Source organism: Maricaulis sp. D1M11, from assembly GCF_047308265.1.
Lineage (GTDB): Bacteria > Pseudomonadota > Alphaproteobacteria > Caulobacterales > Maricaulaceae > Maricaulis.
This window is the reverse complement of the sequence record NZ_JBKQWY010000003.1, coordinates 57672-173014: the sequence shown is the minus strand read 5'-3', so window position 1 is coordinate 173014 and position 115343 is coordinate 57672. Positions and strand designations below refer to the sequence as shown.

At 59.5% G+C, this 115343-nt stretch carries 106 protein-coding genes and 3 tRNA genes (2 of these 109 cut by a window edge); 53 read left to right on the top strand and 56 right to left on the bottom strand.

From position 1 onward, the window contains the following. From RMQ97_RS07170 to RMQ97_RS07140, 7 genes are all read left to right on the top strand, one after another. Positions 1–58, top strand: the end of a protein-coding gene (locus RMQ97_RS07170; RefSeq protein ID WP_413660174.1) for a 6-pyruvoyl trahydropterin synthase family protein. 455 nt of this gene lie to the left of the window's left edge; the window shows 58 of its 513 coding nt (coding positions 456–513); its start codon lies beyond the left edge, outside the window; it ends in the stop codon at positions 56–58. Positions 59–401: 343 nt separating this feature from the next. Next, positions 402–923 carry a cold-shock protein gene (locus tag RMQ97_RS07165; protein ID WP_413660173.1) on the top strand — a complete coding sequence of 174 codons (522 nt, stop codon included), beginning with the start codon at positions 402–404 and terminating at the stop codon, positions 921–923. A 265-nt stretch (positions 924–1188) separates the two neighbouring features. Then, positions 1189–1812 carry a DUF192 domain-containing protein gene (locus RMQ97_RS07160; RefSeq protein ID WP_413660172.1) on the top strand — a complete coding sequence of 208 codons (624 nt, stop codon included), beginning with the start codon at positions 1189–1191 and terminating at the stop codon, positions 1810–1812. Positions 1813–1851: 39 nt separating this feature from the next. After that, a tRNA-Pro gene (locus RMQ97_RS07155) sits at positions 1852–1928 on the top strand. 33 nt (positions 1929–1961) lie between these two features. After that, positions 1962–2267, top strand: coding sequence for an ETC complex I subunit (locus tag RMQ97_RS07150; protein ID WP_413660171.1), 306 nt, complete (start codon positions 1962–1964; stop codon positions 2265–2267). A 54-nt stretch (positions 2268–2321) separates the two neighbouring features. After that, positions 2322–2398: transfer RNA gene (locus RMQ97_RS07145), tRNA-Arg, on the top strand. Next, entirely contained in the window at positions 2398–3111 is a 714-nt protein-coding gene (locus RMQ97_RS07140; RefSeq protein ID WP_413660170.1) for an SOS response-associated peptidase, read from the top strand. Before RMQ97_RS07145 ends, RMQ97_RS07140 begins: the two co-directional genes overlap by 1 nt. Here the strand turns inward: RMQ97_RS07140 and metC are convergent. Genes metC through RMQ97_RS07125 form a run of 3 tightly spaced genes read right to left on the bottom strand, consistent with a single transcriptional unit; the run spans position 3108 to position 6124 of the window. Continuing rightward, positions 3108–4262 (bottom strand): cystathionine beta-lyase, encoded by a 1155-nt coding sequence (gene metC / locus RMQ97_RS07135; protein ID WP_413660169.1) that lies wholly within the window; start codon positions 4260–4262, stop codon positions 3108–3110. The genes RMQ97_RS07140 and metC overlap by 4 nt on opposite strands. Positions 4263–4286: 24 nt before the next feature. Continuing rightward, positions 4287–5117: a sulfurtransferase gene (locus RMQ97_RS07130; protein WP_413660168.1), complete on the bottom strand. Its 831-nt coding sequence runs from the start codon at positions 5115–5117 to the stop codon at positions 4287–4289. 5 nt (positions 5118–5122) lie between these two features. After that, complete coding sequence (locus RMQ97_RS07125; RefSeq protein WP_413660167.1) at positions 5123–6124, bottom strand: cysteine synthase A; 1002 nt, start codon at positions 6122–6124, stop codon at positions 5123–5125. 194 nt (positions 6125–6318) lie between these two features. Here RMQ97_RS07125 and RMQ97_RS07120 point away from each other — a divergent pair, with 194 nt between their 5' ends. Continuing rightward, on the top strand, positions 6319–6936 hold the full coding sequence (locus RMQ97_RS07120) for a DUF6134 family protein (protein ID WP_413660166.1): 618 nt from the start codon (positions 6319–6321) through the stop codon (positions 6934–6936). 146 nt (positions 6937–7082) lie between these two features. Beyond that, positions 7083–7907 carry a flagellin gene (locus RMQ97_RS07115; RefSeq protein ID WP_413660165.1) on the top strand — a complete coding sequence of 275 codons (825 nt, stop codon included), beginning with the start codon at positions 7083–7085 and terminating at the stop codon, positions 7905–7907. On the opposite strand, the gene RMQ97_RS07110 is transcribed toward RMQ97_RS07115, so the two are convergent. Continuing rightward, complete coding sequence (locus tag RMQ97_RS07110) at positions 7904–8812, bottom strand: LysR family transcriptional regulator (RefSeq protein ID WP_413660164.1); 909 nt, start codon at positions 8810–8812, stop codon at positions 7904–7906. The genes RMQ97_RS07115 and RMQ97_RS07110 overlap by 4 nt on opposite strands. Before the next feature lie 112 nt (positions 8813–8924). On the opposite strand from RMQ97_RS07110, the gene RMQ97_RS07105 reads away from it, so the two are divergent. The 4 genes from RMQ97_RS07105 (at position 8925) to RMQ97_RS07090 (ending at position 12627) form a co-directional block, all read left to right on the top strand. After that, positions 8925–9326 carry a hypothetical protein gene (locus RMQ97_RS07105; protein ID WP_413660163.1) on the top strand — a complete coding sequence of 134 codons (402 nt, stop codon included), beginning with the start codon at positions 8925–8927 and terminating at the stop codon, positions 9324–9326. Further along, positions 9323–9634: a hypothetical protein gene (locus RMQ97_RS07100; RefSeq protein WP_413660162.1), complete on the top strand. Its 312-nt coding sequence runs from the start codon at positions 9323–9325 to the stop codon at positions 9632–9634. The genes RMQ97_RS07105 and RMQ97_RS07100 overlap by 4 nt, the downstream gene beginning before the upstream one ends. A gap of 171 nt (positions 9635–9805) precedes the next feature. Further along, entirely contained in the window at positions 9806–12166 is a 2361-nt protein-coding gene (locus tag RMQ97_RS07095) for a molybdopterin cofactor-binding domain-containing protein (protein WP_413660161.1), read from the top strand. 5 nt (positions 12167–12171) lie between these two features. Beyond that, on the top strand, positions 12172–12627 hold the full coding sequence (locus tag RMQ97_RS07090) for a (2Fe-2S)-binding protein (protein ID WP_413660160.1): 456 nt from the start codon (positions 12172–12174) through the stop codon (positions 12625–12627). A 65-nt stretch (positions 12628–12692) separates the two neighbouring features. Here the strand turns inward: RMQ97_RS07090 and RMQ97_RS07085 are convergent, their stop codons facing one another. Further along, positions 12693–14150 (bottom strand): cryptochrome/photolyase family protein, encoded by a 1458-nt coding sequence (locus RMQ97_RS07085; RefSeq protein WP_413660159.1) that lies wholly within the window; start codon positions 14148–14150, stop codon positions 12693–12695. A gap of 147 nt (positions 14151–14297) precedes the next feature. Here RMQ97_RS07085 and kdsA point away from each other — a divergent pair, with 147 nt between their 5' ends. Further along, positions 14298–15158, top strand: coding sequence for a 3-deoxy-8-phosphooctulonate synthase (gene kdsA / locus RMQ97_RS07080; protein ID WP_413660158.1), 861 nt, complete (start codon positions 14298–14300; stop codon positions 15156–15158). Positions 15159–15161: 3 nt separating this feature from the next. On the opposite strand, the gene RMQ97_RS07075 is transcribed toward kdsA, so the two are convergent. Continuing rightward, positions 15162–16325, bottom strand: coding sequence for a DUF3089 domain-containing protein (locus RMQ97_RS07075; RefSeq protein ID WP_413660157.1), 1164 nt, complete (start codon positions 16323–16325; stop codon positions 15162–15164). A 188-nt stretch (positions 16326–16513) separates the two neighbouring features. Between RMQ97_RS07075 and RMQ97_RS07070 the strand changes: the two genes are divergently transcribed. Then, positions 16514–17194: a DUF502 domain-containing protein gene (locus RMQ97_RS07070; RefSeq protein ID WP_413660156.1), complete on the top strand. Its 681-nt coding sequence runs from the start codon at positions 16514–16516 to the stop codon at positions 17192–17194. Position 17195: 1 nt separating this feature from the next. On the opposite strand, the gene recG is transcribed toward RMQ97_RS07070, so the two are convergent. After that, entirely contained in the window at positions 17196–19277 is a 2082-nt protein-coding gene (gene recG, locus RMQ97_RS07065; protein ID WP_413660155.1) for an ATP-dependent DNA helicase RecG, read from the bottom strand. A gap of 73 nt (positions 19278–19350) precedes the next feature. Between recG and RMQ97_RS07060 the strand changes: the two genes are divergently transcribed. Together RMQ97_RS07060 and mfd are read left to right on the top strand one after the other, a co-directional pair. Continuing rightward, on the top strand, positions 19351–19647 hold the full coding sequence (locus RMQ97_RS07060; RefSeq protein ID WP_413660154.1) for a succinate dehydrogenase assembly factor 2: 297 nt from the start codon (positions 19351–19353) through the stop codon (positions 19645–19647). A 19-nt stretch (positions 19648–19666) separates the two neighbouring features. Next, positions 19667–23158 carry a transcription-repair coupling factor gene (mfd, locus tag RMQ97_RS07055; RefSeq protein WP_413660153.1) on the top strand — a complete coding sequence of 1164 codons (3492 nt, stop codon included), beginning with the start codon at positions 19667–19669 and terminating at the stop codon, positions 23156–23158. 21 nt (positions 23159–23179) lie between these two features. Here the strand turns inward: mfd and RMQ97_RS07050 are convergent, their stop codons facing one another. Together RMQ97_RS07050 and RMQ97_RS07045 are read right to left on the bottom strand one after the other, a co-directional pair. Then, complete coding sequence (locus RMQ97_RS07050; RefSeq protein ID WP_413660152.1) at positions 23180–23569, bottom strand: VOC family protein; 390 nt, start codon at positions 23567–23569, stop codon at positions 23180–23182. A 96-nt stretch (positions 23570–23665) separates the two neighbouring features. Next, positions 23666–24982, bottom strand: a complete 1317-nt coding sequence (locus tag RMQ97_RS07045; protein ID WP_413660151.1) for a diguanylate cyclase domain-containing protein — start codon at positions 24980–24982, stop codon at positions 23666–23668. Between the two features lie 98 nt (positions 24983–25080). On the opposite strand from RMQ97_RS07045, the gene RMQ97_RS07040 reads away from it, so the two are divergent. Then, the gene (locus tag RMQ97_RS07040) at positions 25081–26211 is read left to right on the top strand and encodes a CaiB/BaiF CoA transferase family protein (RefSeq protein WP_413660150.1); all 1131 of its coding nucleotides are present in this window, start codon (positions 25081–25083) and stop codon (positions 26209–26211) included. A 12-nt stretch (positions 26212–26223) separates the two neighbouring features. Here RMQ97_RS07040 and RMQ97_RS07035 read toward each other — a convergent pair whose 3' ends face one another. Beyond that, the gene (locus RMQ97_RS07035; protein ID WP_413660149.1) at positions 26224–27459 is read right to left on the bottom strand and encodes a pentapeptide repeat-containing protein; all 1236 of its coding nucleotides are present in this window, start codon (positions 27457–27459) and stop codon (positions 26224–26226) included. Between the two features lie 318 nt (positions 27460–27777). Between RMQ97_RS07035 and RMQ97_RS07030 the strand changes: the two genes are divergently transcribed. From RMQ97_RS07030 to RMQ97_RS07010, 5 genes are all read left to right on the top strand, one after another. Next, positions 27778–28683, top strand: a complete 906-nt coding sequence (locus RMQ97_RS07030) for a YihY/virulence factor BrkB family protein (RefSeq protein WP_413660148.1) — start codon at positions 27778–27780, stop codon at positions 28681–28683. A gap of 78 nt (positions 28684–28761) precedes the next feature. After that, positions 28762–29466, top strand: a complete 705-nt coding sequence (locus RMQ97_RS07025; protein WP_413660147.1) for a CoA transferase subunit A — start codon at positions 28762–28764, stop codon at positions 29464–29466. Then, on the top strand, positions 29466–30125 hold the full coding sequence (locus RMQ97_RS07020) for a CoA transferase subunit B (RefSeq protein ID WP_413660146.1): 660 nt from the start codon (positions 29466–29468) through the stop codon (positions 30123–30125). The genes RMQ97_RS07025 and RMQ97_RS07020 overlap by 1 nt, the downstream gene beginning before the upstream one ends. Before the next feature lie 119 nt (positions 30126–30244). Continuing rightward, a complete protein-coding gene (locus tag RMQ97_RS07015; RefSeq protein ID WP_413660145.1) occupies positions 30245–33331 on the top strand; it encodes an efflux RND transporter permease subunit in 3087 nt (1028 codons plus the stop codon). Positions 33332–33346: 15 nt separating this feature from the next. Continuing rightward, on the top strand, positions 33347–34411 hold the full coding sequence (locus tag RMQ97_RS07010) for an efflux RND transporter periplasmic adaptor subunit (protein ID WP_413660144.1): 1065 nt from the start codon (positions 33347–33349) through the stop codon (positions 34409–34411). On the opposite strand, the gene RMQ97_RS07005 is transcribed toward RMQ97_RS07010, so the two are convergent. The 3 genes from RMQ97_RS07005 to kynA all read right to left on the bottom strand — a co-directional run bounded on the left by RMQ97_RS07005 (position 34408) and on the right by kynA (position 38070). Beyond that, on the bottom strand, positions 34408–35781 hold the full coding sequence (locus RMQ97_RS07005) for an L-serine ammonia-lyase (protein ID WP_413660143.1): 1374 nt from the start codon (positions 35779–35781) through the stop codon (positions 34408–34410). The two genes, RMQ97_RS07010 and RMQ97_RS07005, sit on opposite strands and share 4 nt — an antisense overlap. 184 nt (positions 35782–35965) lie before the next feature. After that, positions 35966–37195, bottom strand: coding sequence for a kynureninase (kynU, locus tag RMQ97_RS07000; protein WP_413660142.1), 1230 nt, complete (start codon positions 37193–37195; stop codon positions 35966–35968). A gap of 26 nt (positions 37196–37221) precedes the next feature. After that, positions 37222–38070 carry a tryptophan 2,3-dioxygenase gene (gene kynA, locus RMQ97_RS06995; protein WP_413660141.1) on the bottom strand — a complete coding sequence of 283 codons (849 nt, stop codon included), beginning with the start codon at positions 38068–38070 and terminating at the stop codon, positions 37222–37224. Between the two features lie 189 nt (positions 38071–38259). Here kynA and RMQ97_RS06990 point away from each other — a divergent pair, with 189 nt between their 5' ends. Next, a complete protein-coding gene (locus RMQ97_RS06990) occupies positions 38260–39021 on the top strand; it encodes a HupE/UreJ family protein (RefSeq protein WP_413660140.1) in 762 nt (253 codons plus the stop codon). Positions 39022–39095: 74 nt separating this feature from the next. Here the strand turns inward: RMQ97_RS06990 and RMQ97_RS06985 are convergent, their stop codons facing one another. The 4 genes from RMQ97_RS06985 to RMQ97_RS06970 form a co-directional block, all read right to left on the bottom strand. Further along, positions 39096–41303 (bottom strand): M3 family metallopeptidase, encoded by a 2208-nt coding sequence (locus RMQ97_RS06985; protein ID WP_413660139.1) that lies wholly within the window; start codon positions 41301–41303, stop codon positions 39096–39098. A 109-nt stretch (positions 41304–41412) separates the two neighbouring features. Continuing rightward, on the bottom strand, positions 41413–42255 hold the full coding sequence (locus RMQ97_RS06980; RefSeq protein ID WP_413660138.1) for a sterol desaturase family protein: 843 nt from the start codon (positions 42253–42255) through the stop codon (positions 41413–41415). A gap of 12 nt (positions 42256–42267) precedes the next feature. Beyond that, positions 42268–42825 carry a TetR/AcrR family transcriptional regulator gene (locus RMQ97_RS06975; RefSeq protein WP_413660137.1) on the bottom strand — a complete coding sequence of 186 codons (558 nt, stop codon included), beginning with the start codon at positions 42823–42825 and terminating at the stop codon, positions 42268–42270. Between the two features lie 89 nt (positions 42826–42914). Continuing rightward, the gene (locus RMQ97_RS06970) at positions 42915–43325 is read right to left on the bottom strand and encodes a BLUF domain-containing protein (RefSeq protein WP_413660136.1); all 411 of its coding nucleotides are present in this window, start codon (positions 43323–43325) and stop codon (positions 42915–42917) included. Between the two features lie 237 nt (positions 43326–43562). Here RMQ97_RS06970 and RMQ97_RS06965 point away from each other — a divergent pair, with 237 nt between their 5' ends. Next, the gene (locus RMQ97_RS06965) at positions 43563–44084 is read left to right on the top strand and encodes a DoxX family protein (RefSeq protein WP_413660135.1); all 522 of its coding nucleotides are present in this window, start codon (positions 43563–43565) and stop codon (positions 44082–44084) included. Here the strand turns inward: RMQ97_RS06965 and RMQ97_RS06960 are convergent. The 5 genes from RMQ97_RS06960 to msrP all read right to left on the bottom strand — a co-directional run bounded on the left by RMQ97_RS06960 (position 44081) and on the right by msrP (position 48041). Next, the gene (locus RMQ97_RS06960; RefSeq protein WP_413660134.1) at positions 44081–44656 is read right to left on the bottom strand and encodes a DUF7010 family protein; all 576 of its coding nucleotides are present in this window, start codon (positions 44654–44656) and stop codon (positions 44081–44083) included. The genes RMQ97_RS06965 and RMQ97_RS06960 overlap by 4 nt on opposite strands. A gap of 82 nt (positions 44657–44738) precedes the next feature. Further along, on the bottom strand, positions 44739–45200 hold the full coding sequence (locus tag RMQ97_RS06955) for a YaiI/YqxD family protein (RefSeq protein WP_413660133.1): 462 nt from the start codon (positions 45198–45200) through the stop codon (positions 44739–44741). Next, positions 45200–46333 carry a M14-type cytosolic carboxypeptidase gene (locus RMQ97_RS06950; protein ID WP_413660132.1) on the bottom strand — a complete coding sequence of 378 codons (1134 nt, stop codon included), beginning with the start codon at positions 46331–46333 and terminating at the stop codon, positions 45200–45202. Before RMQ97_RS06950 ends, RMQ97_RS06955 begins: the two co-directional genes overlap by 1 nt. Before the next feature lie 65 nt (positions 46334–46398). After that, positions 46399–47079 carry a sulfite oxidase heme-binding subunit YedZ gene (locus RMQ97_RS06945; RefSeq protein ID WP_413660131.1) on the bottom strand — a complete coding sequence of 227 codons (681 nt, stop codon included), beginning with the start codon at positions 47077–47079 and terminating at the stop codon, positions 46399–46401. Next, positions 47079–48041, bottom strand: a complete 963-nt coding sequence (gene msrP / locus RMQ97_RS06940; RefSeq protein ID WP_413660130.1) for a protein-methionine-sulfoxide reductase catalytic subunit MsrP — start codon at positions 48039–48041, stop codon at positions 47079–47081. The genes RMQ97_RS06945 and msrP overlap by 1 nt, the downstream gene beginning before the upstream one ends. A 291-nt stretch (positions 48042–48332) precedes the next feature. On the opposite strand from msrP, the gene RMQ97_RS06935 reads away from it, so the two are divergent. Beyond that, positions 48333–48707, top strand: coding sequence for a cupin domain-containing protein (locus tag RMQ97_RS06935; protein WP_413660443.1), 375 nt, complete (start codon positions 48333–48335; stop codon positions 48705–48707). Positions 48708–48737: 30 nt separating this feature from the next. Here the strand turns inward: RMQ97_RS06935 and RMQ97_RS06930 are convergent, their stop codons facing one another. Continuing rightward, the gene (locus RMQ97_RS06930; RefSeq protein ID WP_413660129.1) at positions 48738–49631 is read right to left on the bottom strand and encodes a haloalkane dehalogenase; all 894 of its coding nucleotides are present in this window, start codon (positions 49629–49631) and stop codon (positions 48738–48740) included. 231 nt (positions 49632–49862) lie between these two features. Here RMQ97_RS06930 and lpdA point away from each other — a divergent pair, with 231 nt between their 5' ends. Continuing rightward, entirely contained in the window at positions 49863–51263 is a 1401-nt protein-coding gene (lpdA, locus tag RMQ97_RS06925; RefSeq protein ID WP_413660128.1) for a dihydrolipoyl dehydrogenase, read from the top strand. A gap of 120 nt (positions 51264–51383) precedes the next feature. After that, positions 51384–52055 carry a hypothetical protein gene (locus tag RMQ97_RS06920; RefSeq protein WP_413660127.1) on the top strand — a complete coding sequence of 224 codons (672 nt, stop codon included), beginning with the start codon at positions 51384–51386 and terminating at the stop codon, positions 52053–52055. A gap of 103 nt (positions 52056–52158) precedes the next feature. Here RMQ97_RS06920 and RMQ97_RS06915 read toward each other — a convergent pair whose 3' ends face one another. Continuing rightward, on the bottom strand, positions 52159–53799 hold the full coding sequence (locus tag RMQ97_RS06915; protein WP_413660126.1) for an AMP-binding protein: 1641 nt from the start codon (positions 53797–53799) through the stop codon (positions 52159–52161). Between the two features lie 255 nt (positions 53800–54054). On the opposite strand from RMQ97_RS06915, the gene RMQ97_RS06910 reads away from it, so the two are divergent. The 4 genes from RMQ97_RS06910 (at position 54055) to RMQ97_RS06895 (ending at position 59270) form a co-directional block, all read left to right on the top strand. Further along, positions 54055–54831, top strand: coding sequence for a hypothetical protein (locus RMQ97_RS06910; protein WP_413660125.1), 777 nt, complete (start codon positions 54055–54057; stop codon positions 54829–54831). A gap of 50 nt (positions 54832–54881) precedes the next feature. Continuing rightward, entirely contained in the window at positions 54882–56165 is a 1284-nt protein-coding gene (locus tag RMQ97_RS06905; protein ID WP_413660124.1) for a hypothetical protein, read from the top strand. An 85-nt stretch (positions 56166–56250) separates the two neighbouring features. Continuing rightward, positions 56251–58692: a M1 family metallopeptidase gene (locus RMQ97_RS06900; RefSeq protein WP_413660123.1), complete on the top strand. Its 2442-nt coding sequence runs from the start codon at positions 56251–56253 to the stop codon at positions 58690–58692. Positions 58693–58697: 5 nt separating this feature from the next. Further along, positions 58698–59270, top strand: coding sequence for a DUF6702 family protein (locus RMQ97_RS06895; RefSeq protein ID WP_413660122.1), 573 nt, complete (start codon positions 58698–58700; stop codon positions 59268–59270). Here RMQ97_RS06895 and RMQ97_RS06890 read toward each other — a convergent pair. Genes RMQ97_RS06890 through RMQ97_RS06880 form a run of 3 tightly spaced genes read right to left on the bottom strand, consistent with a single transcriptional unit; the run spans position 59267 to position 61994 of the window. After that, positions 59267–61033 carry an alpha/beta hydrolase family protein gene (locus tag RMQ97_RS06890; protein WP_413660121.1) on the bottom strand — a complete coding sequence of 589 codons (1767 nt, stop codon included), beginning with the start codon at positions 61031–61033 and terminating at the stop codon, positions 59267–59269. The genes RMQ97_RS06895 and RMQ97_RS06890 overlap by 4 nt on opposite strands. Positions 61034–61064: 31 nt before the next feature. Next, entirely contained in the window at positions 61065–61646 is a 582-nt protein-coding gene (locus RMQ97_RS06885; protein ID WP_413660120.1) for a hypothetical protein, read from the bottom strand. A gap of 6 nt (positions 61647–61652) precedes the next feature. Further along, a complete protein-coding gene (locus tag RMQ97_RS06880) occupies positions 61653–61994 on the bottom strand; it encodes an autorepressor SdpR family transcription factor (protein WP_413660119.1) in 342 nt (113 codons plus the stop codon). Positions 61995–62145: 151 nt separating this feature from the next. Here RMQ97_RS06880 and RMQ97_RS06875 point away from each other — a divergent pair, with 151 nt between their 5' ends. The 4 genes from RMQ97_RS06875 to RMQ97_RS06860 are packed head-to-tail and all read left to right on the top strand — an operon-like array spanning position 62146 to position 66305. Continuing rightward, positions 62146–62754, top strand: coding sequence for an NAD(P)H-dependent oxidoreductase (locus RMQ97_RS06875; RefSeq protein WP_413660118.1), 609 nt, complete (start codon positions 62146–62148; stop codon positions 62752–62754). 3 nt (positions 62755–62757) lie between these two features. After that, a complete protein-coding gene (locus RMQ97_RS06870) occupies positions 62758–64788 on the top strand; it encodes a cation:proton antiporter (protein WP_413660117.1) in 2031 nt (676 codons plus the stop codon). A gap of 31 nt (positions 64789–64819) precedes the next feature. After that, positions 64820–65797, top strand: a complete 978-nt coding sequence (gene lipA / locus RMQ97_RS06865) for a lipoyl synthase (RefSeq protein ID WP_413660116.1) — start codon at positions 64820–64822, stop codon at positions 65795–65797. Positions 65798–65801: 4 nt separating this feature from the next. Further along, positions 65802–66305, top strand: a complete 504-nt coding sequence (locus tag RMQ97_RS06860) for a type II toxin-antitoxin system RatA family toxin (protein ID WP_413660115.1) — start codon at positions 65802–65804, stop codon at positions 66303–66305. Here the strand turns inward: RMQ97_RS06860 and RMQ97_RS06855 are convergent. Together RMQ97_RS06855 and RMQ97_RS06850 are read right to left on the bottom strand one after the other, a co-directional pair. Further along, positions 66264–66770, bottom strand: a complete 507-nt coding sequence (locus RMQ97_RS06855) for a CinA family protein (protein ID WP_413660114.1) — start codon at positions 66768–66770, stop codon at positions 66264–66266. The two genes, RMQ97_RS06860 and RMQ97_RS06855, sit on opposite strands and share 42 nt — an antisense overlap. After that, positions 66767–67924: a bifunctional 2-C-methyl-D-erythritol 4-phosphate cytidylyltransferase/2-C-methyl-D-erythritol 2,4-cyclodiphosphate synthase gene (locus RMQ97_RS06850; protein ID WP_413660113.1), complete on the bottom strand. Its 1158-nt coding sequence runs from the start codon at positions 67922–67924 to the stop codon at positions 66767–66769. The genes RMQ97_RS06855 and RMQ97_RS06850 overlap by 4 nt, the downstream gene beginning before the upstream one ends. Before the next feature lie 145 nt (positions 67925–68069). Between RMQ97_RS06850 and dusB the strand changes: the two genes are divergently transcribed. The 10 genes from dusB (at position 68070) to hflX (ending at position 80550) form a co-directional block, all read left to right on the top strand. Continuing rightward, complete coding sequence (gene dusB, locus RMQ97_RS06845) at positions 68070–69077, top strand: tRNA dihydrouridine synthase DusB (protein ID WP_413660112.1); 1008 nt, start codon at positions 68070–68072, stop codon at positions 69075–69077. Next, entirely contained in the window at positions 69074–70135 is a 1062-nt protein-coding gene (locus tag RMQ97_RS06840) for a two-component system sensor histidine kinase NtrB (protein ID WP_413660111.1), read from the top strand. The genes dusB and RMQ97_RS06840 overlap by 4 nt, the downstream gene beginning before the upstream one ends. Then, on the top strand, positions 70132–71397 hold the full coding sequence (locus RMQ97_RS06835; protein WP_413660110.1) for a sigma-54-dependent transcriptional regulator: 1266 nt from the start codon (positions 70132–70134) through the stop codon (positions 71395–71397). Before RMQ97_RS06840 ends, RMQ97_RS06835 begins: the two co-directional genes overlap by 4 nt. An 83-nt stretch (positions 71398–71480) precedes the next feature. Further along, positions 71481–73772, top strand: coding sequence for an ATP-binding protein (locus RMQ97_RS06830; RefSeq protein ID WP_413660109.1), 2292 nt, complete (start codon positions 71481–71483; stop codon positions 73770–73772). 3 nt (positions 73773–73775) lie between these two features. Then, positions 73776–75170 carry a sigma-54-dependent transcriptional regulator gene (locus RMQ97_RS06825; protein WP_413660108.1) on the top strand — a complete coding sequence of 465 codons (1395 nt, stop codon included), beginning with the start codon at positions 73776–73778 and terminating at the stop codon, positions 75168–75170. Positions 75171–75188: 18 nt separating this feature from the next. After that, positions 75189–76562, top strand: a complete 1374-nt coding sequence (gene trkA, locus RMQ97_RS06820) for a Trk system potassium transporter TrkA (RefSeq protein WP_413660107.1) — start codon at positions 75189–75191, stop codon at positions 76560–76562. Between the two features lie 5 nt (positions 76563–76567). Further along, entirely contained in the window at positions 76568–77971 is a 1404-nt protein-coding gene (locus RMQ97_RS06815) for a potassium transporter TrkG (protein WP_413660106.1), read from the top strand. A gap of 12 nt (positions 77972–77983) precedes the next feature. After that, complete coding sequence (locus RMQ97_RS06810) at positions 77984–78838, top strand: D-amino-acid transaminase (RefSeq protein ID WP_413660105.1); 855 nt, start codon at positions 77984–77986, stop codon at positions 78836–78838. A gap of 99 nt (positions 78839–78937) precedes the next feature. Further along, positions 78938–79210 (top strand): RNA chaperone Hfq, encoded by a 273-nt coding sequence (hfq, locus tag RMQ97_RS06805; RefSeq protein WP_413660104.1) that lies wholly within the window; start codon positions 78938–78940, stop codon positions 79208–79210. Next, the gene (hflX, locus tag RMQ97_RS06800; protein ID WP_413660103.1) at positions 79207–80550 is read left to right on the top strand and encodes a GTPase HflX; all 1344 of its coding nucleotides are present in this window, start codon (positions 79207–79209) and stop codon (positions 80548–80550) included. Before hfq ends, hflX begins: the two co-directional genes overlap by 4 nt. On the opposite strand, the gene mazG is transcribed toward hflX, so the two are convergent. Next, a complete protein-coding gene (gene mazG / locus RMQ97_RS06795; RefSeq protein WP_413660102.1) occupies positions 80538–81356 on the bottom strand; it encodes a nucleoside triphosphate pyrophosphohydrolase in 819 nt (272 codons plus the stop codon). The genes hflX and mazG overlap by 13 nt on opposite strands. Before the next feature lie 155 nt (positions 81357–81511). Here mazG and RMQ97_RS06790 point away from each other — a divergent pair, with 155 nt between their 5' ends. Continuing rightward, complete coding sequence (locus tag RMQ97_RS06790; RefSeq protein ID WP_413660101.1) at positions 81512–83185, top strand: hypothetical protein; 1674 nt, start codon at positions 81512–81514, stop codon at positions 83183–83185. Here the strand turns inward: RMQ97_RS06790 and RMQ97_RS06785 are convergent. From RMQ97_RS06785 to RMQ97_RS06740, 10 genes are all read right to left on the bottom strand, one after another. Beyond that, a complete protein-coding gene (locus RMQ97_RS06785; RefSeq protein ID WP_413660100.1) occupies positions 83182–84180 on the bottom strand; it encodes a hypothetical protein in 999 nt (332 codons plus the stop codon). The genes RMQ97_RS06790 and RMQ97_RS06785 overlap by 4 nt on opposite strands. 30 nt (positions 84181–84210) lie before the next feature. Beyond that, positions 84211–85416, bottom strand: a complete 1206-nt coding sequence (locus RMQ97_RS06780) for a hypothetical protein (RefSeq protein WP_413660099.1) — start codon at positions 85414–85416, stop codon at positions 84211–84213. Beyond that, positions 85413–86294, bottom strand: a complete 882-nt coding sequence (locus tag RMQ97_RS06775; protein ID WP_413660098.1) for a HesA/MoeB/ThiF family protein — start codon at positions 86292–86294, stop codon at positions 85413–85415. Before RMQ97_RS06775 ends, RMQ97_RS06780 begins: the two co-directional genes overlap by 4 nt. Next, complete coding sequence (locus RMQ97_RS06770; RefSeq protein ID WP_413660097.1) at positions 86287–87255, bottom strand: hypothetical protein; 969 nt, start codon at positions 87253–87255, stop codon at positions 86287–86289. The genes RMQ97_RS06775 and RMQ97_RS06770 overlap by 8 nt, the downstream gene beginning before the upstream one ends. A 280-nt stretch (positions 87256–87535) precedes the next feature. Beyond that, complete coding sequence (locus tag RMQ97_RS06765) at positions 87536–88387, bottom strand: MBL fold metallo-hydrolase (RefSeq protein WP_413660096.1); 852 nt, start codon at positions 88385–88387, stop codon at positions 87536–87538. After that, positions 88384–89166, bottom strand: coding sequence for a TatD family hydrolase (locus RMQ97_RS06760; RefSeq protein ID WP_413660095.1), 783 nt, complete (start codon positions 89164–89166; stop codon positions 88384–88386). The genes RMQ97_RS06765 and RMQ97_RS06760 overlap by 4 nt, the downstream gene beginning before the upstream one ends. A gap of 23 nt (positions 89167–89189) precedes the next feature. Then, entirely contained in the window at positions 89190–90242 is a 1053-nt protein-coding gene (locus RMQ97_RS06755; protein ID WP_413660094.1) for a DNA polymerase III subunit delta', read from the bottom strand. Next, positions 90239–90895 (bottom strand): dTMP kinase, encoded by a 657-nt coding sequence (gene tmk / locus RMQ97_RS06750; protein ID WP_413660093.1) that lies wholly within the window; start codon positions 90893–90895, stop codon positions 90239–90241. Before tmk ends, RMQ97_RS06755 begins: the two co-directional genes overlap by 4 nt. Positions 90896–90898: 3 nt before the next feature. Beyond that, positions 90899–92071, bottom strand: coding sequence for a D-alanyl-D-alanine carboxypeptidase family protein (locus RMQ97_RS06745; protein ID WP_413660092.1), 1173 nt, complete (start codon positions 92069–92071; stop codon positions 90899–90901). A gap of 134 nt (positions 92072–92205) precedes the next feature. Beyond that, positions 92206–93408: a septal ring lytic transglycosylase RlpA family protein gene (locus tag RMQ97_RS06740; protein ID WP_413660091.1), complete on the bottom strand. Its 1203-nt coding sequence runs from the start codon at positions 93406–93408 to the stop codon at positions 92206–92208. Between the two features lie 268 nt (positions 93409–93676). Here RMQ97_RS06740 and RMQ97_RS06735 point away from each other — a divergent pair, with 268 nt between their 5' ends. Beyond that, complete coding sequence (locus RMQ97_RS06735) at positions 93677–96937, top strand: TonB-dependent receptor domain-containing protein (protein ID WP_413660090.1); 3261 nt, start codon at positions 93677–93679, stop codon at positions 96935–96937. A gap of 219 nt (positions 96938–97156) precedes the next feature. Next, positions 97157–97244 (top strand) — tRNA-Ser (locus tag RMQ97_RS06730). Positions 97245–97490: 246 nt separating this feature from the next. Here the strand turns inward: RMQ97_RS06730 and RMQ97_RS06725 are convergent. Further along, positions 97491–98765: an ATP-binding protein gene (locus RMQ97_RS06725; protein ID WP_413660089.1), complete on the bottom strand. Its 1275-nt coding sequence runs from the start codon at positions 98763–98765 to the stop codon at positions 97491–97493. Between the two features lie 336 nt (positions 98766–99101). Continuing rightward, entirely contained in the window at positions 99102–99686 is a 585-nt protein-coding gene (locus RMQ97_RS06720; protein ID WP_413660088.1) for an NAD(P)H-dependent oxidoreductase, read from the bottom strand. 97 nt (positions 99687–99783) lie between these two features. On the opposite strand from RMQ97_RS06720, the gene RMQ97_RS06715 reads away from it, so the two are divergent. Next, a complete protein-coding gene (locus tag RMQ97_RS06715; RefSeq protein ID WP_413660087.1) occupies positions 99784–100197 on the top strand; it encodes a winged helix-turn-helix transcriptional regulator in 414 nt (137 codons plus the stop codon). Further along, a complete protein-coding gene (locus RMQ97_RS06710; protein ID WP_413660086.1) occupies positions 100194–100607 on the top strand; it encodes an ACT domain-containing protein in 414 nt (137 codons plus the stop codon). The genes RMQ97_RS06715 and RMQ97_RS06710 overlap by 4 nt, the downstream gene beginning before the upstream one ends. Here RMQ97_RS06710 and RMQ97_RS06705 read toward each other — a convergent pair. Continuing rightward, on the bottom strand, positions 100604–101383 hold the full coding sequence (locus tag RMQ97_RS06705) for an acyl-CoA thioesterase (RefSeq protein WP_413660085.1): 780 nt from the start codon (positions 101381–101383) through the stop codon (positions 100604–100606). The genes RMQ97_RS06710 and RMQ97_RS06705 overlap by 4 nt on opposite strands. Before the next feature lie 142 nt (positions 101384–101525). Between RMQ97_RS06705 and RMQ97_RS06700 the strand changes: the two genes are divergently transcribed. Continuing rightward, positions 101526–102446: a sialate O-acetylesterase gene (locus RMQ97_RS06700; RefSeq protein ID WP_413660084.1), complete on the top strand. Its 921-nt coding sequence runs from the start codon at positions 101526–101528 to the stop codon at positions 102444–102446. A gap of 141 nt (positions 102447–102587) precedes the next feature. Here the strand turns inward: RMQ97_RS06700 and RMQ97_RS06695 are convergent, their stop codons facing one another. The 13 genes from RMQ97_RS06695 to tpiA form a co-directional block, all read right to left on the bottom strand. Beyond that, positions 102588–103886, bottom strand: a complete 1299-nt coding sequence (locus tag RMQ97_RS06695) for a pyruvate dehydrogenase complex dihydrolipoamide acetyltransferase (RefSeq protein WP_413660083.1) — start codon at positions 103884–103886, stop codon at positions 102588–102590. 4 nt (positions 103887–103890) lie between these two features. Continuing rightward, positions 103891–104316: a GFA family protein gene (locus tag RMQ97_RS06690; RefSeq protein ID WP_413660082.1), complete on the bottom strand. Its 426-nt coding sequence runs from the start codon at positions 104314–104316 to the stop codon at positions 103891–103893. A gap of 1 nt (position 104317) precedes the next feature. Then, positions 104318–105697, bottom strand: a complete 1380-nt coding sequence (locus RMQ97_RS06685) for a pyruvate dehydrogenase complex E1 component subunit beta (protein ID WP_413660081.1) — start codon at positions 105695–105697, stop codon at positions 104318–104320. A 49-nt stretch (positions 105698–105746) separates the two neighbouring features. Further along, positions 105747–106157, bottom strand: a complete 411-nt coding sequence (locus tag RMQ97_RS06680; protein ID WP_413660080.1) for a nuclear transport factor 2 family protein — start codon at positions 106155–106157, stop codon at positions 105747–105749. 103 nt (positions 106158–106260) lie between these two features. Continuing rightward, complete coding sequence (gene pdhA / locus RMQ97_RS06675; protein WP_413660079.1) at positions 106261–107256, bottom strand: pyruvate dehydrogenase (acetyl-transferring) E1 component subunit alpha; 996 nt, start codon at positions 107254–107256, stop codon at positions 106261–106263. Between the two features lie 137 nt (positions 107257–107393). Next, complete coding sequence (locus tag RMQ97_RS06670) at positions 107394–107699, bottom strand: FtsB family cell division protein (protein ID WP_413660078.1); 306 nt, start codon at positions 107697–107699, stop codon at positions 107394–107396. Between the two features lie 176 nt (positions 107700–107875). Next, on the bottom strand, positions 107876–109150 hold the full coding sequence (gene eno / locus RMQ97_RS06665; protein ID WP_413660077.1) for a phosphopyruvate hydratase: 1275 nt from the start codon (positions 109148–109150) through the stop codon (positions 107876–107878). A gap of 181 nt (positions 109151–109331) precedes the next feature. Beyond that, positions 109332–109514, bottom strand: coding sequence for a 50S ribosomal protein L32 (gene rpmF / locus RMQ97_RS06660; protein ID WP_413660076.1), 183 nt, complete (start codon positions 109512–109514; stop codon positions 109332–109334). Between the two features lie 242 nt (positions 109515–109756). Continuing rightward, positions 109757–110401: a head GIN domain-containing protein gene (locus RMQ97_RS06655; RefSeq protein WP_413660075.1), complete on the bottom strand. Its 645-nt coding sequence runs from the start codon at positions 110399–110401 to the stop codon at positions 109757–109759. A 132-nt stretch (positions 110402–110533) separates the two neighbouring features. Next, the gene (locus tag RMQ97_RS06650; protein ID WP_413660074.1) at positions 110534–112162 is read right to left on the bottom strand and encodes a CTP synthase; all 1629 of its coding nucleotides are present in this window, start codon (positions 112160–112162) and stop codon (positions 110534–110536) included. 87 nt (positions 112163–112249) lie between these two features. Further along, positions 112250–112573: a preprotein translocase subunit SecG gene (gene secG / locus RMQ97_RS06645; protein ID WP_413660073.1), complete on the bottom strand. Its 324-nt coding sequence runs from the start codon at positions 112571–112573 to the stop codon at positions 112250–112252. 88 nt (positions 112574–112661) lie between these two features. Continuing rightward, complete coding sequence (locus RMQ97_RS06640) at positions 112662–113654, bottom strand: two-component system response regulator (RefSeq protein WP_413660072.1); 993 nt, start codon at positions 113652–113654, stop codon at positions 112662–112664. Between the two features lie 113 nt (positions 113655–113767). Then, entirely contained in the window at positions 113768–114475 is a 708-nt protein-coding gene (gene tpiA / locus RMQ97_RS06635) for a triose-phosphate isomerase (RefSeq protein ID WP_413660071.1), read from the bottom strand. 191 nt (positions 114476–114666) lie between these two features. Between tpiA and RMQ97_RS06630 the strand changes: the two genes are divergently transcribed. Next, positions 114667–115343, top strand: partial view of a SurA N-terminal domain-containing protein gene (locus tag RMQ97_RS06630; RefSeq protein ID WP_413660070.1) — the 5' end (the start) only. Its footprint extends 1276 nt past the window's final position; 677 of the gene's 1953 nt are visible here — the first part of the coding sequence; its start codon is at positions 114667–114669; its stop codon lies beyond the right edge, outside the window.

Sequence of the window (115343 nt, the reverse complement as noted above, 5' to 3'; positions counted from 1 at the left end):
GATCGAACGCGCTGCTGAAGCTGAACAACTTCAGGCTGAGTTGACTGCTTCTGAATAGAGGGTCAAACGGTAGTTCACGACATCTACACAGCTAGAGATGGCTTGCTGCAGATGCGAACTCCTACGTGCATTATCGAATTAAACAGTGTTTAGATAATTTATTCACACCAAATTCGCTTATCAGGCGAAAATAATGCAGTGTGTTGCGGATCGCAACGCGCAGCTATATGTGGTGTTTTCGAAGGCGTTTATCACAATATGTTGTAAATATGTTTTGCGACGGGCTCTCAGTCGCATCCGCATTCGCTTGCGTGGGGAAACCACACATCGTGTTTATCTTCTCTTAATGTTCGGATCCGTGTACAAATATTCCCTCGTGGGTTGTCTAAGAGAGTTTAGCTATGGTTCTAGCACACGATATTTTTGAAGAGACAGAGGTTGTTCTGCTCGACGGCCACATCAAATGGTATGATCCGGCGCGCGGTTACGGCTTTATTGATGCAGCAGACGGGGAAGGGGACATCCTCCTCCATGCCAGCTGCCTTCGGCGTTACGGCAAGGGTCCGGCCCTGCCTAATGCCCAGGTGAAATGCCGTGCCGTGAAGGGGGAGAAGGGACGTCAGGCGGTTGAACTGGTCGAAATGACCGGTGGTGACGCTGAAGCTCCGGTCCGCCCTCGGCGGTTCCATCCTGATGGTCAAAATGCAATTCCGTTCTGCTCTGGTGTCGTCAAATGGTTTGATGCTCTGCGCGGATATGGTTTTGTGACCTGTGATGATGTGGACGGGGACGTTTTTCTTCACGCTGCGACACTGCGTCGTGCCGGGCTGGGAGAGGTACTTCCGGGTGAGAATCTTCAGGTTCGCTGTGTCGAGGGTCCCAAAGGGGCTCTGGCGGCAGAAATCCGTCCAGCCACCGCATAAATCGCGGGGCACTCGCAGGGACAGGCGAGGCGGAACATCGGGGGAGGTGTCGACCGGCAGGCTCCGGATTGGCACACGCGCACGGGCCTGGCTCCAGGACAAGGCTCAAAAGTCAGTTGTCTGGCTGAGACTGCCTTGCGTTGGACAGGACATGCATTGAACAGGGAAGCGGGCTCGACGTCGAGCCGGATGTGGACTGCTGAGCAGGTCATATTGAACGTGCTTCCTGGTTGCGCGCTCCACGCGCACAGACTAGCTTGCGCGCATGCGTAACTGGATCTTCTCTCTCGCTCTTTTCGCCACCCCTGCGGCCCTGGCCCAGGAGGATGCGTCATCCACACCTGTTCTCACTGCGGCCGATCTGGACGCAGCCCTTGCAGCTGTCGACCCGGCTGCTGAAGACACGGTCATCGAGTTTGGTGCGGCGGAAGCTGTCGTCCTCGTCACCGGGGCCGGTGAACATACGATCATGGCGGAACTGGCGATCACGCCCGAACAGCAACAACGCGGCCTGATGTGGCGCGAGTCGCTCGCCGAGGATGCGGGTATGCTGTTCCTTTATGACCTGCGTCGTCCCAGCATGTGGATGCGCAACACGCTGATCCCGCTCGACATTGTTTTCATTCGTGAAGATGGCGAGATCGCGAAGATCATCATGAATGCCCAGCCCGGCTCCCTGCAAAGCCTGTATGCTGATTATGACGTGACGGGCGTGCTCGAATTGGCGGGTGGTCAGGCTTTGGCTCTGGGTCTGCGTCCGGGAGATCAGGTGCGCCATGCCGCATTTGAAACGCTCGACGCCGAGCCGTTGGAAGACGTCGCAGACGTGCCCAGCGAGAGCGTTTCCGATGAGGCAGCTGAAGAGACTGCGGAATCTGACGCAGGCTAGGCTTGCCACAACACGCGAAGACTTACATAAGAACCGGGACGGGGCGTGGCGCAGTCTGGTAGCGCATCTGGTTTGGGACCAGAGGGTCGCAAGTTCGAATCTTGCCGCCCCGACCATCTGAAGTGTGGTGTGAAGCGGGAGACCGGTTGATGTTCGCAAAAATCTATCGTCCAGCACGTAATGCCATGCAGTCCGGCCGTGGCAAGAGCCAGGCGTGGCGTCTGGAATTCTCTCCGGAAATGGCCAAGCGCGCAGATCCTTTGATGGGGTGGACCTCCTCGTCTGACATGCGCAGCCAGATCCAGCTGAACTTTGACACCCAGGAAGACGCTATCGCCTATGCCAAGCGTCAGGGCATTCCCTTCCAGGTCGTTCAGCCGCAGGAAGCCAAGCGCCTTCCAAAATCCTATGCGGATAATTTTGCGGCCGATCGCCGCCAGCCCTGGTCTCACTGAGGCCCGGACGCATTACCAGATCGCGGTCGGTTTCATTCGGCCGCGCGGTGTATTGGCCCCGTAGCTCAACTGGATAGAGCACCGGACTTCTAATCCGACGGTTGCAGGTTCAAGTCCTGCCGGGGTCGCCATGCGCCTGCCGGTTGCCTATGCTCCTGCCTCGATTTGGGGTCTGGAGAGACACGTCATGTGCGGGCGATATGCGACAGGTCAGGTCAGTTGGGAGCAGTACCGGCTGTTTCTCAATTTGGTCGAGACCGCTGTGGCGCTGGATGTCCCACCGCACTGGAATATTGCGCCGACCGTGCCCGCGCCCATCGCGCTTGACGCCGGGCAGGGGCGTATGTTGGCGCTGGCCCGTTGGGGCATCTGGCAGCCCTGGATGGAGGGTAAGACCCTGTCCACCTTCAATGCCCGTGCGGAGGGATTGAGCGAATCGCGCCTGTTTTCTCCCTTGCTGACGACCGGGCGCTGTCTGGTGCCGGCCCAGGGGTTTTACGAATGGACTGGTCCAAAAGGCGCGCGCATGCCCCATTTCATCCACCATCCGGGCGGTGAGATGATGGTGTTTGCGGGTCTGTGGGCCCGGGCAATGAAGGAGGACGAGGACGTGCTCAGCTTCACCCTCATCACCATTTCGGCCAATGATCAGATGCAGGATATCCATCATCGCATGCCGGTTATTTTGACACCGGGCAGCCAGGAGCAATGGATGGCCCCGGGCGCGGCTCCGCTCGATCTGCTCAAACCCTTTGATGGGCACCTTGATATCTATCCGGTTGATCCCCTGCGGGGGAATTCACCGGATAATCTCAAACCCCGGGCGCAGGCTGGACTGTTCTAGCCCGCGGCCACCGCGGCAAAACCGTTTTCGAGGTCGGCGATGAGGTCAGACGGGTCCTCCATTCCGATTGCCAGCCGGATCAGTGCGCCTTCATGCCGGTCATCCTCGGCCGAGCGCCGCAATTGCGGGTCGCAATGAATGGCCAGGCTTTCAAACCCGCCCCAGGAATAGCCGATTCCGAAAAGGTCCAGCCCGTCGAGAAAGGTCTCGGACTGTTTCAGTCGCCAGCCAGGCACGGAGAATGAGAACAGACCACACGCACCGGAAAAATCGCGCGTCCACAGGTCATGATCGCGATGATCGGGCCGTGCGGGGTGATAGATCTGGCCAACCTCGCTGCGGGCCGACAACCAGTCGGCAATCATCAGGGCACTGTCGGCGGAGCGTTTCATGCGCAGATCCAGGGTGCGCAGGCCCCGAAGGACGAGGAAGGCATCATCCGGGCTGACATAATAGCCCATCGAGCGTTCGAGTTGCTGCAGGCGCTGGGCCTGCTGCTCGGTCCGGCTTAGCACGGCCCCCATCATCACATCGGAATGTCCGCCGGGATATTTCGTGAGCGCCTGTGCCGCGTAATCAATGCCCAGCTCGAGCGGTTTGAGTGTCAGCCCCGCACTCCAGGTGTCATCGATCACTGTGGCAATGCCGCGCGCCTGGGCGATCCGGGCAATCGCACGCAGATCCTGGATCTCCATCGTCAGTGATCCGGGGCTTTCCAGCACAATGGCCTGGGTGTTCTCGCGGATCTGTGTTTCGATCTCCGCGCCGATCCGGGCCGACACAAACCGGGTGTTTACGCCAAAGCGGGGCAGGGTATTGAGCAGGAAACCGCGCACGGGACCGTAGATATTATCCGCTGCCAGAACCTCTCCCCCCGCTTCGACACAGGTGAGAATGGCGAGCGTATTGGCCGCCAGCCCTGACGGGGTAAGTGCGCAGTGGGTGCCGGTTTGCAGCTCGCTCAGGGCATCGCGCAAGGCAGACTGGGCCGACAGTCCGACCCGACCGTAATGCGTTTTGCCCGGCGGTGCGTTGTAGAGCTGTCCGGCGGCACCAAACAGCACCGTGGAGGCCCGTTCAATCGCCGGATTGACGAGGCCCGGCTCGCCATGGGCCCGGCCGATACGGGTGAGTTTGGTCGCGTCTTTCATGGCGGGTCTCTCTGTGTGTTTCGATCAGGCGTCAGGCGTCACGATGGGCGTGTCGTCGCGCGCGCCCCATTCGCTCCATGACCCATCATAGACGCGGGCGACCCGGCCGTTGAGCTCGGCTGTCAGTGCCAGTATGCACGCCGTCACACCTGATCCGCACGTCGTGATCAGGGGCTCGGACAGATCAAGCCCGGCATCGTCGAACAGGTTCGCCTGGGCGTTTATCTGGCCGCGATCACCAATTATACCGGCATAGTGGAGATGTCTGGCACCGGGCATATGTCCGCCCCGCATGCCGGGACGCGGCTCTGGAACCCGTGCGTAAAACCGGGCCGCGCCGCGTGCATCGGCGATCTGGTGCGAACCGGTTTGTATCGCGTCCAGAACACTCGCGCGATCGGCAATGCGATCTGGCTGAAGACGCGCCTCATAGAAGGTGGCACGCTCCGGCGGGAGAGCAGGGTGATCATCAACCGGTCCGCCCGCCTCCATCCATGCCGTCAGTCCGCCATCGAGGACCGCGACACGATTATGGCCCATGGCCTTGAACATCCACCAGGCCCGCGGTGCCGAGAAATTGCCATAACGATCCCACACAATAACCGTGTCGGACGCGCTGATACCCAGAGCACCGACATGTGCGGCGAACACACGTTCATCGGGCAGCATATGGGGCAGCGGCGAGGTCTCGTCCTTGATCGTGTCGATATCGAAACGCTGTGACCGCGGAATAAACCCGTCAGCCAGAGCGCTCGGCCCCGCCGCAAAAGTCCAGCTGGCATCGAGAAACCGGGCCGCATTCTTGGAGAACAGGTCCAGCGCCTCGGCGGCGGAGATCAGCGGTCGCAACGTCATCCGGCTCAGGCCAGCCAGCCCGGCACGGGCAGGTTCTTTTCGCGCAGGAATTCCGGGTTGAAGAGTTTGGACTGATAGCGCGCACCGTGATCACACAGAATGGTCACGATGGTATGGCCCGGCCCCATATGCTTGGCCAGACGCATGGCTCCCGCGATATTCACCCCTGAAGAGCCACCCAGACACAGGCCATCCTTCTCCACCAGGTCGAAAATGATCGGCAGGGCTTCGTCATCCGAAATCCGCCAGGCCTGGTCAATGATCGCACCGTCCAGATTGGCCGTGATACGGGACTGGCCGATGCCTTCGGTGATGGAGGTGCCCTCCGCCTTCAGCTCGCCCTCGGCATAGTATCCATAAAGGGCGGCGCCACCCGGATCGGCGAGACCGATCTGGATATTGGCATTATGGGCCTTGAGACCGCTGGAGACACCGGCCAGCGTGCCGCCCGAACCCACGGCGCAGATGAAGCCATCCACCTTGCCCTCGGTCTGCTGCCAGATTTCCTGTGCGGTGGTCTGAGCGTGAAAATCGCGATTGGCCACATTGTCGAACTGATTGGCCCAGATCGCGCCATTGGGTTCTGTCTCATTCAGTTCCTGGGCCAGCTGACCGGAGTAGCGTGCGTAATGCGCAGGATTTTTGTACGGCACGGCATCGACCTCGATCAGTTCGGCGCCGAGCAGTTTGATCGCATCCTTTTTTTCCTTCGACTGGGTACGCGGAAACACGATCACGACGCGATAGCCCAGAGCCCGGCCGACCATTGCGAGGCCGATCCCCGTATTCCCCGCTGTGCCTTCGACAATCGTTCCGCCCGGCTTGAGCGCTCCGGAGGCTTCGGCGGCCCGGATGATGCCCAGTGCCGCACGGTCCTTGATAGACCCGCCCGGATTGAGAAACTCGGCCTTGCCGAAGATTTCACAGCCCGTTTCTTCAGAGGCACGATTGAGGCGGACCAGCGGGGTATTGCCGATCAGATCGATCACGGATTGCGGGTGGGACATGGCCAAGGACGCTCCTTCATTCAAAGTCTTGCGGGGGAGATATAGGCAGGCGAGGGCAAATGTGTGAGTCACATTCTGTCATGAGCCCATACAGGTGAGATAGGGGGCGCCGGATTTCGTGATCCGGTTTCGACTTTGACGCGTATACTTGGACAGATCACGCCCATCATCGTTCGCCATACCCCGAGAGATTCATGACCCGACTTCTTGCCATTGTGAGCCTGCTCATCGCCTTGTTTGTGACCTTCAACATGAAGGCCGAGGCTCAGGACGTGCCGCAGGACATCGTCTTTGAGGTGTTCCGCAATGATCAACCCTTCGGTCAGCACAGCGTGTCTTTTGAGCAGGACGGAGAGACCCTGCGAGCACGAACGGAAATCGAGCTGAAAGTGAAAGTCGGACCGTTCACCGTGTTTCGCTATGAGCATGAGGCGAACGAGACTTGGCAGGATGGCGCTCTCGTCGCTCTGTCGGCTGAAACGCTCAAGGATGGTGAAATCACCCGGTTTGACTATGACCGGAATCGCGAGGATATCGCTCGCATGATGGATCAACTCCTCCCATCAACTCATTGGCGTTTTTACGATCTTTCGACGTCTGAGATCCTCAATACCGAGACCGGTGAAGCCCTCGATGTGACGCTGACGGATCTGGGATGGGAGACCATCCAAACCGGGGCGGGTGAGGTCGAGGCCCGGCGGGTTCGTATGGTGGGTAATCTGACCGTAGACCTCTGGTATGATGCGGCTGGAAACTGGGTCGGTTGCCTGTTCGAGGCGCGGGGCCAGACCGTTCGGTATCAACGCGTCTAAACCCCTCGGTCCGGGAATTCGATTCTGATTCGTCGTTACCCATTCGTTTAGATCTGTGCGCTAACCTCACAGTGTAGTCGCGGGATTACAGAGGGTCTAAAGACCCCGCCTCGCGCTATCCGATGGTATCAGTGTGGGGGCCAGAAATGGCGACGATCAACACCAACTCCGGTGCGATGACCGCGTTGCAGAATCTCAACGCGACCAATCTCGAGCTTCAGAAAACCCAGTCCCGCATCAATTCGGGCCTCGCGGTCGCGTCTGCCAAGGATAATGGTGGCGTGTTTGCCGTGGCCCAGAAGATGCGTGCGGATGTTGAGGGGTATCAGGCCGTCAGTCAGTCCATCGATCTGGGCATGTCCACGGTTGATGTCTCTCTGGCCGCCGGGGAGGCCGTGTCTGACCTGCTGGTCGAATTGAAGGAAAAGGCGCTGGCGGCGTCAGACAGCTCGCTCGATACGGCGTCGCGTTCGGCCCTGAACGAAGATTTCAAGGCGCTACGGGACCAGATCGGAACCATCGTCTCCAACGCCGACTTCAACGGCACTAATCTCATCAATGGCACGGTGTCCTCCATTTCAGCGCTGGCCAATTCTGACGGGTCAAACTCTATCCGGATCTCCGATGAGAACCTGTCACTGGGCGGCGCCGTCGTCACACTGGCGGCCACAGCGTCCTTTGCCTCGGCCGGGGATGCGAGCACGATCGTCACGACGATTGAAACCTCGCTAGACAATCTCAACCAGTCGCTCGCCCGTCTGGGCACCGGCTCCAAGGCACTGGACGTGCACAAGGGTTTTGTCGGCAAATTGTCTGACGCGCTGGAAAAGGGCATTGGCAATCTCGTGGATGCGGATCTGGCCGCCGAAAGTGCCAAGCTTCAATCCCTGCAGGTCAAACAGCAATTGGGTGTCCAGGCGCTCTCGATTGCGAATTCCGCCCCCTCAACAGCGCTGAGCTTCTTCCGCTAGGCATGATCGGCAATCTGGACTGTCCGGGCTGTCTCACCGCGTAGAAGCGGGGTGAGTCGGGGCAGGTTGTCGATGATGTGATCCATCAATGCCCGAATGCGCGGATTATTCTTGGTGTCGGGATGACGCAGCAGCCACAAATCCTGGCGCGAGACAAATTCCGGATCGCTCACCCGAACCAGTTCGGGATCCAGATCGCACAAAAAACAGGGCAGGAGTGCCAGACCGAAACCGGCCCGGCAGGCAACATGCTGGCTGCGGATGTCAAAACATCGCAAAACCGTGTCCTGGTCCGGGAAGGGGGTTGAGCGCTTCCATGTTTCCTTGCCAGAAAACCCGCTGAAACTGATCCAGCCCAGTGAATGAGGCGAGGTTCGATTGTCGATCAGAGTGCGCTGGGCGTAGACGGCTCGCGCAGTCTGTCCCAGCCGTCGCCCCGTGAGGTGATCAGCCTGATCGCGCCCGAAACGCAGGGCCAGATCCGCTTCACGGCGATCCAGATTGCTGCGGGCCATGCCGGTATCCAGTTTAAGATCAATGCCCGGATGTGCGGTCTTGAAGGCGTGCAGGAGACTGACGAACGGGTCTACCATCAACTCATCCATGAGGGTCAGGATCAACGGGCCTTCCAGACGGGTTTCTCTAGCAAACAATCGGCGATCCAGCCCGGACAGCTCGGCTTCGATGCGCAGCGCTGCATCGTGAACCTCCTGACCGGCCGCGGTGAGCGACACCCCGTCAGACGTGCGGCGGTACAGCGGAACGCCGATCTGGGTTTCCAGCTGGTCCAGCCGGCGCGCAATGGTCGAGTGACTGACACCCAGGACATGCGCGGCAGGACGCACGCTCCCGGTGCGCAGAAAGGCGAGAAAAGCCCGGAGATCAGCCCAGTCCAGTTGTTCCATTTTTGAGACGACCTGTCACTTATGTGAATGTTGTGTATGAAAATAGTTACGCACATATCCCGGTCAACCGGGCCATTCGGTCCGGCCGATTTTTCTGACACTGGATATGAACATGAGTTTGAAAACACGAATGCTCGGCCTGCTGGCCGGGCTGGGTCTGGCTCTCAGCGGAGCCAGTGCCCATGCAGACGGCGATTTTCTCATCCTGGACATCCTGCCCATCCACGAGGGCAAGACTCTGGACGATGCCCGGGCCTATTTTGACGCTGTGGAACCGATTTTCGCCGAACACGGCATGGTGCGCAGCGATGCTGTGCTGGAAGTGACCGGGATTTTGCGCGGTCCTGTCGAAGCTGAAGTCGTCAATCTGTGGGAAACGGACAATCCCCAGGCCTCGTTCGACGGCATTTTCGCAGATGCCCGTTATCTCGAGCACGCGGCCAATCGCGACAGTATTTTCCGTCTGCGCGATGCAACAATCATCATCACGCGCCGTGAGGAGGACGAGCAATGAGTTTTGTATTGATCGATATTCTGCCTCTCAAGGACGGGGCTAGTTTCGAGCAGGCGGTCGGCTATTTCGAAACGCTCAAACCCGTCTTCGAGCGACACGGTCTGCGCCGGGTGGATCAGCCGCTTCAACCGGTCAAGGTTTTGCGCGGCGAGGTTCAGGCGGATCTGGTCAATTTGTTTGAAACAGAAAATCCGGAGGTCTCGCTCGCAGGCATGAGAGATGATCCGGATTATCAGGCGCAGATTGAACTCCGCGATACGGTGTTTGATCTGGACCGGGCGAGCATTGTGCTGACCCGTCGCGCCTGAGGACAGGGGCGTGGGGGCCAATGGATCTCCGCGCCCTTTTTCAGCTCCCGGTGGCGCCTCACATTTCCGTGATGCCGCGATGGCGTGATTGGATTATAAAAACAACCAGAATCCTTGCTAAGCTTACTTGGCCTGACGGGTTTTCCCCGTTTTTCAGCAGGGACCATAATCATGTTTTTGAAACGATATGCCGCGTCGGCCAAGCCGATTCCGGCCGCTGCGCCCGCGCCTGACCGCTTCCTGTCACTCTCCCGCCGGGGCTTTCTGGGCACATCCGGTGGCTTTGTCATGACGGTCAGTCTGGCGGCTTGTGCGCCTTCGCAAACGCCGGACACGGTGAGTGTACCTGAAGCGGGTCCGAGCCCGCTGACCGAGGTGCGCGGCGGTGATGCCACACCGTCTTTGTGGATCGAGATCACAGAGGATAACTTCGTCAAGATTACCTGTCACCGATCGGAGATGGGCCAGCAGGTCTGGACATCGATCGCGCAGATCATTGCCGACGAGATGGAAGCCGATTGGGGTCAGGTCCAGATTGTCCAGGCTGAGGGTGATGCCCGGTATGGTGACCAGAATACCGATGGTTCGCGCTCCATTCGCTACAATTTCCACCGTCTGCGCATTGCGGGTGCCGCCATGCGCCAGATGCTGGAACAGGCGGCGGCCCTGACATGGGATGTGGATCGCGCCGATGTGACGTCTGTGCGCGGCACGGTGGTCCATGATGGTAACAGCTTTACCTATGCCCAGCTGGCCGAGCTCGCCGCACGTCTGCAAGTGCCGGCCGAGGGTGATATCACCCTGAAACAGCCGTCCGAATGGCGCTATATCGATCATGACATGCCTTCGCTGACGGTGCCGCGGATTACCCGGGGCGAAAGCTGGTATGGCATTGATGTTCAGCGCGAGAACATGGTCTACGCCTGTATCGCCCGCCCGCCGCAGGTCTTTGGCACGGTCGACAGCGTGGATGACAGCGCGGCCCTGGCCGTTCCCGGCGTGATCCAGACCGTCCGCATGCCGGACATCCAGGGCCCGGTGGCGGCTTTCCAGCCCCTGGGGGGTGTCGCGGTGATTGCATCGGACACATGGGCGGCCTGGCGCGGCCGCGATGCCTTGCAGATTGCCTGGAATGAGGGTCCCAATGCCGGTTATGACAGCCGCGCCCATCTCGAGGAGATGCTGGCAGGCGTGCAGGAACCGGGAACCACGCATCGTTCGCGTGGTGATGTTTACGGCGCCCTTGAAGCGGCCACGACCCGCGTGAGTGCGGATTACGTTCAGCCCTATCTGGTCCACTCCATGCTGGAACCACCGGTCGCCACGGCAGAGTGGGTCGATAACCACCTGCATGTGTGGGCCTGTCTCCAGGATCCGCAAACGACCCGAGGTGTTCTGGCCGAGGTTTTTCAGAAGGACCCGGCCGAAATTACCGTCAATACGACCTGGCTGGGCGGCGCCTTTGGCCGCAAGTCCAAGCCGGACTTTGCCATTGAAGCCGCGATCCTGTCCCGCGAGGTCGGGCGCCCGGTGAAAGTGACCTGGACCCGCGAAGACGAGATCCATCATGGTTTCTACCACGCGGCCTCCGCGCAGCACCTGGAAGCCGGGCTGGATGAAAACGGACAGGTGACCAGCTGGCTGCATCGCACGGCCTTCCCGTCCATCTTCTCCATCTTTGCGCCCGGCGTGACCGGTCCCGTGCCGATGGAGCTGGGCCTAGGCGCTTCGGATGCGCCCTTTGCCGCACCCAATCTGGCGCTTGAAACCGGACAGGCCACGGCGCATTCGCGGATCGGCTGGCTGCGTTCGGTCAGCAATATCCAGCACGCCTTTGCCATCAGCAGTTTTGTGGACGAGATCGCGGCGGCCGCTGATCGTGATCCCGCGGATATGCTGGTCGAGATGATCGGTCCGGACCGGATCGTTGATCCCACTGCCGAGGGGGCGGAATACCCCAATTATGATGCTGATCCGAACGAGTACCCGATCGAGACGGCACGATTGAAACACGTCATAGAGCGTGTGCGGGCCCTCTCGGGCTGGGGACGCGATCTTCCTGCCGGACACGGCCTGGGTATTGCCGCTCACCGATCCTTCCTCAGCTATGTCGCCACGGTGATCGAGGTGCGTGTGGACGAGCAAGGTCAGCTGAGCATTCCAGGCGCCTGGCTGGCGGTAGATGCGGGCCAGGTGATCAATCCCAAACACGTGCGTGCGCAAATGGAAGGCGGCACGATTATGGGATTGTCCCACACGCTGTATGGCGCAATCGATTTCGAGAATGGCGCTGTTGTCCAGAACAATTTCCCGGACTGGCGCTTGCTGCGGATGGACGAAGCGCCCAAGGCCTTTGAGGTCGAGATTGTGGACAGTGCCGCTCTTCCGGCGGGTGTCGGCGAACCGGGCCTGCCACCGGCGGGTGCGGCGCTCACCAATGCTATTTTCAATGCCACGGGTCAGCGTTTCCGCCGTCTGCCCCTGATCGGAGCCAATGGCTTCGCCCTGCCGCTGACGGCTGCTGAGGAGTAAAACCCATGAGTGTGACCCTGAATATCAACGGTGAAAACCGTACGGTCGACGCGCCGGAAGGCACGCCGCTTCTGTGGGTTCTGCGGGATCATTTGCAGATGACCGGCACCAAGTTCGGGTGCGGTGTCGCTCAGTGCGGCGCGTGTACCGTGCATGTTGATGGATTTCCGACGCGGGCCTGTGTGACCCCGCATGACAGCCTCGATGGCGCGGAGATCACCACGATCGAAGGCAAGGACGGCGCGGCAGCCACGGCGATCCGCAATGCCTGGACGGCTCTGGATGTGCCCCAGTGCGGGTATTGCCAGTCCGGTCAGATCATGGCGGCGATCAATCTTCTGGAAGAGACGCCCAACCCCAGCGATGATGATATTGATGCAGCGATGAGCGGCAATCTGTGTCGTTGCGCGACGTATATGAGCATTCGCCGAGCGATCAAGCAGGCGGCCGGCAATCTCTGAGGCCGGGCTCCAGATCGAAAATGAAGACACCCCGAGGGTCCGGCCTTCGGGGTGTTTTTGTGCGGTCACCTGGCTGAGGGCTGGCGCGCCGCCTTCACGGTCTCATAAGCGGCTAGCGCCCGGTCCCGGCCGGTTTTCAATTCGATCATCGGGGACGGATAAGTCTCGTCAAGCTGGACACCGGCTTCCATCAAGACCAGGGCGGGGGCCTGCCAGGGCTGGTGGATGAAGCGTGCGGGCAGGCGTGAGAGCTCTGGCACCCAGCGCCGCACATAAAGACCGTCCGGATCGAATTTCTCGCCCTGGGTGACCGGATTGAAGATGCGGAAATAGGGTGCCGCATCGGCTCCGCTTCCCGCGACCCATTGCCAGCTTGCCGGATTATTGGCGCAATCGGCGTCGGCGAGCGTGTCATCAAACCAGGCCAGCCCGTCACGCCAGTCGATGAGAAGGTGTTTGACGAGGAAGGAGGCGCAGATCATCCGCACACGGTTGTGCATGTATCCGGTTGCCCACAGCTCGCGCAGCCCTGCATCGATCACCGGGTAGCCGGTCTGTCCGGTCTGCCATCGCCCAAGCGCGTCGGCATCTTTGGCCCAGGGAAAGGCGTCGAAGGCTGGATTGAAATTCCGCGTTGCCAGATCGCGATTGTGGAACAAGAGATAGTGTGAGAATTCGCGCCAGCCGAGTTCGGACAGAAATTTGCGGGTATCGGCGGCCTGGTCCAGGACGGCCGGGTGATGGCGGGTGGCCTGCAGCACTTCTCGCGGTGAAATATCGCCCCATGCCAGATGGGGGGAGAGTTTGGACGTCATATCCAGGTCGGGCCGGTCGCGATCGACACCATAACCTGCAATGCGTTGATCGAGGAAGGCGCTCAGCCGAGCCTGGGCTCCGATCTCGCCAGGGGTCCAGGTCTCGCGCAAACCCTGAGCCCAGTCCGGTTGTTGGGGCAGCAGACCCCAGGTGTCCAGGGCCTCGCTGTGTGGCCAGGCATCGGGCGCCAGCAGACGGTCAGGCGCGGGCAAGGGGGGCTGATCCGGTAAACCCGGTTCCACGCTCCGCCAAAAGGCCGAGAAGACACGAAAATCCTTGCCCTGCTTGTTGAGGACCTGATCCGGGGCGTGGAGAATACGCGACCGGAATGCGCGGACCTGAAGGCCTCGCTCTGTCAGTCTTGTGGCGAGTGCCCGATCCAGATCATCCAGAACCGGTTCTTCCGTGCGTATCCAGACAAGTTCTTGCGCGCCTGTGCTTGTGATCAGCTCGTCCAGTATCGCCCCGGTTTGACCCCGACGGAGAATGAGCCGGGAGCCGCGCGTTTCAAGCTGTTCGCACAGGGCTTTCAGGGCGTGATGCTGCCACCATTGACTGGCGCGACCGCGTGCGAGCGGACGGGTTTCGTCTTCAATAAAGACGGGAATGATCGGAGCGCCGGTCTGTACAGCGGCGTGCAGGGCAGGGTGATCGCTCACACGAAGGTCCCGGCGGAACCAGACGAGGCACGGGGAGGGGCTGGTCATGGGCACGCTTTATCACTTGCTTTTCATGGTTTGGCTTTTTACGTCTGCCAGCAATATCTGGATGAATGCCGAACGCATTTGACGCAGAATGCCGGTTCGGACCGGGGCGGTGCACACCCTTTTCCAGCCCTGATGGAGTTTGAAGACATGACTGATACCACCCAGCCTGATGCCATTGTCGAGGTACCGCGCCCGTCCGGTGAGCCGATCCGGATTGGTAATGACCAGCCGCTGACGATCATTGCGGGTCCGTGCCAGCTGGAAAGCCGTGAACATGGTCTGGAAGTGTCGCAGGCGCTCAAGGAAATGTCCGAGCGGCTGGGCGTTCAGCTGGTCTACAAGACCTCGTTTGACAAGGCCAATCGCACAAGCCTGTCCGGCAAGCGTGGGGTTGGACTGGAGGCCGCCCTGCCAATCTTTGCCGAGATCCGCGAAACCACGGGTCTGCCCATCCTGACCGACATCCACTCGGCCGAGCAGTGCGCGATTGCGGCCCAGGCCGTCGACATTCTGCAAATCCCGGCTTTCCTGTGTCGCCAGACCGATCTGCTGATCGCTGCGGCTGAGACCGGCAAGGTGATCAATGTCAAAAAGGGCCAGTTCCTGGCTCCGTGGGACATGCGCAATGTGATCGGCAAGATTGTCGGAGCGGGCAATACCAAAATCCTGACCTGTGAGCGCGGCGCCAGCTTTGGTTACAACACGCTGGTCACCGATTTCCGCTCCCTGCCGATCATGGCCGCCATGGGCGCACCGGTGGTGTTCGACGCCACGCACTCCGTCCAGCAGCCCGGTGGTCAGGGTTCGTCCACAGGTGGACAACGCGAATTCGTGCCGCCGCTCGCCCGGGCGGCTGTGGCGGTGGGCGTGGCCGCTGTTTTCATGGAAACGCATCCGGACCCGGATAACGCACCGTCCGATGGCCCCAACATGGTGCCCCTGGCCGAGTTCGAGGATCTGGTGAAATCCCTGATGGATTATGATCGTCTGACCAAATCCCTGGCCTAGACGTCAGTATTGCGCCCGATCGGGGATCGGCACGACGGGCGCTTCCTCCACCTCTTCAACATCGTCGAAGGGCGGCGCCCAGCGCGCTTCTTCCAGTAGAACGGCCTGGAGGTTGAACACCCGCCGGGCCGCGTCCACGCGCAGATCCTCGTAGAACAGATTGAAGGGCGGGACCCGGTACTCTTCCGCCAGCCGGTCGGGTCGCCGCAAAACGCGGGAGCGTGTGCGTTCGGTCAGCAAAATCCCGTCCACACATTGTGCGCTGGTCTGATTGCCCATCGGGGCGGGTGTGGCATCGCCGGTAAAGCCCTCTGCGGCCACGGCACCACGGTGCAGGCGAGCAGGGGCGTATTCTTCGGTGCGTGCGCCGAGCACGGGATTGGTGCACAACAAGCCACGTCCTTCGACGCGGTCAAAGCCCTGGGTCGGTGTCCAGCTCATCATTCGCTCGGTCATGACCCGCAAACGCCGTTCCTCGGTTGGATGGGCCCAGGAATGGGCGTGAACACACCGCACATCGCTTTCGGTTTCACACGGACGAAGCGGCAGGAGGGCCTCGGTGAACAGGTCCAGCGGTACCGGTGCATCAATGATATAGGCGGCGGCCAGTCGTTTGATCAGCGCCTCATCCCCAGACACCTCCTGCATGAGGAGGCCGAGAGTATGCATGCCGCCCTGACCGACACCGGCGAGAACAAACGGGCGATCCGGACCGATCTGGGTCAGAAAGGCATCGAAGGCCCGATGTATATCGGCGTGAGCAAATTCACGCGCAAGAATACTGTCCTCGCGATTGTTCATGAAGGCGTAGAGTGCTGCCTGACGGTATCGCGGGGCATAAAGCGCGCCGGACTGGGCGAAAGGCGCAGCATAATTGGGCAGAATGACCTGTTCGACGGCTTCGACCGCGCTTTCCTTGTCGAGTTCGGCGACCCAATTGGCTCCGCCGGTATAGGTGGTCGAATGCAGGAAAAACACCGCTGGCTGGCTTTCATCGATCAGCGGTCCATAAGCGTACCAGCCCGAGGCGTCTGAATAATCGGCGCCGTCTGGCGGAGTATAGGTCTGAAAGGGCACGCCTGGATCCTGAAAGGTCTGGAAAACCCGGTCGCGGAACACCCAGCTGGCAAGGCTGAGCAGGATGAGAAAAGCGGCGGCTCCGGACATTGTGATCCAGAATGTCAGGCTTTTGCGCAGCACGGCTGACCCTTTCTTGATTCATCCCATCTTTTCGCGTCCGCCGCGGGTGTGCAAGCGATTGGCGGGATGGGATGCATCGCCTAAGGTAGTGATCCGGGGTGGTTGAACCGACTTCCGGTTCGTTCGGACCGGATACTCACACACACGAGGTCTGCATGCTGCGTTGGCTGCGCAATAGTTTTTTGACGGGCATTGTCATCGCCACGCCGCTGGGCGTGACGGTCTTCCTGGTCATCTCCTTTGTCGGTTTTGTCGATCGGGTGGTCAAACCGCTGATCCCTGAACGGTGGAATCCGGAAACCTATCTGCCGGGTGAGTTCACTATTCCAGGTCTGGGCGTGGCGATTGCCGTGATCCTGCTAACCATGTTGGGGGCATTTGCCGCCAATTTTTTTGGTCGCCAGCTGATCAGCCTGTGGGAACGCATTGTCGACAGCGTCCCGCTGGTGCGCAACGTCTATGGCGCAATTAAACAGATCGTGGAAACCGTGTTTTCGGGCACCCAGGAGAGTTTCAAGGAAGTCGTCCTCATTGAGTATCCGATGAAGGGCTTGTTTGCGGTCGCGTTTGTCTCTGCCGAGGGACGCGGACCTGTGAAGGACAAGCTGGGCGATGATGTCATTGGTGTCTTTGTTCCGACCACGCCCAATCCGACGTCCGGTTTTCTGCTTTATGTCAGCCGCGCCGATACGATTGCGGTCGATCTCTCCGTTGAGGAGGCCGCAAAGCTGATCATTTCCTTCGGTCTGGTCACGCCAGACAAACTGCCGGAAGACACGCAGGACGCTGTGGCCGGCGAGATTGCGGATCGCGTTTCCCGATCCGAGGATCGCTAAGCTAGCCGGAGGTAAGGCGTCTGACGCCACGGTCATGCTCGAACAGATAGAGCAGGCAGCGCAGGGCCTCGCCGTCTTCTCCAAGCAGTTCTGAATTGCGCGCCATGACCAGTTTGGCGGCATCATTGGCCACGGGGATGAGATCGGCATGGGCTTCGATGTCGGCGAGGGCGTAGTCGGGCAATCCGCTCTGACGCAGTCCCAGTGCATCGCCGGCGCCGCGCAGTCGCCAGTCTTCTTCGGCAATCTCGAACCCGTCCTCTGAATGGCGCAATGTGTCGAGCCGGGCCCGTGCGGTCTCTCCCAGAGGACCTCGATAGAGCAGGATACAGGAGGAGGCCTTGTCGCCCCGCCCAACACGTCCGCGTAGCTGGTGCAGCTGGGCGAGGCCAAACCGTTCGGCGTGTTCGATGATCATGATGGTGGCATCGGGGGCATCCACGCCGACCTCGATGACCGTCGTGGCGACCAGGACATCCATCTTGCCGGCCCGGAAATCGAGCGCCACGTCTTCCTTCTCTTCCGGCTTCATACGTCCGTGGATCAGACCCACGCGGTCACCCAAGAGTGCCGTGAGATAGCGGTGGCGTTCCTCTGCCGCCGAGAGATCGGAGACATCTGATTCTTCCACCAACGGGCAGACCCAATAGACCCGGTCCCCCTTGCTGACGGCCCGGCGGATTCCGTCAGCGATCTCGTCCAGTCGCTCCATCGATATCATGCGTGTATCGGTGGGTTGCCGACCGGCGGGTTTTTCATCCAGCCGCGAGACATCCAGATCGCCATAGACGGACAGGGCCAGCGTGCGCGGGATGGGCGTGGCCGTCATGACCAACGTATCGGGATGACGCCCCTTGGCTGTCAGGCGCATGCGGTCACTGACCCCAAACCGGTGTTGCTCATCGATAATGACAAGGCCCAGATCGCTGAACTCCACGCCGTCCTGAAACAGGGCATGCGTGCCTGCAACCACATCGATCTCACCGGTGCGCAAGCCGTCTAGAAGGGCCGCGCGGGTCTTGCCCTTGTCGCGTCCGGTCAACACGGCCGTGCGTATGCCGGCGGGTTCGAGAAGTGCCTTGAGTGTCTGCCCATGCTGGCGCGCTAGAATCTCTGTTGGTGCCATGAGCGCGGTTTGCACACCGCTTGCCCTGGCCTGGGCGGCGGCCAGCGCCGCAACAAAGGTCTTGCCAGCACCGACATCACCGTGAAGGAGACGTGTCATGCGGGCGGAGGCCGCCATGTCCGCGCGGATGTCATTGAACGCGCGGGTCTGGGCGCCGGTCGGCGTGAACGGTGCGGATGCGAAAACGGACTTCACCGTGTCGTCTGGTCCGTCGAGTTCACGGCCGGGCTGGGCCTTGCGGCGGGAACGGGCGATTTGCAGGGCCAGCTGGCGGGCAAAAATCTCGTCAAAGGCCAGGCGCTGGCGATGCGGGGCGTCTGCTTCAGTATCGCTGACGGCCTGTGGCGAGTGGAGCCGACGAAAACTCTCCGTGGCGGGTGGCCAGTCCCGAGCCTTGATCAGCTCTGCGGGCAGCCATTCCGGCAGGTCGGGGACAAGCTTCGCCGCGCCTAGGGCCGCCTTGCGCATGGTCTTGGGTGTTATGCCCGCTGTGAGGGGATAGATCGTCTCGAGCTGCGGCAATGTTTCCGCCTCGTCCTCACTCACCATCCAGTCGGGATGTACCATCTGGATTTCCGAGCCGAAACGTTCCGCCTTGCCCGAGATCAGCCGGGTCTGGCCTACCGGCAATTGCTTGCTCAGATAATCGCCACGCGCATGGAAAAACACCAGATGCATGAAGCCCGATGGGTCATAGAGGCGCACCTTGTAGGGAGCATTGCGATTGCGTCCCGGGATATGCTCATCCACCTGCGCCAGAATCGTGACGATTTCACCATTATCGGCCTCGGCGATGGTCACGCGGCGGGAGCGATCCACAATTCCTGTTGGTCTGTGAACAAGCACATCCTTCACCCGCGGCCCCGCAAGCTTCTCAAGCAACAGCGCCAGGCGCGGACCAATGCCGGGCAGTTTGACGACATCCTGGAACAGGGGAAAAAGAATCTCGGGGCGCATGTGTGCACCTTATCGTGCCAAAAGCCGAAGGCCAGATATCGACGTCAGGCCTGGGTGGGATTATATCGCTCTCATGGAAACGACATTGGACATTCAGCGCAAGCGTCTGCAGTTGCGGGCCTGGCGTCGCGGCTTCAAGGAAGCCGATCTGATTCTCGGCCGGTTTGCCGATGCTCGCCTTGCCGGGATGAGCGCCGACGAAGTCGACCAGTTCGAAGCCCTGCTGGATGAAGCGGATGGGGATATCTATGACTGGTATCTCGGCCGCCAACCCCTGCCGGCGGAGTTCGACACACCACTGTTTGCTGCGATAAAGGCCTTTCCGGTCGCGGATCATGCGGCGGATGGCGATGGTCCCGGCGCGACCTAACGACTGAAGGCATTTTGTGATGAACGAGGATCTGGCGCGTCAGCCAGGCTTGCTGACGGTGTGTGGTGCACCGGAAGGCCTGGATGCATTGGCATTTTCCGATATGGCGCGATTGCGCGGCGGAGTGTCGTGTTTCATCGCGCGCGATGACAGCCGAGCGGCGGCGATGGCGTCTGCGCTGGAATTCTTCGCCCCGGATCTGCCGGTCCTGCGTTTGCCGGCCTGGGACTGCCAGCCTTATGACCGGATCTCTCCGTCTCCTAGGGTCGCCGCCCGCCGGGCCTCGACGCTTGCCCGTCTGGCTGCGCGGAGCGAGGACGAAACCGCGCCGCAGATCGTCATCACCACCATCAATGCGATGACACAAGCCTGTCCGCCACGCGCGGTCATGGCCGGATCGCGTATCGCTGCGAAATCCGGCGGTGTCGTGGATGATGAGGCTCTCAAAGCCTATTTTGTCACCAATGGCTATTCGCGTACGGCCACCGTCGTTGAGCCGGGTGATTTTGCCATTCGCGGCGGTGTGATCGATGCCTTCCCGCCCGGCACGGAAGACCCCGTGCGTCTCGACTTCTTTGGCGATACGCTCGAATCCATCCGGGCGTTTGATCCAGAGACCCAGCGCACAACACGTCAGCTCAAATCCGTGGAATTCCTGCCTGTGAGCGAGGTGTTCCTGGATGCTGACAGTATTTCGCGGTTTCGCACGGGCTATGTCCGTCGCTTTGGCGCCGCGCGGGGCGATGATCCGGTGTATGATGCCGTCAGCGCGGGAATACGACCGGCCGGAGCCGAGCACTGGCTGCCCCTGTTCCACGATACGATGGAAACGCCGCTCGACTATCTGGGAACACAGGCACTGATCGCGCTCGATGGTCTGGTGGATGACGCGCTGAAAGAACGCGAAGACCAGGTCACGGACTATTTCCGCTCGCGTGATGTCCAGCCCGATGACAGTCCCAAATCCGGTCTCAGCGCCACGGTCTATCGCCCGATTGACCCTTCAGAACTCTATCTGGATGCCGAACGCTGGATGGCCTCATTGCGTGGCCGCACCGTGCGTCGTTTCACGGCGTTTGTGGAGCCCGGGGACGATATCATTGAGCTGAACGGGCGTCAGGGCCGGACATTCGCAGCAGAGCGCCAGGCCGATAACATCAATGTTTTCGATGCTGCCGCGAAACATGTCCGCGAACTGTGTGCTGCGGGCAAAACGGTCATTCTGGCCTCGTGGAGCGGCGGCGCGTCGGATCGTCTGGCCTCGGTATTGTCTGACCACGGGCTGGGTGCGATCCAGCATGCTGTCGCCTTTGCCGATGTCCGCTCTGCCGCCAAGGGCGCGGTGCTCAGGGCAGTCCTTCCGCTCGAGCGGGGCTTTGAAACCGAAGACCTGGCCATCCTGTCCGAACAGGACATTCTGGGTGACCGCCTGGCCCGGCCCAAACGCAAGCGCAAATCCGCGGATATTATTGTCGAGGCGGGATCCATGTCGCCTGGCGATCTGGTTATTCACGCCGATCATGGGCTCGGCCGGTTTGTCGGACTGAAAACCCTGCCCGTAGGCGATGCGCCGCACGACTGTATCGAGCTGGTCTATTCCGGCGAGGCCAAGCTCTATTTGCCCGTCGAGAATATCGAACTCCTGTCGCGTTATGGCTCCGACAATGAGACGGCTCAGCTCGACAAGCTGGGCGGTGTGGCCTGGCAGGCGCGCAAGGCAAAGGCCAAGAAACGCCTGCGCGACATGGCTGACGAGCTGATCAAGATCGCAGCCCAGCGTCTGTCCCGGAAGGCCGAGATCATCGAGCCGGCCACAGGCACCTATGACGAATTCTGTGCGGCCTTTCCCTATGCCGAGACGGATGACCAGCTCAATGCGATCGAGGATGTGTTTGGCGATTATGCCAAGGGCCGTCCAATGGATCGTCTCATCTGTGGTGATGTGGGCTTCGGAAAGACCGAGGTTGCACTGCGGGCCGCCTTCGTGATGGCCATGAGCGGGCGTCAGGTGGCGGTGATCGCGCCGACAACCCTGCTCGCACGACAGCATTTCAAGAGCTTCACGGATCGTTTCAAGGGATGGCCGGTCAAGGTGCGCCAGCTCTCCCGACTGGTTTCGGCAAAGGAAGCCAAGGCCACCCGGGACGAGCTGAAAGCCGGGCAGGTGGACATTGTTGTGGGCACGCATGCCGTGCTGGCCAAGACCGTCGATTTCTCCGATCTGGGCTTGCTGGTGATCGATGAGGAACAGCATTTCGGCGTGCGCCACAAGGAACGCCTCAAGGAGATGCGTGCGGATGTGCACGTCCTGACTCTGACGGCCACGCCCATTCCACGGACATTGCAACTGGCCCTCACAGGTATCCGCGACCTGTCGATTATTGCCACGCCGCCGGTCGACCGACTGGCCGTACGCACCTATGTGGCGCCGTTTGATCCGGTCAGCATCCGCGAAGCCTTGCTGCGTGAAAAATACCGGGGCGGGCAGGCGTTTTTCGTGGTGCCGCGTATTTCGGACCTGGAAGAAACCGCAGCCTTCCTGCGCGAGCATGTGCCGGAGATCAATTTTGTCACGGCTCATGGTCAGATGGCTGCCACCTCGCTGGAAGACATCATGACCGCCTTTTATGAGGGTCGGTATGACGTGCTGCTGTCGACCACGATCGTGGAATCCGGTATTGATGTGCCCACGGCCAATACGCTGATTGTGCATCGCGCGGACCGGTTTGGCCTGTCCCAGCTCTATCAGCTGCGCGGTCGGGTCGGACGGTCAAAAGTGCGCGCCTATGCCTATCTCACCACGCCCATGCAGCAGCGTATTTCCGACAGCGCCGAAAAGCGTCTCAAAGTGCTGCAAAGCCTCGACAGCCTGGGCGCGGGCTTCAATCTGGCCTCCCACGATCTCGATCTGCGCGGCGGCGGAAATCTTCTCGGCGAGGAACAGTCCGGCCATATCAAGGATGTCGGTGTGGAACTCTACCAGTCCATGCTGGAGGAAGCGGTGGCCTCACTGCGCGGTGAAACCGAGGACGAGGGCGAGAATGACTGGTCTCCCCAGATCAATGCCGGCGCCGCCGTTTTGATCCCGGACAGCTATGTCGAGGATCTGGATGTGCGGATGGATCTGTATCGCCGTCTCTCCAGCCTGGACGACAAGGCCGAACGTGAAGGATTTGCCGCAGAATTGATCGACCGGTTCGGACCGCTGCCCAAGGAGGTGGAGACCCTGTTGCGCGTGGTCGCGGTGAAAGTCCTGTGTAAACACGCGGGCATCGAGAAGATCGATGCCGGACCCAAAGGCGCGGTCATCCATTTCCGTGGAAAGGTCTTTGTCGATCCGGCCGGACTGGTGCAGCACTTGTCGAAACACCAGGCGTTGTTCAAGGCGCGACCTGACAGCACACTGGTCCTGCGGATCGAACAGGAGGATCCGGAGATCCGCCTGCGCTCGATCGAACGGCATCTCGCACCGCTGGCGGATATCGCCAATTCGGCCCGGGCGCAGGGGTGATTCCGGTCTTAAATCCGAATGTTACTGGTTGAACTGCACAAGTTGGATGAGGTTGCCGCAGGTGTCATCCAGGATGGCGATGGTCACGGCACCCGCTGAGGTCAGATCGCGGGTAAAGGTCACACCGGCGGCTTTCAGGCGATCCACCTCAGCGGCGATATCGTCGACGCTGAATGCGGTGCAGGGAATGCCATCCGCCTTGAGCGCGGTTTGATAGGCTTTTGAGGCTGGGTGCTGATTGGGTTCCAGGCCCAGTTCCACGCCATCAGTCTCCTCAGGTGAAACGACCGTGATCCAGCGAAACTCGCCCAGCGGAATATCGTGTTTGAGCACAAATCCCAGCGTACCGGTGTAGAAGTCGAGCGCCTTTTTCTGGTCATCAACCGTCACGCTCTTGATGTACATTTTCATGTGAAGCCCCTCAGACATTTGCCGTGTGCTGGTCGCGTGAGACTAACGCGATTGCGCGGACATGCCAGCCCGAAACCGCTGTGCGGCGCGTGCGTGCTAGGAGGCGGCGACGGAAGAGGCCGGAGCGTTCAGGCGTGAGAGTGTGCGTTCGATGAGTGCTTCTGCGGTTTCATCCGGCCGGGCTTCGGACGCGGCCGTGCGCACCGTCAGACGGAAGGGATGAAGCGGGTCATCGCTTTCAAACGCCGTGCAGTCGGCAATGGCGGATACGCGCGAGGCGACCTGTTCAACCCCGACATGATCCGTGAACGGCAGAACGGCAATGAATGTGTCGTGTTCGAACCGGGCCGCGGCGTCTTCAGAGCGCAGCAAATGGCGCAGCATGGAGGCAAATTGACGACGGGCTTTCTCGGCTGAGGTCTCGTCCGGTGCATCCACACCGTCTGGCAGAAGGGTTTGCAGCACACACACACAAAACGGGGAGTGCGTGTCCTTGGACATCTGGATCAGGTCCTGCAGGTGAGATGTCAGGAAACCGGCATGAAACAGTCCGGTCTCGTGATCCAGCGTGCGGGTATCCCGACAGGCATCCAGCGCGGCCTTGGCAGCGCGCCGCCGCCGACGTTCTCGTGTGAGGGCGTGGACGCGGTCGCGCACATCCTTGTCATCCACACCGCGTGGCAGGATATCGCTGACACCGCGCGCATAGGCTTCTTCGGCACTGTCGCGGTTATCGCACTCGCTCAGAAGCAGGACCGGCGTGTGATAGAGCCGCGCATTGCGACGCATGGCCGAGGAAATGGTGAAGGCAAAATCGGTCTGTCCTTCGGCATTGAGTACCACAGCGTCGAACGGGCGTTCGTGCAGATAATCAAAGGCCGAATAGGACGAAAAGGCCGCTGTGAGTTCCGATCCGCTGTCTTCCATCACATGCTGGAGGGCCATGAAACGAGGTGAGGCCTGGCCGACATAAAGGATTTGCGGATCACCCTCGATGGGTTCGATCTCGAAGGGGCGGCGACCATAGAGGGCGGTCACATCGGCCCGGCGGCGCGCGATGTCTTCCATGGCGTGCAGGCGGAAGAGGGCACGGATGCGCGCGGCCACCTGGATGGCCGGGGCCGGGTCATGGATCCAGCTATCGACACGCGGATCCAGCTCAAATCGATCATGCGAGAGCACAATGACGGGCAGGTCCCGGTGGGCAAAACGTTTGAAGGCGTCCAGTCCGGCGCTGACATCGTCAGCGGTGTCCGCCATGATCACACCCGCAGCCCAGTACCGGGACTTGATGGGGGCAGGGCTGTCAGCCCGCACGGATCGGCAATGGAGGGACAGGGCTTCCAGCCCGGAAGACAGATGAGACAACCGGTCGGACGCACCAAACATGAGGACGTCCAAAGTCCGTCCCATTCTACCCCCCATGGCCCCATAGGCCGAAATATCATTTCGATACTTTGTCACAAGTGCCACGCTACGCAAACAGACGAATCAAAAGAAGCTCGGTCGATATGAAAACAAAAGGTCCTCTAAAAGACGTTAAAGTACTGGAATTCGTTGGACTTGGTCCGGCGCCCTTCTGCGCCATGATGCTCTCGGACATGGGCGCGGACGTGGTGCGGATCGATCGCCCCGGTGCCCATGGTGGCGGTGCGGCCGAAGTGCTGGCCCGGGGGCGGCGCTCTCTTGCGCTGAATCTGAAATCCGATGAAGCGGTGCGCGCTGCGATCCGGATGATTGGCCAGGCGGACATCCTGATCGAAGGCTATCGGCCCGGCGTGATGGAACGTCTGGGTCTGGGGCCGGACGTGGCGCTGACGGCCAATCCCAAACTGGTCTATGGCCGCATGACAGGGTGGGGACAATATGGCCCGCTTGCCCATGCTGCCGGCCATGATCTCAATTACATCGCGCTGACCGGTGCGCTGGGCGCGATCGGGACGCAGGACACGCCGGTCCCGCCGCTCAATCTGGTCGGGGATTTTGGCGGCGGCGCCATGTACCTCGCCTTTGGTGTTCTCGCAGCCCTGACCCATGCGCGGGCAAGCGGGGAGGGTCAGGTGGTGGACGCGGCCATCGTGGACGGGGCGACGTCCCTGATGGCCTCGCAGTTTCAGCTGGCGGCTATGGGATTGTGGTCGACCCGGCGCGGCCAGAATCTTCTGGACGGGGGCGCGCCCTTTTATGGCGTCTATGAATGTGCGGATGGCGAACACATCTCGCTCGGTCCCTTGGAGCCGGAATTCTACGCCTTGCTCCTCGAAAAGCTCGAGCTCGATCCCGCCGATTGGCCGGCGGACTGGAGCGGCGCGAATTGGCAGGATCACAAGGCGCGGTTTGCGGCCATCTTCAAAACCAGGACCCGTGACGCGTGGTGCGAGCGCCTGGAAGGCACGGATGTGTGTTTCGCGCCCGTCCTCAACTACGAGGAAGCCCGATCCCACCCGCACATGGCCGAACGGGCTGCCCTTGTGGATTATGAAGGCGTGGTTCAGCCCGCTCCGGCCCCGCGTTTCTCGCGCACGCCCGGAGAGATCCAGTCTGTGGCACCCCGGCCTGGTGCGGATAGTTCAGCGGTCTTGACGGATTGGGGATTTGAAGCAGGCGAGATCGCAGCTTTGAAAGACGCGGGTGCGGTCTAGGCGTCATCCCGGTCAGGTCAGGCGTGCGCCGTCTGTACGCGCAGAGGAGAGGCCGTCCGGGTCGTAGCTGGCGGTTCTGAGGTCGGCACCAGTCAGATCGGTGCCGTCCAGACGCGCACCACTCAGATCCGCTTGTTCGGCCCGGATGAACCGCAGCTGTGCGTCTCGCAGATTGGCCGGATAAAGTCGCCCCCCGGCGAGGGTGAGCGGCCCCAGCCGGGTTTGGGTCAAGGAAGCCTGAGACAGTCTCGCGCCGCTCAGATCGGCACCGCGCAGGTCGGCAGCGTCAAGCGTACAGCCTCGCAGATCCGATCCGGCGAGTTGGGCGCCTTGCAGCTGAACCCCGCTCAGGTCCATGCCGGCCAAGTTGGCGTTTCGAGCGACCAGGGCCGTCAGGATCCGGCCGCGCAAGGAGGACAAGGCGCGCAGGTCATGGCCACTGAAATCGGCGGCCTTGCCATCGCCTGGACGTTTGCACTGGGTTTCATGGGCCTGAATCGCCTTGTCGAGCGCGGCCGGGGTGAGTGTAACCCAGTCCTGTGTCTCTCCTGATGTGATCATGCCGCCGGTCTCGGCCATGTCGAGATCTGCGCAAGAGAGATCGCTGCCCGACATATCGGCGTCGCGCAGATCGGCGCCTGTCAATCGGGTTTGTGTCAGGACTGCGTCGATAAATCGGGCTTTTCGTGCGCGGCTCCTAGGCAGAAGAGCCCGGCTGAGATCGGCATCGCTCAGGTCGACCTCCATCATGGAGGCTCCGTGCAGGCTGGCGTGTGCCAAGCGTGCACCGGACAGATTGGCGCCGTCAAGACAGGCGGGCCGAACCGCATGGCGGGTCCAGGCCAGATCGGGTGAGCCTGCATCTTCGCCGCTGTCCCGTGTCAGGGGTGGCCCGTCCAGCAAGGCGGCTTCACGCAGGTTTGCGCCACTGAGATCGCTGCCGACAAGCCGCGCCTGTGTCAGATCAACACCTCGCAGATCTGCACCGACCAGTCGCGCACCCGAGAGGTCTGCGGATTTCAGATCTGCAGCGAAAAACACAGCGCCATCGAGAATACAGTCCACAAACCGCGCACCGGCCAGCCGCGCCCGACTGAAATTGGCATCACGCAGATCCAGACCCGAAAAATCCGCGCCTTCTGCGGAATGACCGGAGAAATCCACCCATTCGCCTCCGGTCTCACCGCGCACAAGGCGATGATAGGAGCGGGCACGTTCGGTGAGGTTTTTCGGAGCAGCTCGATTCATGCTTGGTATTTTAGCGGCGATCAAAAGAAAATCGCGAGAATAATCATAAATGATATCAGCATCTAAGGGCGCGGTCCGTGAGGGTGAACGCACACGATCGAACTGTTCATGTCGGGTTCAGCGCCCCTGCGTCATTGTCCGTATCAGAGCTGGCGGGCAACACAGTCCCTCGCGGTCCGACAGCTCTCTCAAATTGAAAGCCCCGAAGCGCCGGTCACCCCCAATGACCGGCGTTTCTTTTTGTCGCATTCATGACTTATCTGTTCCGTGGCGTGTCTTCCGCGTCCACAATGGCCCGGCTTTGGGGTAAGAAGCGGCATGGGCAAGCTGATAAACTTCCTGGCGGGCTTTGTGCGCCGTCACTCCTTTCTGCGGATCACCGTGGCCGCGATCAGTCGGTCCATGGCGCGGGATGTGATGCTGTTTGCCGGCGGCGCGTCCTTTTTTGGCATGCTGGCCCTGTTTCCCGCGATTGCGCTGTCGGTGGCAGTCTATGGCCTTGTCTTCTCTGTGACCGATGCCCAGGACCAGCTGGCGCGCCTGGCCGAGATCATGCCGGCCGGGGCTCAGGATTTCATGCTGCGACAGATGACCAGTATCGCAGAGGCGCCGATCACACGCCTGTCCACCCAGGGTGCGATCGCGCTGGCCATTGCGCTGTTTGCGGCTTCGCGAGGGGCCAAGGCCTTGATTGCCGGCTTGAACCACATCGCCGAGGACAAGGACATCCGCAATGTGATCCACTTCAACATCCTGGCCATGGTGTCGGTGCTGATCGGCGGGGCCTTGCTCGCCGCCGCCAATCTGGCTGTCCTGATTGTGCCGGTGACCCTGCGCCAGGCGATGGAGGCCATCGGTCTCGAACCCCTGGATTTCGGTGTGATCGTGAATGAATGGACGGCTGCGGCCATGACCATGATGATCGGTCTGACCTTGCTTTACCGCCTTGCGATGCGCCAGCGCGAGGCGGCCATCGCCTGGACTGCCGCCATGGTTGCGGCCATGACCTCGACCCTGTTATGGCTCGGTCTTTCGAAGGGTTTTTCTATCTACGTCAATAACGTAGTGGATTTTAGCATCTATGGGTCACTTGGCGCACTTGTCGTCTTTCTCCTGTGGATCTATTGGTCAGCCTACGCTGTCTTTTTTGGCGGGGCGCTGGCTATCGAGCTTGATGCCGCTGAACGTCATCATCGCGAGAATTCCGCGTCGCAACCGGAATAAGTCGGGCCACGGGGCTGGTCTTCTGCTGCGGTTGCGATATAAACCTGAACGACTCATCATGTTTAGATAGAGGTCGGCATGAACAAGATATATCCCACAGCTGAAGCGGCCCTCGACGGTCTGTTGTTTGATGGAATGACCCTGATGGCCGGCGGGTTCGGCCTGTGTGGCATTCCTGAGAATGCCATTGCAGCCCTGCATGCGGCTGGCACCCAGGATCTGACCGTCATTTCCAATAACTGCGGAGTGGACGGTTTTGGCCTTGGCGTTCTTCTGGATGCCAAGCAGATCAAGAAAATGGTCTCGTCCTATGTCGGGGAGAACAAGGAATTTGAACGCCAATTCCTTGCCGGTGAGCTGGAACTGGAATTCAATCCGCAGGGCACGCTGGCCGAACGCATTCGCGCGGGCGGTGCCGGTATCCCCGGTTTCTTCACCAAAACCGGCGTTGGCACGGTGATTGCCGAGGGCAAGGAACACCGCGAATTTGACGGTGAGACCTATATTATGGAAACCGGCCTGAAAGCCGATGTTTCCATTGTGAAAGCCTGGAAAGCCGATCCGCAGGGCAATCTGATGTTCCGCAAAACCGCGCGCAACTTCAACCCGATGATGGCCACGGCGGGCAAAGTCACCATCGCCGAGGTGGAAGAGATCGTTGAACTGGGCGCGCTCGACCCCGATCAGATCCACACGCCGGGCATTTTTGTCCAGCGCCTGATCCAGGGCAATTTCGAAAAACGTATTGAACAGCGCACCGTGCGTGAGAAGGAGACCGCGTAATGGCCTGGACACGGGATCAGATGGCGGAACGCGCCGCCGCGGAATTGCAGGACGGCTTTTATGTCAATCTGGGCATTGGTATTCCCACCCTGGTGGCGAACCATATTCCTGACGGCATTGATGTGACCCTTCAATCGGAGAATGGCATGCTGGGCATGGGTCCGTTTCCGCTGGAAGAGGACGTGGATGCTGACCTGATCAATGCCGGTAAGCAGACGATTACCGAACTGCGCCGCACATCCTATTTTTCATCTGCGGACAGTTTCGGCATGATCCGCGGCGGTCATATCGATCTGTCCATCCTTGGAGCGATGGAAGTATCCGAGACGGGCGACATCGCCAACTGGATGATCCCGGGAAAGCTGGTCAAGGGCATGGGCGGCGCCATGGATCTTGTCGCCGGTGTGAAGCGTGTCGTGGTGATCATGGATCACACGAACAAGAAGGGCGAAAGCAAGCTCTTGAAAGCCTGTGATCTGCCGCTGACAGGTCAGAAATGCGTTCACCGCATTATCACGACACTGGGCGTGTTTGACGTTATGGACGAGGGGCTCGAACTGATCGAGCTGGCTCCGGGTGTGACCCTTGAGGACGTGAAAACCTCTACTGAGGCGGCCTACACGGTCTCCGAAGATCTGGTGGCACACGAAGCCGCCTGATCGCTTTTTCGCGAGACACAGTCCTGTTAACCTGGTTCACGAACGCGTGAGCCGGGTTAGCAAGGTTTCATCCCACACTTGAATTGGGGTGATAAGAGTGGTGTGCGAGGGAGACGCACATGCCACTGACAAATCTATCCTTGAGATATCCTGCTGCGGTTTTTGTTGCTGTTGCACTGATCGTTCTGATGGGTGTGGTGGCCTTCACACGCCTGCCGATCCAGCTCTTTCCCGATATCGAACGCCCCACCGTCAGCATTGCCACGTTCTGGCGGTCGGCCTCTCCGATGGAGATGGAGAGCGAGATTGTCGAACCCCAGGAACAGGCCCTTTCAGGTCTGCCCGGACTGGAGGACATGAATGTCTTCGTGTCTGAAGGGGCGGCGTTCATCAATCTGACCTTCGGTCTGGAGACCGATATGACCGCGACGGCGATCGAGATTTCCAATCGTCTCTCGCAATTACCGCCTTTGCCGCGGGATGCCTTTGGTCCCAATGTCGGTGGATTTGGCGGCGGGGATGCCCAGCAAAGCCTGATCTGGTTTTTCCTCCAGGCTCTGCCCGGCAATCCCAATGAAATCCATGAATACTCCACTTATGTCGACGATGTGATCATTCCGCGGCTGGAAGCCATTCCCGGTGTCGCCTCGGTTCAGGTGGGCTGGGGGCTGCGGCCAGAGGAATTGCAGATCACGGTGGACCCTTATCGGGCGGCGTCACTGGGGGTCACACTGCCTCAGATCTCGGCAGCCATCCGCGGTAATCAGGACGTCTCCGGTGGTAATGCGGAGATTGGTCGCCGGTCTTATCAGATGCGGTTTGAGGGTGAGTTCGAGCCTGCCGAACTGAGTGAGCTGGTAATTGTCTGGCGCGAAGGGTCACCGGTCCGTCTGGGCGATGTGGCGACCGTGGATGTGGCCTATGGCGAACGCAATAATTTCACCTATCAAAACGGCAATCCGGCCATGGGGATCGAGGTGCGTCGTCAGGGCGGAGCCAATGTGCTCGCCGCGCTTGAGGCGGTGAAAGCGGAAGTCGCGGTGATCAACGAGGAATTGCTGGCGGATCAGCGTTTGGTCATGGCGCCGAGTTTTGATGCCTCGGTGTTTATCAACCGTGCGGTCAATCTGCTCGTCACCAATCTTCTTGTCGGCGTGGTTTTGGCCATTGTCGGACTCTGGTTCTTCCTGCGCCGGGCGCGCGCGACGCTGATCATCTCCCTCGTCATCCCGGTGTCTCTGTTATCGACCCTGATCATGCTCTTCCTGTTCGGGCGGACGTTGAATGTCATCTCGCTGGCCGGGCTGGCCTTTGCGACCGGAATGGTGATGGATGCGGCCATTGTTGTGCTTGAAAACATCGTGCGCCGGCGCGAGGCGGGTGAGGGGGCGGACGAAGCCTCGGCGGGCGGAACGGCCCAGGTCTGGGGCGCGTTGCTGGCGTCGACGATCACAACAGTCGCGATCTTCCTGCCGCTGATTTTCCTGCGCGATGCCGTGGGGCAATTGTTTGCAGATCTGGCACTGACGATTGCGGTGGGTGTGTTTGTCTCGATGATTGTCTCGGTTACTGTTCTGCCCGTCGCGGTGAAGCTTTGGGTCCGGGATCGCGCCGAAGAGCGCCAGCAACCCGTTCTGAATTCCATGGCGGATCGGATCATGGCCTTTTCCGACAATCCCATGCGCCGCCTGGCGACCATCGGGGTGTTGATTGTCGTCTCCATCGCCGGCTCCTGGCTGATGCGGCCGGCCTTTGACTATCTGCCACCGGTCAAGCGCGATGCCGTGGATGTGTTTTTCGGTTTCCCGCCCGGTTCGAACATGGACTGGATCGAGAGCGAGGTCGCGAGCACGATTGTTGAACGCCTCGAACCCTATATGTCCGGGGAGCGCGAACCGGCGCTGCGCAATTATTATTTCGGCACTTTCCCCGGCGGTACAGGCGCGACGGCCGGTATCCGGGCCCAGGACCAGTCGCAGGTTGCAGAGCTGGAACGTCTGGTGCGCGAGGAGATCGTCGTTGGCATTCCCGATGTGTTTGCCTTTGCCCAACAGGGTGACCTGTTTGGCGGCTTCAACCAGGGCGGTAATGTCCAGATCAATATCCAGTCTGCGGACCAGGAGGCGCGAGACCGGGCCACCCAGGTCGCGCTGCAGATCCTGCGCGAGCGTTTTCCCGGTGTGAACATCAATGCCAATCCGCGGCCCGGCGTGGCGCAACCGCGCCTGACTTTCCGCCCGGTGGATCGCCGGATCCAGGAGGCAGGGTGGGCCCGTCGTGATGTTGCCTCTTTGGTGTCCATCCTCGGAGATGGCCAGTTCATCGGGGAGTATTTCGACGGCGATACCCGGATGAATGTCATTTTGCGCGCAGAAGGCTGGGAGACGCCGGATGTGCTGTCGGGCCTGCCGATTGCGACACCGACGGGCGCCATCGTTCCCCTGGGAGATCTGATCTCGGTCGAGGAAGATGTGGGTGTGGGGCAAATCCAGCGTCTCAATCGCCGCCGTACGACCTCGGTCTTTGTCAATCAGCCGGAGGGTGAGAGCCTCGAAGGCATTCTCGATGTGATCCGGAACGAGGTTGAACCCGCAATCCAGGCGGAGCTCGGCAATGGCGGTGCGATCACCATGGGCGGGTCCGCGCGTGATCTCGACAATGCCTTGCGCACCATGGCGATGAATTTCGGCATGGCGCTCGTGGTGCTCTTCCTCATTCTCGCGGGCATGTTCGGTTCCTTGCGCGACAGTCTTCTCGTTCTGGTCTCCATCCCGCTGGCCAGTGTGGGCGGGGTCCTGATGCTACGCATTCTCAACATGATCGGCATTGGCCAGGTCATCGATCTGTTGACTATGATGGGCTTCATCATCCTGCTTGGCCTGGTGATCAATAATGCCATTCTTCTGGTCGACCAGACCCGTCAGGCCGAGCGACGTGGCCTGTCCCGTCGAGAGGCGGTGGACCAGGCCCTGCGGATCCGGCTGCGTCCGATCTTCATGAGTACGCTGACCTCGCTTCTGGGCATGCTCCCTCTGCTTCTGATCCCCGGACCGGGCAGTGTCATTTATCGCGGACTGTCTGCGGCCATTGTGGGTGGCATGAGTGTCAGCCTGATCTTCACCCTTATCCTCATTCCCTGCCTGCTTCGTCTGGGCGAAGCGCGCGCGTCCCGGACGGTTCAGACCGCTCCGGCGGCGGCTGAGTAGTCCACGGAGACGGACATGACGTTTTTCAAGCTTTCCGGGACGGCGCTGGTGATGAGCCTGGGTTTGATCATGGGGTCGTCGGCAACAGCCCAGCAGGGTCCGCCTCCGGCCACGGTTCGACTGGCTGAAATCGTGGAGCGCGACATGACGCGCACGATCACAACGCCGGCCAGCGTGGTCTCACGCTTTGACGCCCGCATCGCGGCGGAGACGACGGGTCGTATCGTTTCGATCGCCGAACCGGGTGATATTATCCTGGAAGGCGAGGCGATCGCGCAGATGGATGATCGCCAGGCCCGGATTGCGCTGGAAGATGCTCGCGCCAGTCATAGTCGCGCGCGCGTGAATTCCGACTATCAGGCGGCCGAGTTTGACCGGATTTCACGCTTGGTGAGTAATGGGACTCTGCCGGAGACCCGCTTGCGCGAAGTGACCCTGGAACGCGATCTGGCGGTTCAGACCTTGCGGGCTGCGGAAAGCGCGCTCAGCCGGGCCCGTCTGGAACTTGACCGGACCCAGATCCGCGCACCCTTTACAGGGCGTGTGGCCGAGCGTTTGATCCAGTTGGGTGAGTTGTCCACACCTGGCCGGGATATCGTGCGTCTGGTGGATGTCGAGCGCAAGGAAGCGGTGGCCCAGGCCCCGGTTGCCATCGCGCCCTATCTGCAGACCGGGCAGACAGTCTTTCTCTCCCTGGCCGATGGCACGCAGGTCGAGGCCCCGATCCGTGCGATTATTCCTGTCGGACATGCCGTGTCACGCACGTTCGAAGTGCGCATAGATCTGGCCGGATCGGACTGGATCGTCGGATCTGCGGCCCGGGCAGCATTTCCTGCCGAAACGACCCGCACTCAGTTGGCAGCCCCTCAGGATGCACTGGTGCTCAGGGCCGGCGGAGCGCATCTCTTCATCGTTGATGATGAGAACATCGCCCACCAGGTCTCTGTCATTCCCGGGGTTCGGGAAAACGGTTTTATCGCGGTTGAAGGTGAGTTGGACGCCGGGGATCGTGTGGTCGTTTCAGGTGCGGAAACGCTGAGCGATGGGCGGACAGTGCAGGAAATTGTCGAGGCGGGCTAACACTCCACCACATTTACAGCCAGCCCGCCCTGGCTGGTTTCCTTATATTTCTCCATCATGTCCTTGCCGGTCTGGCGCATGGTCTCGATCACCTGATCGAGCGAGACTTTCATGTCCTCGCAATTGGATTTCAGCGCCAGGCGCGCGGCGTCGATGGCCTTGATCGCGCCGATGGCATTGCGTTCAATGCACGGGATCTGGACCAGCCCGCCCACCGGGTCGCAGGTCAGCCCCAGATTGTGCTCCATAGCAATTTCGGCCGCCGTACAGATCTGGTCATTCGACGCGCCCATGGCCGCCGCTAGAGCGCCCGCCGCCATGGAACAGGCCACACCCACTTCACCCTGGCATCCGGCCTCAGCGCCGGAAATGGACGCGTTCTTCTTGTAGAGCGCTCCGATCGCCGTGGCGGTGAGGAAAAAGCGTTGCAGGGCTTCATGGTCCTGCGGATTGCGGTGATAACGATCAAAATAGCGCGCTACCGAGGGAATAATACCCGCAGCCCCGTTCGTGGGTGCGGTTACGACCCGGCCACCCGCCGCATTTTCCTCATTCACGGCCATGGCCCAGAGATTGATCCAGTCCATCGCGACGAGGGGATCGCTCTCCGGCGCAACCGGCTTGTCGCGCAAATCCCGATAGAGCTGGGGTGCCCGCCGTTTGACGTTCAAACCACCCGGCAGGATGCCGTCCTCGCGCAGGCCGCGATCAATACACGCTTCCATCGTCTCCCAGAGGCGGGCGATGCCGGCACGGATCTCGGTCTCGTCCATGAAAGCGCATTCATTGTTAAGCATGATGCGGTGGATGGAGAGACCTTCACGCTCGCCAATGGCCTTGAGCTCCTCCGCGCTGTCAAAGGGAAAGGGTTCACCTTCCTTGACATCGGCCGCGGAGTTGCGCCCGGCTTCCTCCTCATTGATGACAAATCCGCCCCCGATGGAGTACCAGATCTGTTCGTCCAGGGTCTCGCCCCGGTCATTCTCGACCCGCAATTTCATGGCATTGGAGTGGAAGGGCAGGCGGACATCACCGCGAAAATGAAGATCCCGCTTTTCCACAAAATCGATTGTCTGGCCGGTTTCGAGGGAGAGTTTGCCCTCATTGCGAATCCGGCGGAGACGGTCTGCAACGCCATCGGGGTCAATTGTGGCAGGATCACTGCCTTCAAGACCCAGAAGGACCGCTGTATCCGTTCCATGTCCCAGGCCGGTCAGGGCGAGCGACCCATATAATTCGCATTCGACCCGGCTGACGGCGTGATCCGACTGGGCTTGCATGAAGCGTCGTGCAGCCAGCATGGGGCCCACCGTATGGGAGCTGGACGGGCCGATACCGATCTTGAACAGGTCGAAGACACCGAAATGCATGCGAATTTTCCTCTCTGCCCCGATCTGATCGCCGGGCGTTGCGCGCGACACTAGACCGGTCAGAGCGGGTTTGGAAAGTCTGTTTTATGCACCCACAAACTACAGGAAATGTTAGCGCAATCCCCGCTGGTTCGTCGAAAATCCTTCGATTTTAGCGTGGGTGTGGTGAAATATTCACCACGCCTCAGGTCACCGCAGCTCGAGCATGAAATTCCGGTGTGTCCCACGCCTGTGTGGCCATGATGTCGACCAGGACATCAACCGCATTCCACACATCTTCATAGCGCACATAAAGTGGTGTGAAACCAAAGCGCAGGAGGTTGGGCGCTCTGAAATCACCAATCACACCGCGACTGATCAGGGCCTGCATGATCGGATAACCATGCTCGTGCGCGAAAGAGATCTGGCTTCCGCGGACAGTGGCATCGCGCGGGCTGGCGAGCGTGAAACCCGTTGTGCGCGACTCGACAAGGGTGATGAAGAGTTCGCACAGAGTGATGGATTTTTCGCGCAAGGCCTCCATCCCCGCCTCGATCGTGATGTCGACCCCGCATTCCAGTGCCGCCAGACCGAGAATGCTGGGCGAGGAACACTGGAAGCGTTGAATGCCCGGAGCGGGCTGGAACTCATCGACAAAATCGAAGGGTTTGGAGTGGCCGAGCCAGCCGGAGAGCACGGGAAAGACCTTGTCTTGGTGACGTTCGGCGCAAAACAGGAAGGCCGGGGCTCCGGGACCGCCATTGAGATATTTATAGCCACATCCCACGGCAAAATCCGCATGGCTGGCATTGAGGTCGACGGGCAGGGCGCCGACGGTGTGGCACAAATCCCAGATCACCAGGGCGCCCACAGCCTGCGCTTTTTCCGTAATGCGCTGCATATCGTGTACGCGGCCGCTCTTGTAGTGCGTGTGCGGCAGGAGCAACACCGCCACATCCTCATTCAAGGCCGCTTCGATCTCCTCGGGCTCGACGAGTTTCTGTTCCACCTGTCCGCCCGTGACCGAGGCGAGGCCCTCGATCATATAGACATCGGTCGGGAAGTTTCCGCTTTCCGACAGGATCGTCCTGCGTCCCGGATTGAGCTGGATGGCGGCCGAAAGGAGTTTGAAGATATTGATCGAAGCGGTGTCGACGGCCAGAACCTCCTCCGGTTTGGCGCCGATCAGCTGGGAGATCTTTGCCCCTAGACGCCGGGGAAACCCGATCCAGTCATGACGGTTCCACGAGGTGATCAGATCGCGGCCCCATTCCTCACTCAGCACACTGTGCATGCGCGGCAGGGTGGATTTGGGCAAAGGCCCCAGTGAGTTACCATCAAGGTAATTGACACCTTCGGGCAGATCAAAACGGTCGCGAAACTGTGCCAGCGGATCGGCTGCATCGCGGGCGCGGATATCATCCAGTGTGATCATGTTGTCCTCCCCGGAACTCTTTTGGGTCAAAGCGCGGTACGCACGGTCCAGATTTCCGGGAAGAAGCGCAAATCCAGCGCCTTCACCAGATAGCTCACACCCGATGTGCCGCCTGTTCCCTTGCGATAACCGATAATGCGTTCGACCGTTTTCATGTGATTGAACCGCCATTGCTGGAATTTATGCTCCAGATCGACGAGTTTTTCGCCCAGTTCATAAGCCTCCCAATGGGTGACACTGTCCTGGTAAATCGTGCGCCAGACGGCTTCAATTTCCGGGCTGGCCTCATAGGGGCTGGACCAGTCGCGAGTGAGATGGCTGGCCGGGATGTCATATCCTTTCCGCGCCATCCACATCAGGGTCTCGTCCCACAAGCTGGGTGCGTTCAGTGCGGCATCGACAAGGGCCTTGGCCGGTGGATTGCTGGCGTGCACGCGCGCGAGTGCTGCATTCTTATTGCCCAGCCGGTATTCAATGGCGCGGTACTGGAAGGATTGGAAGCCGGAACTGGCCCCCAGCTTGTCACGGAAGGCGAGGTAATCAGCCGGTGTCATCGTGGCCAGCACGGCCCAGGCATCGATCAATTGTTCCTGCACCCGGCTGACCCGGGCCAGCATTTTCAGGGCCGGACCGGTCTCGTTCTTGCGAATATGCGCCATGGCGCCGGACGTTTCGTGGATGATGAGTTTCATCCAGAGTTCGGCCACCTGGTGGATCACAATGAACAGCATCTCGTCATGTTCACCGGAGACGGGTTTTTGGGCTGACAGAAGGCGGTCCAGTCCCAGATATCCGCCATAGGACATGGCATCGGAGAAGTCCCAGTGGATATCCTCGTTTGAGACATCGACCTGGTTTGTAAAATCATTGCTCATGATCGCCACTCGTCGGATTCTTTCAGGCGCTGGCCCGAGGCTGGTGCACATTTCAACTTCGCCTCCTGCCTATTGTGATGCGTGGCTATTGGCAATTGCTGTGACGGTGAGTGCGTACGGGTTTCTTACAGTCTGTTGGGATGACCGGACGTCGCGCTTGGCGTAATGACGAGGGCAAGGGAGGATGCCATGTCTTTTACGCGTACAGGTTTGTCGGGCCTCATTCTGCTAGCCGCTCTTGCTGTGATCATATTGCCGGCAGGGTGGGCTCACCCCGAGGATGAGATCTGTCGGCTCGACCCCGCCTTGTGTGATGCGCTGGAGAGTTTTGACAGTGAAACACCGGGCGGGCGCATGATGATGGATACACCGGCCGTGGAGCGTTCGGTCTGGGATACGATCGGGCTCTACCTCAAGCTGGGCTTTGAACACATCCTGCCCAAGGGCCTCGACCACATTCTGTTTGTCTGTGCGCTGTTCTTTGCCTCGACCCGGCTGAAACCGCTTTTGTGGCAGGTGTCCGCCTTTACCGTGGCGCACACCATTACGCTGGGCCTGGCCATTGCCGGTTGGGTCAGCGTGCCGGGCGAGATTGTCGAGCCCATTATCGCGCTGTCCATTGCCTTTGTGGCGATCGAGAACATGGTCTTTAAGGATATGCAAAAATGGCGTCCGCTGATCGTATTCGGCTTCGGCCTGTTCCATGGTCTCGGGTTCGCGGGCGTTCTAACGGAGCTGGGGCTTCCGGCCGGTCAGCTGGTGCCCGCGCTGCTGAGTTTCAATGTCGGTGTCGAACTGGGTCAGCTGACGATTATCGCAATCATGTACGCCGTATTGCGCTGGTTCTTCCACTTCGATTGGTATCAGACCTGGCTCGTGCGCGCCGCGAATGGTGCGATCGCGGCTCTGGCCATCTGGTGGACGATTGAGCGCGTCTTCCTCGGCGGCTAGCGAGATCAGGCCATCAGCCAGAAAAAACCCCGGACCGATGGTCCGGGGTTTTCCTGTTTAGGTGCAAGCGAGGCTTACTCGTCGCCGCTCTCGATGAGACCGCGGTTTTCCAGCAGCGGCTCGATCGTCGGCTCCTGGCCACGGAAGGACACATACAGGTCCAGAGCCGGGCGGATGCCACCGGCGCCGTAGACATTTTCACGCAGACGCGTCGCATAGGTCTGGTCATAAAGACCGTTCTCACGGAACGGAATGAAACCGTCCGCATCGAGCAGTTCCGACCAGATATAGGCGTAATAACCCGCCGAGTATCCGCCAGCGAAGATGTGCGAGAAATAGGTCGAACGATAACGCGGTGCGATTTCGTCGATCAGGCCCATCTCGTCGAGAACCTGGGTTTCAAACGCGAGCGCATCGTCCGGGATCTCGTCAGAACCCAGGGAGTGCCAAGCCAGGTCCAGCAGGGAGGCTGCCATGTATTCGGTGGTGGCAAAACCCTGGTTGAAATTGGCAGCGGCCTGGATGCGTTCCAGCAATTCCGGCGGAATGGTCTCACCCGTTTCATAGTGGGTGAAGAACTCATTCATGATCTCCGGCGCCGAAGCCCAGTGCTCATAGATCTGCGCCGGGAATTCAGTGTAGTCCCGCGGACCGGTGACACCGGTGATGCGCGGATAACGCTGATCCGACAGCAGGCCGTGCAGGGCGTGGCCAAACTCGTGGAAGAGCGTGTTGACCTCGTCAAAACTCATCAGAGCTGGCTCACCTTCGGCCGGAGCGACGAGGTTGAGATAATTGCCGACCACCGGACGAATATTTTCGCCATTGATGTTCTGCTGGCCCCGGAAACTATTCATCCAGGCACCGCCCCGCTTGGACGGACGCGCGAAGAAGTCACCGTAGAAGACACCAACATGCGTGCCATCGGCTTCACGAACTTCCCAGACGCGTACGCCGTCGATGAAGATCGGTGCATCTTCGATCTCGTGGAAGGTCAGACCCCAAAGACGCGTGGAGACCGCAAAGGCCGCCTCGATGGCGTTGTCGAGGACGAAGTACTGGCGCACTTCTTCTTCATTGAGTGCGTAGCGGTCCTGACGGACTTTCTCGGAGTAGTAGAACCAGTCCCACGGAGCGAGATCGAACTCGCCGCCTTCGGACGCGATCATGGCTTGCATGTCATCGCGCTCTTCACGGGCACGCTGAAGGCCGGGGTCCCAGATCTGATTGAGGAAATCACTCAGATTCTCGGGGTTTTGTGCCATGCGGGTTTCAAGCTGATAGGTCGCGTGATTGGGATAGCCCAGCAGTTCGGCCCGTTCGGCACGCAGGCGTGCGATCTCGATGGCTTCGCCCTGATTATCGCTGTCGCCACCGGCGAAACCGCGCATCACATAGCCATTATAGATGTCTTCGCGCAGTTCACGATTGTCCGCGAAAGTGAGGAAGGGCGTGATGGACGAGCGCGAGAGGGTATAGACCCAGGAGTTTTCATAGCCCCGACGTTCGGCTTCACGTGCACCCGCGGCGCGGATGCCGTCAGGCAGTCCGGCCAGTTCGGCCTCGTCCGTGATGACCAGCTCATAGCCGTTGTTCTCAGCCAGCAGGTTTTGACCATAGGCCACAGTTTGGCTGGAGATCGCTGTGTTCAGCTCGCTCAGGCGGGCCTTGTCGTCTGCGCCCAGAAGGGCACCGGCACGCACAAAATCGCGGTGATAGAGTTCGAGAACACGCAATTGTTCGGCATCGAGACCCAGCGTGTCGCGCGCTTCATAAAGCGTGTTGATGCGCGTCCACAGGCGATCATCGAGCGTGATCTCATTGCCTAGTTGCGTGAATTGCGGCGAATACTCACGCGACAGGGACTGGATCTCGTCATTGGTGTGTGCACTGGCGAGGGCATAGAACACCGACTGGACGCGATTGAGTGATCCACCCAGTTCTTCCATGGCGACGATCGTGTTTTCGAACGTCGGCGCATCCGCATTGTCGACAATCGCGGCAAACTCGGCACGGGCCTCTGCAATACCGGCGTCAAACGCGGGTGCGAAGTGCTCGTTCGTGATCTGGTCAAACGGCGGAACACCAAAGGGGGTGTCCCATGTGTCAGCCAGGAACGGGTTGCTGGCCTGGGCCACGTCCTCGGTCGTGGTGTCTGCCGCCGGAGCGGAGGTGTCAGCATGCGTATCGGTGGCGGCAGTGTCGGACCCTTGATCCGTTGCCGGGCTGCAAGCGGCCAAAAGGGCCAGGCCGGCGACGCCGACCAGAAGAATGTGTTTCACGTTGTGTCTCCCCTCACGTGACTGGGCTTTGGGCCCGGAGCTTCCCTGTCTCCCCCGGGTGTCAACCACCTATCCTTACCGGGGAATGACACGAGAATGAAGCTTTGTATCAGGGCTTCCAGCCCGGTGGGCGGAACACATATCCCAGCGCTTCGCGCAGAGATCGAGCAGAAGCGAGATCCCGGAACAGGCCGGGAATTTCGGAAACCCAAATCGAGAGCGGGTTGACGCTGTCATAGTCACGCGCCAGTCCATATTTGGGTGTTTCTTCCTCTTTCTGATACGTGCCGAAGATCTGATCCCAGATCATCAGGATGCCCCCGTAGTTTTTGTCGATGTATTTCTCGTCGCAACCATGATGGACCCGGTGGTTGGACGGTGTGTTCAAGAGCCAGTCGAGCGGGCCCAGCTTGCCGATGATCTCCGTATGGATCCAGGTTTGATACGCCAGAACGATGATGATGCCTGCGAACACGATCTCGGGCGGAAAGCCGATCAAGATGAGGGGGAAGTGCAGTACGGCTGACAGGGCGCTTTCGAACGGGCCAAACCGCACGCCGACGAGGATATTCATGTGCCGTGACGAATGATGCACGGCGTGTTGGGTCCACATGATACGGATTTCATGAGCCAGGCGGTGTTCCCAGTAATAGATGAAATCTGCAGCGATCAGCCCTAGCGCAATGACCCACCATGTCACCGGGAAGGTCCAGCTGACCCAGGCGTCTGCGGCCAGGACAAACCCCACATAGATGAAACCCATCAGGAAAATTTCCACGGCCAGAAACGGGATCTGTGTTGAAAGACTGGCCAGCATGTCGAGCGCCTTGTGGGCCGACATCTTGCGCTGAAACAGGGTTTTCACGGTTTCGATCAGCAAGATTGCAAGACCGATCAACAGGAAGGCGTCATCAAAACGCGCGGCAAATTGTGCAAGGGATTCGAGAGACATCTATGTGTCCTTTTAAGGTTCGATAGGCTGTGAATGGGTCAAGGTGGACCAGGCGAGATCGCAGGCCTGGCGGGAGGTCAGTTCGCCAGCCTCCATGGCCGACCAGGCGGCCATCAATACGGCGTCGAAACAGCGCTTGTGCCAGTCCACCGGAATGGTGCGGGACAGTCCGTTTTCCTCGACAACCTGCGTGATCAACTCGCGCAATTCCCGGTCTTGCCTATCGAGCTCGGCCTGGACGTCGGGGTGGTTATATCCGGTTTCCCGATTGAGAAAGGCAAACCGATCACCAAGGGGGATCAGGGTGTCGAGACAGGATCTAAGGGCCTGGGTATAGGATTGGGCGCTCTGGCAGGCTGCATCGACAGCGTGATCCATATCGTGCAGCGCTGCCTGCGTCAGAGACAGGATCAGATCATCCCGCCCTTTGAAGTGCCGATGAAGCGTGGCGCGACCCACGCCGGCCAAATCTGCAATCTCCGCCAGGGACGTATCTGGTCGTGACGGGAGCGTGTTGAACGCCGCGGCAAGAATAGCGTCGCGGGAGGAGAGGCGTTTGGTGATCTTCATGAGACATATGTGTCTCATTTGAGCAGCATGAGTCTAATTAAATTCCGTACACAATACGGGCGGTCCCGTGGGTTGAGCCCGTGTGACCGCTACTCGCCGAGTAGCTGACCTTCCGCGAGGAGGTGAAGAAGAGAGCTGGCGGTCATTCTTGCTGGATCGAGTTTGTCCTGACCGGAGTATTTAAGGACCAGATTTCGGTTGTCTTCGGTGTCCGCGAAATAGGCCATATGCCAGGCGTGAAAGAGGCGGGTATCGACCCCTTCGCAGACGGACAGTTCGATATCAAAATGTCGGGGGTCTGATGCGATGCGATGATAGGTGTGTGAGACGGCATGTCTGCCGCCCTCCAGGACCTGGACAAAATAATCGCCGTCAAACCACAAGGCGCCTGTGATGTGGTTCTGTTTGTTATAGGTCCGCGCGGATCGGAGGATCTGCTCCACATCGATCTCGTGGGCCGGCGCGCTTTTGGAAAAATACACCAAGCGAGTCAGAAACATGGCACATTCCTTTGGGTCTGCTTGATCGCATGAAACCGGGTCGTCCCGGTTACGTTAGCTTGTGCGATGCAACCCGATTCTGGAAGAGGTGTGTTTTCTTCAGACGCGATATGTCGAAATCACACGCGACGCACTCGCTTGTGAGGTGACGTCAGCGGCTCCTGATTTCCCTTGGCGTGAGAAATTTTCAACTCTGCCGCCGACACGAAGTGTTGGGTCTGAGCGAGGGAAGACACCATGAGTTTTGAGACAATCGACGTCGTCAGCCAGGAGCTGTCAAACGCGCTGGAGACAGGCATTACGCTGTACGCACCTTATGCCCTTGGCCTGGGTGGTGCGGAAGATGTGGTCGGATTGACCGCGCGCTTTGTTGTCGGGGTGATGTTCCTGGTGGCCGGCTATTGCAAATTGTTCAGCCCGGCCCGAACGGAAATCATGTACCAGACCTTGGTGGCCGCCCGTATTCCCTTTGCCCGATTGAACACCTATTTCGTGTCGTTCAACGAGCTTGTTTTCGGGTTTTTGTTCACCATCGGTGCCCTGACCTTGATGTCCGGTCTGGTCCTGGCAGCCATCACGCTGGTCGCCTTGATGACGGTGGGGCGTCACCACATCGAGAAGGGCGGTTTCATGTTCACCCTGTCTGGCTATCTCTATAATTCCGAGGTCATGATCCTTGTCATGATCGGGTTGGTGGTGTTTGCGGGGCCAGGACCGCTGAGTGTGGATGCGATGCTCTGGCCCCGTTTGGCAGGCTAGTCCTGGGACAGGCGCGCTTTCACACGTCCGCTATCGATGAAGACCACGATCACGGTCAGCAGATAGATGGCCGCAACGGCGGCGGGCAAAATTGTGATCTGGTCCAAGGGGCTGCCCAGATGCCAAATGGCAAAGACGATCACGGCGCGTATGATTGCGTGTCCCGCAAACACGGGGAGGCGAGCATAGGACCAGCCGATCACCGGCCAGTGCAGGGACATGCCAATCGCCAGGATCAGTGGAAAGAGATGTTCAGCCGTCCACAAGGCGGCAATGGCCATCGGCCAGAATAACAGCATGGAGATAAAGGCGGGTACGAGCACGCCTGTGACGGCCGTGCGATCCTTCATGAAGGGGTTTTTGAACAGGGCCGCATACATCAGAGCCAGCGGGAAAATGAGCCCCGAGCCAAACAAGGCCGCCCAGTACCAGGTTTCTGCGGGCAGGACATAGCCGATTACGGCCAGCAGGGCCCAATATGTGGTCCCGGCCAGCGGGATGGGAAAACCGCCACGCAAACGGGCATAGGCGGACCGGCGCTCGGCGAGGAGCGCAGCGTGCAGATCACTCATGAGTATCTCCAATAAAGCTCGCGAACGGCCCGATTCCGTTCTGGGTTGAACACAGTTTGAGTGGGAAAATCTGGACGCTATGTCAAGGCTTCGACGGCGTCATCCGTTTGGCGTGTTGCATGACACGTTCCAGCCCATCGAGAAATGCCGACCTGTCCCGCGGTGAGAAGGGGCGAGCACCGGATGTGGCCTGGCCGGTTTCGCGCAGATCGGTCATCAGATTGCGCATGGCGAGTGCGCTTCCGATATTGTCCGGCGTGAAGGCTTCGCCGCGATGGTCTATCGCCAGTCCGCCTGCCTTGAGGCATCGATCAGCCAGGGGGATATCACCGGTGACGCACACATCGCCCGGGCCAATCTGTTCGGCAATCCAGTTGTCCGCCGCATCTGCGCCCTGGTCGACAATGACCAGCCGGGCCCAGGGTGAGTTCGGCCGACGCAATCCACCATCGCAGACCAGTATGATTTCGGTGCGATGACGTTCACCCACGCGTATGGCCTCATCCTTGACCGGACAGGCATCGGCATCGATGTAGAGTGTCATCAGATCTCGTCGACCAGGGCGAGCATGGAATCCAGATTGGCGGCGCCCAGCTTGCGACAGCGCTCCGGCGACCAGCCCTGTTCCGGTTCGGGGAGATCGGCATTGTCCTTGAACGGCATTTCCAGCGTCATGGCCAGGCACGCGAAAGTCTGGGTGAGGTAATTGGTGCAGATGGACAGGTCGGCTTCGCCCGGTGCGTCCACATCATAGCCAAATTCAGTCTGGAAATCGGGCGTGATGGCTTCCAGCGCCGCCTTGTAGTGGTCGAGCAATTCCTGTTGCTGCTCGGTAAAGTCCGGCGCACCTTCACCCCCGGCGATGAAGTTGTACGGCAGAGCCTCATCGCCGTGCACATCCAGCGCGAGGTCCATACCCGTTTCGCGCATGCGATTGAGCACGTGATAGACTTCGGGTGATGTGTCCGGTGTCGCCTTGTCCCATTCGCGATTGAGATTGATCCCGGCAGCATTGGTCCGCAAATGGCCGCGTTTGCTGCCATCCGGGTTCATATTCGGCACAATGTGGAAAACAGCATGGTCCAGGATCACCCGTGCAACCGGATCATCACGGTCCAGCAGGCGGGCCAGAAAGCCTTCCATCCACCACTCGGCCATGGTTTCGCCGGGGTGCTGGCGGGCGGTGATCCAGATGGTTTTCTTGTCGTCACCGGGTTCGCCAATGGTCAGGAGGTCCAGAGGCTGTCCGTCCAGGCTCTCCCCCAGCACCTCCAGGCGAACGCGGTCCTGGGACTGGGCCCAGGCGATGAGGTCCTGATGGCGCTCCATCGGGTAGGGCGCGAAATAGGCAAACCAGATCGTATCCCGTTCCGGCGTGTGGCGGAGGATCAGGCCGCGATCGGCGACATAATCCGTGTCGATCCGGAACCAGTTTTCCCGATCATAGCTGGCACAGGCCTGGTAATCCGTCCATCCGTCCAGATAAGCAGCACCGGCTGCGTTTTCGAGGATCAGGGTCAGGTCCTGATGACGCGCACCGGTCACACGGAAATAGAACCATTGATAAAAGTCGGACTTGTTGTCCTTGCGGATCTCCAGCCGGATCGCGTCCGTGTCACTGGCGTCGAGAACGCGGATGTTTCCGCCGTCAAACTGGTCCGTGATGTGAAGCGACATGGGGATCTCCATCGGGGTTGTCGCCCTCCGGTAGGCCATGCCGCCCCACACTGTCCAGCGCGATCTCAGCCCTGTGACGCAAGTGGCGGGGTTGAGGGTCGAGATCGCAGCGCGGTCCAGCCTCGCCAGGCCAGCAGAACCGCGAGAATACCGCCATGAATCCACGGACCGGGTTGGTGACCCTTGACCATGAATCCGTAGTGGAAAATAGCCAGAACCGCGAGCGGATAGACGCTGTAATGCAGGCGTTGCCACACCCGCGCGCCCAGTGTGCGAATCGCCGTGTTGAAGGAGGTGATGGCGAGCGGGATCAGCAGAATGAAGGCCGCCATGCCGAGCGTGATATAGGTGCGCTGAACCACATCCTCCCACAGCCCGAGCCACATGCCTGAGCCGCTAAAACCGGCCGCGACATACAGGTCCAGCCCCATATAGGCGATAACGTGCAGGAGCGCGTACCAGAACGCGGCCAGGCCGATCCGTCGGCGAACCAGCATCAAAGGAAGCCATCCCGTCAGATCGCGAATGGGTGTGACGGCCAGCGATATCAGGAGAATGCGAAGCGCGGTGTCTCCGAGAAACCGGTGCGTGGTTTCAATCGGGTTGAAGCCGAGTGCATTCTCCATGCCCAGCAGCAGGAACGCCCACTGGGCGATTAACCACAGACCGGGAGCGGCCAGCAGCCAGAAGGCGACGGGTTTGAGCCAGGACCGGCCGAAGCCGCGCAATGGGGATCTGCGTGCCATCAGTGATTCCGGATCAGATCCATGCCGTCATACAGGGACGCGACCTGGGCCTCATACCCGTTGAACATCTCGGTCTCGCGCCGGGCGAACAGGCCGCCACCGATCACGCGTTCACTGGCCTGGCTCCAGCGGGGGTGAGCGCGATTGGGGTTTACATTGGAATAGAAGCCGTACTCACGCGGTGCGGACTGGTTCCAGCTGGTTTCGGGTTGTGTGTCGGTGAAGACAATACGGTCGATCGATTTGATGGATTTATAGCCATACTTCCACGGGACAACGAGACGGATTGGGGCTCCGTTCTGATTGGGCAGTACTTCGCCATAAAGCCCAACCGCCAGGAAGGCGAGCTCGTTCATCGCCTCATCCATGCGCAGTCCTTCGCGATAGGGCCAGTCGAGGACCGGAAAACGGGTGCCCGGCATTTCCAGTATGTTCTGATACGTGAAGAACTGGACATAACGCGCGGTGCTCGACGGTTCAAAACGGCGCAGGACATCGGCGAGAGGGACGCCAATCCAGGGGATGACCATGGACCAGGCCTCCACGCATCGCAGGCGGTAAATGCGTTCTTCCAGCGCATCCTGGTCAATCAGGTCGTCCAGAGAATAGCTGCCGGGGCGTTCTGCCAGACCTTCGACTTCAATCGACCAATTGTCGGTGGTCATACGGTGCGCATGGCGCGCCGGGTCGTCCTTGCCCAGACCGAATTCGTAGAAGTTATTATATCCGGTCACTGCGTCATACGGTGTGAGATCATCACTCAGGGTATAGCGTGTGGCGCGGGCGTTCAGCGCCGGATTCTCGCCGGGCCCGGAGGTCTGGCCCAGCGCCGGTGCCGCCAGTGACGAGGCCGCGACCATCGACGCTCCACCCGCCATGATCTGGCGCCGGTTCAGATAGTCGGTCTTCGGGGTCACCAGGTCCGTCTTTAATTGCCAGGGCGCATCGGGCCGCTTGATCATGAGTGTTCTCCACGCGAAATCATCTGGCGCCTGACAATAGGGCGATTTTTCGCGATGTCTCTAGCACCGGCACGAATGTGAGCCCTTTGTGAGCCAGGCCCATGGCGGTGTGATCTGTCGTGATCTCGGCGCCCTCGGATCAAGTCGCACAATCGTTCAAGCGGTGCCCGGGCTGGCGGGCCAGTATGCCTCTGCCTATGTAGAGACGGCGTGTCCGCCACTCTCATGTCCGGCGTTCACATTGCGATCGCCCCTTCGGCACTTTTGGTGCGTGTTCACACGGAGACAGATATCATGACTGTTCAATCGATTTCCCTGGCTGAAAAACACGCCGCCTTCAGTGAGTATTGGTCCCCCAAACGTATTGCGCGTCTGGATGATTACGAATTGAAACTGGCCAAGGGTTCGGGACGTTTCGACTGGCACAAGCATGACAATGAAGACGAGATGTTTCTGGTGACCCAGGGGGAGCTGGTGATCGAGATTGAACACCAAGATCCGGTCACCCTGGGCCCGGGCGAGTTGTGCGTGATCCCCAAGGGCGTGCGACACCGCCCGATCGCAGAAACGGGTGATGTCCACATCCTGCTGATCGAGCGCGCGGGGGTCGTCAATACCGGCGACAATGCCGACAGTGATCTGCGCCAGGAGATTGTCGACCTCTAGGCACCGATCCGGGCCCGCCGCGCGACCTGGTCAGAGAAGACCAAATTGCTTCAGCGCGGCCCGCGCGATGGGCTCACCCCATTCCTGCAGGAAATGACCTCCGTCCGCGACTTCTAGGGGCGGCGGGCAATTGCGGATTTGGCTGTGCAGCCAATGCATGGCGGGCGGTCCGAGCACAGGGTCCTGCATGCCAATCGCCATGAAACTCTCGCCCTGCCAGGACTCCCGCCAGAAGGTCAGGGCCGCTTTTCCGGTATTCACGCCTTCCATGTCTTTGTCTGTCTGGACGAGTTGCGGGAAGCGGCGCACACCCGCCTTGTACTCCGGACCGGGAAAGGGCGCATTATAAGCCGCGATCTCGTCCTCGGTGAGAATGGGCGTGGCCCGCTTCATCAGCCCGCCCACATCAAAATCCGGCGAATTCGCGACATAATCCCGCCAGGCGTTGAAACCATCCCCCGCCGGACGACCAATTCCGATCGAGGTATTCATCACGATGAGGCGTGAGAAGCGCTCGGGATAGTCCATGGGCAGGGTGAGGCCCAGCAAACCGCCCCAGTCCTGGCAGACGAGTGTGATGTCGTTCAGGTCCAGACGTTCGATGAAAGCCTTCAGGGCGTTGCGATGGAAATGAAAACTATAGTCTTCATCCCTGACGGGCTTATCCGAGCGTCCGAAACCGAAAAAATCCGGTGCGATCACGCGCCATCCGGCCTCGCGAAACACCGGTATCATTTTGCGATAGAGATAGGCCCAACTGGGCTCGCCATGCAGGCACAGCGCAACAGGCGCGTCTTTCGGCCCCGCATCAACATAGTGCCAACGCAGCCCCTCATACCCGTTCAGATCCTCGATATAGTGAGGTGGATAGGGCCAGTCTGCCAGATCCTGGAAACGTGCATCATCTGTTCTTACACTGTCCATATCGTCATCCCGTCTTTTTTGTGAATCCTTTTTATGGATCAAATCTAGTGCCTAAAGGCGAGGGCGGCCAGTCATCCTGTTCAAGAAATGATGAGGGACGGGGCAGAACGCTCCCCCGGATTGATTTCCTCGTTTGAGGAGATTGAAACTTTAGGTCGGGCCTGCTATCTGCCAGAGACCCTGTCGCGCATAAATTTCGTGTGTGAAATATATAGATCGGAGGAAGTCCCTATGTCGTCCAACGCGTTTGATGTCATCGTCATTGGTGGCGGGCCCGGCGGTTATGTGGCTGCGATCCGAGCCGCTCAGCTGGGCATGAAAGCCGCTGTGGTCGAACGCGAACACCTGGGCGGCATCTGTCTCAACTGGGGCTGTATTCCGACCAAGGCTCTGCTGCGCACCTCCGAAGTCTATCACCTCATGCAACATGCCGGCGATTTTGGCCTGAGCGCCGGTGAGATCGGTTTCGATATCGATGCCATCGTGAAGCGCTCGCGCGGCGTGGCCGGGCGCCTGTCAGGCGGTGTGGGCATGTTGCTCAAGAAGAACAAGGTCACCGTTATTGATGGCGAGGCGACGCTGGAAAAAGGAACGGGTGCGCCTGTCGTTGTCGTGGGCAAGGATCGTTACACCGCCAAGCACGTAATCCTCGCGACGGGCGCTCGGGCGCGTACGGTGCCCGCTGCCGGGCTCGAGCCGGATGGCAACAAGGTCTGGACCTACAAGGAAGCCATGGTGCCGACCAGCATGCCAAAATCCATCCTGGTCATTGGTTCGGGCGCGATCGGCATAGAATTCGCTAGTTTCTACAAAACCATGGGCGCAGATGTGACCGTGGTTGAAATGATGGACCGCGTCCTGCCGGTCGAGGATGAAGAGATTTCGGCCCTGGCCGCTAAGGCGTTCAAGAAACAAGGCATGTCACTGATGACCGGTGCGCAGGTCGAAAAACTCGACAAATCCGGTGCCGGTGTGAAGGTTCATGTGAAGACCAGCAAGGGCAAGACCGAGATTGTCGAGGTCGAGAAGGTCATTCTCGCCATCGGTATTGTCGGCAACGTAGAAAATCTCGGTCTTGAAGCGCTGGGCGCGAAGATCGATCGCGGTCATATCGTGAATGACGGCTATGGCCGCACGAATGTGCCGGGCCTTTATGCCATCGGTGATGTGGCCGGACCGCCCTGGCTGGCTCACAAGGCCTCTCATGAAGGTGTGGTCTGTGTCGAGAAGATCGCTGGACATAATGTGCACGCCTTCGATAAATCCAACATCCCTGGGTGTACCTACTGCCATCCGCAGGTCGCCTCTGTGGGCCTGACCGAGGCCAAGGCCAAAGAGGCCGGGCATGAGGTGAAGGTCGGCCGTTTCCCGTTTGTCGGCAATGGCAAGGCCATCGCCCTGGGGGATGACCAAGGGCTTGTAAAAACGGTCTTTGACGCCAAGACCGGCGAGCTTCTGGGGGCTCATATGATCGGTGCCGAAGTGACTGAACTGATCCAGGGCTATGTGGTTGCCCGTCAGCTGGAAACGACGGAGGCCGAGCTCATGCATACGGTCTTCCCGCACCCGACCCTTTCGGAGATGATGCATGAGAGCGTGCTCTCGGCCTATGGCAAGGCGCTTCACATCTGATTCAACGCGGTGATCGGGTGTCGCCGGGAAATCATCAGCCCGGCTGCATCCAATCCTGGCTTGGCGCGCATCACAAGTCTCAAGGAAGGGACGCGGGGTCCCGTAACCGGGAGATCTGAGATGAAAGCATTTGCCCTTATCCTGCCCATCAGTGCCCTGGCCGTATCGGCGTGTACTTATTCCACGCATGGTCCGGCCGAGCATCGTTCTGTCGAAAGCGCGGGCATGGTCGCCTCTAAGACGGTCCATGTGGGCGGTGATGCGGAGTTTGCGGGCATGTTTGTCCGGGCTGATGGTGAAGTCGGAGACGACCTCTCGCTGGAAGGTATGTCTGTTCGGTCGAACGCGGATGTCGGTGGCGATCTCTATGCGGCCGGTGCCCGCATCCGCTTCACAGGATCTGTTGCCGGACGCGCCCGGGTAGAAGGGGCTCTTATCCATCTGGACGGACAGTTTGGTGAGCGCCTCGAGGTGACCGGAGCGCGCATGACCATTGATGGCCGGGTTGAGGGTGAAAGCCGTATTCATGGCGCTCGCATGGAATTGCGCGCTCGGTTTGAGGGTCCTGTTACGGTGATCGGCGAGGGCACAAATGATGAGGGCAATGGCCGAGCTATTCTCTCGGGTTATTTCGCGGAACCGCTGACAGTCTGCGCGGCTGAAATCGATATCGAACGCAGTGCCCATTTCGCCGGCGGTCTGACTCTGATCACCGATGATCGTGTGGCCAATATGCCCGGCGATGCGACGCTTGAAGCGCTCAATGGTCGCGATTGCGAACGCGTTCTTTGAGCGCAAACAAAACCTGAAATGACAAAAGCCCGGGTCATGGCCCGGGCTTTTATGCATTGTAGTCAGTGACCGTGTGGCAATCGGTCTGGTGGAACGCGGTTGGTCAGGCCGGTTCCGAGGCGGGTTCCTGCGTCAACTCAATCGCCATGGTCTGGACCTGGCCGTAATTGGTCTTGCCCGTGCCCAGAACCGGGATATCGTCGACCTGGAAAATCTTGCGCGGAATGGCCAGTTCGTTGATGCCGTGGTTCTTGGCAAATGCGACCAGATCGCTGCGGCTGGCATTCTGGCAATCGGTCAGCAGAATGATCTGTTCGCCCTTGCGCTTGTCCGGCAGGGCGACGGCGGCGTGCATATTGTCAGGCCAGAGCGAGTTTGCGCAGTTTTCAACCACAGCCAGGGAGACCATCTCCCCGCCAAGCTTGGCAAAGCGTTTCACCCGGCCACGAATGGACAGGAAACCATCACTGTCGATCGCGACAATATCACCCGTGTCATGCCAACCTTCGCGTGGAGGTTCGAGCTCGAGTGGGGCGGACGGACGGATATAGCCCTTCATGATATTGGGGCCGCGAATATGCAGCTGGCCTCCATCTTCAATGCCTTCAACCGGCACGAGCTTGGCTGAACACCCCGGAAGCAGTTTGCCGACCGTGCCCGGACGATTGTTTTCCGGCTGGTTTACCGCCAGCACAGGCGCGGCTTCGGTGAGGCCATAGCCTTCCACGATCTCCAGATCGAAACGGCGGCGCAGGGCCACGCGCGTCTCGTCTTTCACTCGTTCAGCACCACACACGGCCATGCGCAGGGATGACAGATCATCCTTGTCTGCCACGCGCGCATACTGGTTCATGAAGGTATCGGTCGCGAACATGATGGTTGAACGCGTTTCTGCGATGCGCTTGACGATGGTCTTCGCTTGCAGTGGTGTCGGGTGGCACACCGTGGGAACGCCCAGCCCGATCGGCACCAGAACACCGCCGGTCAAGCCGAAACAGTGGAAGGTGGGCAGGGGGTTGAACAACACATCGGTCGGCAGGATTTCGATGGTGTCGCGCACCTGTTCCACATTGGCCAGAAGATTGGCATGGCTGAGTACGACACCCTTGGGATCGCCTTCAGTACCGGAGGTGAACAGATAAACCGCGGCGTCATCCGCATCGGTCCGGGAGGCGACAGCCCAGGGCAGGACGGAGCCGGCGAGGGCGGCCAGCTTGTCGACCAGGCCGAGATTTTCACGCACATCCTCAAGATAGATCATCTCGTGATCAGCCCCGAGCGCTGTTTCCAGAGCATCGAGTTCGCCCAGTTCGATGAAACGGTGGGCGGTCACAACCCGCTTCGCCTTACAGGCCGTCATGGCGGCCTTCAGGGCTTTTTCACCGGCGGTGAAATTAAGCATGGCGGGCACACGGCCATAGGCCGAGATCGCATAGAAGGCGATAATGGCGCCAAGCCCTGTGGGCAGAAGGACCGCGACGGCCTCTCCCGGTTCCGTACCTTGTTTGAGCGCGTGACCCAGGGCGAAACTGGCCTTGATTAACTCGTCATAGGTCAGCTCGCGACCGTCCGCATCGATGATCGCGGTGCGCTTGCCGCCATAACGACGTTTGGCATCGAGCAGAGATGCAAAGACCGGCTTGCGAATCCGGCGCTCATCCAGGTCAGGGCCAAAATAGATCGTGCTTTCGTCTCCGGCGGCCAAGGCTTCCGGAGCCGACATAGCGGTGAACTCTTCCGCCATACAGTCCTCCCGTGTACCGCTCTATTGCGGCAACATTCATTGGGACCAAATATGGACCGCAGCTGACGCAAGGGAAAGGGTAGGCTTCATTCACACGCAGCCCAATCGGTCTTTCTTCTCGTGAATCAAAAAATATTTATCGATAAACAAAAAATCGCTTGATATCGAAAATCGATAATCCTATGATAGGACTCACGTTGGGGAGCGTTTATTTTTGGGCTGGTTCATAATCCGGCCCGGTGTGAGGAGCAGAACATGCGCCAATCCATGGGCAAATTTGCACTGGCTAGCGTTGCCGTCCTGGGTGCGATCAGCCTGTCCGGCTGTGTGATCGTTGTGGCCGACGATGATGATTTCGATCATGACTTCAAGGCCAGTTTCAAGGACGGCTATCGTGTCCTGGATCGCGATGGCGATTATTCGACAATTGGCGGAGATCTCGATCTTCGCGGCCGGGTCGGCGGCGATGTCAGCCTCCTGTCCGGAGACGTAAACGCGGATGACCTCCAGGTGGGGGGCGATGTGTCCATTGCCGCAGGCGATGTCGATTTTTCCGGCTCTGTTGCCGGCGAAGCCTCTGTCGCAGCCGGTGATGTGGTTTGGTCTGCCGATACGGGCGGTGAATTGTCCATCGCGTCCGGTGATTTGAATGTCAACGCTCGTGTGGGCGGAGAGACGTCGCTGGCAGCAGGCAGTATGAATATTCGCGGCGAGTTTCGCGATAGTTTCACCGCAGAGGCTGCACGCATCACGTTCGATGCGGAAGTCTTTGGTGACACCACTTTGGTTGCCGGAGATGATTTCCGTCCGCGTCGTCGTGACGCCGATTATGGTCGAGTCGAACTGGATGGTCATTTCCATGAGGACCTGACGGTCTGCGCCATTGATGTCGACCTCTCAGACAGCCTGCGGGTTGAAGGTCGCCTCGAGATCTGGGCCGAAGAGGCGCCGGATCAAAATGGCTCCATGTCCGACGTTGTTTTCCATGACCGTGATGGACGGGACTGCGACGACCTTCTGGACAACGCCTAGAACAGGATATTTGTTTAACCTGATCGCCGGGGGGCGTTTGGAGAGATTTCATGACAATGAAAGCATTGTTTGTGGCCTTGGGGCTGGCCATGACCACTGCCGCGATGGCACCCGCTCAGGTGATTGGCGGCGATGTAAAAATGCAATCAGGCGGCACGCGCGATGATGTCACAGTCATCGCGGGCGAGCTCGACCTGACGGGCACTGTTGAAGGTGATGTCACAGGCATTGCCGGTGATGTTGATATTGATGCCGATGTCACCGGCAGTATCGAGCTGATCGGTGGCGATATTTCCATCGCCGGGAGTGTGCGCGGTGAGGTGGATGTCGCCGGTGGCGATATCACCATTTCCGCAGACGTCGATGGTGATGTGAATGCCGCCGGTGGCGATCTCGACTTCTCGGGATCGTCCGGGGGCGATATCGCCCTGGCGGGCGGGTCCGTGCGGCTCCGCGAAGCGGCCCGTGTGTCCGGTGAAGCAGATGTCGCGGCGGGCGAGATCTATGCCTTGGGTCAGATCGGCGATACGGCCGAATTCGAAGCTCGTGAAGTGCATCTGGGCGGCCAGTTTTCAGGTTCGGTCGAAGTGACAGCCGAACACGTCTATGTTCTTGAAACAGCCCGTATCGATGGCGAATTGCGGGTCCGTGGTCCCAATGAACCGGAGGTAGAGGACGGTGCTGTCGTGACAGGCGGTGTCGACTTCACCTACGAGCCCTTCGATTTCGGCGTGAAGCATTTCGACGGCATCGACACGGCCGTTGGCAATTTCTTCGGTATTCTGGGACTGGCATTCCTGATCCCGGCCTTTGTCGTGGGCCTGCTGACCCTGTTGTTCTTCCCGAACGGCATGGCATCCATGTCCCGCCATTTCCGTCGGCGCTGGGCCCTGGGGTCCTTCTTCGGCTTTATCGGTTTTGCCTTTGCTCCGGTGGCCTTCTTGGTCATTCCCATCCTGCTAATGGTGACGGTGATCGGTATTCCGCTCGCCCTCTTGATCTGGGTGCTGATGCCGCCTTTCTATTTCCTGGTCATGGCTTTTGGCGCGATCATTCTGGGAACCTTGCTGTTCCAGCGTGATGTCGACGGACCGATCGGGATGGGCAAGCTGATGCTGGGTCTTCTGGTTGTCATGGCGCTGATGGCCGGTCTGAGCTTTGTGCCCTTCCTGGGGGCGCTGGTCTCAACCCTGGTCATGTTTGTCGGTTTTGGCGGCATTTTCATGGCGTTCGCGGCGCGAGGGAAGGCGAAGAGTGGCGATTTCGACACGACACCTGCTGCGACCACAGGCAAGACTGACCCAGACGCAGGCGCTCTGCCCTCAGAGGGGTGACGCAACCTCTAGGGCGCGTTACCAATAGTCCGAACAACCCGAAAACGGGCTACCGTGGGGAAACGGGCTTTACTAGGGGAATAGTATGCGTCTTAGCACTTGGCTTATGGCCTTGGCGGCGGCTGCAACGGGAAGCGTTGCAGTCGCACAGCCAATCCAGCAAACCGTCAATGACTGGCGGGATGCCTTCCGTCAGCTTGAGGATGAGGATTGGCCCACACCTAACAATGAGCGCCGCGCAACGGGTGCTCCGGGCCATGATTACTGGCAGCAACAGGTCGATTACGACATCGACATCCATCTGAACGAACGCACGAAAGTGCTCACCGGTTCAGAGACCATTACCTACACCAATAACGCACCCGATTCGCTGGACTATCTCTGGTTCCAGCTGGATCAGAACCGGTTCCGCGCCGATTCGATCGCCAACATGACCGCGACAGTCGGTGGTGGTGGCCGGTCCTCGGCTCGCACCGGGGCCGCCTTGCCGGACCGGATTTCCGCCAACGCACTGCGTCGCCTCGATCGCATTCAAAATGACGGTTATGGCCATAATATCACCGCGGTTCTGGACGCTGACGGCAATCCGCTCGAACACACAATTGTCGATACGCTGATGCGGATTGACCTGCCCGAAACCCTCACGACCGGTGAGAGCGTCACCTTCCAGATCGACTGGAATTATCGCCTGATCGAAACCCAAGTGGTCGGCGGTCGTGCCGGTTGGGAATGTTTCGAGGATGATTACGAAAACGGCGATTGCATCTATCAGATCGCCCAGTGGTTCCCGCGTGCCGTGGCGTTTACCGATTATGAGGGCTGGACCAACAAGGCCTTCCTGGGTCGCGGTGAGTTCACCCTGGAATTTGGCGATTATGACGTTGCCATCACCGTGCCGCAGGACTTTATCGTCTCGGCATCCGGTGAGCTTCAAAATCCGGAAGACGTGCTGACCGACGAACAGATTGAACGTCTGGACGAAGCTCGCACGGCTGATGAGCCGGTCTTCGTGGTCACGCCGGACGAGGCTCGGGAAAACGAACGTCTGGGATCCCGGTCCGAGGCGACCTGGGAGTTCCGCGCCGAGAATGTGCGTGATTTTGCCTGGGCGGGTTCGCGCAAATTCATCTGGGACGCTGTGGGCGTGGAGCAGGACGGGCAGGGCGATGCGCCGGACCTCGTGATGGCCATGTCCTTCTACCCCAATGAGAGCGAACCCTTGTGGTCCAGCTTCTCGACACGTGCCGTTGAACACACGATCGACGTCTATAACGAGTTTGCCTTCCCCTATCCCTATCCCACGGCACAGTCCGTGGCTGGGCCTCAGGGCGGTATGGAATACCCGATGATCACCTTTAATGGTGGCACCTATGGTCGTCCGGTGGTCGATAGCGATGGTAATCTGACCTATTCGCGGGCGGCCAAGCGTGGCCTCATCGGCGTGATTATCCACGAAATCGGTCACATCTACTTCCCGATGGTGGTCAATTCCGATGAGCGTCAATGGACCTGGATGGATGAAGGCCTCAACTCCTTCCTGCAATTCCAGGCCGAGCGTCTGTGGGAAGAAGACTATCCGGTGCGCCGCGGTGATCCTCACTCGATCACCTCGTACATGGTGTCCGAGACCCAGATGCCGATCATGACCCAGTCTGACAGCATCTTGAACTTTGGTGCTAACGCCTATTCCAAGCCGACCATCGCCCTTGTGGTGCTGCGTGAAACGGTTTTGGGCCGCGAATTGTTCGATGAAGCCTTCCGCACTTATGCCGAACGCTGGCGCTTCAAACGTCCCACGCCGTATGATTTCTTCCGCACAATGGAAGAAGTGTCCGGTGTGGATCTGGACTGGTACTGGCGCGGCTGGTTCTACTCCACCGACCATGTCGATATCTCTATCGACAGCGTGGTTGAGGGCACCTTCGACACCGAGAACCCGGAGATTGAGAACGAGCGCGAGCGCGCGGAATTCCTTGAGCGTCCGGAAAGTGTCACCCAACGTCGCAATCGCGAGCAGGGCCGGGGTTATTACGCCGACGAGAATGGTGAAGTGCTGGATTTCTATTCCCGCAACGACCAGTTCACCACGACAAATCGCGAACGTGAGCGCTACGAATCGACCCAGGATGATCTGACCGACTGGCAGCGCGATCTGCTGGCCAGCGATGATTATCTCTACTACCTGACCTTCTCCAACCAGGGTGGTGTGGTCATGCCGGTGATTGTCGAGTTCACCTTTGCCGACAACACTACCGAGCGTGTCTACATCCCGGCTGAAATCTGGCGTTACAACCCGGAACAGGCCGTCTGGACCTATCTGAGTGAGAAGGAAGTGGTTTCGGTCGAACTGGACCCGGATTGGGAAACGGCGGATGCGGATCGCTCCGACAACTACTACCCGCCGCGCATCCAGCCGAGCCGTCTGGAGGTTTACCGCTCCTCCACATCACCGCGTCCAAACATGATGGGTGATCTGGATCTGACGGTGAGCAGCGACTCGCTCACGACCACCGAGGCTCAGGACTGAGCCTGGTGAGATCTGCACTGGATAACAGCAACAGCCGGGCCCGCGGGAGTTCTCTCCTGCGGGCCTTGCTCCGTCTGGCCGCTTTGGTGGGCGTAATCCTGGCTGTGTCGACACCAGCCCAGGCCCATCGCTTGCATGCCGGAGTGGCGGAAATCTACGAAAACGAAACCACCGGCGAGGTCGAGCTGGTGATCCGCGTCTTTGCGCATGATCTGACCGAAGCGCTGGGTTTTGACCAGTATGATCCGGAAGCCGTGTTTGCCAGCGTGGACGGGCAGGCTGCTATCGAGGCCTATCTGCGCGCCACATTCCGTCTCGCGGATGGTGAGGGTTATCTCTACGATCTGACCTGGATCGGTGCGGAGACCGATGAAGAGTTCGGCTATGCCTATTTTACGGTTCACCTACCTGATGGGACGGCACCCGCGGCCGACACCGGTTTTCTGGTCGATAATGACATCCTGTCTGATCATTTCGACGACCAGGTCATGATGACCAATTTCCGGTTTAATTCGCGCGTGCGCACCGCGATGCAGGGACCGGGCCAGCGTGACCCGGTCCGCATTCGCTGGGACTAGTCGAGCGTCTCGAACCGCTCTGAAATCCAGTCGCTGATCAACTCCAGAACCATCGGGTCCAGGGTCTCCTCGATCTGAGCATATTCCGGGATTGCTCCGGTCTGTGCGCGCTGGAACATGTGGTTCCGACCGTCCAGCGCCATCAGCGTTGTGTCGGGATTATGGGCCAGCGCCGATTCGATTCCGGCCAGGTTCGAAGCATGGGGCACCTGCACATCCAGAGTGCCGTTCAGCGCCAGAACCGGCTGATAGACATCGCGAAGATAGACGGCCGGATCATGACGCAGGAAGTCGCGATACCAGGTGCGGGTCATCTGGGCCATGGCCGTTTGACGCATGTCGGCCGGGATCTGCAGGGCTGTCATGCGTTCAGGGGTCAGGGCGGCATCCACTGCCGCCGGCACGGCGTCTTGTGAAGGCGCCGTTCGAACCGCCGTCGTGAGAGCCGTCATCGCTTCTTCCAGTCCGGCCAGCATCTCAGGCGTGGCCCCCGCCGATTGTGACATCAGCTGAGTCTGTTCGAGGATCACCGTCTGACCCGTGGTTCCCGGGCCTGCCAGCAGGATAATAAATCCGATTTCTTCGTCTTGGGCGGCTAGCATGGGGGCCAGGAGACCGCCTTCACTATGACCGATAATCCCGATCGCATCCCGATCGACATCCGGGCGGGTTTTCAGCCAGGCGAGGGCGGCCTGGGCATCGCTCACAAAATCACTGATCGTGGCAGGGGCATAATGTCCCGTGGTTTCACCCGTGCCCCGATCATCGAGACGCAGGACCGCAATACCCTGACGGGTGAGATGGTCGGACAGTACCAGGAAGGGTTTGTGTTCCCACACGGTTTCATCGCGATCTTGAGGGCCTGATCCATTGAGCAGCAAGGCGACGGGCGCACGGCGAACACCGTCAGGATGGGTGAAGGACCCCGCCAGGATGATGTCTTCAGTCTGGGGATTGGCAATCCTCACCTCTTCAACCGTGTAGGGGTAGGGTTCGGTTGGCTCCTGCGGACGATTTGGTCCGGTCACGGCTGTCGCCGTGCGTTGCCAGGTCAGCGTCGCATCGGGAAAGTTCGGACGGACCCATTGACCGTGGAGCGTGTCGCCGTCCAACACGCCCGAGAAGGTGACATTGGCCAGGGGCACACTGAAACCGACCTGGTCGCCCTCACGGACAAGATCCGTCACCGCGAGGTCAAAGGCGCCCTGGCTGACGGAATCCAGCGAGGCCCGGGTTCCCTGATCATCAGAGATGACATTGAGCACAAGCTCGAGTGCGGTGTCCTCACGCATGAGCGTGGTCTCCCACACACCGTCAAGACCGTCATAAAACGCGGCTTGAACAGCCTCCGCGCGCGCCAGGCTGAGGGGAAACTCCATGCCTTGCGAAAACGTGCCGTCATAGGTCTGGCTGGCCTCATTCCAACGGCCTGAGAACTGGGCGCCGATGGCGGCGATGGAGAAGCTGAACGTCTCCCCGCTCACCTCGATCGCGCTCAGCGGTATGTATTGGCCGGGTGCCTGGTCGAGGCTCTCCAGGGTGCCGCTCTGTGTTCCGGTTTCGTCAATGACGAGCTCGATGCGCAGTCGCAGCGTGCCCGCTGGCGTGGCAAGCGAGCCTTGCCAGGCGCCGTCAGGGTTGGTGGGTTGAGCCTGGGCCAGCCCCGTCAGCGGCGAGGTGAGGGTAAGCAGGCTCAGGGCCAGAATTTGGGCAAGCCGCCCCCAGGGCGTCCGGAAACCGGACACCAGCAATAGTGTGAACATGGGAAATCTCCTGTTGAGAGAGTGTGGTGGTTTAGCGGCTGATGATGTGTCGTCTCAGCGCATTGCCGGCGATCATGATGACCATGGCCACAAGGACGACCATCGAAAATCCGACCGTGTAATTGATGTGAACGAAGCACCAGACCGCGATATAGGCAAAACCCGTCATCACGAATATGCGTGCCGCCTGGCGATTGGTGGTTTGTTGTCGGGCCGCGTTATCAATGCCCTTGCCCAGTGAGGCGGGGCGTTTCTGGACCAGATTGCCATAGCCCACCAGGACGATGCCAAACACAATGCCCGCAAGCCTTTGCTCGAACGTATCGCTGAAGCCCGCAATACCTGTATCGTAGAGTACGGTAAACGAGAGAGGCACGACGATCATAATACTTGCGGCAGACACGGACCATCTTACGGTCTTTTGATCATCCAGCGCGGATTGATCGAGCGCGCCTCTAAAACGCAGACGTTCCAGGAGGAACCAGGCAACAGGCAGCATGAGCATGGCGATGGCCCACATCCAGATCAGGTCGGGTTCGCGGAACATCATGATAAGGCCCAGGATCTGAATGAGCCCCAGAATGAAAGCCGGAATAAGAAAATTGGGTTTCATGATCATTCAGTCCTTTCCGTCGTCAGACGTGTCGCGTGGGGACGTATCGGGTTTGGGCGAGTTCGTTGGGGGAGCCGAACCGGTCTGTGTGCCCAGGCCAAAACCCTGGGCGAACCCCAGGAGTGCTTCTTCCAGGACACTCAGTTTGAGCGAGTAGATGACGTTTTTGCCCTGACGCGTCGCAGCCACGAGATCGGCTTCCTTCAGAACAGTAAAATGGGCAGACATGGTGGGTTTGGAGACAGGGAAGGCGTCGGACAATTCGCCGGCCGTCATCGGTTTTTCCCGCAACATGTGCAGGATTTCGCGCCGTGTCGGATCGGCAAGGGCTTTGAAAACAGTGCTCATGATTAGACAATTAGCTAATTGACTAACTGATTGCAAGGATCATTTAGAAAAATATCTAATCGTTGTCGATGACCGTGCATCGAAAGGCCTATTGAAACCGTGTGACAATCATCCCATTTTGTTCAGCCTTGGGCAGAAACGGGTAGGGGACATGGCTCGGATTCTTTTATACTACGCACATCCGGGACACCGGTTCTCTCACGCCAACAAGGCCATGTGGGCCCGTGCCCATAATCTCAGCGGTATTACCTGCGTGGACCTCTATGCCGAATATCCGCGCTTTCAGATCGATGTGGAGACGGAGCAGGAGCGCCTGCTCAATCACGACATCATCATCTTCCAGTGTCCGTTCTTCTGGTATTCGACCCCTGCCTTGATCAAGGAGTGGTTCGACCTGGTGCTCGAGCATGGCTTTGCTTATGGCAAGGGCGGCGACAAGCTGGCCGGAAAATCCATGATGATGGCCCTCACAGCGGCAGGCACCGAAGAGGCCTATACCGAACAGGGATATCAGCACTATCCGTTGCGCACTTTCCTGACGCCGATCGAACAGACAGCGCGATTGTCGAAAATGAGCTTCCTGCCGCCCTATGTATTGTATGGATCCCTGAAGGCGGTGCCGGCTGGCGAGATCGAGCCTCATGCTGCCGCGTATGCGCGTTTGCTGACGGCGCTGCGCGATGACACCTTTGACACATCTCGCGCTCAGGATCTGGATGTCCTTGAGCATACCAATTTGCCGATCCGCGGGGAGGGCTGAGCCATGGGTGATTTTCTGCTTCTCGCCTTCATCTTCCTCGCAGCTGGTGTCATTGCCGTTCCTATCGCCTCACGGCTTGGACTGGGCTCTGTCCTTGGCTTTCTGATTGCCGGCATCGCGATCAGCCCGCTTCTCATCGCTATTGATGTGGATGTCATCGCGATCCAGCATTTTGCCGAATTCGGCGTCGTGATGATGTTGTTCCTGGTCGGGCTGGAACTGGAACCGCGGCGACTTTGGGAATTGCGCACCAAATTGCTCGGTCTTGGCGGTTTGCAGGTCACGCTGACCGCTCTTGCCGTGATGGGCGTGGCGATGGCTTTCCAGCTACCCTGGACCATTGCCCTGGCTGTGGGTCTCATCTTCGCTCTGTCCTCAACAGCGATTGTCCTTCAGACCCTTAATGAAAAACGGCTGATGCAATCGGATGGCGGGCAAGGCAGTTTCTCCGTTCTGCTCTTCCAGGATATCGCGGTGATCCCGATGCTGGCCCTTATGCCACTTCTGGCCATGCCGGACTTGATGGATATGGGTGTGGGCGAGTATTCGGCGGGCGATGCAGCCCCGGGCGCTAGCGACCCTCACGGCGACAATTATAACGGTGAAGACCACCACGGGGACGGCGAACATGGTGACGGCGAACATGTCGATCTCAATCTGATTGCCGGACTGCCCGCCTGGTTACAGGCCATTATCACGCTGGGCGCCATTGGCGCTGTGTGGCTGGTGGGAAGTTATCTCACGCGTCCTATTTTCCGCTTTGTCGCCATGGCGGGCTTGCGCGAATTGTTTGTCGCAACGGCTTTGATGATGGTCATCGGCATTGCCCTATTGATGACCTTTGTTGGCCTCTCTCCGGCACTGGGGACGTTCCTGGCCGGTGTGGTTCTTGCCAACAGCGAGTATCGTCACGAGCTGGAAAGCGATATCGACCCGTTCCGCGGCTTGTTGCTCGGCCTGTTTTTCATGACCGTTGGAGCCAGTATCAATTTCGCCCTGTTGTTTGAGACCTGGCCGATCGTGATCAGTCTGACGGTCGGCTTCATCGTGCTCAAGGGCGCGATCCTTCTGGGCCTGGCCTATGTCTTCAAGATCCGGGGTCGTGACAAATGGCTGTTCGGACTGGGGCTGGCGCAGGCAGGCGAATTCGGCTTCGTATTATTGTCCTTTACGGTTCAAAACGATGTGATCCCGGAGAGCCTCTCGCAAACTCTCTTGCTGATCGTCGCCTTGTCGATGCTGCTGACCCCGGCGCTCTTCATCATCTATGAGCGACTGGTCACCCCTCGTTATGCCACCAGTGAAACGCGGGAGTCTGATGTGGAGGACGAAGGCTCCCACGTGATCATCGCGGGGCATGGTCGTTTCGGTGGGATCATCAATCGCATGCTGCGGGGGTCGGGCTTTTCAACGACCGTGCTCGACTATAGTTCCGAACAACTCGACATGCTGCGCACCTTTGGTGTGGAGGTGTTTTTCGGAGATGCCACCCGTCCGGACCTGCTTCAGGCGGCCGGCATTGCGAACGCCAAGATGCTGGTTATCGCCATTGATCAAAAAGAGGCGGCGACCGGGCTGGTTCACTATGTGAACAAGCATTATCCCGACGTGTACATTGTTGCGCGGGCCCGGGACCGCCAGCACGTCTATGATCTCTATGCTGCGGGGTGTCGGGACATTATTCGCGAAACCTTCGACAGCGGTGTGCGCGCTGGTCGCTCGGCACTCGAGGCTCTGGGTGTGCACCCGTTCGAGGCGGAACGCCTGTCCCAGCTGTTTGTCAAATCCGACCGGGATGCGCTGGTAACTATGGCCGCCGTGTATGATCCGGATGTGCCTATTCACCAAAACGAAGCCTATATCGCCAAGGCGAAAGAGGTGCGAGCCCAACACGAGGCGGAAATCCGCAATGTGGGCAAAGGCTTCGGTGGTCGCGATGATCGTGGATGGTCGCCGCCCACAGCCGAGGATGCCCAGGCTGAGGAGGAGGCAAACGCCGCTTCGCAGACGAAAGGAACCGACAGCGACGCTTGATGCGCCGCGCGTGCGGGATTATGTGCTCCCTATGGCCAATCTGATTGATATGTCGAGCCGGACTGCTGCCACCGAGGCACGGGCCGCGCGTCACCCGGAAAAGCAGAAACGCGATGATACGCCGGTTCTGCGCAAGCCGGACTGGATCCGTGTCAAAGCCCCGCTGGGCAAGACGTTCACGGAGACCCAGAAGATCGTCAAGGATGGCGGGCTGGTCACGGTCTGCGAGGAAGCGGGCTGTCCCAATATTGGTGAGTGCTGGGATCAACGCCACGCGACTTTCATGATCCTGGGCGACACCTGCACGCGCGCGTGTTCCTTCTGCAATGTCAAAACCGGCTTGCCCGGCCCCGTCGATACCGATGAACCGCGCCGTGTGGCCGAAGCCGTTGCACAGATGGGCCTCAAACACGTTGTCATCACCTCGGTGGACCGGGATGACCTGGCTGATGGCGGCGCACAGCATTTTGTCGATGTGATCGAAGCCATTCGCGAGACGTCTGCAGGCACGACTATCGAGATCCTGACACCGGACTTCTTGCGCAAGCCCGGCGCAGCCGAGCAGGTTATCGATGCCCGGCCTGACGTGTTTAATCACAATCTGGAAACCGTGCCTCGGCTCTATCTCGAAATCCGTCCGGGTGCGCGCTATTATCATTCCCTGCGTCTTCTCGAACGCGTCAAGGATCGCGACCCGTCGCAATTTACCAAGTCGGGCATCATGGTCGGTTTGGGGGAAAGCAAGGAAGAGGTCATGCAGGTGATGGATGACATGCGGTCTGCGGGCATCGATTTCCTCACCATCGGGCAATATCTCCAGCCGACCCGCAAACACGCCGCCATTGATCGCTTTGTTACGCCGGACGAATTCAAGGCGTATGAAACGATCGCGCGGGCCAAGGGATTCCTGATGGTCTCTGCGACCCCGCTGACGCGGTCCAGTCACCACGCCGGCGAAGATTTCGAAAAGCTCCGAGCCGCCCGGGACGCCCAGCTGGCCAAGGCCTGACTAGATGAGCACGCAACTACGCCGCGCCCAGCGGTTTTTCTATTCGGCGGACGACCTCTTCGATCTCGTCTCCGATGTGCGACACTATCCCAATTTCATCCACCAGATCACCGCGATGCGTGTGACTGACGAAACACGGACCGCGCACGGCTTCCAGCTGAAAGCCGAAGCGCGTGTGCGCTACAAGTTTGTCACCGAGCGTTTCACCACAGTCGTTCATGCGGATGAGAACAAGCGGACCATCGAGGTGGAGTTTGTCTCCGGCCCGTTCCGCAAGTTGGAGAATAACTGGCGGTTCCACGCGCTGAGTGACGGGTCCTGCCTGGTGGAATTCTATATCAATGCGGCTTTCCGCAATCCGGTTCTCCAGATGCTGCTCGACAGCAATCGAGAACGGGCCGTGAGCGTGCTCATCAGCCGGTTCCAGGACGAGGCCAAGCGCCGCTATACCCCGACGGGTGATCCGTCAGTCCAGCTGGACGACGAGATCCACGCCCTTCAGCAATAGGGTCAAGGCGGTCTGGACGGCCAGTTGACGCACCGTGTCGCGACCGCGATCACCAAACCGTTTCACCTGCATCAGGGTCTGACCACCCCGCACAGCGAGCGCAAAATGAACCAGGCCCGCAGGTTTGCGGAGCGTGCCACCGGGCCCGGCAACACCGGTGATGGACACGGCGATATCCGCATTCGAACGCATCAGCGCACCTTGGGCCATGAGCCGGGCCACCTCTCGGGACACAGCGCCATGACTGGCGATAATGCGCGGATCAACGCCCAGCATCTCGGTCTTCGCGTCATTGGAATAGGTCACAAATCCGCGGTCCACCACATCAGACGAGCCAGGAATATCGGTGAGGCGAGAGGCCACCAGACCACCCGTGCAGCTTTCCGCTGTACAGATCATCGTGCCTGCGGTTCGGGCCCGATCCAGGACGTCAGCGGCCAGGGTGTTAGGATCAATCCGGGTCATCCGTCAAACCTCGCTGTTGCTATCGCCTGGGCGGCCAATCCCTCGCGCCGACCGGTAAAGCCCAGTTTTTCGGTTGTGGTTGCTTTAATATTGACGCGCGCCAGCGGCAGGTCGCAGAGCTCGGCAATCCGGGCACGCATGGCATCGCGATAAGGACCAATTTTCGGGCGCTCGCAGATCAAGGTTACATCGACATGCACCAGGGCCCCGCCAGCTTGGCCAAGCAGGTGGATCGCATGCCGCAGAAACTTGTCGGAGGAGGCTCCTTTCCAGCGGTCATCACTGGGTGGGAAATGTTGTCCGATATCGCCTTCGCCGGCCGCCCCGAGAATGGCATCGGTCAGGGCATGAAGGCCTGCATCGGCATCGGAGTGTCCGACCAGTCCGAGACCCTCTTTCAGCTCAACCCCACACAGCCACATGCTCTCGGCCTCTTTGAGGCGATGCACATCATAGCCCTGTCCGGACAGAAAGACGGGAGAGGCGGATGTCAGCATGCGTTCGGCCTTGGCAAAATCATCGGGTCGGGTGAGTTTGAAATTCATATCATCCCCGTCAACCCAGCCCACGTCCTGTCCGTGCGCACGCAGGACGGACGCATCATCCGGTAAATCCGCGTCCGGGCCCAGGGCCTGGTAGGCAGAGACAAGGGTCTCGACGTCAAATCCCTGAGGGGTCTGGGCGGCGACCATCCCGGTGCGGTTCACTGGCGCAGCCAGACGGGACCCCGCGGTTTGAGCCAGCGCATCAACAACAGGCAGGGCCGGGATAATGCCTGGATACTTCGACAGGCCCGCGATCACCCGATCGATTAGGTCGACCGATACAAAGGGGCGCGCCGCATCGTGAATGAGAACCTGTTGGGGGCGTGTGTCCGCCAGCGCGGCCAGCCCAGCCTGGACCGAGGCCGATCGTGACGCGCCTCCAAAAGCCATCAGGACCCGGGATTTGTCTGGCCCAAGCGCCTCATTTGCCAGGGATTGATGGTCCTGTGCGATGACAACGACAATTTGGTCGATGCGGGGATGCTCGAGAAAGGGTGTCACAGTTCGTCGAAGGACGGGCTGACCGACGAGCTCGCGATATTGTTTGGGGATGCCTCCGCCAGCGCGTTGCCCGGATCCTCCAGCCACGATGATTGCGGCGATCGTCATGCATTCTCTCCCGCAACAGGCGCCCGACATTGCCGCCTCAGGGCAAGAGCGCTAGTTTCGCCGCCTTTATCCGGTCGACCTATGTGGGAGATCAAGCGGACAGGGGCCGATCCCCGGGTTTTAGAAGGTGCGGCGGCGAAGCGAAATGAGCTTTTTCATTGCAGGACACGAGATCAAGGTTCCGGCCATTCTGGCGCCCATGTCCGGCGTGACCGATTTGCCGTTTCGCCGACAGGCCCAGGCCTTTGGGGCCGGTATGGTCGTGTCTGAGATGGTGGCCAGCGAAATGCTCGCCAAGGGCCGAGCCGACATGGTGCGAAAAGCCACCGCAGATGCATCTCTTGACCCCAAGGTGATCCAGCTGGCCGGGCGTCAGCCGGAATGGATGGCGGAAGGGGCCCGGATAGCCGCGGATGCCGGGGCGGATATCGTTGATATCAACATGGGATGTCCGGCGCGCCAGGTGACCAAGGGGTTGTCTGGGTCTGCCCTGATGCGCGATCTGGATCATGCAATGACCCTGATCGAGGCCACCCTTGCAGCGGTGGATATTCCCGTCACGCTGAAAATGCGGCTGGGCTGGGACGAAACCCTGCTCAATGCACCCGAGCTGGCGCGTCGTGCTGAAGATGCCGGTATTCAGGCGGTGACGGTTCACGGTCGCACACGCCAGCAATTCTATACCGGAACGGCAGACTGGGCCGCCGTGCGCGCGGTGCGTGATGCTGTGTCCATTCCCGTCACGGTCAATGGCGATATCTGCACCCTGGAGGATGCCCGCGAGGCCCTGGCCCAGTCCGGAGCGCATGCGGTGATGGTCGGGCGAGCGGCTCAGGGACGCCCCTGGCTTGTGGGTCAGATCGGCGCCGGTCTGGCAGGACTGGATGTGCCGCTGGTCAGCTGGAGCGAGAAGCTTCAGGCTCTGTCGCAGCAGTTCAAGGATAGTGTAGACTTCTATGGCGAGCATCTGGGCATCCGCATGATGCGCAAGCACTTTGCTTCTTTTTTGGACATCGAGACCGGTAACGCGGATCCGCTGCAAGTTCGCGATGCCAAGTCCAACCTGTGCAGGTCCACTGATCCCGAGGCGATTCTGGGGGAACTCCGGCGCCTTGTGGATCTACCGCACTGGCCCGGGAGCAAAGCCGCGTGACACAGAACGGAAACGGCCATCTGTCCGCCGAAACAATTCAGGAAGCGGGTGATCTCGCCGCGTTTCCCCTTCTGATCATTGATGAAAGCGGTGAAGTCCTCTGGGCCAATTATGCGGCCGAGGAATGGATGGGGACGTCCTTGAAATCCCTGCGCCGCGGTCCGCTGCGCAAGGTCTCCAAATATGGCGGGGTGGTCACCGATATCGCCGCTCAGTGCCGCAAAGAAGAGGGCAATGTCGTCGCGGTGGAACACGCCGCCGCGGACCGGGAAAGCTATGACATTCACGCACGTTGGTCCCCGGACAAGTGTTTTGTGACGATCAGCGTTTTACCGCGTCGCATGCCGGCCTCGGGGCAGGGCGATGCAGCTCGTGGGTTCGCGCGCATGCTGGCTCACGAGTTGAAAAACCCGCTGGCCAGTATTCGCGGAGCCGCCCAGCTCATCCAGCGCGAGGATGACCTGGCAGAATGTCGCGGACTGGCCGTGCATATCATTGATGATGCCGATCGTATGACCCGCCTCACTAATCACTGGAGCCGGATGGGCGAAGTCGAGATGACCCAGACCGGTGCGGTCAATCTCAACGAATTGGGCATGGCGGCTCTGGAACGACTGCATCGCGCGCGCAAGCTCGACCACATAGAAATCGTCAAGGCGTTTGATCCGTCCTTGCCCGATGCCGTGGGTGATGAGGACTTATTGCTCCAACTTGTCCTGAACCTGCTCGATAATGCGGCAGATGCGCTCACTTCGCAGCAAGGCGCCCGCATCACGATTGAAACACGGTACGATGCAAGCCATCGAAGTCGGGCATCTTCGGTGTATTCGCCTCTTTTGTTATCAGTCACTGATACAGGACCGGGCATTCCCGAAGCGCTGCAGCCCAACCTGTTCACCCCCTTTGTGACCACAAAGGCCAATGGTGAGGGTCTGGGACTGGCCTTTGCCGCCCGCGTTGCGGAGATGCATTCCGGCCAGCTTGATTATGACAGCGAAAGCGGGCGCACGCGTTTCAATCTGCGTCTTCCCGTTTTCAAAGAGGAGATGGCACGGTGAGCGCACGTATTCTGGTTCTTGAAGATGATGAAAGCCTGAAACGCGTCCTGTCGCGGGCGTTGAGCGTGGCGGGCTTCCAGGTGCGTGCTACGGCTTCACCGGAAACCGCCATCAGCTGGGTGCGCGAAGACCAGGGCGATCTGCTGTTGGCAGACGTCATGCTGGAGGGAACGAATTTTCTCGACCAGCTGAGCCTGGTGACACGCATGCGTCCGGAATTGCCAGTCATCATTATGAGCGCCAATGCCACGGCCTCTACCGCCATTGATGCGGAAAAAGGCGGGGCGTTCGAATATTTGCCCAAGCCTTTTGATCTGGACGATCTGGTTACACACATCCGTACGGCGGTGGGCAAAAAACCCAAAGTACGTGCCAGCGGGGGCGCGTCCGAACCCACCGGCTTTATCGGCCAGTCCGCCGCCATCCAGACGACGTTCAAATCCATCGCGCGCGCGGCATCAAGTGGCGCCCATGTTGTGTTCACGGGCGAAAGCGGGGTCGGCAAACGCCAGGCCGCGGAAGCCTTGTTGAAAGCGTGTGGCCTCGTGATCCGTGAAACACGCGTCATCACGCCGTCTCATTCCGTCGAGGAGACATTCGAATCGACCCAGTCGGGCAAGCCGGTGCTGTGGTTGCGTGTGAATGAGTGGGACGCGGTCCAGCAGCGCGCGGCGCGCGATGCGCTGGATTCGGGAACCAGCCGGGTTATCGCCACCATGACGCCAGGTGAGGGCCATCCTATTGATCCAAACCTGATGGTGCGCCTGAGTGAATACATCATCGATGTTCCACCCCTGCGTGAGCGCCGGGAAGATATCGCTGCCCTTGCCGAAGCCTTTTTGCGCATGTTCTCGCGGCGGGATGGCCGTGACACCGTGGTTCTGGCGCCTGAAGCTCTGGAAAGCCTTCGCCAGGCACCCTGGGCCGGAAATGTCGCCGAATTGCGCTCTGTTCTCTCGCGTCTGATGCTGTCAACACGCGGCACGATTGCCAGTCGTGCCGAAGCTCTGGCCGCTTTGCAAAACCTCAACACCGAAACTGTTGCCGATCTGCCCGGTGCAGCCCGGCAACTGGCTGGCATGGCCCTTCAGAGCGAGGAGGCCCGTCAGGTCGCACTGGATGCACTCGATCGGGCGTTGTTTGAACAAGCCCTTGGCCGTGTGGGCGGCAATCGGTCCAAGGCTGCGGAATTGCTAGGTGTAAACCGCAATACACTCGCGCGTCGGCTGCAGGAGTTAGGGGATGGCAGCGAGGAGGAATAGGCGCCTTGTTGTCTGTGCAGCACGGGTGTTGATATTTCGCAACAGCCGCGCCACACTCCGGCCGGATTCACGCCGGAGCGAGATTGAAACGTCCAGCCGCTACCCAGATCGTTCGATCCCTGTCGCCGCGCTCAATGGCAGCGTTCGGTGTGGGCTTCGTATTATCTCTGACGACGGTCGTTTTTTGCGCGATTGCCACGTTTGGTAATTCGCACTGGTTTTCCCCGTCTGACGAGAACCTGCTGCAAATCCTGTTCATCAACGCCTTCCTGATCATCATCTTGGCGGCGGTTGTTGGCGTGCGTCTGACGCGGCGGATTCGCGGTCGACGGTTTGGTGAACCGGCTCCGCGCCTACACCTGCGCTTTGTGGGACTGTTTTCACTGGCCGCTGCAACGCCGGCCCTGCTGTCCGCAGTGTTTCTGGGTGCTGTGCTCAATCGCGGTGTGGATTACTGGTTCGGCGAACGCGTGAACACGCTGATGGAAGGCGCCGCATCCCTGGCCGCCGAAGTAGTTGAGCGAGAATCCCTGGCTTTTGTCTCCGCGGCTCGGCCCATCTATGGGGATCTGTCCGCCCCCCAGGCGCTCAGGGAAATGGCGACAAGCCGGATTGCCTATACCCAGCGACTGCAAAATCTCGGACGCCTTTATGGCATGGACGGGGTTTGGGTGATCGACAGTGCTGGCACGATCCTGGCGCGTGCAGAAGTGACGCAAGCGGGGCGGTTTTTTATCCCGGACCTCTTGCAAGAAGAGGGGCGGGTGGTCGATGAAGTGCCGCCCCTGGTGCCCTATCAGCTGCCCACACAGACCATGTGGGAAGAGGCCCGTCAGGGTTTGTTCAAGGTCGAGGTTCTGCCCGTCCGCGATGACGGCCGAGTCGTGGTGTGGGGGTTTCAGGCGCTCAACCCCCAGGCCGATATCTTCCTCTACTCAGCGCGTATCATTGATGACGGTTTCCTTCAGCGCTCGGAACAGGCTCTGACCGACTATCGGTCCTTGTCGTCAGACCAGTCCGAGATTCGTGTCACATTCCTCATGGTTTATGCCGAGCTGGCAGCTTTGATCCTGATCGGGGCGATCTGGCTGGGTTTGTCCGCGGCCACACGGGTGGTGACACCCATTTCCCGACTGGTTGCTGCGGCAGAACGTGTGCGGCGGGGTGATCTAGATGCCCGGGTCCAGCTGGGCCGTGAGGGTGATGAAGTTACCGCTCTGGGACGCGCCTTCAATCGCATGACCCGGCAATTGCGTTCCCAAAGACGCGAACTGGTCGAAAGCCATGCCGAGTCCGAACAGCGACGGGCCTTTACCGAAGCGGTCCTGGCCGGTGTTTCCGCCGGGGTTGTGGGTCTGGACCATGAAGACCGGATCACACTGATCAATCGCTCGGCGGTATCGCTACTCGAACCGCGCACGGAAGATCTGGTGGGAGCAACCATCCACGATGTCACACCGGAATTGTGCTCAATCGTGGATGAAGCCCGTCGTCGGCCGGGACTGGTGGCGGACGCACAAATCGATCTGGTCGGCCGGGATGACCAATCGCGCTATCTCAACGCGCGTGCCGCACTGGATGAGGAAGCCGGTCTGATCATCACCTTCGATGATGTCACACGCCTTGTGACCGCTCAGCGCAATGCCGCCTGGCGGGATGTGGCACGCCGGATCGCTCACGAGATCAAGAATCCGCTCACACCGATCCAGCTGTCCGCCGAACGCCTCCAGCGCAAATACCGCAAATACATCGAAGTGGATGGTGAGACGTTCGACCGGTGTACCGATACAATTGTTCGCCAGGTCAGTGATATCGGCCGGATGGTGGATGAATTCTCGTCCTTCGCGCGCATGCCCACACCGCAGGTCGAGCCCACAGAAATGCTCGATGTCAGTCAGGCGGCTGTGTTTGCGCAGCGTGTCGCGACACCCCAGATCGAGCTGACACATCAGCGGCCTGACAATCCTGTTTGGGCACTCTGCGATGCGCGTCTGGCGCGCCAAGCCCTGACTAATATCCTCAAGAACGCATCGGAAAGCATTCTCGCGCGCATGGATCGTGATAGCGGTGAGGGGCCTCCAGGACGACTGGGGGTGGAGACCCGGTCCGAAGATGGATTCGCGATCATCGAGGTGGTGGATAACGGCTTGGGCTGGCCAACGGCTGACCGTGAACGACTGACAGAACCTTACATGACGACACGCGAAAAAGGCACGGGCCTGGGCCTGGCCATCGTCAAGCGTGTCATGGAAGACCACAAGGGACGATTGGAACTGGGTGTTCCCGACGATCATCCCGGAGCTGTGGTTCGCCTGGTTTTCCCCCTGGCGGATCATGAAGACATACCGACTGAAGAGACCCGGAAAGAGGCATAAGTCATGGCACGCGACATTCTTATTGTTGATGATGAGGCCGATATCCGCGAGCTGATTGCCGGCTTGCTAGAAGATGAGGACTATGAAACCCGCGAGGCGGGGGATGCCGATGGCGCTCTGGCCGAGGTCAAGGCACGTCAGCCGTCCCTCATCATTCTGGATGTCTGGCTTCAGGGCAGTCGTCTGGACGGTCTGGAACTGCTGGAAGAGTTCAAACGGATCAATCCGGATCTGCCGGTGATCGTGATTTCTGGCCATGGCACGATCGAGACCGCCGTTGCCGCAATCCGCAATGGTGCTTATGACTTCCTCGAGAAGCCGTTCAAGAGCGATAAAATGCTGCTCACCGTTGCGCGGGCTTTGGAAACCTCGCGATTGCGGGCCGAGAACCGGGAATTGCGTGAACGCAATGACATCCAGTTCAGCCTGATCGGGCAGTCGACCGGAATTACCCAGGTGCGTCAGCTGATCGAGCGTGTCGCGCCGACCAATAGCCGCGTGATGATTGAGGGGCCATCCGGGGCGGGCAAGGAATTGGTCGCGCGCCTCATCCACCAGGGGTCTCCCCGCGCAGAGGGCACGTTCATTACGGTCTCTGCGCCGGGCATGTCACCGGAGAGTGTGGAAGAGGAATTGTTTGGCCGCGAGGACGGGCAGGGTAAGGTCATCAGCGTCGGCCTGCTGGAACGCGCCCATGGCGGCACGCTCTATCTCGACGAAATCGCCGACATGCCTCTGGAAGTGCAGAGCAAACTCCTGCGTTTGCTGGTGGAGCAGCGCTTCCGCCGCCAGGGCGGATCGGCCGATGTTCAGGTCTCCGTCCGTGTCATCTCCAGCTCAGCCCGCGATCTGCGCCAGGCCATCATGGATGGCCGTTTCCGTGAGGATCTCTATCACCGCTTGGCCGTGGTACCGATCAAGGTGCCGGCCCTGGCCGAACGACGCGAGGATATCCCGAACCTCGTCGGGCATTTCCTGGAACGTCTGACATCGGTGTCCGGCCTGGCCACGCGCGAGATTGGCGAGGATACAATGGCGGCCCTGCAGGCGCATAACTGGCCGGGGAATGTGCGTCAGTTGCGCAATAATGTGGAACGTCTTCTGATCTTGGCCACGGGTCAGCCTGATCAGCCGATCACGCTGGATTCCCTGCCGTCCGAAGTCGTCACGCGCGACACCCAGGATGCCGGATTTGATGCCGAGAAAATGATCGCTCTATCCCTGCGGGAGGCGCGGGAAAGCTTCGAGCGCGAATATCTCAAGGCCCAGATTGACCGGTTCGGCGGGAACATCTCTCGCACCGCCGCTTTCATCGGCATGGAACGCTCCGCTCTGCACCGCAAACTGAAATCTCTGGGTGTGGGAAACACAAACCGTGATAACGGTGGGACGAGCTAACAAAGACAGGACGGCGCGATGCGAGCGATTGTCTGTGGCGCAGGTCGGGTCGGGTATGGCATTGCCCGGACCCTGGCCCGCGAGGGAAATGCCGTAACTGTGGTCGACTGGTCAGCCGAGCTGATCGAGAAAGTCACAACCGATCTCGATGTTCGCGGCGTGGTGGGGCATGGCTCTCATCCCGATGTGCTCGAACGTGCCGGGGCGGGCGAAGCCGATCTGATCGTTGCGGTCACCTATTCGGACGAAACCAATATGGTTGCGTGCCAGGTGGCCCACTCCTTGTTCGAAACCCCCATGAAAATCGCGCGGGTTCGGGCCCAGAACTATCTGGATCCAGCCTGGTCCGACCTGTTCAATACAGGCAATTTGCCGATTGATGTGGTCATCTCGCCAGAACTGGAAGTCGGGCGGGCCATCCTCCAGCGGGTTGAAACACCCGGTGCGTTCAATACCGCCGTTTTTTCGGGCGGACGCGTCCAGTTATTGGGACTGCGGCTGGATGAGCACTCCCCTGTCGCCGGCTCGACGACCGAGCAATTGATGGAGCTCTTCCCGGATCTGCGTCTGGCGGTGGTCGGGGTGCAGCGTGAGAAAACTCTCTTCATCCCGGAGATGACCGATCCACTCCTTGCCGGGGATGATGTGTATGTCGTCACCGAGAGCAAGCAGGTCCGGCGGATTCTGGATATTTTTGGACGCGATTCCGAAAAAGCACGTCGGGTCGTGGTGATCGGGGGCGGGAATATTGGCCTCTATGTCGCCCGGGCTCTGGAGCGAGCCGGGGGTGTAAAAGTTCGTCTGATCGAACGCGACAAGGCCCAGGCCGAAGCAGCGGCCGACAAGCTCAAGCGTACCGTTGTGCTTTATGGGGATGCCCTGGACACCAAACTCCTCAAGGAAGCGGGCGTCCAGGATGCCGAACTGGTGGTTTGCGTGACCAATGATGACAAGGTCAACATGCTCTCCGCCGTGATGTCGAAGCGCGAGGGTGCGGAACGCACACTCAGCCTGATCAATGAACGCACGTTCGAGGGTTTACGCAAACCGCTCGGCATCGACGTGCTGATCGATCCGCGTGCGGCGACAGTCTCGACCATTCTCCAGCATATTCGCCGTGGACGGATCACCGGGCTGCAATCACTCGGCGGGGGCCAGGCTGAAGCCGTGGAAGGCATAGCCCTTAAAACCTCGCCGCTTGTGGGCAAATCGATCGATGCGCTGGACCTTCCCGATGGGGTGGCCCTGGGCGCTGTGGTGCGTGAAGGTGAGGTGATCCTGCCGTGTGATGAAGGGCGGGTTCGGGAAAATGATCGCGTCCTCTTGTTCTGCAACAAGGCCCTCATACCCAAGGTCGAACACCTCTTCCGCGTCAGTCTGGACTATTTCTAGGCACAATGGCCTTTCCCGCCCTTATCCGTCCGCTGAGCGGATTCTGGATCGCCCTGGGAGTGATGGCGGCCCTCAACGCCCTGTTTGCCATGGCCTGGAACGAGCCGGTCATGGTGGTGGCCTTTCTCACCCTCTCGCTCCTGTGTGTGTTTTTCGCTGGCATGGTTTTGCTGCTCACACGCGGACTGAGCTCCCGGGCAGGGACATCCGATGCTCTGGTCCTGGGGCTTCTGGTCTGGATATCCGGGCCGCTATTGGCCGCCTTGCCTTTCTTGTCCACGCCGCAATTCACATTCGAACAGGCCGTGTTCGAGGCGGTCTCTGCTTTCACGACTACCGGGGCCATTCTGCATCCCCCCGAGGCCCTGCCGCAAAGCCTTGTCTTCTGGCGTCACCTCCTGGCAGGCCTGGGCGGACTGGTCACACTCATCATGGCGACCGCCTTGCTTGCCGCTCTGGACCGCAATGGCCCGGGTGTGCGCCGGTCCTTCCTTCTGACCCTCAATCCCGACAATGTGTTTGCCCATCTGCCCATCGCGGCGCGCCGGATCGCCATGGTCTATGGCGTGATGATCCTGGTGGTCGCCGGATTATTGATTCTGGACGGCCAGACCGGCCCCGATGCCTTGGCTTTCGCCTTGTCGGGCCTGTCGACGGCGGGTCTGATGCCGTTTTCCGGTGCGCTGGGTGATGACCTGTCCGGGTTTGGCCTGTTTGTCCTGGCCGTGGCTAGCCTGGCGGGGGCTTTGAATATAGCGATCTTCTGGGATGCTCTGCGGGACCGCCGTGCCTTGCTGGATCCGGATCTCGCCGCCCTGGCCGTCATGGTCCTCGCACTCGCGCTTGTCTTCATGATTGTGGATATGGACCATGTGTTTGATCGCGTATTCGATGCGATTTTCATCGTCACCACAAGCGGTTGGCAAATTCATGAAGGTCAGATCCCCGTGCCGGTTGCCGCGCTGTTTGCGGTTTTAATTGGCGGTGCAGCCGCGTCCACGGCAGGAGGGGTGAAAGTGTCGCGTGTCTTCCTGCTCTGGTGGCGCATGGGCGCTGAGCTGAACAAGCTGATGGACCCGTCAGGCATTCAACGCGTGAAGTTTCGCGGACGCCATGTCGCCGATTCCCTTTTGATCACCATCTGGTCCTATGTATTGGGATTTGCAGCGGTTCTCGGCCTGGGAGGCCTGCTGGTCGCGCTCCAGGGCGTCTCGTTTGAGCCGGCCTTTTCCGTGACCGTGGCCGCCTTGTCCAATACCGGCCCGCTATTTGCCCAGACGGGGGAGGGGCATGCGTGGTCCACCTTGCCCAAGCCGGTCTACCACATCCTTATTCCGGTCATGATTTTGGGGCGTCTGGAAGTTCTGGCGGGATTGGCCGCTATCTGGGCCCTTGTGATCCGTCGTTAGCAGAGATTTCCCATGACCCGTTTTGCCTATGTCAATGGACGTTTCGTGCCGCATCAACACGCCAGCGTGCATGTGGAGGATCGTGGTTATCAGTTTGCCGACGCCGTTTATGAAGTCTGGAGTGTCTCTGAAGGGCAGCTGCGTGATGCGCGAGGGCATTTTGCGCGTCTGTGGCGATCACTCGATGCACTCGCCATCCGTCATCCGTTAAAGGAAGCCAGTCTCCGCCTGATCATCGGTGAGCTGCTCCGGCGCAATCGGGTCCGCGACGGCCTGGTCTATCTCCAGATCAGTCGGGGAGTGGCACGTCGGGATCATTTATTCCCGCATCCTGATACGCCGCCCAGCCTGGTTTTGACGTGCAAGCGCGTGGACCCTCGCAAGGGGGATGCTGTCGCCGAGACGGGCATTTCCGTGATCTCGCATCCGGATCAACGCTGGGACCGGTGCGATATCAAGACGGTCAATTTGTTACCCAATGTTCTGGCCAAACAGGCCGGGCGCGAAGCGGGAGCGGGTGAGGTCTGGCTCACACAGCCCGATGGACATGTCACGGAGGCGACCTCGTCGAATGCCTGGATAGTGACGGCGGAGGGTGAGCTGGTAACGCACCCCGCGACGTCCGACATATTGGGCGGGATTACCCGCGCGAGCCTGATCGAGATTGCCCGTGAACGGGGGATCGTGGTGCATGAGCGGGCCTTCACACTCGACGAGGCTAAACGGGCACGTGAGGCCTTTGTCACATCCGCAACCCGCTACGTGACGCCGGTCACACAGATCGATGGCACAGTCATCGGCAATGGAATGCCCGGCTCCGTCGCTTTGGCGCTACGAGATGCATATTTATCACGTGAATTGCGGTGATTACGCGGATTCCTTCCGGTTAACCGCTTGCAGGACACATGATCTGGCGTATACCCTTTACACGAATCGCTTGGAAAAAGCGGCACATGCGGAGCAAATATGCCCAACGATAAAAAACAAAACCTTCAGGACGTCTTTCTCAACGCGGTGCGTAAATCAAAGACACCCCTGACCATCTTTCTCGTCAATGGTGTGAAGCTGCAGGGAATTGTCACCTGGTTCGACAATTTCTGTGTATTGCTTCGCCGCGACGGCCAGTCTCAACTGGTCTACAAGCATGCGATCTCCACGATCATGCCGGCTCAGCCGGTCCAGCTATTTGATGCTGAAAAGATCGAAGAGGACGAGGTCGCTGAAGGCGCTTCCGATTGATTGAACGTGAAGTCCCGGCCAGCCGGGCGATCGTTATTCATCCTGCAACCCGCGAACAGGCCGGGCGCGCTGAGGCACGTCTGACCGAAGCCTGTGGCCTGGCTGAAGCGCTCGACCTTGTTCTGGCCGACAGCTTCATCCTGCCGATGCGCAAGATCGAGCCTGGCCGGTTTTTCGGTGCGGGCAAGGTCGAGGATATCAAACAGCAAATCACGGAATCCGAGGCGACGGTGGCGGTGCTGGATACGGCCCTGACGCCTGTCCAGCAACGCAATCTGGAACGCGCCTGGAATGTGAAGGTCATCGACCGGACCGGGTTGATCCTCGAGATTTTCGGTCAACGTGCGCGCACCAAGGAGGGTGTGCTGCAGGTCGAACTGGCGCGCCTGGCCTATGAACGTTCACGCCTTGTGCGCACTTGGACCCACCTGGAGCGCCAGCGCGGGGGCCGTGGCTTCCTGGCCGGTCCGGGGGAAACCCAGATCGAAACAGACCGTCGTCTCCTGGCGGAAAAAATGTCCAAACTTCGCCGTCAGCTGGATGATGTGCGACGCACCCGGGCGCTCCACCGCTCCAAGCGGGATGCCGTGCCCTATCCCACAATCGCACTGGTCGGGTACACCAATGCCGGTAAATCTACGCTGTTCAATCGGTTGACCGGTGCCGATGTCCTGGCCAAGGACATGCCGTTCGCCACGCTTGATCCGACCGTTCGGGCCCTGCGCCTGCCCAATGGTCAACCGGTCCTGTTGTCTGACACGGTAGGTTTTATCACGGACCTGCCAACGGAGCTGATTGCCGCCTTCCGGGCGACGCTCGAAGAGGTGCGTGAGGCTGACCTTCTCGTTCACGTGATCGATGCGTCAGACCCTGACCATGAAGGCCGTATCAAGGATGTCGAAAGCGTGCTGGACGCGATCGAGGCGGGCCGGGCTCATGACCAGACCCAGATCGATGTCTGGAACAAGATCGACGCGCTGGACATGGAAGATGATGCGGATTTCGATACGCTCGCGCATATCCGGTCCCTGACGGTCCACAAGCCCGATCATTTCTCGGTATCGGCTGTCACAGGGCAGGGGTTAGAGACCCTGCTCGATGCGCTTGCCGAAGGTCTCGATGGGGCGGTTGAGATGCTGGCTGTCGACCTGCCACCCCAGGCCGCTCGTGCCCATGCCTGGCTCCATGCCAATGGCGAGGTGATCGACGACACAATCGATCCGGATACCGGTCATTTTGTGGGACGTTTCCGTTTGACACCAGCGGATATGGGGCGGTTCCGGGCTGAGTTCCCGGACTATATCGATCCCTTGCCCGTCAAGGCGCCTTACGAGGACTGAACGCTTTCCAGGCCGGCTTTCTCCAACGCCTTGGCATCGCTCCACAAGGCCTCCATCTCGTCCAGACTGGCATCGTCCGTTGTGCGTCCCTGGGTTTTTAGCTGGGTCTCGATATACCGGAAACGCCGCTCGAATTTGGCATTGGCGCCGCGTGCAGACGCATCAACGTCTACATCAAGTTTGCGCCCAAGATTGGTGATTACAAAGAGGAAATCACCAAGCTCCTCTTCAATGTGGGCAGCTGATTTCTCGGTGATCGCCTCACGCAGTTCTGCAAGTTCCTCATCAACCTTCTCCAGGACACGGTCTGCATCGGGCCAGTCAAAACCGACACGTGCAGCGCGTTTTTGCAGTTTCTGGGCGCGTTTGAGAGCGGGCAGTCCGACCGGGACATCATCGAGCGCACTCTCGCCCTTGTTGCGCGCCGAGCGCTCGCGGGCCTTCTGGGCTTCCCATTCCTCGGTCTGGGTATCGCTGTCGCGGGTCGCGGCATCGCCGAACACGTGAGGGTGACGACGGATCATCTTGTCATTGATCGACCGGGCGACATCATCGAAATCGAACAGCCCGGCTTCCTTGGCCATCTGGGCATGAAAGACCACTTGCAACAATAGATCGCCCAGCTCGTCCTTGAGCTCGGCATGGTCCTCGCGCTCGATCGCATCGGCCACCTCATAGGCTTCTTCGATCGTATAGGGCGCGATGGATTTGAAATCCTGCTCCACATCCCACGGGCAACCTGTGTCCGGGTCACGGAGGCGCGCCATGATAGACAGCAATTCCTCGATCGGTGGGGTTTGGGACATGACGCACTCCAGAATGGGCTGAACACGTGTCAGCTAATGTGCTTTGGGCACTGGAGCAAGGTCGCCAGAAGCGCCCGGCCGGGATGGGTGAACACATGTCATTGCCCCATTAACCGCCGTGTGATTGGGTGCGGTGTCTGTCTGAGGAGTATGACATGCGGCTTCACTGGTCGATCTGGATTGCACCTGTCACCCTTCTTGTTCTTGCCCTGGTGATTGCCCTTCGCCCTCTGCCTGAGAGCGGGCGCTCTTCCGCATTGCCACCGGATGATACGCTGGCCCGACTGAGCACCGCCGAGAGAGGCCTGTACTACTTTGTGGCGGGTGATTATGGCGCCATCAGCATGGATAGTCTGGAGCGCTCAGCCATTCCTTTTCGCCTGGTCGCGACACTCCTGACGCTGCATCACGTCGAGGGTGATGCCGCGGCGGCCGATGCGGACAGCCTCAGAGCGGCCTTTCAAACCTGGGGTCTGATGTCGCCCCGACAGATTGCCAACTGGCCCGATCATCTTGATCCCCCTGTTTTGTCGGCACCTTTGGGACTGACAACCGCACCGGTCGGTCCAGGCATGCCGCCTGTCCGTGTGGAGGGGGCCAATCTCAATTGCGCCTTCTGTCATGCCAGTCCGGCCTATGACGCGTCCGGACGGCCGGACCCAAATTCGGCCTGGCTGGGCGTGCCCAATGCCTCCATCAATCTGGAGGGTTATCTGGACGCCGTGTACTCGGCATTTCAGACCCAGGCGGATCATCCAGAGCTGTTCGAGGTGATGCGGCGGCTGTTTCCGCAGATGACCTTTCAGGAGGAGTTCACGCTCCGGTATTTTGTTCTGCCCATGGCTCGTTCGCGCATGGCCGAACTTGAAGCCACAACGGGTCGCGCCTTGCCGTACAGTGGAGGGTTTCCGGGCGCGACAAACGGTCTGGACCCGATGATGGCCCGGCTGGGCATGCTACCCGATGGTCATGTGGTGGCTCTGAGCCCGTTCAATTCCATTCCCAACCTGGACGGTCGCGAATTCAGAACCCGTTTCCTCAATTCCGGCATTTACACCGTGCGCGGGGATGATGATCCGGATCGTGTCCTGCAGGCTGAAGACATCACACCGGACCATCTTGACGCCCTGGGGGCGATAGCGGCCTATTTCACTGTGCCGTCCATGGGGCTGAGCATGGAGGAGGCGGGCGCGATCATCCCGCAAGCCCAGTCGGCCTTGCATTTACTGGCCCAGCTGGACACACCGGCCTTCCCCGGTCCGGTTGATCGTGCGCGGGCTGAAGATGGCTTCGCGCTCTATCAAGAGGCCTGTGCGCACTGCCATGGGGATTATGTGGCTACAGGTGAAGGGTATGAGCTGGTGCGTTATCCCAACACCCTCCACGATGTGGGAAGCGATCGTGTGCGCCTCGACCTGGTGGATCAGACCGTAATCGATGCCTTGATGGCAACCTCCATGGCCGATTGGGTCGAAGCACAGGTCTCCCAGGGCTATGCGGCCCCGCCTCTTAACGGGATCTGGGCGAGTGCGCCGTATCTTCACAATGGTTCGGTCCCAACTCTGGCCCATTTGCTGGATCCCGAGACGCGACCGGTGCAGTTCGAGGCCGGTGGGCATGATCTCGATTTTGATCGTGTCGGTCTGGATCTCGTGGAAACCGCGCCTGGCGTGTGGCGGCAACCGCGCGATCAGGGTGAGCCCTGGTCACGCCCGGTTATGATCGACACCCGTGCGCCGGGTATGGGGCATCAAGGACATGAAGCCGAGTTTTCAAATCTAACAGCGGAAGAACGTTTGCGCTTGATAGAATTTATGAAATTAATTTAGTGGCTTGCGCTAAATACTTCAGAAACTGGACGACGATAGCGCCAGCTGGCACGACCGGGTTTGGGCACGCCGATCCGGAAGACATTGATCAATCGGCGATCATCAGAAATGCCGTAAACCCGCGACAAGTGCTGGCGGGTGTCGACGTCGTCCGCCAGAACCGCCATGGGGCAGGCATCACATCCGGCTGCGGTGATATTCAGCCAAGCCCGATAGAAAGCCCGGCCGGATGTAACAGGGTCTTCGTCCGCGGGGCGATGGAACAAGCCGATTGCCGTTGACGACCGGGTCTTGTCACGCTCCGACAAGGCCAATCCGGCCAGGCCCAGCCTGTCGACGAGATGAAACACGCCGGGCTTCATGACAATGGCCGCCAGTCGCGCCTCAAGGCCTGACAAATCCATCGACCGCGCATTCAGCCCATCGGTCAACCAATTGGGATGATTGCGTGTAAAGCGCATCCAATGGACAAGTTCGGCGCGGTAATCGGCCTGACGAAACACGTCCATGGACATTGAATCATTCAGCTCTGCAACGTCCTCAATGGCCCGTTCATCGGTCAGCAGACGCAGATCCGGGCGTTCGGCGACCATATCCGTCAGCGTCCGGGTCTGTGAGGCACAGGCCGGTGCAAAACCACCTCGCCAGGTCAGGCGTCGCTGGACCAGAGGCACACGATGATCTTCCCGTGAACTGGAGGCCAAAAACCGAATGCGGGCAATCTCGCCTTTGGCAGGCCCGGATGCCAGATCGGTATCGATGCTCAGCCCGGCGGCACTGGCCGCCAGGGAGAGGCCTTCCAGGCCAGCGCCCAGGCTCATCGCAACATCCCGGCCTTCCGGGTCACCCACTGGAAGAGTGCGATCGGGATCCGCGCTCAAGGCGAGTGTATCACCATCCCAGGCCCAAAGCGCGGGCTGGATATTGTGCACCGTCGGGGCCAGTCCGGCGCTCTCGACAAGCGTTGAGATCAAGGCTGTTGCGGGACGTGTCATGCGGTTGCGCGGTCCTGTGTGACAGCCCGGTCAGAATGACGGAGCCGGGTGTGCCGCATGGATCATTCGGGCCATGCGGGCCACCAGTCTGAGATAGCCTGTTATTGCGTCACCATCGCGAAAGGGGGGCGCGGACGCGACCACAAGGCGAGGCGGGACTGTGTCTATAAAAATGGCGTGGGTCGAACGTGTGCGGACAAACAGATCGCTGAGCTGTTCGCGCACGGCCTTGCCCGGTCGATGTCCGTCTTGCCCGTCCAGATGCGCCTGGGTCAGAACCGGGCGTCGTTCGAACACCTCCCGAAAGGCGTTCAGATCGTAATCTGCAAGGTGTTGGGCTGAAAGCGTGCGTGCGCCGCGAACCAGTTCGACGGACAGGGCGTCCTTGAGGAAGTGCGACACCGTATCTGTTCGGGCATGCGCCAGGAGATCAGCAGCATCCTGACGTCTTTGCTGACCCTGGCCCTCCACCAGACGAACGAGAATGGCGAGAGTCAGAAAGATTGACACCAAAATGCCCGCATAGGGCAGAAGTTCGTCGAAATCCTGCAATCCCAGCACGGCAATGGTGATCAGGAGCAAGGTGAGCACCGCAAGCCCCATGATCACAAATGTTGTGACGAAGGCGAGGGCGCTGACCCGACCTGAACCGATAAACACCAGGACATAGGCGGCTGAGAGAATGCCGATGGCCCCCAGGCGTGCGGGCAGATCGATAATTTCAGGGAAATCCGTCGCCAGCAGGGGCAGGATCAATAAGAGCGTGATGCCGAAACTATCGGCAATCCGGTTTTCACCCGGTGAGATACGACGACGTTTGCGAAAGGCGAGCCAGACAAGGCAGTAGGCGTAGATGGCCGCATGAAAACCGGCGAAAACATACGTGAAGACGGGTTCAAAGCGCGCACTTCCGGTAAAAGTGGCGAGAATTCCGGTGACCAGGGAGGCGGCGGCGATGAATTTAACCGGGGCGGGCGCGTGCTGGCGCAAAATGCCTTCGACGGTGATCAGCACCAGAAGGGGTATGGTGAAACCGGGTATAAGGGGCAGGCGTTCGGTCAACGGTCCCGGTAGCATCCAGTTGAGTGAACGACCGACCAGCAGCAGGACCAGAAACAGCGCAAGCCAGCTGGCCCGTATCTCCAGCCGATTCAGGGGCCTGCGCTGTAACAGGTCGAGCCAGAGCGCGACTACGCCGGCACAACACACCAGATTGATGGCGATCGAGGGGATCATGCCCCCTCATCCATCAGCTTGCGGATTGCGGAACGGGCGAGGGCGCGCATCCAGCCCGCCAGGGGCTCTGGCAGGGGGCGCTCGGTCCGGCCTTTGAACGGGTTGAAGAAATACCCCCGATAATCCGCACCGCCCGACCGGCCAATCACCCGGTGGAGCACTTCATAGGCCATCAGATTGCCGGTCAAAATCACCATGGGCGCAAAGGACATGCGCGAGCGCTTGCCGGCTGCCAACTCTGCGGCAAGTTCCAGATCGATATGATGGCGCGAGGACGAAACGGACATCACATGTGACAGTTCGCCGAGGAAACACGCGGCCAGATCCGCGTCGCTCCAGGCTTCGGGGGCTTTGTTGCGTGTCGGATAGGCGAGCCACTCCTCGGGCATCGGGTCGTTTGGACGGGTGACATAGACACTCGGGAAGGCGGCCGCATAGGCGTCGATCAGGGTCAGCCCGGCCGCCCGGCAGGCGCGATAGAGCCGGACCGTGGCCGCGATATCGTCCATGCCATTCACCACGATATCGGAAGCCGTCAGGATGGCATCGAGGTGGTCGGGCCAGCGCGTATCATAGAGGGTAATATGGATATCGGGATTGATCTTGAGCAATCCCTGGCGCGTCGCCTCGGTCTTGTCGACACCGACTGTGTCGAGGGTCGCGAAGACCTGACGATTGAGATTGGAGATTTCAAACTCGTCCGCGTCCGCCAGGATGACATGGCCGATCCCCGCGCGCGCCAGGCTTTGCAGACAGGCTCCGCCCATGCCACCGGTTCCGCAGACAAACACGGTGGCCTTTGAGATCCGGTCTTGCTCTTGCGCGCTGACAAAGCCGAGATTGCGGGTTGTCATCTCGCCATAGTCGAAGTCAACCATGATCCACCGGCCTTTCTTTATGCGCTCGAGCCGGTCTCAACCCACCCCAGGCCCGTTTGTCGTTGAACCAGTGCAGGACCGGCAGGAAAAGGCTTTGAAAGCCAAAGAAAAACAGGCCCAGTATGGGCGCGAGCCCCAGGCCCTGAGGTGCGATGCGCGTGCAATAGTGACGCAGCGCCTCCACATCCAGTCGGCCGATCTGCAGGAAATCATCCCCGCGATCATAATCCAGCTGGGTGCCACACATCGTGTTGAACACGTCCTTGCGGTGTTTGGGCGCGTCTTCGAAGCGTTTTTTCAGATGATCCGAGCCACCGGTATAGGCATTGGCGATCACGAAGCTTTGCTCATCGAAATCCGCCTCTGTTCCGACACCGAACGCTGCGCGATGCTCGGTCATGATCCGGCGCGCCATCAAGAGGTGTTCGAAACTGCGGCGTGACCGGGGAAGGGGTGAGGGATAGACGTCAGAATACATTTCCGAGACCAGTCCGACGACCGCCGGGACCTGGGTCACGGACGAAATCCATATGGGCCTGAACTGGTTTCTGATCAGCAAAATGGCGCACGCCAGTCCATAGAGTACGGCAGAGAGGCCGCCTTGACGCGCATCGGGATCCACCATCACCAATCCCAGATGAAGGACGGATCGTGTTTCACCGCGAATGCTCATATCCAGGATGGGAAGACTGTTAAACGCGACCGGATCGCCAGTCTTACGATTATAGAGCAGGGTGATCAGGGTGCGGTCCAGGGCACCACTGGTGTCATCGAACACCCCATAATCCAGATCATCACCATCCAGTGTCTTGCCCGCGATCGCGCGAAGATCGCCGAGCAGGCGCGAGCGCGCCGTGTCATCCAGATGCAGACCCGGGCGCTCCACAATCCACGCCTTGAGCCCGCCGCCTAGTGGGAGATGAACAGACAGGTGAGCGGGCGATGGAGTGGGCTGGGTCATGGCGATCTGACGATGTGATCCGTGATCTGCAATCTCATCTGATGCGCGCGAGTTGTCCAGCTTCAAGCGAGGGATGAATCTGGATTTCCGCCTCAGTTGGAACGTGACCTTGAAGGCCGAAGTTTGGTGTTCGGTCCCAACAGGGCGACTTCATCTGTTACTCAAATGGGCCGGAATTGACATTAGCACAATGCGCATAATAAATATTATGAGAAGCAACAATTATTCAATCAACAGAATGGGTTGAGTTATTCAGGCGCGTAAAAGGCGGAAACGGGATCTACAGCGAGTATTCGAGTGTGTCGTGGATCTGAGTTATGCTCAGACCATCAAAACCCGGGCGTACATGCGCCGGCAGGCGTCGGGACAACGCGTCATAATCGAGCGTAATGTGCATGTTTGTGAGAACGGCCTCTCGCACCCCCACCCGTTCGATGGCAGCGAGAGCATCGCTCACAGAGAAATGCGTGGGATGGGATTCATCTCGCAAGGCGTCAACGATCCAGCAGCGAAGATCCTTGAGGATATTCCGGCTTTCGTCCGGCAAGGCATTGATGTCGGAGGAATAGGCCAGGTCGGCAAAACGATAGCCCACAGAACGGATCCATCCATGATCCTGATCAAACGGAATAGCCTCGATCAAGCCGCCCGGCCCCTCGACATGAACCGGCTCACCATGGTTGGGCAATCGCCGATGGTCGAGGATTGCGGGATAGGGCGAATTGGGCCGGGCGGTGAACGCATAGCCAAATCTCTGCACCAGGGTTTCGGCGGTCGGACCATCGGTCCAGACGGGAATACGCTGTTTTTGAAGGAGCGCGAAGGCGCGAAGATCGTCTAGCCCATGCGTCTGATCGGCATGGTCATGGGAGATCAGTACCGCGTCCAGACGGGGAACCCGCGCCGAGATCATCTGTTCGCGAAAATCCGGAGACGTGTCCACGACCAGGCGTGTCACGGCAACACCCTCTTTCATCGCCTCGAGCGTTTCGGCCCGTTCAACAAGGACCGAGCAACGGCGACGGCGGTTTTTGGGGTTGGATGGATCACACGCCCCCCAATCCCCATTGGCACGCGGTACGCCGCCGGACGATCCGGACCCCAAAAGCGTGATGCGGTGCACCCCGTTCATGGTCGAGACACCCGGTCAAACAGGTCAAAGAAATTGGCGGTCGTCCGCGCCTCGGTCTCGTCCAGTGTCCACCCTTTGGTGTCGGCCAAGCCCTGGGCCACATGGGGCAGAAAAGAGGGTTCACAGCGGCGCCCCCGCAACGGCACAGGCGCCAGATAGGGACAATCCGTCTCGATGATGACCTTGTCGTCGGGTACATCCTCACGAAAGACCTGCCGGACATCCTCGGCCTTCTTGAAAGTGATAATGCCCGATGCCGCAAACCAGGCCCCCAGCCGGGCGGCGCGGCGCGCCAGCTCAGACCCGCCTGTGTAACAGTGCAGGAGCGGCCGGAACGCGCCCTTCCCCATTTCCTCTTCCAGGAGATCGGCCATGGCCGTGTCGGCTTCGCGGCAGTGCAGGATCAATGGCAAATCCATGCGGCGCGCGACGTCGATATGGGTTTTCAGACTCTGATACTGTTCAGCTTCAGGGCTGTAGCCGTAGTGGAAATCCAGTCCGGTTTCACCAATGCCCACGACTTTAGGATGGCGCGCCATCTCCATCAATTCATCAGCCGTGATATCGGGTCGATCCTTGGCATGATGCGGATGGGCGCCGACTGAACAATAGATATCCTCATGCTGTTCCGCGATGGCCGAGACGGCTTCGAAATCTGTCAGCTTGCAGCAAATCGCAATCATACGGCCGATATTGGCTTCGCGGGCGCGAGCAATGACGGCGTCAAGATCCTCGGCGAAATCCTCACCATGCAGGTTGACGTGACTATCGATGAACATGGCCTCTTCCGGATCTGTCTGAATTAGCGTCGCGCGGCACGAACCTGGGCAGAAGCCTGGCGGATCAGTCCGATTGCGCTGAGTGCGGTCTGTTTGGCATCCAGATAGAGCGCATCGGCATCGCGTACCAGTGCGGAAACCTCATCCCAAGCCTTGAGCCATGGTGTCGGGTCCTCACCATCAGCGGCCAGGCTGCGCGCCTCATCCTTGAAGCGGGTCTGGAGGTTTTCGTAAAACACCGGGCGCCGAGCCTCGCTGCCTTTGGCCGAGAGTTGATCTGCCATGCGCCGGATGTCGCTGTCTGTCAGATTGGTGCCCGAGCGGATCATGCTGTCCACCTCGCGGGCCATGCTCACCCCACCCGACTGGATCAGGGCCATAGCCCGCCCGGGAGCGTTGCGGGCCAGTGTTGTCGCAGCCTCGATCACGGACGGATCATCCAGATCGGATTGTGCAGACAGCCAGTCGCGCGTGACACCGGCTTCGGGTGGACGAAGGTCGAGCTTGCGGCATCGCGAGCGGATCGTCGCGGGCAATCGACCGGGCGAATGGGCCAGCAAAAACAGGATTCCACGTAGAGGCGGTTCTTCAAGAGTTTTAAGTAACGCATTGGCGGAATTGACGTTCATGTCATCAGCTGCGTCCACCAGACAGACGCGCCATCCACCCTGCCCGGCGCTTTTGGAGAAAAACTCCGGAGCGCGACGCGCCTCCTCAATTGTGATTTCGGCACGCCATCTCTTGCGCTTGTCATCATAGGGACGGCGCAGGAGCAGCAAATCGGGATTGGCCTCGGCCTCAATGGTCTGACACACCGGATCATCCGGGCTAGAGCCCAATACACCATGACGGTCATCCGGCCGGGCTCCGAGAACGCGACGGGCTGCCCGCCAGGCCCATGTGGCCTTTCCGACACCGCGCGGTCCGGTGATCAGCCAGGCATGGTGCAGACGACCACTGGACCAAGCATCACAAAAGGCCTGTTCAGCGGCCTCCTGACCCATAAGATCATATCGTTCACGCGGGTGAAGACAGCCGGGTTGCTGGTCCGAGGTGATATCGGCGTCCGTGCTCACGAGGTCGCGGCCTCTAGGTGATCCGACACGGCCTGAATGGCCTGGGCGAGAACGGTTTCCGCGGGCTGTGCGCCATCGATCACGATACAGCGGTGCGGCTCGGCATCGGCAATGTCGAGAAAAGCCTGGCGTAAACGGGCATGAAAACTTCCAGCCTGTTTTTCAAACCGGGTGACGTCCTCACCGCGCGCCTGGGTACGAGCAATGCCCACATCGGGATCCAGATCGACAACCAGCGTCAGGTCGGGCGCGAAATCATCCAGAACCAGCGCGTGGAGACGTTTGATCACGTCAGCGTCCAGACCGCCCGCCGCGCCTTGATAGGCGAGCGTGCTGTCGGCAAACCGGTCTGAAATCACCCAGCTGCCGCGAGACAAGGCCGGTTCGATCAGGCGCTCCACATGATCGAGACGCGCGGCATACATCAACAAGGCCTCGGTTTTGGCAGACCAGCGATCAGTCTCGCCCGTTACCAGCAAATCGCGCAGGGCCTCGGCACCCGGCGTGCCGCCGGGCTCGCGTGTAAGAACCACATCCACACCCCTGGTTTCAAGAGCGCCAGCCAAACCTTTGATGAGAGTTGATTTTCCTGCGCCCTCTCCACCTTCAATCGAGATGAAACGGCCACGAGTGATGGGAGTCGTCTGCGCCATGTGTCAAAGATCGCCGCGGATGAGATGGGCCAATGCCGTTCCGATACGCCCCATAAGGCCTTTTTTCTCGACGGTATCAGCCGCTTCGACAGGATAGCGTCGTGTGGCTTCGCCCGGGATTTCGACGACAAGCGCTCCCACCACATCGCCCTCCATGACCGGAGCCTGGAGCGGCCCCTCATACTCCACTGCCACCGTGAGACCCCGACGCGCGCGGCGATGCATGCCCACAGCCACATCATCGGACACGCGAAGGCTGACCGTGTCACTGACGCCCATGAATACGGCGGCTGTTTCGCCGACATCAGCGCCAGCCTCAAAGAGGTCATAGATATCAAAATCATTGAGCGCGGCGCGCATCATGCGTTCCGCTTCATCGGCGCGAGCTGAATTGGACTCCATGCCGTTGAACACGATGATCCGACGTTCGCCATCCCGCACCGCTGTGCCCACCAGGCCATATCCGCTTTCTTCTGTATGGCCGGTTTTCAGGCCGTCGGCGTCGGGCATCACACCAAGAAGCGGATTGCGATTGCGCTGGGTGATGCCGTTATGCGTGAAACTCCGCTCGGCCCAAATACCATAATGGTCCGGATGGTCACGAATGATGATACGGGCCAGTTCGGCCAGGTCTTCAGCAGAAATCCGGTGATCAGGATGTGGCCAGCCGGTGGAATTGGCGAAAGACGCGCTGGTCAGACCCAGCTCGTGGGCGCGATCCGTCATGTCACGCGCAAAGGCCTCCTCCGAGCCCGACAGGGCCTCGGCGACAACAATACACGCATCATTGCCGGACTGGATGATGATGCCACGCAGAAGATCCTCCACGCGCGCCCGGCTATTGACCTCGAGAAACATGGTGGATGAGCCTGACGCAGCACCGCCGCGACGCCAGGCATTTTCGCTAACTGGCAGGGTGTCGTCGAGCGACAGGCGTCCATCATCAATGGCCTCCAGCAGCATGAGCACGGTCATCAGCTTGCTCATCGACGCAGGCGGCAAAGCCACATCCCCATTGAGATCAAAAAGGATCTCGCCAGTTTCGTAATCCATGATCACGGCGTGTTCGGCCCGGGTTTCGAACGTGTTTTGAGCCAGAGCGGGGCTCATACACAGGCCGACCACAACAGTAGAGGCCAGAAAAGCGGACAGTCGGGCAGATGGGAAAACGCGCACAGCGAGGCTCCTCGGGATCGGAATCAACAGGACCGGTCGGAGGTGCATTAAAAGCGTGGCAATGGCATGGCGTCCAGCATTGCCTCTGTTCTCTGTGTCGGTTTTGCCCTGCCGTTTACAGCGTCCGAAGAACGTCAGCCATTGGCCGGCACGATGCGGGCGTCGCCGAACCCCTGCCCGGCCAAGCGTTGTCGAAGAGTTTCTGCGGCCCGCATATCGCTCAACCGCCCCACAAACACGCGATGAATGGTTCGGCCATTCGACTCGCCGGTTTCCATCCAGGTTTCCCCGAATGGCGACAGGCGCAAAACTAGGGATTGCGCATTGACTGGGTCAGAAAACGCACCGGCTTGAAGCGTCAGAACGCTCGCTCCGGCCTGTACCGCATTCGTCGTTTGATCGTACGGCGCAATCGGGTCCGACCTGCCCACAGGGCGCGCGGGGAGGCTCGCACCATCGCTCAGCACGCTGTCGGCCATATCGACCCGGGCGGGCGGATAGGATGCGGTCGAATCCAGAGGCTGGGCAGACAATAGGGCCTCATCAGCCAGTCCTGTCCCCAGCTGGGCTGCACCGGTTCCGGCGCTGGCAACAGAAGCGGAGGCACCCAAGGCAGCAGATGGCGGTGTCGGTGATGGAGGTGTCGGAGCTGGCAGGGGCGTCTCGATCGCGGGCTGGTTCCATGCGGCCCATTCCTCACCGGATACCGGCTCCTGCGATGGTGCGGTATAGGTCTGAACTGCAGGTGTTGGAGCAACCGGCGTCGGGGCAACAGGGGCGACACGCGCAGGGGGCAGGCTCTGATGGCCCGCGGGCTGGGCCGGACCGATATAGCGTACTCTCACCCGGGCCAAGCCTGCCGCACGATAGCCCAGCGCGTCAGCCGCCGCGCGTGACAGATCAATCATTCTGTCATCGACAAACGGACCCCGATCATTGAGGCGCACACGAATGGTCCGGCCGTTCTCCAGATTGGTCACTTCGACGACCGAGGGGATGGGAAGGGTCGGATGTGCCGCGGTCATCAGATTCTGGTCAAACAATTCGCCATTGGCCGTCGGCCGACCATGAAAATTGGGTCCGTACCAGGAGGCGATACCGGTTTCGTCGTAGCGGTCATTGCGTTGAGGCACATAGGTGCGACCGGAGACCTGATAGGGGCGACCGACTTTTTGGTGATCCGAAGACGTGTGCAAAACGACCTCGCCCACCAGACCTCCGCCGGAGTGGCCATTGGACGACGCGCCGGTGCTGCTGGTCGGGCGTTCAGAACTGGACGCACAGCCAACCACACTCAATGCGCAGAACGCACCGACCATAAACGCTTGTAACTTCATGGGCTTTAATCCATCCAGACCCGTTTTGCGGTTCACTTTAGTGGATCAAGGTAAAGGTCGGGTAACGACGTCCAACATGACGTAGAATATTGTTACGCAACCATATTCGAATGACATTTTGATAACTCGTGCAGCAAACACATTAAACTTTGCTCATCTTTGGAGCATTTGATCGACTGCGTAGCGTGGTGTGCTGGCTTTTCTTGAAGTGTGTCGAGCCCGGAATCCGAACTGCAGCGAACAGTTTTGCTGTAGAAGGGATTACATCATGCACAAGACGTGGAAAACGTCCGCAAGCCTGGCCGCACTTGTGGCTGGAATTGGTCTGCACTCAACGGCCTTTGCCCAAGACGAGACAGCCGAGCCGCAAGAAACCATCACCATCACCGGGTCGCGAATTGCGCGAGACCCGAACCTCGCCGCACCCATTCCGGTTCAGACGATGTCGTCAGACCAGATCCGCAATACCGGTGAGATCAATCTGGCGGATGCGATCAATGATATTCCGGCGCTTGTTGCATCCTCGACCCAGGACTCCAATGCGTCTGGCAGCTCCGGTGCCAACTCGCTGAACCTGCGCGGTATGGGCGGGAACCGGACCCTCACCCTGGTCAATGGCCGTCGTTCGGTCGGCGGGTTTGAAGGTACGCAATCCGTGGATATCGGGTCCATTCCCGGCCAGCTTGTTGAGAGTGTCGAAGTGCTCACGGGCGGCGCATCAGCCGTTTACGGCTCCGATGCTGTGACCGGCGTGGTCAACTTCATTCTGAAAGACGATTATGAAGGCACGAATGTCAGCGTCACCACCGGCATCTCGGGCGAAGGCGATAGCGGTTATGTGACCGTTCAGGGTTTGTGGGGCCAGAATTTTGACGATGATCGCGGCAATGTTGTGATCTCGGCGGAATACATCAATGACAGTGATCTGCGGTTTGGAGATCGCGACTGGGCGGCCAATAATGGACGTTCCCGCGGTCAGGCCAATCCGGCTCTGCGCTTCCAGAGCGGAGATATTGATGCGTCATCTACGCCGAACCTGTTCAGCTATTATGACTTTGCATCATCGGGTCGTTATCTCTACGGACTGCGTATTCCGACCGAACAGGACTTTATCGACAATTACACCTCTGAGTTCGGCTCGGCCCCATCGCTGACGGACGCTGAACGCGCCTTGTTCGAACGGGCCGCGACGGCTCCGTCGCGCGCTATCCTGCCCTTCCCCACGTTCTCCATCTCGTCCAATCTGGGCGTCATTGCGCCGGCCGATTTTGGTCTGGGGGGTGTCGATACCGACGGAAATGGCGTGGATGACTGCCTGGACTCCTTCGTGGGCTGGAATTCCGGCTTTTTTGGCAATGGTTCCTTCGGTCTGGCTGGCGGGTGCTGGGTCGTCGATAACGGTCAGGTCCGCCCCTATCAGGACGGTCTGGTCGCCGGCAATTTCAACGGCTTTGGCGGCGATGGCATTCAGGATGATTTCAACGAGGATTATCTTGTTCCCGAGACCGATCGGATCAATCTGAATTTTGCGGCCAATTACGACCTTACACCGGACATCAACGTCTTCACGGAAGTCGGTTTCTCCCATGCGACGTCCACCTATGGCGGCCCGCTGAACACATTCTACGATCTGCTGTGGGGCGCACCAGACAATCCTTATCTGCCGGCCGAACTGGCTCCGGTTGTGGCGCGCGCCGGTGGTCTCTATATCACCCGGGACCCCACCGATCTGGGTCCGAACATCGATGAAACCACGCGTGAAACCATTCGTTTTGTGGGCGGTGCCAAGGGTGATTTCGACAATGGCTTTTCCTGGGAACTCGCTGCGACCTACAGCCAGTTCACCCGCGAGACGACCAATCGCAATTACGTCATCCTCGATCGCTTCTTTGCGGCCATTGATGCCGTGACCGATCCGACAACGGGTGATGTCGTGTGTCGCTCCGATATCGATGCATCGGCCACACCGCCGACCACGATTTTCGGTATTCCGGCCTTTGATGCAGGCATTTACAGCTTCACGCCGGGCGATGGCCAGTGTGCACCGGCCAACATCTGGGGCGGCAATGGCGCGGTCAGCCAGGAGGCGATTGACTTCATCACCACGACCACCCGGGACGAGCTGGAACTGAGCCAGACCGTCTTCTCGGCCCTGCTGACAGGCGATAGCTCGGAGTATTTCAACCTGCCTGCCGGTCCGGTCAGTTTTGCCGTGGGCGCGGAATACCGAAAGGAAGAGAGCGAAAACACGCGCAACCCCTATGATCTGGGCATTCTGCCGGACGGGTCTCCGGCCGGAGGTGGAACCCTCATCGGATCAGTGTCGGGCAATGACAGTCTGGGCTTCAACGCAGCGTCGGCCTTTGCCAACTCGTCAGGTGATTATGACGTCACCGACCTGTTCGCCGAGATCTCGGTTCCGGTCCTCGCAGACCTGCCCTTCGCGCAGGAACTGACGGTGGGCGGTGCCTATCGATATGCGGATTACTCCACGATCGGTGGTGCGGAAACCTGGAGCGTCAACGCCACCTGGACACCGGTGCACGATATCTCCTTCCGTGCGACCCAGTCCCAGGCCATCCGCGCGCCCAATATCAACGAGCTCTTCGCACCGGAAAGCGCGGCCTTTTTCCGGCCGATTGATCCGTGTGATGTCAACGAGATCAGCAATGCGGCAGACCCGGCCCTGCGGGCGGCCAATTGTGCGGCAGACGGCATTCCTGCCGATTTCACAGACCCGCTCTCAGCGCGGTTTGCCGGTGTCAGCGGGGGTAATCCCGATCTTCAGGAAGAGACGGCCGATACGCTCACTGTGGGCGTGATCCTGCAGCCGCGCTTCCTGGACGGGCTGACCGTGACCCTCGATTACTGGGATGTGACCATTGACGATGTCATCGCCAATGTGTCCGCCCAGGACATTGTCGATAACTGTTACGACAGCACCTCCTTCCCGAATAATTTCTGCGGTCTGTTCTCGCGGAACCGGGATGCCAGCTCGGCTCAGTATCTGGGCTTCAACTCCCTGCGTCAGAGCCCGATCAACTTCGCCAAGGTGGAAGCCTCGGGTTATGACCTCACAGCCGCTTACGGCTTTGACTGGCGCGGCAATGATTTCGGTATTCGCCTGGTGGCCTCCCAGCAAGAAAATCTCGACTTCTTTACCAACCCGTCCGACCTGACCGAGACCGATCCCGAGCTCAAAGAAATCCAGCGTCCCGAATATACCGGAACAGTTGATTTCACCTGGGCGCGCGACAGTGTCTCGCTTGGCTGGCAGGTTCAGTATATGAGCGAGCAATTACTGGCCGGCGCCGAGATCGAAACCTATGAGGCCATCTATGGGGACGCCGCCTGGGCGGATGAGTCCTATAGCCACCGCCTCTATGGCAGCTGGGATTATGCGGACAATATCCGCATCTTTGGCGGCATCAATAATGTCACGGATGAAGAACCCTTTGTGACCGGGGAAGGCTGGCCTGTCGGTCCGCGCGGTCGCATGTTCTACATCGGTATCGATGCCGATCTCTAACATCTGACCCAATTGATGATAACTGGAGAAAGGACCGGTCTCTGGCCGGTCCTTTTTTATAGGCCGATCACACCGTTCACGCCATCACGATGCAGGGCACTCACAAGGCGGCTGGCCCGGCTGCCCGGCTTTCCAGTCATGAGATGTTCCGTCCGCTGTCATGTCACTGCACGGGGGGCATTGCCAGATGTGACAAAAATTCGCTAACTGACAGGGACCGGAGGGGTGGCAGAGTGGTCGATTGCGGCGGTCTTGAAAACCGTTGAACCGCGAGGTTCCGGGGGTTCGAATCCCTCCCCCTCCGCCATCAGCGCGATGATGTAGGCCCCCTAGCGTGATTGGGGAAGGCAAGCGTAAGAGAACGCGGTATCGACCTTCAGCTTGTAATCTGAGGTATCCTCCGTAGGGTCCGGCTCATTACCCGTCTGTCCGGAATGATGGCGACGTTCAGTATGGACCTAGCCTGAGATCACCACGGGCTGACCAATGCGGCGAAGCGTCACCCCGTCCCCTTCACTGCGGCAAAGCGTAAACGTGGAGGATCAGCCCCGACCTAGTGACGGAGTTCCGGCGGCAATTCCGCGACCGGCTGGGGTTCGGGACGTTCGAGCTCGGGCAGGATAAACCAGAACACTGACCCGATTTCAGGCTCGCTGTGCACACCGATCTCCCCATCGAGTTGCCGTATCAGGTCGCGGCAAAGCGAGAGGCCAACACCCGTGCCCTCAATCTGGTTGCGCCGGGAGCGTTCGGTCCGGGAAAACCGCTCAAACACCTTGTCCTGTTCATCGGGTGCCAATCCGCAGCCTGTATCGTGCACACGCACATTCAACTGATCGGGCTCAAGGCGCACAACCACGCGAATTTCGCCTTCATCGGTGTATTTCAGGGCATTCCCGATCAGATTAACCGTGAGTTTGGTCAGCGCCCCCTCATCCGTACAGAAGCAGGCACCAGCCTCCAGATCACAATCAATGGTGAGGACCAGACCTTTCTCGCGGGCCCGCGCCGAGAACATGGACTGGATATTGGCAAAGAAGATTGTGAGATCCACTTCCACCGGTCGCAGCGCCGTGGCACCGGCCTCGATCGCGGTGATGTCGAGCACATTATCAACCAGATTCAACATCAAATTGGCGGAGGAATGCACGATGTCGAGGTAACGCACGCCATCATCGCCCAGGCTGACAGTCTTGAGCAATTGCGCGCCCCCCAGCACGCCGTTGAGCGGGGTGCGCATTTCATGGCTCATATTCTGCAGAAACACGGATTTCGCATCGCTGGCAGCCAGCGCGCGCTGTTCGGCTTCCTGCAGGCGTGCGATGAGCAGGCATTGTTTCCATTGTGATGCCACAAGGGCCGAGACGGATTTGAGCAACATGACATGCTCGTCGCGAAAACTGGCTTTTACGGGGTGTTCGCAATCAATCACACCATAAAGCTCGTCTCCCGCCAGGATCGGCACAGCCGCTTCGGAGCCAGGCTGGATATTGTCCGCCACATATTTGGGGTGGGCGGCCGCATCGGGCAGGACGATGGGTTTGCGCGTTCGAGCACATTCGCCGGTGACGCCCTCTTCCAGCGGGATGATCAAAGGATTGATTATCTGCCGGTGGCCGTCGGTTTTTTCGCCGATAGCCGCAGCCTGAACCAGGACCTCCCGCTCGGCATCATAGGCGTAGATGACGCAGTCGATAAAACCGAGACGCGCGACGACTTCTTCCGCAGTATACCAAAGCAGATCGTCGAGCGTGGTCTGGTGAATGAGCTGGTGTGCGAAAGAAAACAGCACATCCAGCTGCTGGCTCGATGAAAGACGGTCCTGCATTCAAGGCTCCAGGCTGGGACGGTCTGATCTCCACAGCCATCATAATCACTTCCAGACCATAAAATAAAATCCGTTTCTCTTTTTAAGGGAAGTCGTTGTTTATGCATGGATATGAGAACGGCGTTTGAGCCGTTCCCACATTTCAACCGATCTCTCCGCTACGGCCTTCACGCCTTGGCTCTCCCGCCCAGCCTTCGGCCAGGCCGCTCATCAACCGCTCCTGAGCCGCGGTGGCGTCTGCTCGCAAACGTACGCGGTTATCGTAATGTGGCGACAAACCTTGTGCATCCACAATGACTGCCAATGACGCCAATACGGGCCCCGATGCGCTCGGCCTCACTGGCCTTCGGCGCCCAGTTTGGACACCGTCTCCAGCCAGGCGGATACGGTGTCGGTCCCGGCATGGCTGGCCGGGCTGAAATGGGTCACCCGGGTCGGTTTAATGCCGACATACCCCAGAATCTGGCGTTGGACCTGTCGGATCAACGCATTGGCATACATGAATTTGAAGAACACACCCGGTGTATCCGAGGTCAGGATCAAGCGTGCCGTCCGCCCGGTCAGGAGCGGTGTGGGCAGGCCATTTTGCATTTGGCGCGGATCAAAGGTTTCTCCCGGCAGAAGAGTACGATCTATGAGACCTTTCAGCTTGGCCGGCAATCCACCCCACCACATCGGGCTGACCAGGACGAGATGATCCGCCCATTTCAGACTGTCGAGAACCTCACGGAGCTGGGGTTCGAGCGGTTTGGACGCCTTGAAACCGCCCTGACCAAAATCCGGATCGAAATCGAGATCATGGATGTGGACCTCACGCACTTCATGGCCAGCCGTCCGCGCGGCCTCTGCATAGGCATTCGCCAGGGCCTGGTTCAAGGAACGCTTTCCGGGATGTCCGTTTAGCACGAGGATCTTGCGCATCATCTTCTCCTGTCTTGAATGCAATGCGTTGACACCAGGAAGATGGGCACCCACTTTCGATTAGGAAGTACGTACAAAAAGGTAAGTATCAAAAAAGATGACCGCCCCCTGTTTTGACGTCGACATGACCGAAGACATGCTGGACCAGACCTGTCCGGTGCGCACGATCCTGGGCCATATCACCAGCAAATGGGGCGTCTTGATCCTCATCGCGCTGAAGGGACGAACCCTGCGTTTTTCCGAGCTTCGGCGTCGCGTGGGCGGGATCAGCGAGCGCATGTTGTCCCAGACGCTGCAAACCCTTGAGGCGGACGATATCGTCCACCGAAAGGCTTATGACGTGGTTCCGCCCCATGTCGAATACAGCCTGACACAGACGGGGGATGCGATCACGGATCGTCTGGTCAATCTGGTCTGCTGGATTGATGAAAACCTGACGGCCTTTCCCAGTGTCCAAAACCACCGCGCTCTACAGTCTCAACCCCCTGCCCAGACGGAAACAGCCTCATGACCTCAGGTCAGACTGATCTTTCAACGCTGATCAACACCATGGAACCGGTTTTGGACCCGAATATCTGGGTGTTTTCCACCGGGCTATCGACAGACTTATTCACAGCCGGCAGGGTTTCCCAGTCTGCCATCTTAATGCGATTTGTGGAAAACGAAGGCGAAACCTGGATCTGGCTCAAGTCGGAGGCTGATCGTCAGTCAGTGCCTTACACGTTTGAATCGCGACGGATCACGCTGAACATTCATTCCAGTCTCGAAGCCGTGGGATTTATGGCTGCAATCGCGACAGCCCTGGCCAAGGCCGGGATCAGCTGTAATCCGGTATCGGGCTTTTTCCATGATCATGTGTTTGTGCCCGCAGACCGGGCAGAGGACGCGATGACCGTGCTCGAAACGCTAAGCCGGAGCTAGCCTGTCGTCACCGGGGTGGGCGTGCCCTGTTGATCGAGCGCCACCATCACGTAACGCCCCTCCCCGACCAGGCGCCGGTCGCCCGACATCAAGTCCTCGGCCTCCGCACGCACATCCACCTGCAGCGACGTTCGACCGGTCGAGACCACACTTGCGGCCACGTCGAGTAATTCCCCCTCCCGGGTCGGCGCGATGAAATCGATCTTGTCCGACGCGGCCATGCCCACATCGGACCGGCAATGACGCGAGGCCGCGATATAAGCCGCCTTGCCCATGACGGACATGGCATTGCCGCCAAACAACTGACCCAGGTGATTGGTATCGCCGGGGAAGACGAGTTGCAGCGTGCGGGCGGACCCGGCGGGACTTGGATCAAATCCTGTCTGCTCGTTGGGCACGCCGGGAAGACGATCTGAATTGGTCTTGCGATCCGCCGCCACCATGGTGAAGGCACCGCGTGTGCACACCCAGCGCTCCCCCGTCCGCATATCCTCGGCGGCCAGTTCCACATCCACAATCATCGAGGTGCGGCCGACCATACGCACCTGCCCGGTCAGTTCGATAAGATTGCCCACAAAGGCAGGTTTCCTGAAATCGATGCGATCACACGACGCCGTTACGAAGGGGCGGCGGGCATGGCGTGCCGCAATCAGGAAGGCAATCTTGTCCATCTCTGCCAGCGCTGCTCCACCAAAATAGGATCCCTGGTGATTGGTCTGTTCGGGAAAGACCAGATCGGTGTGACGAATTTCGGCAAGCTGGGCGAGATTGGGCATGGCGGATCTCCTTTGCGGCGGTTCTCCCCTGCCCGGTCGGGCAAAACAAGTCCGGCGTTCAGTCTGCGGCGGGATCAAAGAACGCCTTGCGACCGCGCAGGCTTTTCGGCAGGCTTTGCAAAAAGGCGCATGGGAGGTCGATATGCGAACCTTGATTTTGGCAACGGGCCTGCTGCTGGCAGCCTGCGCAGAACCCACAATGCAAAACGAAGAACCCACCGTGTTCAAAGCCTATTTCCTGGGCGGGCAATCGAATATGGATGGCTATGGATACATCACCGATCTGACAGCTAGCCAGAGCGCGCCGGTCGACACCGTGTACATCTTCGCAGGGGCCAGTGCCGGTGATGGAGAGACCGGTGCCGGTCGGGGATTGTGGACACCACTCACACCTGGTTTCGGAACCGGCTTTACGTCCAATGGTGTGTCCAATCAGCTGAGCGATCGATTTGGTCCCGAGCTAAGCTTCGGGCACACACTTGGCGCGCAGTCAGACGCACCAATTGCCCTGATCAAATATTCACGCGGTGGCACGTCGCTCGCGGACAATTCCGGTTACGGGGATTGGTATCCCGAAGGCGGCGGCGCAGACGATTTGAATCAATACGATTTTGCGCTTGCCACAATCCGTGCGGCCCTGCTTGACCGGGATATTGATGGCGATGGCCGGGTGGACCGGTTGGAGCCGGCCGGCATTATCTGGATGCAGGGCGAAGCCGATGCCTATGCCAGCCCGCAATCTGCCGCGGCCTATGAGGCTAACCTGGACCGCATGATGGATCTGCTTCGTGCTGCGCTCCACACCGATGACCTGCCTGTCGTAATCGGTCGCATCAGCGATAGCGGGATGGATGAAGATGGGCAGGTCATGACCTATATCGAAACGGTGCTGGCCGCTCAGGAATCATGGGTCGAGGGTGATGATTGCGCCGCCTATGTTCGCGATATTGAAACCTACGCCCATTCCGACGACGCGTGGCATTATCTCAGCGAAGGGTATTGGCGCATGGGCATCGCCTTCGCGGACGCTGTCACACAGCTTGAAACGGAGTGTGGCCGATAACCGCCACGCCCCGCACAGCGGCCTTTCCCAGACAGGTGTCAGATGAGCTCAAATAAAAAAGCGGCCGGGCTGAGCCGACCGCTTTTGACTGTGTACAGTTTTGACTGTGATCAGTTTTGACTGTGATCAGGGGCTGCCGACCTACATCAGCATAGTCATCGGGTCCTCGACGAATGTTTTGAAAGCGGCGAGCCATTTGGCGCCGGTCGCGCCGTCCACCACCCGGTGATCACAGGTCAGTGTCACGGTCATCACATTGGCCACGGCCAGTTCGCCGTTCTTGACGACTGCACGCTGCTCGCCCGCACCGACGGACATGATCATGCCCTGCGGCGGATTGATGATCGAGGCGAAGGATTTCACGCCGAACATGCCCAGATTGGACAGCGAGAATGTCCCGCCCTGGAATTCCTCGGGCGCCAGCTTACGGTCCCGCGCCCGGGCTGCCAGGTCTTTGGTTTCGCGAGAGATATCGACCAGACCCTTGAGGTCGGCATCCTTGACGATGGGCGTGATCAGCCCGCCCTCAATGGCCACAGCCATCGACACATCCGCATGGGAATGCAGCGCAATCCGGCCATCTTCAATCCAGGACGCATTGGCAGCGGGCACTTTTTTGAGCGCCAGACCGGCACACTTGATGAGGATGTCGTTGACCGACACTTTGGCGCCCTCTGCTTCTGCAGCCGCGTTGACGCGTTTGCGGAAGGACAGAAGACCGTCGATCTCGCAATCCACTGTAAGCGGGAAATGCGGAATATCGCGGAAGCTCTCGGTCAGGCGTTTGGCGGAAATCTTGGTAATGTTGTCGGCTTTGACCACCTCATACCGATCGGACGGGATGCCGAACGCCTTGAGCGGCTCATCATGATCCACACCCGGTGCAGCAGCGGCAGCCGCCGGTGCACTCGCCTGCGGTGCCGGAGCAGCCACGGCCTGTTCCACATCACGCTTGACGATCCGGCCATAAGGCCCGGACCCCGTCACATTGGCCAGATCGAGACCCTTGTCGGCGGCAATACGACGCGCCAACGGGCTGGCCTTGATGCGATCCCCCGCAGCCGTTTGTGGCGCTGCAACCGGAGATGCCGGAGCCGGGCTGGCCGGAGCTTCAGTCACGGGGTCCGGCGTGTCTGCAGGCGTTGGCGCGGCCGGGGCAGCGGCGGAACCCGCGTTTTCAAGAGCCGAAGCGTCTTCACCGTCTTCCAGAAGCAAGGCGATAAGGGCGTTGACCTTGACGCCTTCCGCGCCTTCATCCACCAGGATCTTGCCGACCGTGCCCTCGTCCACGGCTTCGACTTCCATCGTCGCCTTGTCCGTTTCGATCTCGGCAATGACCATACCGCTTTCCACGGTATCGCCTTCCTTGACGTGCCATTTGGCCAGTGTCCCCTCCTCCATGGTGGGCGACAGAGCGGGCATCAGGATTTCGATGGGCATGGGTCTAGTCCTCACCTTGGGCCGTTCGGGCCATTTCCGGATTGATCTTTTGAATATTGTCTTCCCAGTTGGCGCCATCGAACTCTTCAAAGCGCAGCTGGAGATTGGCATCCGCATCGAGACAGCGAAGGTTCACGGACCAGCTATCGGGATGGGAGCGAGGGACGTAAAACGCCTTCACCCCGCAAGTCTTGCAAAACAGGTGTTTGGCCGTTTTCGAGCCAAAAGTGTAGGTCGACAGGCTTTCCGCCCCGCGTTCGATCTTGAAATCATCCTTCTCGACAATGAGATGGATAAATCCCGTCTTGGCGCAGATCGAACAATTGCACGACAGCGCCACGACGTGATCGGGCAGGTTGGCGGCAAAGCCCACCTCACCGCAGTGACACTCGCCATGGCGCCAGGATTTTGCGGAAGCCTGCGCCACCATCCTACTCCGCGTAGCAGACAGCTTTCGCCGCTGTCACAATGTCGTCCGTGCCCGGCAGGGACAGCTTTTCCAGATTGCCGGCATAGGGCAGCGGGACGTCTTTTTGATGGACACGCGCCGGCGGGGCATCGAGATAGTCAAACGCATCGGCCGTGACCACAGCGGCGATCTCGGCGCCGACACCCATACGGCCCCAGCCCTCTTCCGCACACACAATACGATTGGTCTTCATGACCGAACGTACAATCGTGTCCGTATCGAGCGGGCGCAGGGTGCGCAGATCGATGACTTCCGCGGAAATGCCCTCGCCAGCCAGGATATCGGCCGCTTCCAGGGCAAATTTCACCATGCGGGAATGGGCGGTGATGGTGACATCCGTGCCTTCGCGACGGATCTTGGCCTTGCCGATCGGCAGGACATAATCGTCCAGATCGGGCACATCAAAGGTCTCGCCATAGATCAGTTCATGCTCGAGGAAGACGACCGGGTTCGGATCGCGGATTGCCGCCTTGAGCAGACCCTTGGCATCGGCCGAGTCATACGGCGCGACCACTTTGAGGCCCGGAACATTGGCATACCATGCGGAATAGTCTTGCGAGTGCTGGGCACCCACACGGCTGGCCGCCGAGTTCGGGCCGCGGAATACGATCGGACATCCCATCTGACCGCCAGACATGTAGAGCGTCTTGGCCGCCGAGTTGATGATATGGTCGATGGCCTGCATGGCGAAGTTGAACGTCATGAATTCAACGATCGGTTTGAGACCATTGAAGGCCGCGCCAACGGCCAGACCGGCAAATCCGTGTTCGGTGATCGGTGTGTCGACAACCCGTTTAGGGCCAAATTCCTGCAGGAGTTCGCGGGTGACCTTGTAAGCCCCCTGATACTCAGCGACCTCCTCACCCATCACAAACACCGTATCATCACGGCGCATTTCCTCGGCCATGGCATCGCGCAGCGCGTCACGAAGCACAGTTGCGGTCATGGACGTGCCAGCCGGAATGTCCGGATCCGTCAGTTCAGCCGTCACCGGTGCAGGCGCGGCCTCAACACTAGCGGCAGGTGCGGCAGGTTCGGCTGTAGGCGCTGAAACGGGTGTTGCAGACGGTGTGGACGCCGCAGCCACACTGGCGTCCTCGCCCTCTTCGGCCAGGATGGCAATGATCTCGTTGACCTTTACGCCCTCTGCCCCTTCCTCGATGAGGAGTTTGGCAACGGTGCCCTCTTCGACGGCCTCGACTTCCATGGTCGCCTTGTCGGTTTCGATCTCGGCGATGACCATGCCGCTTTCAACCGTATCGCCTTCCTTGATCAGCCATTTGGCCAGGGTGCCTTCCTCCATCGTGGGAGAGAGAGCGGGCATCAGGATTTCAATCGACATGGGCTTCAGTCCTGTCCGTTGTCAAAGGCGGCGTGCCGCCGGTGTCAGTCTAGTGGTTTGCCGCTTCGGGTTTATAGCGCAGGGCGTGTTCCCGCATGCGTGTGGCAAATTCGATAAGCGTATTGAGTGGGCGGATCAGAACTTCGATCCGCTCCATATGTCCGGCATCATTGAGGGTGATCTTGTCGATACCGACCAGACCCATGCCATCAACCGTGCCGGTGAATTCCAGAATGATGTCGTTTCCATCCACCCATTCAGTGCGGTAGGAAAAATCATCAATGGTTTCGACCACACCCAGCAGGATGTGAAGCAGGTAGTGCTTGTCATTGCTGGGCTTCCAGACGACAGGCGAATGCAGTTCACAGCCCTCGGCGATGATGCCGTCCAGACGGTCGCGATCACGTTCGAGTACAGCCTGGTGCCAGTTAGCCAGAAAATGTTTGACCTGCGGTGTCATATATCAACTCCCCGTTTTAGCGCGCACATTCTCCCCGTGCGACGCGTCAGCGTCGCAGGAAGACAGGCGTTTGACGAGGAGAGATGACAGGCCGCGCACCGGCTTACACCTCGATCAGCACATCCGTATAGAGCTCGGACGGATCCGGCTCCGGAGAGGTTTTTGCAAAATCCGCACTGTCATTGACGACAGCCTTAACCTCTTTGTCGATCGCCTTGAGTTCGTCCTCGGTCGCATAACCTGCCTCGATAATGCGGGCCTTGATCATGTCGATGGGGTCGTGATGGCTGCGGACTTCGTCCACTTCCTCACGGGTGCGGTATTTGGCCGGATCGGACATGGAGTGACCGCGATAGCGATAGGTCTTCATCTCCAGGATATAGGGGCCCTTGCCTGAGCGCGCGTGCTTGACGGCCTTGTCGGCGGCCTTGCGGACCGCTTCCACGTCCATGCCATCTACTTCCTCACCGGGAATGCCGAACGACACGCCGCGCTTGTAGAGATGAGTTTCGGACGAGGCGCGTTTGACGGCGGTGCCCATGGCGTACTGATTGTTCTCGATCACATAGATGACCGGCAGGTTCCAGAGCTTGGCCATATTGAAGCTCTCATAGACCTGGCCCTGATTGGCCGCGCCATCCCCGAAATAGGTGACGGAGATCTTGCCATTGTCCTTGTACCAGTCGGCAAAACCCAGACCGGTGCCAATGGCAACCTGGGCACCCACGATACCGTGACCGCCATAAAAGTTTTTCTCGCGGGAGAACATGTGCATAGAGCCGCCCTTGCCGCGCGAATAACCCCCTTCGCGCCCCGTCAGCTCAGCCATGACGCCGCGGGCTTCCATGCCACAGGCCAGCATGTGCGCGTGATCGCGATAGCCGGTGATGACCTGGTCACCCTCTTCCATCGCGGCCTGCATGCCCACAACCACGGCTTCCTGGCCAATATAGAGGTGGCAGAAGCCGGCAATGAGGCCCATGCCGTAAAGCTGACCGGCTTTTTCCTCAAACCGGCGCATAAGGATCATGTCGCGATAGTATTGGAGCAATTGCTCCTGTTTCGCCGCTGCGGCAGTGGAGCGTTTCTTCGTGGTCATTCCTTCGCACGCGAAATATGCTTCGCGCTCCCCGTTGAGTGTTTGAAGCCCCATAACAGAGGAATACGCTTCGCCGCAAGACGTAAGCGTCAATTCAATCGCTCAAAACGAGAAATGCCCGAATTCAGTCGAGCGGATCAATGGCCCGGATCAGGCTCGATATCGACAATGATATCACGCGGATGTGCCACATTCAGCAGGTCTCTGGCACGTTCCTCGACATAGTCCAGATCCAGACTGTCCGAACGCAGGCGCGCAGCTGTTGTTTCCAGAGCCTGGCGTTCGGCTCGCGCTTGCGCCAGCTCGATTTCAACGGCGTCAATCTCTGCTTCCACAACGAGCCAGTTCAATACGCCCTGGTCGCCGGTCATCGCGTGATAGCCAAAATAGGCAATCACGACCGTAAGAATAAGAGTTGGTATGAAGCGTCGGATCTGACCCACCGCCGAAACACCCTGTCTGCTCGACCTTCTTGGTCGTTATCAGCGTGTATTCAAGCGGAGTTTGCTGAAGGACGCGTTAATGTACGAGTCCGGAGACAGAAAACAGCGTGCGGGTGTGGCCGCGACGTGTCACGGCTCCATCCGCTCATGTCCGGAAACAGAGAGGGATGTCCAGGCTAGAATGCGATGCCGCTATCGCCCGCATAAATCGCCGTATCGCCCAGTTCTGATTCGATGCGCAGGAGCTGATTATACTTGGCCGTACGATCGGACCGGGCCAAGGAGCCTGTCTTGATCTGACCGCAATTTGTGGCCACGGCGAGATCAGCAATCGTGGAGTCTTCCGTCTCACCGGACCGGTGTGACATCACGGCGCCATAACCCGAACGCAGCGCTGTATCGACGGCGTCGAGCGTTTCGGTCAGCGTGCCGATCTGATTGACCTTGACCAGGATGGCATTGGCAGCCCCCATTTCGATACCGCGGATCAGGCGATCCGGATTGGTTACGAACAGGTCGTCCCCCACCAGCTGGCAGCGATCACCAATCCGGTTTGTCAGGGCCGCCCAGCCCTCCCAGTCATCCTCGGCCATGCCATCCTCGATAGACACGATCGGATATTGCTGCACCAGGCTTTCCAGATACTGGGAGAAGCCCTCAGCATCATAATCGGTGCCCGCGCCGGCAAGCACATAACGGCCATCCTTGTAGAACTCGGTTGATGCGACATCGAGCGCCAGCGTCACATCCTCGCCCGGTGTGTATCCCGCGGCCTCAATGGCGGCCATCACCACGTCGAGGGCCTGTTCCGCGGTCGCGATATTGGGCGCAAAACCGCCCTCATCCCCGACATTCGTGTTGAGGCCATCAGATTTGAGGCGCGATTTCAGGGCATGGAAGATCTCGGCACCACAGCGCAGGGCCTCGGAGAAACTCTCCGCCCCGACCGGCATGATCATGAATTCCTGGAAGTCGATCGGATTGTCCGCATGGGCACCCCCATTGATGATATTCATCATCGGTGTGGGCAGGACACGCGCATTCATGCCGCCAATATAGCGATAAAGCGGCATGCCCTGGCTGATGGCGGCCGCCTTGGCCACGGCAAGCGAGACGCCCAGCATCGCGTTTGCACCCAGTCGACCTTTATTCTCGGTCCCGTCGAGCGCCATCATGGCCGCATCGATACGGCGCTGGTCTTCGGCATCAAATCCGAGCAAGGTTTCGTAGATCTCGCCTTCCACAGCCGACACCGCTTTTTGCACACCCTTGCCCAGATAGCGCTCGCCGCCATCGCGCATCTCCACTGCCTCATGGGCGCCGGTAGATGCGCCTGACGGAACGGCAGCACGGCCCAGAGTGCCATCTTCAAGAAGGACGTCGACTTCAACGGTCGGATTGCCGCGGCTGTCGAGAATTTCCCGGGCGATGAGGTCGGTGATAGCAGTCATGGGCGTGGGCCTTTATTGCAGGTGCGAGCACGAAGTCTGGACGCGTTCTAACCCTGTTTTTTCCTGGCGCAAGCCCATGTCATGCCGGTTAGCGCTATCTACATGCAAACAAAAACAAACGCACCCCGGAGACCGGAGTGCGTCTGTGAAATCAAGCGAAAACGCAAACTGCGTTTTTCGATCAATCGTCTTTCGGGTCGAGGATCTGCTGGCCGCGATACATGCCCGTTTTCAGGTCAATGTGGTGCGGACGGCGCAGTTCGCCCGAATCCTTGTCTTCAACGTAGACCGGATTCGTCAGAGCGTCGTGGCTGCGGCGGAAACCGCGCTTCGACTTCGTGACTTTACTCTTCGGGACGGCCATCTAAGCCTCCATAACCGTATAAAATGCGCAAAGGCGGCTCATTTGCCGCCTACCGGAGCCGCGCCGTATACGCGCTTCGCGAGGGTAAGGCAAGCACCCCATCTGCATTGAGTGACTTTCGCCGTATTTTCGGCTATAGTCGAAACTCGGGTCGCGCCGGGGACCACAAGACCTCATGGCAGACGACACTTCTCGATCTTCACTGGATCGCCGGTGCCACCCCCCTCTCCGTCATTCACGACCTAGCTGGTCACGTTCACCGATGCACCCATGCTCGATGAGATGCGCTGCGGCGTGGGATTGCCGCGCACCCGTATGCTGGCCCCCGTCGACGCGCTGGCTGACACCTCTTCTTCGGCCCACAGAGAGGCTGAGGCCCCCGTGGAGGCGCGTATCTCTGCCGTCTGGCAGATCAGCCCTTCGGCATGGGTCGACGCACCCGTGGAAAAGCCTGCGGTGAGATGATCACACGTTCCGCTTACACGAACAGCTGCGCCGGTGGAGACATTGAGGTCAAAATCCTCGGCTTCGATGCCGTCAACGCGGGCAGACACTCCCCGGCCAAAACTGATGGCGTCGAGATGGGGCACGGTGATGTGGACTTCGACATCAAGATGGCTGGATCGAAACCAGCCAGAGCGACGTGTGGAGATGTCGAGTTCATCGCCGCCAAAATCAAACCGCACCCGGTCGAAATCATCCTCGTCGCCTTCCATGCGTACGGACAGCTCTTCGCCAACCGTCACATAGACCTCTACGCCGCCACCGGCCTCAAGCCGGGAGAAATCTTCTGCGGGCACGGTCTGCCCCTGGGCCAGGGCGGGTGACGCCAAAAGCGCGAGGCCCGTCATGGACGCGGCCAGACAAGTCGCCATACGGATTTTCATGGGTGCACTCCCCTCATCTTGATCCAGGTCACAATAGACCATCTCAACTAGGATGCACCGGGGACGCGAAATGGATGCGTCCCGCCAGAATAAAACTGACGGGACTCGGATCATTTTTCGGACGAAGGCCGATCAGACCATTCGGCTCTGATGCTTGGCCGCCGCGATGAAGCTGGCAAACAGCGGGTGAGGTTCAAAGGGTCGGGATTTGAGTTCCGGGTGGAACTGGACACCGACAAACCAGGGATGATCCTCGATCTCGACGATCTCCGGAAGAATGCCATCCGGTGAAAGACCTGTGAATTTGAGACCCGCGCGTTCGAGGTCCTCGCGATAGGCCACGTTGACCTCGTAACGGTGGCGGTGGCGCTCCTCGATATGGGCCGAGCCATAGATCTCGCGCACACGCGAATTCTCGGTCAACACAGCGGGATACGCGCCCAGACGCATGGTTCCCCCCATATCGCCATCCTTGGCCCGTGTCTCGACTTCATTGCCCCGGGTCCATTCGGTCAGAAGACCGACCACAGATGTGCCCTCATCCGCAAATTCCGTGGACACGGCATCGCCGACACCCGCCAGATTGCGCGCCGCCTCGATGACCGCCATCTGCATGCCGTAACAAATCCCGAAAAACGGAACCTTGCGTTCGCGGGCGAATTTCACGGCCGCGATCTTGCCTTCCGCGCCGCGCTCACCGAACCCGCCGGGCACCAGCACGCCATGCACATCTTCGAGCGGTTCATAGGGATCGTCTTGTTCGAACTGCTCACTGTCGAGCCATTTCAGGCGAACCTTCACACCATTGGCGATGCCGCCATGATTGAGGGCCTCGATCAGCGATTTATAGGCGTCCAGCAGGCCAACATACTTGCCCACGACACCGATCGTCACTTCGCCGTCCGGATTGGCGATCGTGTGCGAAATGCCCTGCCAGCGCGTCAGGTCCGGATCGGGGGCATCGCCCAGCCCGAAACAGCGCAGAACTTCTCGATCCAGCCCCTGGCGGTGATACTCCAGCGGCACATCATACAGGGAGGCGGCATCGCGACCTTCGATGACGGCACTTTCCTTGACGTTGCAGAACTGGGCGATCTTGCGCTTGTCACCAGGCGGAATCGGGATTTCGCAGCGGCACAACAGGATATCCGGCTGAATACCGATGGAGCGCAATTCCTTGACCGAGTGCTGTGTCGGCTTGGTCTTCATCTCGCCCGCCGCTTTGATGAACGGCAGGAGCGTGACGTGAACAAACACCGCATTATCGCGTCCCAGCTCCTGACCGAGCTGGCGGATCGCCTCGAAGAATGGCAGGCCCTCGATATCACCCACAGTTCCGCCGATCTCGCACAACACAAAATCGACATCTCCGGCGTCAGACAGGACGAATTGCTTGATCTGATCGGTGACGTGCGGGATCACCTGGACGGTCGCGCCGAGATAATCACCGCGTCGTTCGCGTTCGATGATGCGAGAATAGATACGACCCGTCGTGATGTTATCGGCCTGGCTGGCCGGAACGCCGGTAAAGCGTTCATAATGGCCTAGGTCCAGATCGGTTTCGGCACCATCATCCGTGACATAGCATTCGCCATGCTGGTACGGGGACATCGTGCCCGGATCGACATTGAGATAAGGGTCAAGCTTGCGCAGGCGGACTTTATAGCCCCGTGCTTGCAGCAAGGCGCCCATGGCGGCGGAGGCGAGGCCTTTTCCCAGTGAGGAGACCACACCGCCCGTGATGAAGATATAACGCGGCATGGGCCGTCTGATTATCCGAGATTCGTGCAGGCCGAAAGAGGCCTGTCAGGGTTTTTGATCAAAAAAATGACGCAGCCAGGGTTGCGTTCAGCCGTCTGTCGAGGCGGGCGTGTCCGACTCAAGCTGTTCCAGCAAGCTTGGAGCGTCCTGTTCGTCCGTGACAACGGATGTATCCGTTGGCGTCACACCGGTCATCACAGCCAGAAGAATGCACAGACCCACAAAAGTGGCTCCCAGGATCATGGTCAAGCGGGACATGGCCGTCGCCGCACCGCGGCTACTCATCAGGCCGCCGCCACCACCGCCACCACCGCCAATGCCCAATGCGCCGCCTTCCGAGCGTTGCATCAGCACGGAACCGGTAAGAGCCAGTGCGACAATACCCTGAATAACCAAGACAACTGTGAGCATGAATTCAATCCGCCGTGGAACAGTGTGGAGACCGTCTGGCCCAAGTCTTCCACATAGGAAGCACCTAACGCCAGTCAAGCCGTTCAACTTACATGGCGGCGCGTTTTATACCAGCCTCGGCAGCATGACCAGATGCCGGTTGCGCTCGGGACTGCAATCTCTTGCGCAAACCCGCCACGGTCCGACCGATTTCATCGCGGGAGTCCTCGACAGAGCGCATGTCGGCAAAGGCTGCATAAGCCCCCATCGACAGTTCCTTGATCAGCTTGGCACCGGCCATCAGCCCCTCACCGGCCCGGCGCAGGGATTTGATTTGATCGAGAAGCACAGCGGTGATTTCCACAGCCTCGGACCGGTTGGCCTTGAACAGATGCGCATGCATCTCGCGCGTCGTCCGATCGATATCATCAAAATCAAGCGCCGGTCTGGGACCATTGGCCTCGTCATGACTAAGAAACAGTTCTGCGGCGATCACATTGCGCATCGCCAGGCGGCGGATACGCTCATTCGTAACCGCTTCGCGGGCCTCTTTCACCCAGCCCGCCCCTTTTGCGAGTGCGCTTTCGTCTCCATCCACCTGGGCCTGGAGCATATTGGGGACTTCCAGCCCCTGGATATCGGATGAGCGATTAGCATCCTTGCGACGATCCGGGCCGACATAATCGGAGGTTACGATGAATTCCTTGCGCTTGCGGACCAGGGACCGCACGCGTTCTTCTGCGAACGTGGTGGAGAAGGGGCGAACGATCAGATCATCCGCGCCACACTCAATCCCTCGCCGAATATGATTGGTGTCCCGGATCCAGGTGGTCAGTAGGATCACCATGAACGGGTTCAACCCCAACTCGCCCCGACGGATCGACCGAACAATCTTGAACACATCCATATCGGTCGCACCGGATTCGGCGACCAGGAGGTCAGGCGTGGCGTCGGACAGAAAGGTTTTGAGATCTGCCAGCGATGTGACGGCTTCGATCTTGCGGAATCCGATTTCGTGAAGCGCATAGCGAGTGGTTCGCTGGTTCAGGTGAACCGGGTCGAACAACAGCACAGACGCCTTGGAATAATCAGATTCAGCCATAAGGGCGATTGCTCCGGCAGAGAACGAACACTCAACTAACCGACGCAACATTCAACAGAATAGGTTTCAATACCTTTACGATCTCGCCCGCAATTGTTTGAAGTCTTGGCGTTTTATGCAGATGCAATGATCGCGTTGAAGCTCTCGGCCTCCAGGCTGGCCCCGCCAACAAGCGCGCCATCGACATCCTCAAGCGCCAGAATCTCTGCTGCATTCTTGGGTTTTACTGAACCACCATACAGGATCTGAACCGCCTCACCGATCGGGAGTGCGGCACGAATCGCTGCGTGCATCTCGGCGATGTCCTCGGCGCGGGCGGTTAGGCCTGTCCCGATCGCCCAGACCGGCTCATACGCAATAATGAAAGGGCCCTCGGCGGGCAAAGACCCTGCCAGCTGAGCCGTCACGATCTCGATATGGCGACCGGCTTCACGATCATCCTGGCTCTCACCCACACAGATCACCGGGACAAGACCGGCGGCCTGCGCCGCTTCAGACTTGGCGCGCACGCCATCATCGGTTTCTCCGTGATCAGCACGACGTTCGGAATGCCCTGTAATCACATATTGCGCGCCTACATCTGCGAGCATGGCTGCGCTGAGATCGCCCGTATGCGCGCCTTTGGGAGCGGCATGGCAGTCTTGCCCCCCGATCTTGATTTCACTTTGCGCAGTCAGCGTCGCGGCTTTGGCAATCAATGTCGCCGGCAGGCAAACGAGCACGTCTACATCCGTGCGACACTCCAGGGCCTGAAAGAAATCCAGATCGGCGCTTGAGCCATTCATCTTCCAGTTTCCGGCAATCAATACCCGTCGAGACATCACACCCCCCTTGGACCATCTCCACACCGGATGGAGGAATAATCACGCTCGGACACCCGCCGCAACGAAGAATGCATGGTAGCGCTCCCAATGGAGCACCCGTTCGATTCTCAGCACATACCGCCCTGCGTCCTTGCAGGCATGGGGGCACGCAGCTAGTTTCCGCGCTGAATAGTTACGGGTCAGGTTTCATGCTCACTCAAGTCCGCTCCTTCTCCAAATCTCCGTTCGCCATTGTGCTGATTGGCCTTCTGGTTGCGAGTTTTGCGCTTTGGGGGGTCAGCGATATCTTCGCAACACGCACACCGGCCGTTGCCCTGGTGGGAACAGAAGATGTCTCCGTGCGCGATCTGAACGAAGCCTATGAAAACGAAGTTCGCCGGCTGATGGCAGAACAACCCGGCTTCACGCGCCGACAGGCTCAGGAAATCGGTCTGGGAGACCAGGTGCTCGATCGTCTGATTGTCCAAGCGGCACTCCAGGCCAAGGCCAATGAGATGGGACTGACCGTCTCCGATGACGAACTCAACGCCGTTATCCGCAGCATGCCGGGCTTTGAGAACCCAGTCACCGGTCGATTTGACGCCGACAGCTATCGTCAAACCCTGGCGGTTTCGCGGATCACGCCGCAACGGTTTGAAGCCGGTCTGCGTGAAGAGCTGACACGCAATCAACTGATCGTCACAATGCTCGGGGGTATCGAGACACCGGCCGTTTTCAACGAAATCAATTACCGGTTCGAAAACGAGCGGCGGGCCCTGCGTGGACTCATTCTGTCCCCGGATGCCGCCGACAGCCTGGCTGACCCGAGCGATGAAGACCTGCAAACGCTGATTGCGAACTCGCCTTTGGCGCGTGATCCGTTCGG

Coding starts and splice junctions, on each gene's coding strand:
- tmk (WP_413660093.1), bottom strand. CDS start 90,895: ATGGCGCAGACGACTCCCATCACTCGTGGCCGTTTCATCTCGATTGAA.
- dusB (WP_413660112.1), top strand. CDS start 68,070: ATGAGCTTTTTCATTGCAGGACACGAGATCAAGGTTCCGGCCATTCTG.
- RMQ97_RS06725 (WP_413660089.1), bottom strand. CDS start 98,765: ATGCAGGACCGTCTTTCATCGAGCCAGCAGCTGGATGTGCTGTTTTCT.
- lpdA (WP_413660128.1), top strand. CDS start 49,863: ATGTCGTCCAACGCGTTTGATGTCATCGTCATTGGTGGCGGGCCCGGC.
- RMQ97_RS07125 (WP_413660167.1), bottom strand. CDS start 6,124: ATGTCCCACCCGCAATCCGTGATCGATCTGATCGGCAATACCCCGCTG.
- RMQ97_RS06715 (WP_413660087.1), top strand. CDS start 99,784: ATGACCGCCCCCTGTTTTGACGTCGACATGACCGAAGACATGCTGGAC.
- tpiA (WP_413660071.1), bottom strand. CDS start 114,475: ATGTCTCGACGGGTATTGATTGCCGGAAACTGGAAGATGAATGGCTCA.
- RMQ97_RS06900 (WP_413660123.1), top strand. CDS start 56,251: ATGCGTCTTAGCACTTGGCTTATGGCCTTGGCGGCGGCTGCAACGGGA.
- RMQ97_RS06680 (WP_413660080.1), bottom strand. CDS start 106,157: ATGACACCGCAGGTCAAACATTTTCTGGCTAACTGGCACCAGGCTGTA.
- RMQ97_RS06770 (WP_413660097.1), bottom strand. CDS start 87,255: ATGACCCAGCCCACTCCATCGCCCGCTCACCTGTCTGTTCATCTCCCA.
- RMQ97_RS07120 (WP_413660166.1), top strand. CDS start 6,319: ATGACCCGACTTCTTGCCATTGTGAGCCTGCTCATCGCCTTGTTTGTG.
- RMQ97_RS07105 (WP_413660163.1), top strand. CDS start 8,925: ATGAGTTTGAAAACACGAATGCTCGGCCTGCTGGCCGGGCTGGGTCTG.
- msrP (WP_413660130.1), bottom strand. CDS start 48,041: ATGATCAAGCGGCCCGATGCGCCCTGGCAATTAAAGACGGACCTGGTG.
- mazG (WP_413660102.1), bottom strand. CDS start 81,356: ATGTCCCAAACCCCACCGATCGAGGAATTGCTGTCTATCATGGCGCGC.
- RMQ97_RS06920 (WP_413660127.1), top strand. CDS start 51,384: ATGAAAGCATTTGCCCTTATCCTGCCCATCAGTGCCCTGGCCGTATCG.
- RMQ97_RS06735 (WP_413660090.1), top strand. CDS start 93,677: ATGCACAAGACGTGGAAAACGTCCGCAAGCCTGGCCGCACTTGTGGCT.
- RMQ97_RS07140 (WP_413660170.1), top strand. CDS start 2,398: ATGCGCCTGCCGGTTGCCTATGCTCCTGCCTCGATTTGGGGTCTGGAG.
- RMQ97_RS06870 (WP_413660117.1), top strand. CDS start 62,758: ATGGGTGATTTTCTGCTTCTCGCCTTCATCTTCCTCGCAGCTGGTGTC.
- RMQ97_RS07005 (WP_413660143.1), bottom strand. CDS start 35,781: ATGCATTTCGGTGTCTTCGACCTGTTCAAGATCGGTATCGGCCCGTCC.
- RMQ97_RS07160 (WP_413660172.1), top strand. CDS start 1,189: ATGCGTAACTGGATCTTCTCTCTCGCTCTTTTCGCCACCCCTGCGGCC.
- RMQ97_RS06950 (WP_413660132.1), bottom strand. CDS start 46,333: ATGTCGCTTCACATCACGGACCAGTTTGACGGCGGAAACATCCGCGTT.
- RMQ97_RS06775 (WP_413660098.1), bottom strand. CDS start 86,294: ATGGTTGACTTCGACTATGGCGAGATGACAACCCGCAATCTCGGCTTT.
- RMQ97_RS07015 (WP_413660145.1), top strand. CDS start 30,245: ATGCCACTGACAAATCTATCCTTGAGATATCCTGCTGCGGTTTTTGTT.
- RMQ97_RS07060 (WP_413660154.1), top strand. CDS start 19,351: ATGGAAACGACATTGGACATTCAGCGCAAGCGTCTGCAGTTGCGGGCC.
- RMQ97_RS06860 (WP_413660115.1), top strand. CDS start 65,802: ATGAGCACGCAACTACGCCGCGCCCAGCGGTTTTTCTATTCGGCGGAC.
- RMQ97_RS06810 (WP_413660105.1), top strand. CDS start 77,984: ATGACCCGTTTTGCCTATGTCAATGGACGTTTCGTGCCGCATCAACAC.
- RMQ97_RS06690 (WP_413660082.1), bottom strand. CDS start 104,316: ATGGTGGCGCAGGCTTCCGCAAAATCCTGGCGCCATGGCGAGTGTCAC.
- RMQ97_RS06780 (WP_413660099.1), bottom strand. CDS start 85,416: ATGATCCCCTCGATCGCCATCAATCTGGTGTGTTGTGCCGGCGTAGTC.
- RMQ97_RS06945 (WP_413660131.1), bottom strand. CDS start 47,079: ATGGCACGCAGATCCCCATTGCGCGGCTTCGGCCGGTCCTGGCTCAAA.
- RMQ97_RS06705 (WP_413660085.1), bottom strand. CDS start 101,383: ATGCCCAATCTCGCCCAGCTTGCCGAAATTCGTCACACCGATCTGGTC.
- RMQ97_RS06905 (WP_413660124.1), top strand. CDS start 54,882: ATGACAATGAAAGCATTGTTTGTGGCCTTGGGGCTGGCCATGACCACT.
- kynU (WP_413660142.1), bottom strand. CDS start 37,195: ATGATCACACTGGATGATATCCGCGCCCGCGATGCAGCCGATCCGCTG.
- lipA (WP_413660116.1), top strand. CDS start 64,820: ATGGCCAATCTGATTGATATGTCGAGCCGGACTGCTGCCACCGAGGCA.
- RMQ97_RS06965 (WP_413660135.1), top strand. CDS start 43,563: ATGAGTTTTGAGACAATCGACGTCGTCAGCCAGGAGCTGTCAAACGCG.
- trkA (WP_413660107.1), top strand. CDS start 75,189: ATGCGAGCGATTGTCTGTGGCGCAGGTCGGGTCGGGTATGGCATTGCC.
- metC (WP_413660169.1), bottom strand. CDS start 4,262: ATGAAAGACGCGACCAAACTCACCCGTATCGGCCGGGCCCATGGCGAG.
- RMQ97_RS06710 (WP_413660086.1), top strand. CDS start 100,194: ATGACCTCAGGTCAGACTGATCTTTCAACGCTGATCAACACCATGGAA.
- RMQ97_RS07100 (WP_413660162.1), top strand. CDS start 9,323: ATGAGTTTTGTATTGATCGATATTCTGCCTCTCAAGGACGGGGCTAGT.
- RMQ97_RS07085 (WP_413660159.1), bottom strand. CDS start 14,150: ATGACCAGCCCCTCCCCGTGCCTCGTCTGGTTCCGCCGGGACCTTCGT.
- RMQ97_RS06890 (WP_413660121.1), bottom strand. CDS start 61,033: ATGTTCACACTATTGCTGGTGTCCGGTTTCCGGACGCCCTGGGGGCGG.
- recG (WP_413660155.1), bottom strand. CDS start 19,277: ATGCGCCCCGAGATTCTTTTTCCCCTGTTCCAGGATGTCGTCAAACTG.
- hfq (WP_413660104.1), top strand. CDS start 78,938: ATGCCCAACGATAAAAAACAAAACCTTCAGGACGTCTTTCTCAACGCG.
- RMQ97_RS06720 (WP_413660088.1), bottom strand. CDS start 99,686: ATGCGCAAGATCCTCGTGCTAAACGGACATCCCGGAAAGCGTTCCTTG.
- RMQ97_RS06685 (WP_413660081.1), bottom strand. CDS start 105,697: ATGTCGATTGAAATCCTGATGCCCGCTCTCTCTCCCACGATGGAGGAA.
- RMQ97_RS06640 (WP_413660072.1), bottom strand. CDS start 113,654: ATGGCTGAATCTGATTATTCCAAGGCGTCTGTGCTGTTGTTCGACCCG.
- RMQ97_RS07010 (WP_413660144.1), top strand. CDS start 33,347: ATGACGTTTTTCAAGCTTTCCGGGACGGCGCTGGTGATGAGCCTGGGT.
- RMQ97_RS07025 (WP_413660147.1), top strand. CDS start 28,762: ATGAACAAGATATATCCCACAGCTGAAGCGGCCCTCGACGGTCTGTTG.
- RMQ97_RS06815 (WP_413660106.1), top strand. CDS start 76,568: ATGGCCTTTCCCGCCCTTATCCGTCCGCTGAGCGGATTCTGGATCGCC.
- RMQ97_RS06850 (WP_413660113.1), bottom strand. CDS start 67,924: ATGACGATCGCCGCAATCATCGTGGCTGGAGGATCCGGGCAACGCGCT.
- RMQ97_RS07165 (WP_413660173.1), top strand. CDS start 402: ATGGTTCTAGCACACGATATTTTTGAAGAGACAGAGGTTGTTCTGCTC.
- RMQ97_RS07020 (WP_413660146.1), top strand. CDS start 29,466: ATGGCCTGGACACGGGATCAGATGGCGGAACGCGCCGCCGCGGAATTG.
- RMQ97_RS06765 (WP_413660096.1), bottom strand. CDS start 88,387: ATGAACGGGGTGCACCGCATCACGCTTTTGGGGTCCGGATCGTCCGGC.
- RMQ97_RS07130 (WP_413660168.1), bottom strand. CDS start 5,117: ATGACGTTGCGACCGCTGATCTCCGCCGCCGAGGCGCTGGACCTGTTC.
- RMQ97_RS06915 (WP_413660126.1), bottom strand. CDS start 53,799: ATGGCGGAAGAGTTCACCGCTATGTCGGCTCCGGAAGCCTTGGCCGCC.
- pdhA (WP_413660079.1), bottom strand. CDS start 107,256: ATGACCACGAAGAAACGCTCCACTGCCGCAGCGGCGAAACAGGAGCAA.
- RMQ97_RS07050 (WP_413660152.1), bottom strand. CDS start 23,569: ATGAAAATGTACATCAAGAGCGTGACGGTTGATGACCAGAAAAAGGCG.
- RMQ97_RS06975 (WP_413660137.1), bottom strand. CDS start 42,825: ATGAAGATCACCAAACGCCTCTCCTCCCGCGACGCTATTCTTGCCGCG.
- RMQ97_RS06655 (WP_413660075.1), bottom strand. CDS start 110,401: ATGAAAATCCGTATGGCGACTTGTCTGGCCGCGTCCATGACGGGCCTC.
- RMQ97_RS06785 (WP_413660100.1), bottom strand. CDS start 84,180: ATGACACGTCCCGCAACAGCCTTGATCTCAACGCTTGTCGAGAGCGCC.
- kynA (WP_413660141.1), bottom strand. CDS start 38,070: ATGAGCAATGATTTTACAAACCAGGTCGATGTCTCAAACGAGGATATC.
- RMQ97_RS06880 (WP_413660119.1), bottom strand. CDS start 61,994: ATGAGCACTGTTTTCAAAGCCCTTGCCGATCCGACACGGCGCGAAATC.
- RMQ97_RS07030 (WP_413660148.1), top strand. CDS start 27,778: ATGGGCAAGCTGATAAACTTCCTGGCGGGCTTTGTGCGCCGTCACTCC.
- RMQ97_RS07095 (WP_413660161.1), top strand. CDS start 9,806: ATGTTTTTGAAACGATATGCCGCGTCGGCCAAGCCGATTCCGGCCGCT.
- RMQ97_RS06930 (WP_413660129.1), bottom strand. CDS start 49,631: ATGGACAGTGTAAGAACAGATGATGCACGTTTCCAGGATCTGGCAGAC.
- RMQ97_RS06760 (WP_413660095.1), bottom strand. CDS start 89,166: ATGTTCATCGATAGTCACGTCAACCTGCATGGTGAGGATTTCGCCGAG.
- rpmF (WP_413660076.1), bottom strand. CDS start 109,514: ATGGCCGTCCCGAAGAGTAAAGTCACGAAGTCGAAGCGCGGTTTCCGC.
- RMQ97_RS07040 (WP_413660150.1), top strand. CDS start 25,081: ATGAAAACAAAAGGTCCTCTAAAAGACGTTAAAGTACTGGAATTCGTT.
- RMQ97_RS06875 (WP_413660118.1), top strand. CDS start 62,146: ATGGCTCGGATTCTTTTATACTACGCACATCCGGGACACCGGTTCTCT.
- RMQ97_RS07150 (WP_413660171.1), top strand. CDS start 1,962: ATGTTCGCAAAAATCTATCGTCCAGCACGTAATGCCATGCAGTCCGGC.
- secG (WP_413660073.1), bottom strand. CDS start 112,573: ATGCTCACAGTTGTCTTGGTTATTCAGGGTATTGTCGCACTGGCTCTT.
- RMQ97_RS07110 (WP_413660164.1), bottom strand. CDS start 8,812: ATGGAACAACTGGACTGGGCTGATCTCCGGGCTTTTCTCGCCTTTCTG.
- RMQ97_RS06695 (WP_413660083.1), bottom strand. CDS start 103,886: ATGCCCATCGAAATCCTGATGCCCGCTCTGTCGCCCACCATGGAGGAG.
- RMQ97_RS07035 (WP_413660149.1), bottom strand. CDS start 27,459: ATGAATCGAGCTGCTCCGAAAAACCTCACCGAACGTGCCCGCTCCTAT.
- RMQ97_RS06790 (WP_413660101.1), top strand. CDS start 81,512: ATGCGGCTTCACTGGTCGATCTGGATTGCACCTGTCACCCTTCTTGTT.
- RMQ97_RS07070 (WP_413660156.1), top strand. CDS start 16,514: ATGCTGCGTTGGCTGCGCAATAGTTTTTTGACGGGCATTGTCATCGCC.
- RMQ97_RS06855 (WP_413660114.1), bottom strand. CDS start 66,770: ATGACCCGGATTGATCCTAACACCCTGGCCGCTGACGTCCTGGATCGG.
- mfd (WP_413660153.1), top strand. CDS start 19,667: ATGAACGAGGATCTGGCGCGTCAGCCAGGCTTGCTGACGGTGTGTGGT.
- RMQ97_RS07115 (WP_413660165.1), top strand. CDS start 7,083: ATGGCGACGATCAACACCAACTCCGGTGCGATGACCGCGTTGCAGAAT.
- RMQ97_RS06970 (WP_413660136.1), bottom strand. CDS start 43,325: ATGTTTCTGACTCGCTTGGTGTATTTTTCCAAAAGCGCGCCGGCCCAC.
- RMQ97_RS06885 (WP_413660120.1), bottom strand. CDS start 61,646: ATGAAACCCAATTTTCTTATTCCGGCTTTCATTCTGGGGCTCATTCAG.
- RMQ97_RS06740 (WP_413660091.1), bottom strand. CDS start 93,408: ATGAAGTTACAAGCGTTTATGGTCGGTGCGTTCTGCGCATTGAGTGTG.
- RMQ97_RS07075 (WP_413660157.1), bottom strand. CDS start 16,325: ATGTCCGGAGCCGCCGCTTTTCTCATCCTGCTCAGCCTTGCCAGCTGG.
- RMQ97_RS06990 (WP_413660140.1), top strand. CDS start 38,260: ATGTCTTTTACGCGTACAGGTTTGTCGGGCCTCATTCTGCTAGCCGCT.
- RMQ97_RS07090 (WP_413660160.1), top strand. CDS start 12,172: ATGAGTGTGACCCTGAATATCAACGGTGAAAACCGTACGGTCGACGCG.
- RMQ97_RS06825 (WP_413660108.1), top strand. CDS start 73,776: ATGGCACGCGACATTCTTATTGTTGATGATGAGGCCGATATCCGCGAG.
- RMQ97_RS06955 (WP_413660133.1), bottom strand. CDS start 45,200: ATGACACTCTACATCGATGCCGATGCCTGTCCGGTCAAGGATGAGGCC.
- RMQ97_RS06980 (WP_413660138.1), bottom strand. CDS start 42,255: ATGTCTCTCGAATCCCTTGCACAATTTGCCGCGCGTTTTGATGACGCC.
- kdsA (WP_413660158.1), top strand. CDS start 14,298: ATGACTGATACCACCCAGCCTGATGCCATTGTCGAGGTACCGCGCCCG.
- RMQ97_RS07045 (WP_413660151.1), bottom strand. CDS start 24,982: ATGGGACGGACTTTGGACGTCCTCATGTTTGGTGCGTCCGACCGGTTG.
- RMQ97_RS06700 (WP_413660084.1), top strand. CDS start 101,526: ATGCGAACCTTGATTTTGGCAACGGGCCTGCTGCTGGCAGCCTGCGCA.
- eno (WP_413660077.1), bottom strand. CDS start 109,150: ATGACTGCTATCACCGACCTCATCGCCCGGGAAATTCTCGACAGCCGC.
- RMQ97_RS06650 (WP_413660074.1), bottom strand. CDS start 112,162: ATGCCGCGTTATATCTTCATCACGGGCGGTGTGGTCTCCTCACTGGGA.
- RMQ97_RS06910 (WP_413660125.1), top strand. CDS start 54,055: ATGCGCCAATCCATGGGCAAATTTGCACTGGCTAGCGTTGCCGTCCTG.
- RMQ97_RS06960 (WP_413660134.1), bottom strand. CDS start 44,656: ATGAGTGATCTGCACGCTGCGCTCCTCGCCGAGCGCCGGTCCGCCTAT.